Origin of the sequence: Flavobacterium sp. Leaf82, assembly GCF_001422725.1 — a bacterium.
Lineage (GTDB): Bacteria > Bacteroidota > Bacteroidia > Flavobacteriales > Flavobacteriaceae > Flavobacterium.
This window is the reverse complement of record NZ_LMMA01000007.1, coordinates 1-100,829: the sequence shown is the minus strand read 5'-3', so window position 1 is coordinate 100,829 and position 100,829 is coordinate 1. Positions and strand designations below refer to the sequence as shown.

Sequence of the window (100,829 nt, the reverse complement as noted above, 5' to 3'; positions counted from 1 at the left end):
GTGCTCACTTTGCACCGGAATTAGGTGGTCATTTTGAACTGGAATCAGGTGCTCACTTTAAAACGGAATGGGGTGATCAATATAACCGGAATTTGCACATTGAGCCAATAAAAGCTGTTTTCTAATTTGATAATTTCTTGTTGAAGCGTTTCATCTTCTCGAATAACTCCTAAAGCGAGAATATAATTTACTTGTCTTAATGCTTTTGCCATACTTTCTGGCTCAATTGTGTTGTTGAAAAAATCTGTTAGCCTCGTTTGGGCTTCTTTTGAAAGGGTGTTTGTACTCATAATATCGTAGTTTAAAGAATATAAAACCCTTGTATTTTAGTGGTTCTTACGCCTACGACAGCGTTCACGGGTCGTTTCCGATACCGTCCACATAATACAAGGGAAGTCCTATTTTGTTCTTAAGATCGTAGTTTAAGAATAGTCAAATATAGGTAAAGCAATAATAAAAAGTAAGAAAAATAATATATTTATTATCGCTTAATAAACGAGCTACAAACACAGTAAATATCTCTGTGTGGTAAATATAAAGCGTTATTTTGAGAAAAGATAAACTTAGCCAGACTTTAGGCAGTTTGTCATTTCGACCGAAGGGAGAAATCACACTTGTAACCCCAAAGATTATCGATTATGTTTGCTGAATTTCTTGTGCGATTTCTCCCTTCGGTCGAAATGACAAGATTGAGGGATTTTCTTGTCTAAATTTCACCAACTTCATCTAATGAAACCGAATGTCCTAGCCCTGATAGAAGTGGAAATCCTTTTTCTTGCTTCTTTAGCAAGGAAAAGATTGGAAAGCATAGCAGGAAATAGCTTCTAATCCTTCTCCTTAAGTCTCGGGATCGCTCAGGATGACAATTGTGTAGAAGAGAAACCTCTGTCCCTCTGCCACTTTAAACCTTTGTCCCTTTTTAAAAACCTATTTCAGGACAAATTCATTTTCTTTTAAAGTATTTAGAACTTCAGAGATAATTTTAGAGCGGTTTTCGGCTTTATTGTTTGTGGTTCCGGTTTCGACCCAATAGCGAATGTTGAGTTGCGCAACACCGGCTGTAACATCTGTAATTATTGCGGAATCGTTATGTTCTTTGTCGGTTACGTCGTCGTTGCGTTCCAGAACTTCTTTTACGAGTTCGATGGCACGGTTATAATCAGAACCAAATTCGAGTCCTACGGTAAAAGTCTGGAGTAGAAATCCGGCGCTGTTGTAATTAATCAGCGTATTTTTTATTAAAAGTGCGTTTGGGATATAAATGATTTTCGAGTCGCTTTTGACTTCGGTATCACGCAGGTTGAGGTTAATGACTTCGCCTTTTACGCCATTGCTTTCGATAATATCGCCAATAGAAAATGGACGTTTGAAAGCGAGCAGAATTCCGGCAAGAAAATTTTCGCCAATATCCTTAAGTGCAAAACCAATTACAAAAGCCGAGATTCCGGCACCGGCAAGCATACTTTGTGCGATTCCGTCAAGACCTATGATCTTGAACATGATCAAAACGCCAATAATAATAAGGACTGATTTTATGAGTCGCGCAATAAAAGTAGCCAGAAGCCTGTCGTGCATTCTAACTTTGAGTCGGTTTCCGGCAAAAATCCCAACGCGGGTTGCAATAAACCACGAAACGAGAATAACGGCGACGGCGAGAATAAATTTTGGGGTAAGATCGACAATGCTGTAATAATAAGTTTCTACGTGTTTGAAGACGTCTTGCAGAAAATTTTCCATAATTATAAAAGGCGTAAAATGTAAAATTTTAAAATTAGTGATTTTGCAATTTGAAAGTTTTACAGAATTAGGCTTTAATTTTATAAAATATGACGGAAGTGATTGCATAAAATCCCAATTTGTACCATTTTACGATGCTATATTTTTATATTTGTTGTCTCAGTTTTTGAGGGAATATTTTTTTAAACGCACCATTTACATGTTGACCCAATCTCAGTTAGAGCAATTCGCCGGCACGCTCGAAGGCACACTTTTATACGACGAACTTCATAAAACACTTTATTCGACAGATGCTTCGGTATATCGAATAAAACCCAAAGCCGTTGCCGTGCCTAAAACGATCGAGGATATTAGTAAAATAATCAGGTTTGCGGCGCAGCATCATCTTTCGATTACGCCAAGAACTGCCGGAACTTCTCTTGCCGGACAAACTGTTGGTGACGGAATTGTGGTCGATGTTTCGAAAAACTTTACTAAAATCCTGGATTTCGACCCTGTTAAAAAAACAGTTACGGTACAACCCGGCGTGATTCGCGACGAACTGAATTTATTCCTGAAACCTCACAATGTATTTTTTGGTCCTAATACTTCGACTACAAACCGTTGCATGATTGGCGGAATGGTGGGTAATAATTCCTCTGGAACTACTTCGATTCGTTACGGCGTTACGCGCGATAAAATTGTAGAAATCAAAGGAATTTTGAGCGATGGTTCTCAAGTGGTTTTTAACGAACTGACTTCGGCAGAATTTATTGAGAAAACCAAAGGTGATACTTTAGAAAATAAAATATATAAAAGTCTTTACGACGAACTTTCGGTAAAAGCAACGCAGGACGAAATCATAAAAGAGTTTCCAAAACCGGAAATTCACAGACGAAATACGGGTTATGCGGTTGATATTTTATTAAAATCGGATTTATTTGGCGGAACTGAACCTACAATTAATATTGGTAAATTACTTTGCGGAAGTGAAGGAACGCTGGCATTTACAACCGAAATCACCTTAAAAGTTGATGATTTACCGCCGGCTAATAATATTATGGTTGTGGCGCATTATCATAGCATTCAGGAATCGCTGGAATCTGTGGTAATAGCAATGAAACATCATTTGTATACTTGCGAAATGATCGACGATACGATTTTAGATTGTACAAAAACGAGCCGTGAACACATAAAAAATAGATTCTTTCTGGTTGGAGAACCGAAAGCGATTATGATGTTCGAAGTGGCTTCGCACGATGCACAAGATGCCGAAAATCAAGCGAACGCTTTAGTGGCAGATTTGGAGAAAAATAACTTTGGTTACGCACTGGTAAAAATTTACGGTGCCGATATCGAGAAAGTAAACGAACTTAGAAAAGCCGGTCTTGGGCTTCTGGGAAGTATTGTAGGCGATGATAAAGCTGCGGATTCTATAGAAGATACAGCGGTAGAATTGAGCGATTTGCCGGCTTATATTGCAGAATTTTCGGCAATGATGCTGCGACACGGACAAGGCGCAATTTATTACGCACATGCCGGAGCGGGAGAACTGCACTTGCGTCCGGTTTTGAATTTGAAGAAAACATCTGACTTAAAATTATTCAGAACCATTGCGACCGATGTTGCTATTTTAGTGAAGAAATATAGAGGTTCGTTAAGTGGTGAACATGGCGACGGAATTGTGCGCGGAGAATTTATTCCGTTTATGATTGGCGAAACAAATTATGAATTACTGAAAAGAATCAAATTAGCGTTTGACCCGAATTCGGTTTTGAATATTGGCAAGATTGTAAATGCTTTAAGGATGGATGAAAACCATCGTGTAATTTCAGGCAGGGTAGAACCGGATATTAAAACATTTCAGGATTTCTCAGACAGTTTAGGAATTTTGCGTGCTGCCGAAAAATGCAACGGATCCGGCGATTGTAGAAAATTACCATCGGCAGGAGGAGCAATGTGTCCGAGTTATCGTGCCACAAAAAACGAAAAAGAAACAACGCGTGCGAGAGCCAATGCATTGCGTGAATATTTGACATATTCTGAGAAAGAAAATAAATTTGACCAGAAAGAATTATACGAAGTTTTTGAGTTGTGTGTGAGCTGTAAAGCCTGCGCCAGCGAATGTCCGAGTAATGTGGATGTTGCAACGCTTAAAGCAGAATTTTTATACCAATATCAAAAAGCAAACGGTTTCTCGACCCGAAATAAGATTTTTGCACACAATGCAAAACTCAACAAAATGGGAAGTTTGTTTCCGTCGATTACCAACTTTATTTCGAATCAATCGCTCGTTAAAAAAAGCATGGGAATTGCGGCAGAAAGGCAAGTTCCGCTTTTGGCAAAACGAACATTCAAAAAATGGTATGAGAATCATAAACCAAAACAAAACGATTTCCCAAACGGACAAGTGTATTTGTTTAATGACGAATTCACGAATTATTATGATGTGAATATCGGAATCGATGCTTTTGAATTATTGACCCAATTAGGTTACGAAGTTCTGGTTGTTAATCATGAAGAAAGTGGAAGAACTTATTTATCGAAAGGATTTCTGGAAGAAGCGAAAAAGATTGCGAATATCAACATAAATATTTTCAAGGATTTAATTTCCGCGAAAGCGCCATTAATTGGGATTGAGCCTTCGGCAATATTAACTTTTAGAGACGAATATTTGCGTTTGGCAGATGATAAAGAAGCGGCTGAAAAAGTAGCGCAAAGTGCTTTCACGATCGAAGAATTCTTTAAAAAAGAAATCATCGACGGAAAAATAAAACCGGAATCTTTCTCTCAAGAAAAGAAAGAAATCAAGATTCACGGACATTGCCATCAAAAATCATTGAGTTCTGTTGAAGCAACTTTCACAATGCTAAATTTACCAACCAATAATACGGTGACGATTTACAACTCTGGTTGTTGCGGAATGGCAGGGTCTTTTGGCTACGAAAAAGAGCATTATCAGGTAAGTATGCAAATGGGCGAAGATACCTTATTCCCAAAAGTGCGTGCAACTGCCCAAAACGTAAAAATTGCCGCCGCAGGAACAAGCTGCCGCCATCAAATTTATGACGGAACGAGCAGAGAAGCGCAACATCCGGTAAGTATATTAAGGAATTGTTTGCGTTGAGATATGGCGCACGGATGACACGGATTCACTTCGTGAAAACGCGGATAAACGCGGATTTTTTTTGTTTCGTGCAGATTGAGCAGATTTAATTGATAAATATTATAATCAGTGTTAATCATTTTAATCAGTGTCAAAAAAAGAATTCGTGCTAATTTGTGAAATTCGTGGCGAAAAAAATAAACCTGCGTGAAAAATTTTAGCTACAGATAAAGGATTAAAATATTTTTTGTTCTCGCAGATTCTGCAGATTTAATTAATAAATATTAAAATAATCTGTCTTAATCATTTTAATCAGTGGCAAAAAATAATTCGTGTTAATTTGTGAAATTCGTGGCAAAAAAATCTGCGCTAACCTGTTTTACCAGTTAAAATCCGTGGGCAAAAAATATGCAGATAAAACAAAATCGTTTTATATATTTGAAATCAGGATAATTTTTGCATTATTTGCAAAATAAAACCACAAAGACCGAAATAAATTAATTTTAAAAGCAAAACCACATATGGCATTATCAGGTTTATTCCGAAAAAAAACGGTACAAGATATTCTGAAGCAAGTTGCAAAAAACGAAGCAGATGGTCATAATGCATTAGGAAAACATTTAACGACCAAAGATTTAACAGCCTTTGGGATTGCTGCTATTGTAGGTGCAGGAATTTTTAGTACTATCGGGAAAGCCAGTGCTGACGGTGGTCCAGCAGTTATCTTCTTGTTTTTATTTACAGCATTAGCCTGTAGTTTTGCAGCATTTGCTTACGCCGAATTTGCATCTATGGTTCCGGTTTCAGGAAGTGCTTATACGTACTCATATGTAGCTTTTGGCGAATTAATTGCCTGGATAATTGGTTGGGCTTTAATCATGGAATATGCCGTTGGAAATATAACAGTCGCCATATCGTGGAGTGATTACTTTACAGGTCTGCTCCAGAGTGGCGGAATTCATCTCCCGCAATGGATTCAGATGGATTATCTAACCGCTTCAAACGGATTTAAAGATGCCACAGCTTTAATGCAGGGCGGAAAATCATTCGAAAATTTAAGTGCTTCTCTGCAAGCTGCTTATACTGCCTGGACAACAGCGCCAACAATTGGATCTTTCCATTTCGTGGCAGATTTACCGGCATTATTCATCATTGTTTTAATTACGGCTTTGGTTTACAGAGGGATGAAAGAATCTCGTAATGCTAGTAACTTAATGGTTATTGTAAAACTTTGTATTGTACTTTTAGTAATCGCCGTTGGTGTATTTTATGTAGATACTGCCAATTGGGATCCGTTTGCACCAAATGGAGTTAGCGGAGTTTTAAAAGGAGTTTCGGCTGTTTTCTTTGCTTATATTGGTTTCGATGCAATCTCAACAACTGCTGAGGAATGTAAAAATCCGCAACGTGATTTACCACGAGGTATGATGTGGGCGATTATCATTTGTACTATTTTATACATTGCCATTGCCTTGGTTTTAACCGGAATGGTGCGTTATAACGAATTAAATGTTGGAGATCCTCTTGCGTTTGTTTTCGATAAATTAAACCTTAAATGGATGTCGGGAATTATTGCCGTAAGTGCTGTAGTGGCAATGGCGAGCGTTCTTTTGGTTTTCCAGATGGGGCAACCTCGTATCTGGATGAGTATGAGCCGTGATGGTTTATTGCCAAAGAAGTTTTCTACAGTACATCCAAAATTCAAAACACCATCATTTGCAACAATTGTAACCGGTTTTGTAGTGGCAGTTCCAGCGTTGTTTCTGAACCTGACAATGGTAACAGATTTATGTAGTATTGGTACTTTATTTGCCTTTGTGTTGGTTTGTGCAGGAGTTTTGGTTTTACAAAACAAGCCTGAAATTCCAAGAGGAAAATTCAAAACGCCTTATATCAATTCAAAATTTATATTGCCAGTTTTAATGATTGCAGGATTGTATTATGCTTTTGCATTCAACAATAAAGCTACAATGGCTTTTATTAATAACGATGCGCAAACCAATGATGCAACAACTATAATTACATCTCTGGATAAAGAACAATCTACTAAAGTTTTTAATTATTTAGAAAGTATCGATGTTCAAAATAAAACTGCCGAAACTGGAGATTTAGACCATTTATTAAGTCAATACCAAGACGACGATGCAAAATATGCTGAGGTTGTAAAAGGATTACCAATCGACGATTCATTAAAATACGAATCAGGTTTTAGTCTGTTCAAACACAAAATCCCAATGTGGATTTTCCTTTTCGTTTTAGTTGGATTAGCCGTTTGGGCTTTTAGAAAAAATCTTTCTTTGATTCCGCTTTTAGGTTTAATCTGCTGCCTTTACATGATGGCAGAACTTAGCGTTTGGAACTGGATTTACTTTACGATTTGGTTATTGATTGGTTTGTTTATTTACTTTACATACAGTAGAAAAAACAGTAAACTGAATTTCCCTGCAGAAGAGTAGGTTAATTATTAATTGTGAATTATAAATGAAAAGCCGTTTTGAAAATAATCTCAGAACGGCTTTTTTTGTTTTGTCATTTCGATCCCGAAGCTTCGGGAGAGAAATCGCACTCGTAGCTTCGCTCCTAAAAGCAACTATCTTTGTCGAATTTCTAGTGTGATTTCTCCTTCGTCGAAATGACAAATAGGAGCGAAGTATTGATTTAATAAAAAAAAATCGCCACGAATTCACGAATTGATTGTTGTAAATTCGTGAATTCGTGGCGAAAACAAATGATATCTAAACCCCAGTTAAACCTCTTGAGCCATAGCCTGAAGAATCCCCAATTCTACCATGCAGGCTTTCATCATTTGGTAAGTGCGTTCGATATCATTATCCAATCCAATTGAGAATCTGATTAAACCGTCTGTTAATCCCATTTCGTGTTGTTCTTCTAACGGAATCTCGCTCGAAGTCGAAGTTCCCGGTGCGCTAAACAATGTTTTATAAAATCCTAAACTTACTGCCAGATATCCTAAGTTTCTTTCTTGCATTAATTCCATTAGTTCATTGGCTTTAGCCAAAGTTCCAACATCGATAGTCATCATTCCGCCAAAACCATATTCCGGATTAATCATCGTTTTATACAATTCATGACTTGGGTGACTTTTCAATCCCGGATAAACCGTTTTAAGACCGTCTTTCTCGAATTTATCCGCCAAAACATGCGCATTATGACTGTGTTGTTTGATACGAATGTGCAAAGTTCGCAGGTTTTTCATGACACTTGCAGAACGTAAACTATCCATCGTTGGTCCCAAAAGCATACTTGCTCCCGAGTTTACATTTTTCAATGCATTGATAAATTCCTTCGATGCACAAGTTACGCCGCCAACCGTATCACTGCTTCCGTTTATGTATTTTGTCAAACTGTGAATCACGATATCCGCGCCTAATTTAGCGGGAGAAACTGATAATGGCGAGAACGTATTATCGACCACTAATTTCAGATTATGCTTTTTAGCAATTTTAGCCAAACCTGCAATATCAGCAACTTCCAACAACGGATTACTTACCGTTTCGCAATACAAAACTTTCGTGTTTGGTGTAATTGCCGTTTCTACAACATCCAGTTTTGTAATGTCTACAAAGCTCGTTTCAATCCCGAAACGCGGTGTAAAGTTTTTCAAAAAAGCATAAGTTCCGCCGTAAATAGTTCTGCTCGAAACAATATGATCGCCCGCACCGCAAAGCTGTAATAGAGTAGGCGTAATCGCACCCATTCCTGATGCCGAAACATTGGCAGTTTCTGTTCCTTCCATTGCTGCCAAAGCCTGATCCAGATACAAATTACTAGGCGAAGAATGGCGCGAATACAAATAACAGCCCTCCATATTCCCCTCAAAAGTATCGAACATCGTTTTAGCCGATAGAAAGGTATAAGTCGAAGAATCAGAAATCGAAGGATTCACTCCTCCAAATTCACCAAAGTATTGCAAATCCTGAATTTTATCTGCTGGGTTAAAGTTTTTCATTTTTTATGTCATTGCGAGTAACGAAGCAATCTCATCCTCTGGTTAGTTTTTTGTTTTATTTATTTCAAGTTTCAGGTTTCAAGTTCCAACAACCTGAAACTTGAAACCTGAAACATTTTTTGTTAGGAGCTATTTCCTGCTATCCGCTTCAATCTTTTGTGTCTCGTTAAAGAAACGAGACACAAAAGGATTTCCACTTCTATCAGGGCTAGGCACTCAGTTTCAAAATAAATTCTATTCAAAATAACACCTTATTAGAAAATTAATCAATAATGTGTTTGATAATTAGATTTTAAAACTATAATTTATAATTTATAAAGATTATTATTCTAAATTTGATTCAGAAAATCCAAATCGCTAGATTTTCTTTCAGAAAGCAATAAATTATCAATAATCAGAGGATGAGATGCTTTCGCCCCGGCGAACAGGTCTTCCTCGCAATGACTCAAAAATGACTTTAGACGCCACCGACAAAAAACTCTTGATTCTATTACAAACCGACAGTAAAAAAACAACCAAAGAATTATCCTTAAAGCTCAACCTTTCGGTAACCGCAGTTTACGAACGCATCAAAAAGTTGGAGCGCGAAGGAATAATCAAAAACTACGTAGCTTTAGTCGACAAATCAAAAATGGAAAAAGGATTTGTAGTTTTCTGTCATTTAAAACTCATTCAGCACACCAAAGAATTCCTGACCAAATTCGAAAGTGAAGTCATCAAACTCAACGAAGTCTTAGAATGTCATCACGTAAGCGGCGATTACGATTATATCCTTAAAGTTCTCGTAAAAGACATGGAAGCTTACCGCGAATTTTTAGTAACCAAACTCACAACATTACAGCATATTGGCAGCACACAAAGTATGTTTATGATTAGTGAAGTCAAGAATTCAACGGTGATTTTTTGAGGTACTGAGGTTCTGAGTTGCTAAGGTTCTGAGGTTTTAGGGGCAAAGGTTTTCCGTAGAGACGCACTGCAGTGCGTCTAAAACTGCATGAAAATCCAAATTCTAATTTTTTATTTTGAATTGCCTCCAGTTTCAACTGGAGTTTGTATAGATTAAAATCAAATGGCTTTAGTCAAATTTTACTATTTTGGCTAAAGCCTTCTTTCTTATTCTCCTATTAATATCTCCAGCTAAAGCTGGAGGCAATTCAAAAACCTTTGGAACTTCGCGTCTTTGCGAGACTAAAAAAAATAAAAACTTTGCGAATCTTTGCGTAAATCTTTGCGCACTTTGCGGTAAAACCCACACCCAAAATTTCACACAAAAAACATTGAGATTTAAACTTTAAACAAAACTTTATTCCTTAATTTTGTATCGCTAAAAATAAAATAGACAAACTATGAGTTCATTTGACGTAGTCATTATAGGTTCAGGTCCTGGAGGATATGTATCAGCAATTCGTTGCGCACAATTAGGTTTTAAAACTGCAATTGTAGAAAAATATAATTCATTAGGCGGAACTTGCCTTAACGTAGGTTGTATTCCTTCAAAAGCATTATTATCTTCTTCTCATCATTATGCCGAAATTGCTCATTTTGCAGATCACGGAATCGAAGTTTCCGGAGATGTAAAAATCAATTTAGAGAAAATGATTGCTCGTAAACAAGCAGTTGTAGATCAAACCGTAGGTGGAATCAACTACTTAATGGATAAAAATAAAATTACTGTTTTCAATGGTTTAGGTTCTTTCGTAGATGCAACGCACATTGCAGTTGCAAAAGCTGACGGAACATCAGAAACTATCGAAACTAAATATGCTGTAATTGCTACAGGTTCAAAGCCATCCTCTTTGCCATTCATCAAAATTGACAAAGAAAGAATCATCACTTCTACAGAAGCTTTGGCTTTAAAAGAAGTTCCAAAACACTTAGTGATTATTGGTGGTGGAGTTATCGGGATTGAGCTTGGACAAGTTTATTTACGTTTAGGAGCTCAGGTTTCTGTAGTAGAATTTATGGACAGAATCATTCCTGGAATGGATAGTTCATTGTCTAAAGAATTGACTAAAGTATTGAAAAAACAAGGAATGAAATTCTACGTTTCTCACAAAGTAAAATCAGTAGAAAGAAACGGCGATGCTGTTGTAGTTCAGGCTGAAAATGCAAAAGGAGAAACTATCACTCTAGAAGGAGATTATTCATTAGTTTCTGTTGGTCGTCGTCCTTACACAGACGGATTAAACGCTGACAAAGCCGGAGTAAAAATTTCAGACAGAGGACAAGTAGAAGTAAACGATCACTTGCAAACTAATGTTTCTAACATTTATGCAATTGGTGATGTTGTTCGTGGAGCAATGTTAGCACACAAAGCAGAAGAAGAAGGAACTATGGTTGCTGAAATCTTAGCAGGTCAAAAACCACATATCGATTATAACTTAATTCCTGGTGTAGTTTATACTTGGCCAGAAGTTGCTGCAGTTGGACAAACTGAAGAGCAGGTAAAAGCTTCAGGAACTGAATATAAAGTGGGAAGTTTTCCTTTTAAAGCTTTAGGTCGTGCAAGAGCAAGTGGAGATCTTGACGGATTCGTTAAAATCATCGCTGATGCTAAAACAGACGAAGTTTTAGGAGTTCACATGATTGGAGCCCGTACAGCTGATTTAATTGCAGAAGCAGTTACAGCAATGGAATTTAAAGCATCTGCTGAAGATATTTCAAGAATGAGCCATGCGCATCCAACTTTTGCTGAAGCAGTAAAAGAAGCAGCATTAGCCGCTACAGATAATAGAGCATTACACGTATAATTTACGTTAAGTATATTTTTAAAAACCGCCAATCTTGAGATTTCAGGATTGGCGGTTTTTTTGTTTCCCTATTTCTATGATAAAAACCTCTTTTTTTAGGAGCTAATCCCGCACCCGAGCCTGAAAGTGCGAACTGGCGAAGCAATCCGTTCCAATCTTTTGTGGCAAACCCTGCCACAAAAGGATTTCCACTTCTATCGGGGCTAGGACAATCATTTTCATAACAATATTTCCGGCTAACTTGTCAATTTCGACGAAGGAAAAGTCTCAGTAAATAAATCTGCAACCTAAGCTCAATCTTTGCCGAGCTTCTTGTAAAGATTTCTCCTTCGTCGAAATGACAAGATTGGGTTTAGCCTCATCGTTTTTATATCTCGTAGAGATTATATAATGATAGAAAAAATACCATTCACCATCTTCTTTGTCTCGTAGAGACTACATATTTATAGTAGATAAAATATTTTATTCATTAGATAGATTATTAAAATCTAAAAAAGCTCCAGAGGAGCGACATATTTATAGCAAAGAATTTCCACAAAGATTTCAAGCTCCATCGGAGCGACATATTTATAATTGATACAGATTTCGCTCCGCAGGAACTTGAGCTCGACGGGAAATAAATTATTTTATAGATATTTTATTTCTCCGAAGCTTTTTATAGGTAAGGTAAATTTTCTATAAAGGCAATTCAATAAAAATTTTAATGCTAGAAAAATATAAAATCAAATAAAAATTTTGTAAATTTAATCTGTATTTCTCGTGTTATCTTTACTAATCTAAAAGATAATATTATGAAAAATAGATATATAGCTCCAGTTCTTGTTGGAGCAGGAATTGCGTTGGCACTTTATTCGTGTGGAGCAACGATTCCGGAAAAAGCAAAAGCAGTTACTAATTTTGACAAATCAAAATATTTAGGGAAATGGTACGAAATTGCCAGACTGGATTTTAAATACGAAAAAGGTCTCAACAATGTCACAGCGCAATATTCTCTAAACGATAATGGAACCATAAGAGTTGATAATAAGGGCTACAATGTCAAAAAAGACAAATGGGAAGAGAGCATAGGAAAAGCCAAATTCGTCAAAAAAGATGATATTGGTATGCTTAAGGTCTCATTTTTTGGTCCTTTTTATGCCGGATATAATGTAATTGCAATCGATGATAATTACAAATATGCTCTTGTTGCGGGCGAAAGTTTAAAATACATGTGGATACTTTCCAGAGAAACCACCATTCCTGAGAGTATAAAAGCAAATTACCTTATAAAAGCACAGGAAATTGGTTATAATGTCACAGACTTGGTTTGGACAGAACACAATAAAGCAAATTAATAAAGATTATAAACGTTGATTTTTATTAAATAAGAAACCCGATAGGTATTAAAACTTATCGGGTTTGTTATTATTTGTAAATGAAATAGATTATCTGGTGAAAACACTTTTATAATTATCCCAATATCTGTAAATCAAAAATAAGTTAGCTAAGAACAATAAAACTGCAATTGGTAAACCTTGTGGAGCAAGGAAATAATTGATAAACAAAATGTTTACGGTAATTGGCAGAATCAAAATATTTGCTAATGTTACATAACGCCCGGTTACAAATGCAATTCCGCAAAGTAATTCAATTGACTTTGCTAAAGGCATTATATACGTAGAAGCCATTAAACCAACATTAAAAGCTTTAAAATTTCCTGTTGTTTCCGGTTCAGGTGCCAAGTGAAAAAAATAACTTATAGAAGCAAAAAGCAACAAAAGACCAATTAAAACACGGACAATAATGGTAGCGATTTTCATAATACTAGATTTAATAAGGTTAAAAAATATAATTTATTTGCTGATAAACATCTTAAATCTGAATTCCTTAATAAAATGAAAATCTGTTTTTAACGTTATTTTATTTAGGATTCAATAATCAATATAATTGTAAAATGTGTTTAATTTAATGCTATATCAAATATAACGAATTTTTTCTTATGAAATTACTGTTTTATTAACAGTTTTACTGTTTCTTTCCGTATTTCTTGTAAAGAAAAAATCCGGCTAAACCAATGATAATAAAAGGCCAAAGATTAATTAAAAACACAAAAATTGATTCAAGAATATACCAGCCATTTTTAAGCGAATCCAGAATTTGCAAACCTAAATTTGGTTTATAAGCATTGCTGTTTTTTTCGCCTGCCATAGTTTCTTGCCTGATAGTTTCGTTTTGATAAAGCTGTAATGTGATTGTGCTAAAATTAACCTGATCTTGTAATGATAAATTATCTATAACACGATTGTCGCTTGCTTCTTTTTGATTAGCCAAAGTATTTTCGGCTTCCATAATATCATTTATTTTTTTGCCTTTAGAATCAATTGCTTTTTCAACCCTTTTTTCGGTTGATGCGCTTCTTTTTCGAGAAAGCTGATTTGATAGTAATTTCAATGAAACGTCATCGGCTTTAATTACCCTGAAATCCAGAAAATCAATTTGTTTGGCAATCGTTTTAATAACCGTGTCAAGCTGAGTATTAGGAACGCGAATTGTAATGTTGTTTTCCACCGTGTATTTGGTAGTTTCAAGTGTACTATCCTGACTAATTTTAGTTTTAATCTGATCGTGAATGTTACTTTGCAAATTAGTATAAGTAACAAAACCGCCAAATTTTTGAGTAGCGTTTTCAATTGCATAAGTAGATTTGACGACATTTTTAACCTTGAATTTAATATCAGCAGTTCGAATAAATTTCTGCTTACTATTTTTATCGACTACCGCAGCCGATGAGGACACAGCCGTGCTGTCTGCTGAAACTTTCATGTCTCCCGTTCCTTCATACGAAGAATTATCAGCTTTTTTACAAGAAAATAGTAATGCAATGATTACCAAGGTTGACGCGCCTAATTTTGCAATTGTTTTCATAAAGGTTTTAAAATTTGATTAATAAATGATGTTTTTTGAGTTATTAATTTTGCTTTTGTGTTAAAAAGATGTTTTAGTAATAACTCTTAATTCGGTGTACTAAAAAGTGTGCCAATATTTTTTGAGTATTCTTTTATCGAAGGATTTTTTTTGTCGTAATTTTGAAATCTAAAATTTATACTTTTTTGAGAGTTTCTATTCATAAACATATTTCAAATCCAGAGCATTTTAAACAACAACTTTTAAGCTGGTCGCAGCAATTTCGCGAGGTTATTTTTTTGGATAGCAATTCGTATCCCCAAGAATATTCCAGTTTTGATTGTATTTTGGCTGTGGATGCTTTTACGTCTTTAAAAACCGATTTTCATAACGCTTTCGATGATCTTAAACAATATCAGCAAACCACTAAAGACTGGCTTTTTGGTTATCTTTCGTATGATTTAAAAAATGATGTTGAGGAATTAAAATCTTCAAATTTTGATGGTTTGGATTTTCCGGATTTATTTTTTTTTCAGCCAAAAAAGATTTTTTTATTGAAAGAAAATGAACTTGAAATTCAGTATTTATTACTTTGCGATGATGAGGTTGAAGATGATTTTAATGAGATAGTCGAAAGTCAAAAGTCGAAAGTCGAAAGTGCTCCATCTTTAAAAATTGAACAACGCATTTCAAAAGATTTATATGTTGAGAAAGTAACAAAAATGCTCGATCATATCCATAAAGGAGATATGTATGAAGCAAATTTTTGTATGGAATTTTATGCTGAAAATGCAGTTATAAATCCGCTTGAAAAATTTCAGAAACTAAATAAAATATCACAAGCCCCGTTTTCGGTTTTCTTTAAAAATCATAAGCAATTTTTGCTTTCGGCTTCACCGGAACGTTATTTGAAAAAAACAGGAGAAACTTTGATTTCGCAACCTATAAAAGGAACGTCAAAACGGTTTTTGGACCCAATTGAAGACGAAAAATCAAAACAGTTTTTAGAATCTGATTCAAAAGAACGTGCCGAAAATATTATGATTACAGATTTAGTCAGAAACGATTTGTCGCATACAGCTCAAAAAGGTTCGGTTGAGGTTGTAGAACTTTGTAAAATCTATTCGTTTTTGCAGGTTCACCAAATGATTTCTACTATAACATCAAAAATAGATTCTCAATATTCTCCAATCGATGTTTTAAGAACCACTTTCCCAATGGGAAGTATGACCGGCGCTCCAAAGATTTCGGTTATGAATATTATCGAAAATCTCGAAGAGACAAAACGTGGTTTATACAGCGGATCTATTGGGTGTTTTACGCCAGAAGGCGATTTTGATTTTAATGTCGTGATCAGAAGTATTTTGTACAATCAGGAAAATAAATACGTTTCATTTTCTGTAGGAAGCGCCATTACAGCACAATCAATTCCTGAAAATGAATACGAAGAGTGTTTGTTGAAAGCGAAGGCGATGCACGAAGTTTTGCAGTAAGTTTTAAAAAGTTAGCCAAGAATTTCACGAATTTTCGCGAATTTTTTTGCCCGCGGATTTTACGGGTTAAACCGATAAACGCGGATTTTTTTTAATCTTTATTGAAAAAAAACCTGAATAATCTGTGAGAAAGAATTCGCACCAATTTGTGAAATTCGTGGCAAGAAAAATATAGCCACAGATTAATGGATCAAAATGATTAAAAAATCTGTGTAAATCTTTTTATCCCGATAGCTATCGGGAGTGGCAAAAAAAATCTACACAATCTGCATGAAAATAATTCGCGAAAATTCGTGAAATTCATGGCGAAAAAAAATAATTCGTAGCAAAAAAACATCACGCTTAACAATTCATTTAAAAATAGATCGAATTTAATTTTTTACATTTATCGAATGTTTTCAAAATTTCAAAATCATATTACTTCGAGATTTCCATTTTTGGAAGAAAAAAAACTATTTCTGGCTGTTAGCGGAGGATTGGACAGTATGGTTTTATTGCATTTAATAAAGCAATTGCCCTATGAAATCGCTGTTTTGCATTGCAATTTCCAACTTCGCGGACTAGAAAGTTTTGGTGATCAGAATTTCATTCAGGAGTATTGCGATCAAAATAATATCCAGGTTTTTATAACTCAATTTGATACGGAGGCTTTTGCCAAAGATTATAAATTGTCGACGCAAGTTGCAGCACGTGAATTGCGTTACAGTTGGTTTTATGAGCTTTTAGAAGAAGAAAATTTCGATTATATCTTAACAGCTCATCATGCTGATGATAATCTGGAAACTTTCATTATCAACTTAACCCGCGGAACGGGATTAGAAGGATTAACGGGAATTCCGGAACAAAACGATCGGATTATACGTCCACTTTTGCCTTTTTCAAGAGATGAAATCCTGAAATATGCAGAAGAGAATAAAATAGAATGGCGGGAAGACAGCAGCAATGCGTCGAATAAATATCTTCGAAATAAGATTCGTCATGATTTGGTTCCAATTTTAAAAGAAATCAATCCTAATTTTTTGAATGCATTTCAGAAAACACAATCGTATTTGCAGGAATCTCACGAAATGGTTGAAGATGCCTCGATTATGATTTATCAGCAAGTTGCAAAAGAAGAAGGTGACGATATTCATTTTGATTTGAATCAACTTAAAAAATTACCCAATTATAAATCGTATTTGTACCAATGGCTGAATGAATTTGGCTTTTTGGCATGGAATGATGTTTATGATTTAGTTGATGGACAATCTGGAAAACAAGTACTTTCGGCAGAATTTCGCTTGCTTAAAAATAGAGATACCTTGATTTTAAGCCCACTTTCTGAAATGTCAGAAAAGGAAGAATTTGAAATTACTGCAAACGATACAGACGTTAATTTTCCCTTAAAATTGAAGCTTTGTACTGTAAGTCACATTACAATAGATGATAATAAGGCTATCTTTGTGGACGCTGAAAAAATCCAGTTTCCACTTGTTTTACGTAAATGGAATGTAGGGGATGTTTTTCAGCCTTTTGGAATGAACGGAAAGTCTAAAAAAGTGAGTAAACTTTTTAAAGATGAAAAATTATCCCTTATCGAAAAAGAAAAAACGTGGCTTTTGTGTTCAGGCAATGAGATTGTCTGGATTGTTGGAATCAGACAGGATGAACGTTTTAAAATTGATAATACCACAAACAAAATACTTAAAATAGAATTACTATAATGAACTTTAATCAATACCCTCAAACGATAATGTCGAAAAGTGTCTGGAATAAAACCATTGTGTTTTTCCTGTTTTTCTTGTTTGCTTTTGCAAAAGGAAATGCGCAAATCCTGGAACCGGTAAAATGGACTTCTAAAATTGAAAAGAAAGCAGGGAATAATGCTGTTTTAATTTTTGATGGAACAATTGAAAAAGACTGGCATATGTATTCGCAATTTACACCAGATGGCGGACCTCTTGCGCTGGAAATTGCATTTAAAAATCAAAAAGGAAATTATACGTTAGTTGGTAAAGCTAAAGAAGGTAAAACCAGAACAGCTTTTAATGATGTTTTTGGTGTAAATGAAACTTTTTTTGAAGGTAAAGCACATATAGAACAGGAAATTACAATCATTAATCCAAACTTAAAAACGGTTGATGTTGAGTTTGATTTTCAGGTTTGTAAAGAAGTTTGTATCAATTCTAATAAAAAATTCTCAATTGCGGTTCCGTCAACTTTTAAGATGGATGCCGTTGCAAGTGTTTCAGAAGTAAAGAAAGATGAAACTAAAGTTGTTGGTTTAGCAGTTGATACAGTAAAACCAACAATCGAAACGGCTAAGGTTGAAACTACAAAAGATGCTGTTGCTGAAACTCCATCAAAAGAAGAAGTTCCTGCTACAGATGAACAAGGAAGTTTATTAACGTTGTTTTTTCTTGCGTTTTTAGGTGGTTTTACGGCTTTATTTACGCCTTGTGTATTTCCAATGATACCTATGACTGTAAGTTTTTTTACAAAACAAAGTAAAAACAGAGCTGCAGGAATTAGAAATGCAATTATTTACGGTACTGCAATTATTTTAATTTATGTGATACTTGGTTTTTCTGTTTCCTGGATTTTTGGTGCAGATGCTTTAAATTCATTAGCGACTAATGTTTATTTTAATCTTATATTTTTTGTCTTGCTAATTGTTTTTGCATCATCATTTTTAGGAGCGTTCGAAATTATGCTTCCTAATTCTTGGGCAAATAAAGTCGATAAACAAGCTGATAAAGGTGGAATAATTGGAATCTTATTTATGGCTTTGGCTCTTGCAATTGTATCATTTTCATGTACAGGTCCAATTGTAGGTCCGCTTTTATTTCAAGCTGCTACTAATGGAGTTCTCGGGCCAATTGTTGGAATGTTTGGTTTCTCTTTGGCTTTAGCTTTGCCATTTATGCTTTTTGCAATGTTTCCGGGTTGGTTAAATTCATTGCCAAAATCTGGTGGTTGGTTAAATACAGTAAAAGTGTTTTTAGGATTTTTAGAATTAGCTTTTGCTTTCAAATTTTTGTCAAATGCAGATTTAGTTTTGCAATTGCATTTTCTTGAAAGAGAAGTTTTTCTAGCTATTTGGATTGCAATATTTGCAGCCTTGACTTTATACTTATTCGGAAAAATTACTTTACCACATGATAGTCCTTCAAGTCATATCTCTGTAGGTCGATTGTATGTAGGTTTACTTTCTTTAGTTTTTACAATTTATTTAATTCCAGGACTTTGGGGAGCTCCATTAAAGTTAATCAGTGCATTTCCGCCACCTCCAACGTATAGCGAAAGTCCGTTTGGAGTAGGAGGTTCTGGTAATTCAGCCGGAAGTGCAGAATCTATAAAAGGATTGCCTGACGGAGCAGAATTAGGACCGCATGGTATTATGGTTTTTCATGATTACGAAGATGGATTAGCTTATGCAAAATCAATCAATAAGCCAATCATGCTTGATTTTACAGGTTATGCTTGCGTGAATTGCAGAAAAATGGAAAACAATGTTTGGTCTGAACCGACAATTTTACCAATCCTGAAAAATGATGTTGTTTTGATTTCGCTTTATGTAGATGATAAACGTGAGTTGCCAAAAGAAGAGCAATTTGTAACGAAATCAGGTGATAAAATCATTACGGTTGGTGATAAATGGACTGATTTTATGATCACAAAATATAAAACCAATACGCAGCCATTATACATCATAACAGATTTAGAAGGCAAGAATTTAAACAACACAAAACCAACTATTAGTTATGTAAATGCAGATGAATATTTGCATTGGCTAAAAGAAGGAATTGGGAATTTTAAATAATCCTTTTTTAAGAAAATAGAATATAGAGAATAGAATAAAGAGAATAGAATAAAGAGAATAGAATAAAGAGAATAGAATATAGAGAATAGAATAAAGAAGTTAGGGGATCTAAAATCTAAAATAATAATAAGGTTGAAATTAATTCAAAGCAAAAAAGCACTCTCAGTAAGTAACTCAGAGTGCTTTTTTGTATTAGCTATTTTCTTGTTTCTATTATTTTGCTTCTTTCTCCTGCTATTTTGCATTCACTCTTGCTTCTAACTTCTTGCATCTATTCTCTTTATTCTATATTCTTTCCTCTAAAAATCAAAAATTATTAAGAGCAAAAAAGCACTCTAAGTCAGACTCAGAGTGCTTTTTAATTTGGTTTATTTTGGTTTTGGTTTATTTCTTATAAAAATTCTCCGTGTTGAGAAATATCTAATCCTAGTTCTTCTTTTTCTTCAGTAACTCTTAGAGGTGTAATTTTATTTACAACAAAGAATAAAACATAAGAACCTATAAAAGCGAAGATAGAAACGATTACTAAAGCAGTTAATTGGTTGATGAATAAAGTTGGAGTTCCAAAGATTAAACCTTGATTGTCTCCAACAGCCGGGTTAATTGCTTTTGAAGCAAAAACTCCTGTTAATAACATACCTACCATACCACCAACACCGTGACAAGCAAAAACGTCTAAGGCGTCATCAATTTTTCCTTTAGGGAATTTGCTTACTACAAGATTACTAACAATTGCAGAGAAAGCCCCAATAAAAATTGCGTGAGGGATACTTACGAAACCAGCAGCAGGAGTAATGGCAACTAGACCAACAACAGCACCTATACAAGCTCCTAATGCAGATAATTTATGTCCTATGATTTTATCAAGGAAAACCCATGCCATTGCAGCAGCGGCAGCAGCAACAGTTGTAGTTCCTAAAGCCTGAACAGCTAATCCGTTTGCTCCAAGTGCAGAACCTGCGTTGAAACCAAACCATCCAAACCATAATAATCCCGTACCTAATAATACATAGGTAATTCTGGCAGGGTTAACTTTTTGAATTTTTCTTTTTCCTAAGAAGATTGCTCCTGCTAATGCGGCCCAACCAGCACTCATGTGTACTACTGTTCCTCCGGCAAAATCTAATACTCCCATTTTAAAGAAAACTCCATCAGGATGCCATGTCATGTGAGCTAAAGGCGCGTATATAACTATAATAAATAAAACCATAAATAATAAATAAGCCCAGAAACGTACACGCTCTGCAAATGCACCAGTGATTAATGCAGGTGTAATGATGGCAAATTTTGCTTGAAATAATGCGAATAACATAAACGGAATAGTTGGGGCAAGACTCCATGCAGTGTTGGTACCAACACCTTCAAAGAATAAATTAGTAGATGGATTTCCTATGATTCCTCCAATAGTAGGACCAAAAGCTAACCCAAATGCAACCACAACCCATAAGATAGTAACGATTACCATTGCCATGAAACTTTGTAACATTGTACTGATAACGTTTTTCTTACCTACCATTCCCCCGTAGAAAAATCCTAATCCTGGTGTCATAAGCAATACAAAGGCAGTTGCTACAATCATCCAGGCTGTATCTCCAGTGTCAAACTTTACTGCTTCTGCGGGAATAGGGCTGTCTGTCAGGATAAAGTTTGATATAAAGGTTAGTACCAAAATAGTGATAAGAATCACACTTAAAATAATTTTTCGCATAGTTATTTAGTTTTAAATTTTTTATAAAAGTATAAAATCAATCGACACCCCTATAAAAAATAGAGTTCAATGCTTAACTTTTGTTAATTTTTAAATTTACACCCCTATATTTTGCGTGTATTTGTTAAAATGAACTTAAAATTTATAATTTATTAATGAAAATTTTTAAAAAGTAAGTTTTTAGTGGCTTTGTTAACAAAATGCAGTCATAATAATTTCAATTTTAAGATTAATTATGCTTAAATATTCAAGGAATTAATCAAAATGGTTTTGATTCCAAATAAAAAAGGCATCAAATGAATTTTCAAATGATGCCTTTTTTTATAGAAAAAAAAGTTTTTATTTCTGGTTGAACTTTGCTTTGAATTTATCGCTCAATTTAGTTTGAAAAGTCTCTAAGTTAATTGTTCTTCCCTGAATAAAAGCAGTCGTTAATTTATTTGTTCTCATGTCAAGTGCATCACCTTCAGAGATAAATAACGTTGCATCTTTACCGGTTTCTAATGTGCCGCAAGTAGCATCAATGCCTAATAATTTTGCTGTATTAGAAGTAATAAGTTTTAATGCTATTTCTTTGTCTAAGCCAAACGCAGCGCATGTTCCTGCCAGAAACGGAAGATTTCTTACGCTCATACGTTCGTGATCACCGCTATTTTCAAGACCTACAACAATACCTTTATCAGTAAGTATTTTTGCCATTTTATACGGAAGATTTACATCTTCGTCATCGCTTGTTGGCATATCATGAACGCGTCTCAATAAAACACCAACATTGTATTTTTGCAATACATCAGCTGATTTATAAGCTTCGAATCCTCCAACAATAACAATTTTTTTGATCTGGTTGTCAACTGCTAATTGTATGGCATCTACAATTTGTTTTTCTTCATCTGCATGAATATAAAGCGTTTGAGTTCCGTCAAAAAGACCTTTTGTAGCTTCTAGAACTACATTTCTTTCTTTTGTTGGAGCTTGATTATATGCTTTCGAGTTGATTAAAAAAGCAGCTATTTCTTCCACTTGTTTAGGATAATCTTTGTTTGCCTCGATTATTCCGGGTTCAAACCACGATCCTGATCTTTTAAAGTTTGATGGAAAATTAAGATGAATCCCGTCATTCTCTTTTATAATAGCATCTTTCCAGCTCCACGCATCTAATTGTACTATAGACGAAGTTCCTGAAATTCTGCCTCCACGAGGTGTAATCTGAGCTATTAAAACGCCGTTTGGACGAACAGTTTCTACTACTTTAGATTCTGAATTGTAAGCAATAATACTTCTTACATTAGGATTAAAACTTCCAATTTCTTCCTCATCATCAGATGATTTTACGGCATCGATTTCTACCAAACCTAATGTTGCATTCGGAACAATAAATCCCGGATAAACATGTTTTCCGCTGGCATCTATAGTTGTATCGAATGCGTTTGCAGCAAGTCTTATTGTTGTAGCATCTGCAACTAAAGTGATTTTTCCGTCCTTAAAACCAATTGCACTATTTTGAATAACGGTTCCATTACCCAAATGTGCAGTTGCATTTAAAATCAAAACAGATTTAGTTTCTTTTGGTGCCGGTATTTGCTGTGCTTTTATTTGTACTGAAGCACAAACTGCGAGCAGCATTATATATATGTTTTTATGTATCATATTATGTGTTTTTATCTTTCTGAATTTTCTAAAGCCTTTATAATTGTTCTAAAGTATCACAGTGATATTCTTTTTTCTCTTTTCTTGTAGGTTGTTGAGTACCTGCTCCTTTGTTTTTTTCTTGTAACATTTGCCCAATTAGCAAACTTCTTTCTTTAGAAATAGCCAATTGTTTTTCGGCATCTTTTTCAATATCAAAATAAACAACACCTTCAATAATTGTTTTTTCGGCTTTAGCATAAATAGATAAAGGATTATCGCTCCATAACACAACGTCAGCATCTTTACCTACTTTAAGGCTTCCTACTTTATCATCAATATGTAATAATTTAGCAGGATTCAGGGTTACAAATTTCCAGGCATCTTCTTCAGAAATATTTCCGTATTTTACTGCTTTTGCAGCTTCCTGATTCAATCTTCTGGACATCTCTGCATCATCAGAATTATAAGCTACAACCAATCCTTCATTATGCATAATTGGTCCGTTGAACGGAATTGCATCATTTACTTCAAATTTATAAGCCCACCAGTCAGAGAAAGTCGAAGCTCCAACTCCGTGTTCTTTCATTTTATCGGCCACTTTATAACCTTCAAGAATATGGGTAAAAGTGTTTACTCTAAAATTGAATTTCTCCGTAACACTCATCAACATCAAAATCTCAGATTCTACATAAGAGTGACACGTAATAAAACGTTCTTTATTTATAATTTCTGCAATAGTCTGTAATTCTAAATCAACTCTTGGTGCTTTTCCTTTTTTAGAACCTGCGTTGAATTTTTTCCAGTTTTCGTCATATTCTTTTGCACGTTGAAAATAATCAGTAAAAACCTGTTCAACACCCATTCTGGTTTGAGGAAAACGAGTTGGATTATCAATTCCCCAATTCGCTTGTTTTACATTTTCTCCTAAAGCAAATTTGATAAACTTAGGTTGGTTTTTGTATAACATTTCATCTGGAGAAGATCCCCATTTCCATTTTACAATTGCAGAACGCCCACCAATTGGGTTTGCAGATCCGTGTAATAACTGAGAAATTGTTACACCTCCGGCAAGATCTCTGTAAATATTAATATCTTCAGAGTTTACTACATCCTGAATCGTAACTTCGGCAGTCGAGTTGTGACCCATTTCGTTTACACCTTTAGAAATAGCAATATGCGAGTGTTCATCTATGATTCCGCTTGTAATATGTTTTCCTTTTGCATCAATAACAGTAGCAGATGCATCTGAAAGATTTTTACCAACAGCGGCAATTTTTCCGTTTTTAATTAAAACATCCGTTTCTGTCAAAACGCCTTCTTTTTCATTAGTCCAAACCGTAGCATTTTTAAACAATAAAGTTTGAGCCGTTAGTTTTTTCGAATCTCCAAAAGCAACATTAGGATAAGTTGTTGGAATTATAGGATTTGGTTTTTCTACTTTGGCAGTATCTTTAACAGCAACAAATGCACTTGTTCTTAAGGCAGTCCAGGTCAATTCATCACCATTTGATAAAACTGCTTTTCCGGATAAACTTTCCGGTTTTTCTATAAAACCGGTTAAACGGGTATAGTTAGATTTAATCGTATCTGCAGGTTTAATCAAAAGTGAAATCCAATTTTTAGAAACAGCAAAAGTGGTTTTTAATTTTTTTGCATCAGCAGTAGTAATTTCAGATTTTGGAGCATCAGCAGTTCCGTCGATTTTCCATTTATAAGTATCTTTTCCAACAGTTAAATCGTAGTTTCCGCGAATATCTTTTCCGTTAATATCATTTACTACATATTTCGTTCCCTGAACCCAGTTTTCATATAAAACCGTTTTTTCGTCAAAAATTTCACCTGAAGTAATTACAAAATTCGCATAACTTCCGGTTTTTAAACTTCCAACTTCATTGCTTTTTCCTAAAATAGCAGCAGGAATTGTTGTTAGGGCTTCTAAAGCTTTTGTTTTATCAAAACCATATTTAATGGCTTTTAATAAATTAGGTTTAAAATCTTCTGTCTTTTTTAATTTGTCAGTTGTCAGCGCAAAAACAATTCCATTATCAGATAAAACTTTTAGGTTTGAAGGCGCCTGATTCCAGAAACGCATATCTGTCAATTCGATTTGATTTGATAAATAGGGGTTTGAAACATCATAAGCCTCCGGAAAACTTATCGGAATAATATATTTTGCATTTGTACTTTTGATTTCGCCTATTCTTTCAAACTCATTTCCGCTTCCTTTTAGAACATAACTTAAACCAAATTCTTTAGCGATTTTAGCCGCTCTCAAACTGTTTAATTTGTCTTCTGAAGCAAAAATCTGAACTAGCTTTTCGTTGCTTGCCAATGCTTCTAACGATAAATCTTTAGTATCAGAATTTCCTTTTTTGTACCAATCCAGATCTAAATACATCTGACGCAATAAAGCCATCATACCCATTAATGAGCTTGGATAAGCCTGATTTGTCAAAGCGCTTCTTGAAAATGCAAAGTGGTTGGTGATTTTATTCGAAATAATTTGTTTGCTGCCTTCTGTATTATTCAAGGCAACTAAAACTCCGGTTCCCTGAGCAATTCCGTCAGGAATATGAGTTCCAACAACACCAAAACCGGCTTTTAGTAATTCTTCGGCTTTTGGCTGGTCATATTTAAACGTTTCGTAAGTGTTTACTTCCGGGCGAACACTTTCGTTCCAGTAATAACCAACTCTTTTCGTATCGTATAATGGGTTACGATCGCGTCCTCTGGTTACGTTAGCTTTTGGTTTTTCGACCCCAAAACTGGTATAAATATCAATAAATGAAGGATAAATTGTTTTTCCTTCAAGATCAATAGCGATACTGTTTTTAGGAATTGTAATATTGTTTCCAACTGCAACAACTTTACCATCCTGAATGAGTAAAGTTCCTTTTTCGATTTTTTGAGTTGGGGTAACATAAATCGTGGCATTGGTAAAAACAGTGTAATTTTTGTTTTTGTTCTGCACACTTTCATTAATAGGGAAGTATTCCTGAGCGTAGGTTTTTGTTAAAAAAACACTCAAAAAGAGTAGGAGTAGGGCTTTTTTCATAGTTAATTTGCAATTTTGTTGCTAAAAATATGAAATATATGTTATCTAAAATTTATTTAGTAGAATGTTTTTTCTTTATTTAGATAATATTTTAATTAAATCGTTGATAAGTAGCACTTATCGAATAGTATGAAAAATGACAAGAGTATAAAATGGGGAATTATTGGCTTGGGAAACATTGCAAATCAATTTGCTGCAGATTTAATGCTGTTGGATGATGCTAATTTATTTGCAGTTGCTTCCAGAGATAATGATAAAGCGATTGCGTTTGCAAAAAAGTACAATTGCTCTAAATCCTACGATTCTTATGAGGCACTTTTTAAAGATGATCAGGTTGATATTATTTATATTGCGACACCACATGATTCGCATGCCGAATTATCTATAAAAGCATTAGAAAACGGTAAACATGTTTTATGCGAAAAACCATTGGCTTTATCTTATAAAGATGCTGTTCGAATGGTTGAAGCTTCAAAAAAGAATAATAAATTTTTTATGGAGGCTTTCTGGACACGTTTTATTCCATCTGTTAAAGAAATTATAGAAAAAGTAGATCAGGGAATTATTGGTGATTTAAAATATGTAAAAGCTGATTTTGCTTTTTATGCGGATGAAAAACAAGGCGGAAGACTTTTTGATAAAAATCTTGGAGGTGGAGCTTTGTATGACATTGGCGTTTATCCGTTATTTCTCTCCTATATATTACTTGGATTTCCGAAAGAGATATTCGCAAAATCCATTTATCATAAAAACGGAATCGATCTGCAAACGTCGATGATTTTGCAATATGAGAATGCGCAGGCAATTTTGCTGGCATCGATAGTTTCAGAGTCTGATATGAAAGCCACAATAAGCGGAACGCAAGGACATATCGAGCTTAATTCTCCGTGGTATATTGCCAATGGATATTCTCTTTCTAAAAAGGATAAAGAAGAAACTTTTAGTTTATCAAATTTAGGAATAGGTTACACGCATGAAGCAATAGAATGTCATAATTGCATTAGAAACAACCAAATCGAAAGTAAACTTTGGTCGCATCAAAACAGTTTAGACTTGAGCAAAATAACCGAAGAAGTTAAAACCCAAATTGGGCTAGAATTTTAGAAAATATATTTTGTAGTAAAAAAGCTATATTTTGATAATTTTCATTAGATTTAAAGATATTTAATGAAGAGATTTTATGTTAGTAAAAGTTTACGGAAGTGCAGTTTTTGGAGTTGAAGCCACTACAATTACTGTAGAAGTTCATATGGATAAAGGGATTGGTTATCACTTAGTTGGATTGCCGGATAATGCTATAAAAGAAAGCAGTTACCGAATTGCTGCTGCTCTTAAAAATAATGGATACAGTTTGCCGGGCAAAAAAATAACGATTAATATGGCGCCTGCTGACTTACGAAAAGAAGGTTCTGCGTATGATTTACCATTAGCAATGGGAATTTTAGTAGCTTCTGACCAGATAAAAGCTCCAGAAATTGAAAATTATGTTATTATGGGTGAGCTTTCTCTTGACGGAAGTCTGCAACCCATTCGCGGCGCATTACCAATTGCCATAAAAGCGAAGGAAGAAGGATATAAAGGTTTCTTTTTGCCCATTCAAAACGTAAAAGAAGCGGCTATTGTTGCGGGATTAAATGTATACGGAGTCGAAAATGTGCAAGATGTAATTAACTTTTTTGCCGGAAAAGGAACTCTTGAACCTACGGTTATTGATACAAGAGCTGAATTTTATAAAACGTTAGATTTTCCTGAATTCGATTTTTCTGATGTTCGCGGACAGGAAAGTATAAAGCGCTGTATGGAAATTGCCGCTGCCGGAGGACACAATATTATTTTGATTGGTCCGCCCGGAGCAGGAAAAACGATGCTTGCCAAACGTGTTCCCAGTATTTTGCCGCCAATGACTTTGCGTGAAGCATTAGAAACGACTAAAATTCATAGCGTTGCCGGAAAATTAAAAGAAGTAGGTTTAATGAATCAGCGGCCATTTCGCAGTCCGCATCATACTATTTCGAATGTTGCACTTGTTGGCGGAGGAAGTTATCCGCAACCAGGCGAAATTTCGATGGCGCACAACGGCGTTTTGTTTCTCGACGAATTGCCTGAATTTAAGCGTGATGTTTTGGAAGTTATGCGTCAGCCGCTGGAAGATAGAGAAGTAACTATTTCGCGTGCTAAATTTACGGTAACTTATCCGTCATCGTTTATGTTGGTGGCGAGTATGAACCCAAGTCCAAGTGGTTTTTTTAATGATCCAAGTATGCCCAATACGTCTTCGCCACACGAAATGCAGCGTTATTTAAGCAAGATTTCCGGACCTTTATTAGACAGGATTGACATTCATATTGAAGTTACGCCGGTTCCTTTCGAAAAATTATCTGATGATCGAAAAGCCGAAAGTAGTGTTGAAATTAGAAAGCGGGTTACCGCAGCACGCGAAATCCAGACTAAGCGTTTTGAAGAAATGGAAAACATACATTATAATGCACAAATGAGCAGTAAATTAATTAGAGAATATTGTGCGCTCGACGATCAATCAAAAGAATTATTAAAAACGGCGATGGAACGATTGAATCTTTCTGCACGCGCCTATGACAGAATCCTGAAAGTTGCCCGCACAATAGCAGATCTGGATGATGCACCCAGCGTAATCTCACAACATATCGCTGAAGCAATTCAATATAGAAGTCTCGACCGCGATGGCTGGTTGGGCTAATTTGAAGACTTTATTCACTCACTTTTTTATATTCAAGAGTTCCCATTTGGGGCGTTGTAATAATACGTTTTGTAGTATCAAAATAATCTATTGTAAATTTTATTGGCAATAACACGGCGATAATAGTAAGTTCAGAATTATCCTGAGATAATTTCCATTTGGCTTTGTGTGATTCAGCTCCAACAAGACTTTCAAAATCTCCGTTTTCTCTAAAAACCTGAAAAACCTGATCTGTTTTAAAATAATCTTTAATGTCTTTTTCCTTACCCTTTTTTTCCCATTTTACTAATTGCCATTTTCCAATAAGTTCTTTAGAGGTTTGTGCCTTTACCAACGATCCAATTAAACAGATAAGGATTAAAAATATTTTTTTCATAATAATATGGTTATTAGAGTTATAGGATAAAATTAGTGATTTTTAGATATATTCCAAAAATTAATTTTTCTTCTTGTCACAAAACCTAGTTTTTCATAAAGGGCAATTGCACCAATATTACTTTCGACTACATGTAAATATGGCGTTATATTCTCGTCAAAAATTCTGTTTACAACTTGTGTAATCAATTGTTTGGCATAACCTTTTCCGGTATGATCGGGATGCGTAATAATAGCACTGACTTCGGTAAAATCATTCATTTTCATTCGTTCGCCTGTTATAGCGACTAACTGATTGTCTTTGAAAATTCCGTAATAATTGCCCAATGACGGAGTTTTGTTTTTAAAATATCCCGGCTGTACCAAATTAACCAAATGAAGCAATTCATCAATATGTTCTTCAGTTAGCTTTATGATTTCTTCAGTTATTGGTTGGTCTATTTTATTGTAAATAATCATTTGAAGGCAAACTAATTCTTTTACAATTTTTAACGAATCAGCTATTTCAGGTTTTTCTCCCACAATAAAAAAGCTTTCTGCTAATGCCGAATATTGATTTATGGCGTCTAAAGTGCTTTCTGGTTTTACAAAACCACCAAACGGACAATAATTAGGATCATAAAATTGAGTTCCGTTATAATCAATTACAAATTCAGCATGACTTTCTGATAAAGAATTCCATACTGGATTATCTAATTTGTATTCTTCTGTATTTTTCATTCGAGTAATTTTTATCAATCATCGTAAATCTTTTTATTCTTTTTCTTGTATTGGATAAAAGAATTTAAAAGAATTTGAAACTGCAGGATGTAAAATTGTACCATGATTTTCTTTTGGAAAATAGTCAAAATATACTTTTATGCTTTTACTTTTTGTTGCCTGAATTTTTTCGGCAAGCAAATTAGCATCAACTTCCATTACTCTGGGAATTTCTGTTGGAGTAAGACCTTCTTTGCCCACTGCAATATAAATATCAGTTTGCTGGTTAAAACCTTCCTGAAAAATAATGCTGTCCTGATTTAGTATAGAACCATTATTCCACCAGATGCTTGGACTTACAATGACATATTTATTAAATAGAGTTGGTTTTTTTAACAAAATTTCTGTTTCCAGTAATCCTCCTAATGATTGCCCTATGATTGTTTTAGAGTTGTTTGTTTTATATTTTTTATCAATAAAAGGCTGTAATTCTTTTTCGATAAAAGCAATAAATTTATCTGAATGTCCTGAAGATGCAAAACGTTTTTGGTCCTTTTCGATCGTTGTAGGAAATGTAAAATCCCTTCTGCGATCAACTGTTGCAATTCCCACAACGATAGATTTAGGAACCTGATTGATCCACTCAAAACTATTAAATTGCACCAATCCGGTAATATGTATAAAGTCCTCGTTTGCAGAGCCATCCAATAAATAAATTACAGGATATTTTGTAGCCTCTTCTGGTTTGTAACCTTCCGGCAGATAAATATTCAGGATTCTTTTTTCTCCCAGTTCTTTCGATTGTATTTCGTCGATAACACCCAATACAAAAGGTTTGCTTGTTTCTTTTGTTTTCGATTTATTGGTTTGGCTAAAAATTAAAGCTGAAGTAAAAAACAGGATTGTAAGTATTTTAAAATTATTCATTTTGTGGTATTAAATTAAGCACATTATAGTTTTTGAAAGCACTTTTTTTGAATAACGAAAATACGAATTAAACTTGAAAAAAAATCCCGTTTGCCACAAGACGAACGGGATTGTATCAATAATAGGATAGAAAATATTATTTTCGAGAAGCAAAAATTTCGTCCAAACCCTGCATTGCGATTGTAAAACCTTCTTTGAAACCCATTTCGATTATTTTTTCTAAATCTGAAAGGTTTTCATGTTTGATGGCAATATCTACAATAGTAGAATTTTCTTGTTCAGAAAAACTCACATCCCAGTCAGAGCGAGGTAAATCATTGTTTAAATTGCCTTCGCTATCGCAAAAAGCATCTAAATATTTAAAATTAGTTTTTGGAGAAATAGAAGTAAAATCAGCCAATGCCCAATGTTCTTCGCCTTCCGGACCCAGCATGGCATAGAGTCTCTGACCGCCTACTTTAAATTCCATTCTCTTTGTTTTGGATTTCCATGGGGCAGGAGCCCACCATTGGTCTAATATTTCAGCTTCTGTCCATGCTGACCACACATTTAAAAGGGAAGCATTAAACTCCCGTTTTACATTTACCGTACTTGTTTCTTTGTCTACAGTAAAATTCATTAATAGATTAGATTTCATTTTCTTTAGATTTTAGATTCATTAATACTTGATCGAGTTGACTAAAACGGTTTTCCCAAATTTCTTTAAATTGCGCTAACCATTTGTCTATTTCTTTCATTTTGTCAATTTTTAGCTGGTAATAGATTTCTCTTCCTACTTTTTTTTCCTCTAATAATTCACATTCATTTAGAATTTTAATATGTTTCGAAACGGCTTGTCTTGTCGTATTAAATTGCTCTGCAATAGTATTAGGTGTCAATGCATTTGTAGCAACTAATACTAAAATTGCTCTTCTGGTTGGATCAGCAATAGCTTGAAATATATCTCGTTTCATTTTTGATTTAATTTTTATTAGCAACCAATCAGTTGCAAATATACGTAACCTTTTGTATTCATAATATTTTTTTTGATTTTTTTTAAGTTTAAGATAAAAAAAAGACGTACAGTTTTTTGTACGTCTTTGTATTAGGGTAAATTTTTAAAGGCTGGATCTTCAAATATGCTTAGTTAGTTTTCTAGTTTTCCCAAGTTTCCATTAAGTTATCATTCCATAAATTTTCAGCATAATCTTTAAAAGTTTTTGGTGCTTTTTTAAAGTTTTCGTCCATTTTAAATTTGCCGCCTATAAATGATTTCTTATCGTTTTCATCGCTTCCAACCTGAACTTTATTTTCTCCGCGCATGGCATATTTATTATTTCCTTCATACATAATTATTTTCATGTTAGAAGGGCTTACATCGCCATGACAAACGGTTTTATACATTAACCAAACTTCAGCGATTCCGTTATTATCTAAGTCAGTAACTTTAAAAGTATTTTTTACAAATGATGCCACAATATCAACCGGACAATCAGAAATATAGTCATAAACTTTCCAGGTTTGTTTCACTTCATTATTCGATATTATATAATGATAAGCAAATAGTTCAGCATCGCTGCTGTCTTCAGCTTCATGTTTGAATTTTTTGCTGGTATAAATTCCTGTTTCCGTTGTGATTACAATATTATCGCCCAATTTATCTTTCCACCGAACTGCATTTTTAATAAAACCTTCGTATTTTATAGTTTTAGGAAATTGTGTCGAATCTATTTTGTTTACCACCAAAGCTTCATTTTTAGAGACATTTGATTCTGTGTTTTCAAGTACTTCGGGTGCTTCTTTTTTTTCTGGTTTGCAACCTGTAAACATCAAAATAAGGAATAATAAGATTGCGGTATTTTTGATTTGGATTTTCTCTGGCATTCTTTTAAAGTTTGGTTATAGATAAGTTTTATTCTGTAAAATGATTTATTTCACTTCAGTTCCTTCAAATTTTATTCGGGCATCATTTATATGTACCAGTTCGTCCAGTTCATAAACATTTTTATACCCATATCCGTAAAGATTAATGTGTGTTGGAATATTGAGCGCAAGCATAATAGGTTTTCTATTGGCTAATATTTGTGTTTCAGGAGCATTTTTAGGAAAAGACATTTTAGAAGCAAAATCTATTGGATCGCCATCAAAATTATTATTGCAATAAATTAATATCCGAGTGTTAGGATCAGGAATTAATTTATAAAGATTTTCTTGTGTAAAATCAGTAAAATCAAGATGAATTGCGCCTTTTAAATGTTTACGATTATAACGAAAATCAGAACGGCTGTCTAAAACAACAGTATTTTTTTCGTGGCTCATTTTAAGAAAAGCATCAAGACTTAATAAATGATTTTCCCGTTCTTTTTCGATTTCTAAAACAAGATTTTTAAAATCATCATAATCAACTAATGCTTTTGGATATTGCTTTTCTTCCGTCATAGTTGTTTTGTTTTTAGTTGTTTGAGAATAAATAAAGAGGGTTGAAAAACAACAGGTAACTAAAATTATAATTCTTATCTTTTTCATTTTTTATCAAATTTATAGTTTAGTTTTTTGTCCCTTAAATCATCATTTATCCCCTAAATTTATTCCTGACAATAATATCTTTAAGCCTTGCTTTCAGGTCTTCGCCAGTATCAAAAACCATTTGTTCGTTGTTTGGGAAAGGCACAGCACGTTTATTAAAATACGTCGTGTAACTATCTTCGCAAGCATTTCTGTCTCCTTTATAAGTCGAGTAAATATTTTCGAAAATAAATTCGCTTGTTACGGGAAACGATTGTAATAACTGATTCGTTTTTACCTCTACATAATCTACTTGTGCCGTAACCTGACAAGCTTTATATTGTCTGAATTCGTAAATATTGGCACGAAGCGTTCTGTAATTATCTACTTTAATTTCCTTGCCCAAACTATCTTTTACAGGTCTTCCGCGACTGTCCAACAGTGTTTTTACACCATCTTTAATCTGTCTTTCCTTAATAAATTCTTTCTCCTTAATTTGTTCCGGCGAGATATTAATTTGTCTAAAATTGATAATTAAGCTGTAATCGTAGGTAACATTTTTTTGTCTCACACTATGATAAACCGTCCATTTATCGTTTAATCCGTAGGTTTTAAAATCCAGTAAATCATCCTGAAGTTGCTTCGGAATCACCATATTGGTTTGGTTTTTGGCATAAACATCTACAAAATCAGTTCCTTTAAACTGCGCATCATCCATTAGTTTTTTTGTATTCTTATAATTTGGATTGATACTTTCCAGATAGAAAAAATCATCATATGCTTTTCTGAAATCCAGTTTATTATTTGATTTTAAAAGTGCCGTAGCATTTTCATATAAATATTTAGAAAGCGCATTTTTGCTGCTCACAATCTGATCTGTGTAATTATCAAATGCAAAAGATGCATTTTTTCCTTGCTTCAATAACGGCAAAGGCAATAAAGGCCTGATTTTTTCCTGGCGGTTGTTTAGTTGTAAATACGTGTTATAAATACGCTCAGCGTTAGCCGGATTCGCTTCTTTAATCATTAAGTCAAGATTGCGCAAATCCCTGTCTTTTGCTTTTGCAAAAGCCTCTTCGAGCAAAAACACATAATCTTGTTTTCCTTTAGAATCTTTTTTGGTTCGCAAAGCTTCCACGGCGCGATCAATGGCACCATCATAATTGCCGTCGCTTAGCAACGATTGAGTTGTTTTTACACCGCATGAGCCAAGTGCCAAAAATAATATAGAAAGCAGTAAAGTAATTTTTTTCATTCTAAAGACCAATTGATTTTCAAGCTGTAAATATATTTGTTTTAGATGAATTCAGATCAAATATATTTTTAATTTAAGAAGCAGAAATCACTGTTTTTATAAAAACCTTTTTTCCCGCTTTCGCCTATATCTCTCCGTTTCACTGCGAGGATAACGGCTCTATCGGGGCTAGATTAGAAATTTAGTTTTTATAAGAAAGTTGGGCAGAATGTGAAATTTGTTTTTGTAAAAATATTATTTTTCCCGCAATTGTATTTTAAATTTTTCAATTTGTCGTCTATGGCGTAAAACATGTACAATGGCATGTTCCATTATTTGTTCGATATCATAAACCTGTCCCCATGAAGTAACTATTTTTTTTGCGTTATCAGATTCCTCCAGTTGATTGTCTGCAATATTTTTAAAAGTATCTTCTGTATAAATAAAAAAGTCTGCCAGATCTTTTTGATAATCAGATGTTGTGTTTCTAAAAACATCATCCCTAAAATCAGTCTGGTCACCAAATAATTGCCTAATATATAATGCGTACGCATATCCTGAACATACAACATGGGCCAATATCGACTGAACCGATTCGCAACCTGAATCCTGAGTAGTTGTATCAACGATTGTAGAAAGTTCTTTGTCGTTAATGTCTGAAATTGTTTGACTTAAATCTAAAATTGCTCTTTCGTATTCGTCAAGTAAACCTCCAATGGCGCCTTGTCTGTAAATTTTAGTCATGTTTTGTGGCAAATTATTGATTTAAAACACAATAGTCATCTTCAAAATAATAGAACTTTTCAAGAGCATCATATTTATTTATACTCTTTTCCATTAAAAATTAATTTTGAAGTTTTTCTTTTAATACTTTCCTTAGCGATGCAATCATCGTTTGTGGGGATATTTTTAGTATTGACAGTTTTAGTTTTAATAATGATATTATAAAAATTGTTAGTCATTATCTTGTCGATATCAATAGTCGAAATGTTGTCTTCAAATTCTCCGGCGCAATTCGTATCCCATTCGCCGTTAGATCGCGAAATTGTATAATTTTTGAGTACTTGCTTGAGCGAATTTTTATTTGCAATATACAGCGATAACTCACTTTCGCTGTACGGATTAGGTCGGCTACTGCCGGTATAATCTACCCGAACTCCAAAAGCTCTTGTTGTTTTATTTAAAATATATAATCCCGTATCGATCGTAATACTGCTTAACATTACAGCATCAGATGTCCAGGCATTTGGTTCAATAAATTTGTTGATTATTTTTCCGGTCGCATTATCGATTACGAGTATGTAAGCATCCAGTACAAAATAATCAACAGAAACTTCTGATGCGTATTTGGCAATTACAAAAACGCTTTTACCTTTATCATATGGTAACACTTTCTGAGTAAAAAGTTCCTGATTTATTTCGCTTTCCTTTATCTTAAGCTGTTTTAAAACCGACTTTAAAAGATCGGTATTTTGTGAAAACGAAAACTGAAAACAAAATAATAAAGCAACCAGGAAACATTTTTTCATCAGATTTTTATTTTTAAACTTTACGATTTCTCAAAAATCGGTTGTTGATTTGTTAGGCTACTTTAAATATTTCACCGCCGCTTTTTATATAATCAATTGTTTTGCTTAAATCTTTCATTTTCTCATCATCATCAAGTTCTGTAATTTCATCTACTAATTCATCAGATTCCATGTTTTCTTCGATCGCTCCATTTTCATCTTCAATTGAGTTAAAGGAGAAAACATCTGTAACCGTAATTTTTTTCTCTGCTATAATGCAATGACCATAATCTAATATTGTTTTCGTTACGATATTTCCACCAACATTTAAAACATAGTCACAAAGAGAATCTCCTAAAATTACATTTGCAACGTTTAAGTCACCCGTAATATACATGCTCGACAGCGTAATTAAGCTCTTGCAATTTACATTTCCTAAAACAATAAACATAGACGAATCTACCTGGTGGCAATCCTCAATGATGTTAGCAACATTAAGATCACCGTTTACAAGGACAATATCGTTTCCTACGGTTAAGTTTTCTAAATTAGTTTCACCTGAATACAAAACAATTTTACCTGCTACTTCGTAAAATCCTTTTAACTCACTAATAAGATCATCCTTAAATACTGAGTTGTTTTCGTTGATTAATTGATTCGCATCGTTTAGACTAATTTCTTTAAAATTCTCCATTTTATAATTTATTTTTTAGTGGTTATTTCAGTTAAAGATTGTGTTTATTGTAAAATCTTTTGCTAAAAATATAAATAAATACTTATAAATTTTAAAGAGTTTTGTGTTTTTTTAATTAAAGAAAACTTATGTTCTCAGAATCAGATTTTTAGAATTCAGGGATTTAATCAGGAATATTATTTTGGCCAATATAAAAAATTAAATTTATGACCATCCGGATCAGAAAACCCAAAGAAATATCCTTTTCCATATTCTTGCGGTTCAGCAAAAATAGTTCCGCCAGCTTTTTTAACGATTGTTAACCATTGATCTACCTGATCTTTGCTATCTGCCGAAAGTGAAAATATGATTTCGTTTCCTAGTTTCAAATCTGCCATTTCATCATTAACAGCCCATTTAAATCTTTCTTTTATAAAAAAATGAATTATAAAATTATCATCGCCAAAAAGAAAACTCGTTAGTTCGTTAGATGCATTGTGACCGTTTTGTTTAAACCCTAATTCGGTATAGAATTTCGTTGTGCGTTCTAGGTTTTCTACGCCAAGATTTGCCCAGATTTTTTTCGTTTCCATAAAGATTCATTTTAAAATTAGAATTTAATTACGATGATAAAATAATCGTGTAATAAATTTATGAATTTTAAATTTAAAAATATAGAAATGAACGCTTTATAGACTAACGGGGATACATCTAGAACTTGGGATATTTTATTTTGTCTGTTTCCTGTTTTTTACCTGATAGATAATTTCCCAAAAGATAATCGAGAAAACAGCATTTGCAAATATTGCCGTTTTAACCTGATAAGGATCGTAGTTTATAAAAAAGTGTAAATTGGTAAACTTCACTGCTAGAAATAAACTTAAAGCCGCAATAACAATAGAACAAATTATATTTAATAAAGTTGTCCATTTTAGCGCGAAGAAAGCATAAATCAAGTTTAAAATGGCAAAACCACAACCTAAAACGATATAAGGATCAGCCTTTAGCATTTCTCCAAGTGTGAGTAATAATGAAGTTGTAGACAGGTATAAAAAAAAGAGTATCGAATAAAATAAGATTCTGATTTGAGGTTTCATTTGTATGTTTTTTTGCTTTGACGAAATTACGAATTAAAAATGAAGCTTTAATTAACATGGATTTAAAAAACGATTTTTGTTATCGTTGTCACGAAGTTGGAACGGATTCGCAAAATAGAATTCGGTATTTAATTGACTTTAAATATATCGCAGCCACCAATGTTTATTTTTGGCTTTATATTCTCCAAACCAAATGCAAGGTTTGTAAAGTGAAACGATTACGATGATCCAGATGAAATAAATTGCCCAAAGTGGTAAACCGCTTTCCACTCCTTTTGGTCTGCCAAAAGATCCGGTTGCAAATTCTAATTGTGACCAATTAAATCCTTGCAAAAACAACATGACAAGCGTTAGAATATGAATCAGGTAAAAATGAAGAACAAAGTAAAATAAAGGTACTTTTCCGTAAACTATAGTCACTTTTTTAAAACCGTTACTAAACTGTTCGGCAAAAGCAAGCAGCAAAAGCATAATGCCTAATGTGGGCAAACAATACAAAAGCGAAGGCGGATATTTAGTCACATTCATAAAGGATATAAATGTAAAAGCGGGATCTTTTTGAATTGTCCATCGCACCGGATCGCCGTAAATATTTATAAACCGAAGAATGGCAAATATTGCTAATGAACCCAAACCCAGTTTTATAAAGAACTTTTTTCGTTGTTCGTAAGCCATTTCAAAATAACGTGCAAAACCAAATCCGGTTAGCATAATTCCTAGCCACGGAATAGGAGGATAGCCCATTATAAATGCGCGATCGCCAAACGGAATTACTACAGGACTAAAAAATGGCGATAAAACGGTTTTGATAATCGAGCCTTCTGTAAACGGAATAAGAGCTAAAAGATTATGCCCAAAAATAATAATCAAACCAATAATGCCTAATTGCTTCGCTTGAATTTTTAGTAATAATCCTAAAATAATAAACCCGAAACCTATTGCGGCTATAACCTGAAATAAAAGTGTGTGAAACCCAATATCAAAGAATAATCCAAAATTAACAACCGTAAATTCGAGCAATAACAACCACAAACCTCTTTTGATTAAATGCTGTCTTGTCTCTGTAAAATTGTTTTTTCTTTTTAGTGAAAGATAAACTGAAGTTCCTGCCAGAAAAACAAATATTGGCGCGCACAAATGTGTAATCCAGCGCGTAAAAAATAAGAAAGGAGTTGTTGTATTTAAATCCGTTGGACTTTGTGCGATAGAATCTATATGCATCAAGTCGCGAACATGGTCTAATGCCATAATAATCATGACAATGCCGCGAACTATATCAATTGAATTTTCTCTTTTCATTTTTTGAAGTTTAAAATATATTAGAAATAGTTTTTGATATTTTACTTTTATATTCTTTCTGCGACGAGATACTTCTTGAAATTATGTTTTAATTTCAGCTATTGGCTTTTATGATTTTGTTTTTATTGTAAAATGGCTTCTATTTTAGCTTCTGATTTTTCTTTAATTGTGCTGTCAGGACGAAAACTCCAGATGATCAAAAATTTACCTTTTGCCAGATATTCTTCCGGATGCTCCTCTGTGGGCTGACCGTCTTTTCCCCACAATAATCCTTGTAGAAATCGATCGCCTTTAAAGGTGTGTTCAAATTCAAAATACATAATAGAGCCTCGATCTGCTTTATTTCTATAACTCTGGATTGCTTTACTTTTTAAAGTTCCAACAATATTGCTGTAAGTCTCAATATCAGTATAAAAATTGCAAGCCTGAGGCGTTACACAAATCTGACCGTCGATAGGTGTGTAGCCTTTTGGAATTTCCTTGGGTTTTAGTTTTAAATCAGCAATTGTCTGACTAAATATAGTTGTAGTAAATAATAGAAATAATACCGACAGGGGAATCGTAATTTTCATGGTTTTTGGGGTTTGGTTTGGGAATATTTTACCAGACGAAAATACGAATTAAAATAATAATCCAATAATATGGATTTGTAATTAGTGTAGGGATTTGAGTTTGTTATACCCGACAGGTTTTTAAAACCTGTCGGGTTTACTCGTGAACAACAATCTACGAAAATTTAAAACTTTGCATGCACGAGTGGGTGGCTCGCGCTAGCAGACGAAAAGACAAAAAAATGCACAAAGTCAGATATGACATTTGTGCATTTTTATAATAAACTCCTTTTTAGAGAATGTTATTTATCTTTTAATAATTTTTCTAAATATTCGTTTTTTTCTTTTTCAGCCTGAACCAAACGCTCGTAAAGTTCTACAACTTTATCTAATGGATTGAATGTGCAAGAATTATTAATTCCCTGAGCGCCACTAATGGAACTATTATCGTAAAAGTTATTAAAGAAATTGAAAACGGCTTCTTCAGAAAAATTTTCAATTGCTTCTACAGTAACTCCAAGTATTTCAGCAATTTTTTCAAGCTTTTCTTTGTCAACAATTTCGCTTGTTTCGATACTGGAAATTGTCTGCTGGCTTAATCCCATTGCATAAGCAAGGGCGTCCTGTTTCATACCTTTAAGCTCTCTGATTCGGCTAATATTTCTGCCAATGTGTTTTGGTTTAGTTGCTGTGCTCATACTTCAAAGGTATTTAAAATTCTTTTACAAAATTGATGTTGGTAAAAAACATAGTTTTTTGGTGAGGTACTGGGTTTGGGTTATAGTAAAAGTATTGTTTTTTTATGATGTAGTAATTTTTGTTATTTGAGTTGGATTTGCTAACCACAAAGTATGTCATTTCGACGTAAGGAGAAATCCTCACAAGAAACTCTACAAAGATTGTTAATCTAACACAGAAATAATTTGTTTCAAGTTTTATGTCATATACTTTATAGAGCTTCTTGCGAGGTTTTCTCATTCTTCGAAATTACAAGATTGCGTAATACTTTGACAAAGTTTTTAGCAAAGTTTTTAGCCACAAAGTATGTCATTTCAACCTAAAGAGAAATCTTCACAAGAAACTCTACAAAGATTGGCAATCTTATACAGGAATAATAGGTTTTTAAACTTTATGTTATATACTTTATAGAGCTTCTTACGAGGATTTCTCATTCTTCGAAATGACAAGATTGCGTAATACTTGGCAAAGTTTTTAGCCACAAAGTATGTCTTTTCGACGTAAGGAGAAATCCTCRYAAGAAACTCTACAATCATATATAGGAATAATTGGTTTTTAAACTTTATGCGATATACTTTATAGAGCTTCTTACGAGGATTTCTCATTCTTCGAAATGACAAGATTGCGTGATACTTGACAAAGTTTTTAGCCACAAAGTATGTCTTTTCAACCTAAAGAGAAATCTCACAAGAAACTCTACAAAGATTAGCAATCATATATGGAATTTTATTATAAAATCACACAAACAAATAATTCAAAAAATCCAGATCTGGATTAATGGTTTTTATCAATTCTATTTTCTTTTCTCTCCGCCAGTCTTTTACTTCTTTTTCACGAGCAATTGCTTCTTGGATCCAAGTAAATTTTTCGTAATATAGCAAGAATGTAACATTATACTTTGATGCAAAGGTTTTGTTTTTATTGGTTTTGTTTTCTGTATGTTGATTTAAACGAATTCTCAAATTATTTGTAACTCCGGTATAGAAAACAGTTTTAAATTTATTTGTTATTATGTATATGTAGTAATTATGATAGCCTTCTTGTGATTGCATTTAATTAATTTTTGGCTAAGATATATTATTTGTAGGATTTTTATTGTATTTTGGTTTTTTTGAAATATACTTTATAGAGTTTCTTACGGGGTTTTCTCCTTCGTCGAATGACAAATTTGGTGTGATTTAATTTACGGGAATCCGACTCTGCTAAGCTGGAAAAATTGGGTACGCTTACAAGAAAGAGACGCTATGTTTGAAAGATTATTTTTTGTTTTATTTAAATTAAAAAAAAATAAACGGAAAATCGGTTAAATAATTTAATACAACTAAAGGAATGAATTTAAATGAAATAACAAAAAAAGTTGTTATGGTTTCTGATCAGTATGAAAAAAACTGTAATATAAAAAGAGATGATGATTGGTATATTTTAAAACTTCAGGAAGAATTAGGAGAATTAACTCAAAATTATCTTTCTTACACATCTAGAGGTAGAAATAGAAATTTGACACAGGAAGAATTGAAAAAAAATATTTCGAATGAAGTAGCTGATCTTCTTGGGCAAATTTTATTATTTGCCAATTATCACAATATTGATGTAGAGAAATCTATGGAAGACAAATGGTTTAAGTATTTAAAATAAAATAATAACTAATTTCTGCACTTGCTGGCGCGAGCGTCTCGCTCGTGCCTGTGAAGTTTTTGTATTGTTGGTATCTTAAGATTGTGTTCACGAGCGGGACGCTCGCGCTAGCGGTGGTTTAAGTATTTAAAATAAAATAATAACCAATTTCTGCGTCAGGGATAGAGGCGGTATCCTTTTGTGAAGTGAAACGGAACAAAAGATATAGCCGAAAGCCCGACCCGGAGGGAGACGCCCAAAACATTAAAATTTAGTAAACCCGACAGGTTTTAAAAACCTGTCGGGTTTGTTGCGTCAAATAGATTCAGTTGCAAGATCATGAAAAAATCCGTTTTAATCCGTGTTTTTCGCAAAGCGAATCAGCGTCATCCGCGTTCAATATTGGCGATTTGCTTTGTTGCGTGATAAACTTTGCGAGCCTCTCCCGAAGCCTCGGGATCGCTCAGCATGACAGACTAAAGAATAAAAAACAAAAAAAATCTCATTCAAACAAAATGAATGGGATTACAATATATTATTAAAGAATTAAAAACTCAGTTTAAACTCCATTTTGATGATTTCATCTCGATTTCCAGACTTAAACTTTATATTTCTAAATTCATTAAGAGATGGATTTAAAACGATTTTTGAGTCTTTAATTATTTTAGTAGTTTCATTTTTTTTTCTTTGAATTAAAAATCCATCAAAGTCTTTTTTATAATCAAATGGTTCATCTCTAATTTGATTATCAATTATTCTTGCACCATATATATTAAAATTTTTTGATAGCTTATCAAGGTTAAGCATGATTACTCTTTTATAAACACGTGTTTTTCGTGTATCACTACTTCTAAAAAACAAAGTTATATCTGGATTTAAATCTGTAAAATTGTACACCGCTTTAGCTACAGTGGCTAAAACAATTTTAATATCTCCGTTATTATTTGTTACCTCATCATCGACAGCACACATTCTTGTGAGAACATCGTATTTTAAATCTCCAAAACTAAGATCATAAACAGAAGGATTTTGAGAAGGTGAAAAAGAGATTACTTTTCTAAATTTACCTTTGTCTCCAATACTTATAAAATCATATATGGTAGAGGATTCATCTTTAGAAATTTCATATTTGTTACAATTCATTTATAAGTGTAATTTCTTACAAATATAATATTTTTTGATAATGAAATTTTATCTCCAACAGAAATAATTTTTTAAAATCTATAAGAAAGTCAAATATGCTTTACAGAGTTTTTTATTTGGAAAAGAAAAAACAGGAGATAAAAAAAATCCCGCTTCAATTAAGAAACGGGATTCAATAGATATTCTCTTTTTTTTTATTTTTAAACTGTTGCAGCAACTTCTTCTGGCAACGGAATTTGATTTTTAAGCAAATCTTCGAATGTTTCGTGTTGACGAATTAAGATTCCTTTTCCATCTTTCCATAAAACTTCGGCTGGTTTGTATCTCGAATTGTAGTTCGATGCCATTGAGAAACAATATGCTCCAGCGTTTCTGAAGGCAAGAATATCACCTTCTGTAATTTCTGAAATTCTGCGGTTATTGGCAAAAGTATCAGTTTCGCAAATGTAACCTACAACGGAGTAAAAACGCTCTTTTCCTTTTGGGTTTGAGATGTTTTCGATATAATGTTGTGAACCGTAAAACATAGGACGAATTAAGTGGTTAAAACCACTATCTACTCCTGCAAAAACTGTTGAAGTTGTTTGTTTTACTACGTTTACTTTTGCTAAGAAGAAACCTGCTTCGCTCACCAGGAATTTTCCCGGTTCGAAAATCAAGGTTAAATCTCTACCATATTCTGTACAGAAAGAGTTGAATCTTTTTGATAATTTTTTACCTAATTCTTCGATGTCGGTTTCGATATCGTCTTTTTTGTAAGGTACTTTAAATCCGCTTCCGAAATCTAAAAACTCAAGATCTTTGAAGTGTTTTGCGGTATCGAACAAGATTTCGGCAGCATACAAGAATACTTCGATATCTAAAATATCAGATCCTGTGTGCATATGAATACCAACAATACTCATTTTAGTATTCTCTACAATTCGCAAGATATGCGGAATTTGGTGAACAGAGATTCCGAATTTACTATCGATGTGTCCCACGGAAATATTAGCATTTCCACCCGCCATTACGTGCGGATTGATACGAATACATACCGGAATTTGTGGATATTTTGTTCCGAATTGCTCCAGAATAGATAAGTTATCAATATTGATTTGTACACCCATTGCGGCAACTTCTTCGATTTCTTCAAGAGAAACTCCGTTTGGTGTAAAGAAAATTTTGTCAGGATCATAGCCAGCATGAAGTCCTAATAAAACTTCTTGAATTGATACAGTATCTAAACCAGACCCCATGTTCTTTAATAACTGAAGAATCGCAACGTTTGACAATGCCTTCATGGCGTAATTAACTCTTAAGTTTTCTACCTTAGAGAAAGCTTTAGTTAACCTATTGTACTGAGATTGGATTTTTTCGGCATCATAAACATATAATGGACTTCCAAATTGGTCTGCTAACTGCAGTAAATCTTTTGCTTGCATTTTTAAACTATTTTGAGCAAAGTTATTACACTTTTGAGTAACGACAAATTAATTGTAGAAAAATAACAAATTATAACAAATTGTTTAATTTTAAACAAAAAGTTGCTTATTCTGAATTTTTATAAAAAAATATATGCCCACGGATTATACGGATCAAACGGGTGAACACAGATTTTAAAATAAAGATAAATAAAAACCGCGTAAATCTGTTAATATGTACAGACTAAAACATTAGCTCAAATTTATATTTGTTTTTTTTTCTGCCACGAATTTCACGAATTCCGCGAATTTTTATTTTGATAATCTATTTTATGCGATTTGTAATTAGTGAAAATTCGTGAAATTCGTGGCAGAAAAAATCTTTTTTAATCTATGGCATAAAAAAAGCCCCTGAATTAAATCAGGGGCTTTTGTAGTAGTGTTGTTTATCGGAATAAAGACTATAATTTTTAATCTTTACGTTCTTAAGATGATAAGATTAAGAGAAAAACTTAGCTCCTTAGAATCTTAGTCACTCAGAACCTCAAAAATTAAAGACTCGGTAAGTCTCCGTTTCCTTTGGTTGGCAAGTTAGTAGAGCCCATTAAGAACAAATCTACTTCTCTTGCTGCTTCGCGACCTTCTGAAATAGCCCATACAATTAATGATTGTCCGCGACGCATATCACCAGCAGTGAAAATGTGCGGAACGTTTGTTTGATAATTAGTTGCTTTATAATTGCTTCTAAAATCGACTTCAAGACCTAATTGCTCGCTTAATGTTTTTTCAGGACCTGTAAATCCAAGAGCTAATAAAGCCAAATCGCAAGGCCAGATTTTCTCTGAACCTTCTTTTTCGATTAATTCAGGACGTTGACCCGGAGTCATTTTCCATTGTACTTCAACGGTTTTTAATCCAACTAATTCTCCTTTATCATTCGATAAAAATTCTTTCGTATTGATTAACCAGTTTCTGTCGCAACCTTCTTCGTGAGAAGACGAAGTTTTTAACTGCAAAGGCCAGAAAGGCCAAGGCGTAGATTCGCTTCTTCCGACTGGAGGTTTTGGCAAAATCTCAAAATTTGTTACCGATTTTGCTCCGTGACGGTTTGATGTTCCAACGCAGTCAGAACCTGTATCTCCACCACCAATTACGATGACATCTTTTCCGGTTGCTTTAACCTGATCCGGAATAGATTCTCCATATAAAACTTTAGTTTGTTGCGTAAGGAAATCCATTGCCTGAACAACGCCTTTGCTTTCGATACCTTTAGTTGGTAAACTTCTTCTTTCGGTTGCTCCACCGCACAATACGATAGAATCAAAAGAATTAAGTTCGTCTACGCTAAAGTTTACACCAACATTTATGTTTGTTTTAAAAGTGATTCCTTCAGCTTCAAGGATTGCTACACGTCTGTCGATTATTCCTTTTTCTAATTTAAAATTCGGAATTCCGTAACGTAATAAACCTCCAATTGCATTGTCTCTTTCAAAAACAGTTACTGTGTGACCAGCTCTGTTTAATTGTTGAGCTGCTGCTAAACCTGCAGGACCTGAACCAATAACGGCTACAGTTTTTCCTGTTCTGGTTCTTGGCGCTTGTGGTTTGATCCAGCCTTCGGCAAAACCTCTTTCGATGATGTTTTTCTCGATGTTTTCGATTGCAACTGGTTCTTTGATGATTCCTAATACACATGATTTCTCACATGGAGCAGGGCATAAGCGACCTGTAAATTCCGGAAAGTTATTAGTAGATTGTAAAATCTCTAAGGCACTTTGCCATTCTTCCTGATGCACCATGTCGTTGAAATCAGGAATTAAATTTCCTAACGGACAAGAACTGTGGCAAAAAGGAATACCACAATCCATACATCTCGAACCTTGTTCTTTTATTTTATCTTTTGCTAACGGAATGGTAAATTCGTTATAGTTAGAAACACGTTCTGCTACTGCTAAATTACTTTCGTCGGCTCTGTTATATTCTTTAAATCCGCCTATTTTACCCATGACATTTTAATTAAATCTAAATGATAATTATAAAGTTCTATTTTTTTTAACCGCAAAGAACGCAAGGTCTTTTTTGCTTTTTTGAGTGTTTTAAGTTCGTAAAGCTTTGCGGTTAAGTTTTTAATCTAAAATCTGAACTCTAAAATCTAAAATCATTTATCCAGCTATTAATTCTTCTATTTTTTTCTCTTCTGCAATTCGTTGTAATGCTTTTTTGTAATCAGTTGGCATTACTTTTACGAAATGGTTTTGTTGATTTTCCCAGTCTGCTAAAATTCTTTTTGCTAACGGACTATTGGTGTACAACGAGTGGTTTTTAATCAGTTTTCTTAGTTTTGTAACATCTTCCTCTTCGATAGGATCAAAAGCAACCATTTCCATGTTGCAGGAGTTCGCATCGAATTTTTGATTTGGATCATAAACATAAGCAACACCACCGCTCATACCAGCTGCGAAGTTTCTTCCTGTTTTCCCTAAAACTACTACTGTACCACCAGTCATGTATTCGCATCCGTGATCTCCAATTCCTTCAACAACCGCAGTTGCTCCGGAGTTTCTTACACAAAAACGCTCACCGGCCATTCCGTTAATATAAGCCTCTCCGGTAATAGCTCCGTAAAGGGCAACGTTACCAATAATGATGTTTTCTTCAGGTTTGAAGGTTGCAGTAGGAGGGACCTTGATAATCAATTTTCCTCCTGATAATCCTTTTCCTAAATAATCATTACAGTTTCCGTGAATTTTAAACGACAATCCGTTTGTGGCAAAAGCACCAAAACTTTGTCCGGCAGAACCTTCAAAATCAACTAAAATAGTGTCTTCAGGTAAACCTTGTGCGCCATAAATTTTTGAGATTTCATTACTCAAAATAGCACCTACAGAACGGTCTGTATTTTTAATTTTAAATGTAACTCTTGTTTTTTCTTTTCTATAAATAGATGGAATTGCTTCTTTGATAATTTCGAAATCCAATACGTTTTCAAGATTATGATCTTGCTCAGTTGTATTGTGATTTGGAACTGTTTTCGCTTTTTCTGGTTTGTATAGAATTGATGATAAGTCTAATCCATTTGCTTTGTAATGTTTGATCGCTTTGTTCACATTTAATTTTTGTGACTGACCCACCATTTCTTTTAAGGTTCTAAAACCTAATTGCGCCATGATTTCTCTTAATTCCTCAGCAATAAAATACATGAAGTTAATTACGTGTTCCGGAGTTCCTTTGAAATTTTTTCTCAATTCAGGATCCTGAGTTGCAATACCAACCGGACAAGTATTTAAGTGACAAGCTCTCATCATAATACAACCGGAAGCTACAAGCGGAGCAGTAGCAAAACCAAATTCTTCGGCTCCTAATAATGCAGCAATAGCTACGTCACGACCTGTTTTTAATTGTCCGTCACATTCTAAAACCACACGGCTTCTTAAATCATTTAAGATCAAAGTTTGTTGTGCTTCAGCTAAACCAAGTTCCCACGGAATTCCTGTGTGTTGTAAAGAGGTTAATGGTGCAGCACCGGTTCCTCCGTCATAACCAGAAATCAGGATAACGTCGGCTTTTGCTTTGGCAACACCGGCAGCGATAGTTCCAACTCCAACTTCAGAAACTAATTTTACGTTTACACGCGCTTCACGATTGGCATTTTTTAAGTCGAAAATCAATTGCGATAAATCCTCAATAGAGTAAATATCGTGGTGTGGCGGAGGCGAAATCAAACCTACATATGGCGTAGAGTTTCTGGTTTCAGCAATCCAAGGCACTACTTTTTCTCCAGGTAACTGACCACCTTCTCCAGGTTTTGCACCCTGGGCCATTTTAATCTGAATTTCTTTAGCGTTTGTCAAGTAGTTGATCGAAACACCAAAACGTCCTGATGCAACTTGTTTGATCGCACTGTTTCTGGAATCTCCGTTAATTTCTTTCTGGAAACGTTTAGGATCTTCTCCACCTTCTCCAGAGTTACTTTTTCCGCCAATTCTGTTCATGGCAATTGCTAAATTCTCGTGTGCTTCTCTACTGATAGATCCGTAAGACATGGCACCCGTTTTGAATTTTTTTACAATTTCTGTCCAAGGTTCTACTTCATCAATAGAAATTGGATCAAGATTATTAAATTCGAATAAACCTCTAATAGTCATTAAGTTTGAGCTTTGCTCATTGACCATATCCGAGTATTCTTTATAACTTTCCGGACTGTTTAAACGAACTGCCTGTTGTAATTTAGAAATAGTTGTTGGGTTAAACATGTGTTTTTCTCCACCACGTCTCCATCTGTAAATACCTCCAATTTCTAAAGAAAGCAAGTTGGCGATTTTAGAGTTTGGAAATGCTTTCTGGAAACGTTTCTTCACTTCTTTTTCAACTTCCATCAAACCAATTCCTTCGATTCTTGAAGGCGTAAATGGGAAATATTTATTAGTGAATGTTTTATTTAAACCTAAAATCTCGAAAATCTGAGCAGCTCTGTACGAATGTAATGTCGAGATACCAATTTTGTTCATGATTTTAAGAATGCCTTTTGCAATCGCTTTGTTGTAATTTACAATTGCATAATCAGCTTTTACTCCAGTAATAAATCCTTGGTTTACCTGATCGTGAATAATCTCATTTACCATATAAGGGTTGATGGCACTTGCACCATATCCAAATAATAAAGCAAAATGATGTGGCTCACGAGGCTCCGCAGATTCGATTATGATTCCAAATTTTGAACGTACCTGTAAAATGTTTAAAGAGTGGTGAATGTAAGAACAAGCCAATAACATAGGTATTGGAGCCAATTCTTCGCTTACGCCTCTGTCTGATAAAATGATGATATTGCATCCTTCAGAAACTGCTTTAAAAGTTGCCTGAACACATTTTTCAAGCGCGCGTTCTAAACCATTTACTCCTTTTTCTATTTTATATAAAGTAGAAATTGTAGCTGATTTGAAATCCGGATGATCAATGTTTCTGATTTTATCTAAATCCTCATTCGAAATAACCGGATTTTGGATTTTTAGCTTTTTACATTGTTTAGATTCGATTTCGAAAATATTAAAATCACCACCAATTGCTAAACTAATATCTGTAATGATTTCTTCACGAATACCATCCAAAGGCGGGTTGGTAACCTGAGCAAATAATTGTTTAAAATAGTTGTACAATAACTGTGGCTGATCTGATAAAACAGCCAATGGCGTATCGTTACCCATAGAACTAATGGCTTCAGCGCCCTGAGCTCCCATTGGGTTAATGATTGTTTTTAAGTCTTCGATAGTATATCCAAATAATCTTTGTCTGGTCTGGAAATCAAGTTTCTCAACCGGAGTAGGATTATTGGTGTAAGGTATTTTAGACAATGGCAACAAGTTAGCGTCGATCCATTCCTGATAAGGACGTTTTGTTACAATTGCTTTTTTAATTTCATCATCTTCAATAATACGACCTTCGTTCATGTCAACAAGGAACATTTTTCCTGGCTCTAAACGACCGTGTTGTACTACATCTTCAGGCTCTACGTCAAGTACACCAATTTCTGATGACATGATTACGAAGCCACTTTTTGTCAACGTATAACGAGAAGGACGTAAACCGTTACGGTCTAATAAAGCACCAATTACGTTACCATCTGTAAACGGAATCGAAGCCGGACCATCCCAAGGCTCCATGATACAAGAGTTGAATTCGTAGAATGCTCTTTTTTCTGGAGACATTGTCTGATGTTTTTCCCAAGCTTCAGGAACAACCATCATCATCGCTTCCGGCAATGAACGACCTGTCATTAATAAAAGTTCTACGACCATATCCATAGAAGCAGAATCTGATTTTCCTTCTAAGATAATTGGGAATAGTTTTTTGATGTCATTTCCAAAAACTTTGCTTTCCATCAATTCTTCACGAGCACGCATACGGCTAACGTTTCCGCGAAGTGTATTAATTTCACCATTATGACACATGTATCTAAATGGTTGTGCAAGTTCCCATGAAGGGAAAGTATTAGTAGAGAAACGTTGGTGAACTAACGCCAGACGAGTCACTAAATCGGGATCTTTTAAGTCAACATAATAACGGCTGATGTCTTCCGGCATCAATAGACCTTTATATATTATGGTAGTTGTCGATAAACTAGAGAAATAAAACATGTGACTTTCAGAGGTTTTTGATCCTCTTACGGCATGTTCAGCAATTTTTCTAGCTGCAAAAAGTTTTGCATTAAATTCATTTTCAGTTAAATCCTGACCGTTTTTGCTAACAAAAACCTGTTTAACTGTTGGTTCTTTTTCTGCGGCAATCTGCCCTAAATTTTCCACTTCAACAGGCACATCTCTCCACCCAAGGATTTTTAAGTTCTGATCCTTAATAGTCGATTCGAAAGCGTTGATACAAAAAGAAACCTGGTTTTTGCTTTTTGGTAAAAAAACCATTCCTACTGCATACTCACGTGTTTCAGGGATTTCAAAGTCACATACTTTTTTAAAGAAAGCATGAGGGATATCGAATAAAATTCCAGCCCCGTCTCCAGTTCTTCCATCAGAACTAACGGCACCACGATGTTCCAATTTTATTAAGATGTCCAATGCTTTGTGAATAATATCATTAGATTTAATACCATTCAAATTACAAATAAATCCTGCACCACAATTGTCGTGTTCAAATTCAGGCAAATAAAGCCCTTGTTCTTTAACTTTCATTCTTGATATTTTTTCTTCAAAAATACGGATTTCGTTAAATATAATGTATTGAAATTATAATTTGACTTACATTTTTATTGTAATATTAGAAAAACGCTTCTTAATTGATAATAATATTATATTAGCCATTGCGAATTGATAAAATCATAACTCACATTAAAATATATTAAGAAAAATCGCTGTAAGGCTAATGAATACGGTGATCTTTTTGTTAAATATCAAACGTTTTAGTGGTTTTCAGTTAATATTAACAAATCATTTAGTTAACTATTTCTTTGCATTGAAAAAGAATAAACGTTTTATAAATATCGTACACGTTTTTTAATTGAAAAAGATTTTACTTTTAAGTTGAATTTTGCTACTTTTGTCGCACTTTTATTCTGAAATAAATTCAGAACCAGACAAATTCTATATTATGAACATACACGAATATCAAGGAAAAGAAATTTTAGCGAGTTACGGAGTACGCATTCAACGCGGAATTGTGGCTAACAATGCAGTTGAAGCTGTGGCTGCTGCAAAACAATTAACTGCCGAGACTGGTACAGGATGGCACGTAATAAAAGCACAAATTCACGCAGGTGGTCGTGGAAAAGGTGGTGGAGTTAAGTTAGCAAAAAACTTGCAACAAGTTGAAGAAATTGCTGGACAAATCATCGGAATGCAATTGATTACACCTCAAACTTCTGCAGAAGGTAAAAAAGTAAACAAAATATTAGTTGCAGAAGATGTTTACTATCCTGGTGAAAGTGAAACTTCTGAATTTTATGTTTCTGTTTTATTAAATAGAGCTACTGGTCGTAACATGATTATGTATTCTACTGAAGGTGGAATGGATATTGAAGAAGTTGCTGAGCATACTCCTCATTTAATTTTTACTGAAGAAGTTGATCCTTCTGTTGGATTACAAGGTTTTCAGGCAAGAAGAATTGCTTTTAACTTAGGTCTTTCTGGAAATGCTTTCAAAGAAATGGTTAAATTCATCGATTCATTATACAATGCTTACATTGGTTCTGATGCTTCTATGTTTGAAATCAACCCGGTTTTGAAAACTTCAGATAATAAAATTATGGCTGTAGATGCTAAAGTAAATATCGATGATAATGCTTTATACAGACAACCAAAATATGCTGAAATGAGAGACGTTCGTGAAGAGAACCCAATCGAAGTTGAAGCTAAAGAAGTAGGATTAAACTATGTAGATCTTGACGGTACTGTAGGATGTATGGTAAACGGAGCAGGTCTTGCAATGGCAACTATGGATTTAATTAAATATGCTGGTTTTGAGCCTGCTAACTTCCTTGACGTTGGTGGAACTGCTGATGCAAAACGTGTTGAAACTGCTTTTAGAATTATCTTAAAAGATCCTAACGTAAAAGCTATTTTGATTAACATTTTTGGAGGAATCGTTCGTTGTGACCGTGTTGCTCAAGGTGTTGTTGATGCTTACAAAAACATGGGTGACGCTATCAATGTGCCAATTATCGTTCGTTTGCAAGGAACAAATGCTGAAATTGCAAAAGAATTAATTGACAATTCAGGTATGCCAATCTTATCAGCTGTTCAGTTTCAAGAAGCTGCTGACCAAGTTAAAGCTGCACTTTCTTAATTAAATAAGAAATCAACTATATATAAAATCCCTTCGATCATTCGGAGGGATTTTTTTTTGGAATATTTAATTAAAGGAAGATTTAACCGCAAAGCCCGCAAAGTTTTTTTATCGCAAGATTTTATATAAACGCAAAGTTCGCAAAGCTATGTGTTTAAAATAGCCACGAATTCACGAATTATTTTTAATCTCAAAGATTATAAAAAAAATAATTCGTGAATTCGTGGCTAAAAACCTTTGCGAACTTTGCGTAAACCTTTGCGCCCTTTGCGGTAAAAAATCGTGCAGTTTGAATCTTTTATTTCAAGACCGTTGCCAATTCTACAATTTCGTATTCAGGATTATGTGCGACAAATTCTCTAATCATTGCCGTATGACCTGCGCCCAATAAAACCATTATTTTATCGTCTTTGGTTTCTGTCAATTTCTGAATCAAAGCATACATATAAAGATTTCTTCTGTACCATTCAGATACTAAAAAAGCACCAACAAAATTATCTGTTTTTCCGCCTTTAATCGCAGTTTCAAGATACCAGCTAATATTATCTTCATTTGATGCTTTTGTATTCAAATCCAAAAGTAATTGAGTCAATGAATACTTCGCAATTTTTTGATTTTGATCTGTTTCATAATGTTTCATTGTTTCTTCATTCCTTTTGATCAAATCAAATTGTTTGGCTTCTTCCATTACTTTTACTAAACTGTCATAAGGAAAATTGGCGTTGTTATAATCAATTCCGTAAAGCTTTTTATGACCTAATTTTTTAGCAGATCTTAAAGCTATCTGCACAATTTCGTCAGCATCTTTATGGAGTAAACTGTCTGTATTTTTATTGTAAAACTTATCCAGTTTTGCTTGTCGCTCATAATTCCATTCAACGAAAATTTTATCAGGTCCAAACTTTTTAATTTTATCGGTAATGTTTTCCAGTTCCTTTTGACTTTTGTCAGACATGACATTGAACGTGTTTACTTTAGCAACGTCAAGTCCGGGATTTTCAAAATGGAAAGATCCCAGTAATAAAATTTGTTTCTTTTTTGATTGAGCAGAAACAGTATGCAATGCGATTGTAAAAAGGAATAATAAAGCGATTTTTTTCATGATGATTTGTTTTAAATTCACGACAAATGTAGGGGCACTTTTAAGGTGAATTATTAGTTTTTGATAAACGACAAGTTTCAAATTGCAAACGTTAATAATTGAATGTCGAAAAATTTCATGTACTGTTTTTGATAGTTCATCACAAGAAATACAGGTTTTATATAAATCTGGTATTCATATAAAGTCATAGTTGTATTTTTGAAATAACAATTACATTCATATGAAGCTAAAAATTCCTTTCTATTATCATATTCTTCTTTTTACTGGATTATTTATAACCTTTTATATATGGGATATTGGAGTGAGTAATCGAAAATTGGATTCTGTTTTCAGTAGTATGTATTTCTTTTTTAATACAGGTTTTGTGTTATCCATTTTCATCGTTTATCTTTTAAATTTTTATCTTTTTTGCGATTGGTTTTTAAACAGAAAAAGGGTTGTGTTGTATTTTTTGAGTATTCCAGTTTCATTATTAATTTTTGCCGGAGTACGTTATTTTTTGCAGGAAGTAGTTGTGTTTGAAATTACAGGAATTCATAATTATGGGGAGGAAACACGTAAAATTGGATATTACATTCAGGATAATTTTTTCTTTGGATTGCCGGCAATAATTTTAAGCGCTTTGAGCTATTTATTTTGGCAATTTCAGGAAACATACAAACACAATCAGCAATTGCTTTTAGAGAATAAGAAAGCAGAACTTCAAATGCTGAAATCGCAAGTTAGTCCGCATTTTTTGTTTAATACGCTAAATTCTTTCTATAGTCAATTGATTTTAAAAGATGATGAAATAGCATCAGATATTTTGGTTCTTTCAGATTTGCTTCGCTATGTGATTACAGAGACAGATAAAGAGGAGGTTTTACTATCTAAAGAAATTCAATTTATACAAAACTATATTCATTTACAGAAAAAACGATTTGAAGATCAGCTTTACTTAGACTTTGAGATTCTAGGAGATTTTTCTACTGAAAAAATTCTGTCATCAGCTTTGATTCATTTTATAGAAAATGTTTTTAAACACGCAAAATTAAATGATCCGGATAAAAAAGCGAATATTTCGATTAAAATAAAAGGAAACTTTTTAGAACTATCAACCTTTAATTATAATGTAGGAGGAGAAAATTATTCATCAACCGGAATTGGTTTTGAGAATCTGACCAAACGTTTAGAATATGCTTACAAGGATCAATTTATATTAGAAAAAACAGCAGAAAACGATACCTTTAAAACCTATTTGAAAATACCACTAAAAAAATAATTCCATGAACTTTAAATGTATTATTGTTGATGATGAACCGCCAGCAACCCGCATACTCGAAAATTATATCGATAAAGTATCTTTTCTCGAAAAAGTAGGCGTTTTTAATGATGCATTAAAAGCATTAGAATTTCTAAATACGCAAACTGTAGATGTTATCTTTTTGGATATTCAGATGCCGCAATTAACAGGTTTACAGCTTTCCAAAATAATTTCGAAAGATATTAAAGTCATTTTTACAACTGCTTATCCGGATTTTGCGTTAGAAGGATTTGAACTAAATGCCATTGATTATCTATTGAAACCAATTGCTTTTGAACGTTTTTATCAGGCAGTTTCAAAATTAAAAGCAGAACCTAAAACAGAAGTTACGACGAACAATTCGTCTGATTTTATTTTTGTAAAAACCGATGGCAAAAATAAATTTCAGAAGTTGTTTTTAGAAGAGATTTTATACGTAGAAAGTCTGCAGAATTATGTTTGTATTCATACTCAAAAGCAACAAATTATCACGCATTCGTCTTTAAAAAATGTAATTGAATCATTGCCGGAAAAAGATTTTATCCAGATACATAAGTCGTATGTAATTGCTTTAAAACAAATAGAATCTACCGATAGTTTTTCTGTTTTTATTAATGGAAAAGAATTACCAATTGGAGCCACATTTAAAGATGCTTTCTTTGAGCGAATTGATCAGAATAAAATCTAGGTTTGGTGGTGATTTAACCGCAAAGTGCGCAAAGATTCTTTATATAGATTTTAAATAAAAACGCAAAGTTCGCAAAGCTTTATCTATACAGCTTTGCGAACTTTTTGTGTTTAAAATAATAGCCACGAATTCACTAATTTTTGTTTTCAAGATTATGAAAATAATTCGTGAATTCGTGGCTAAAAAACTTTGCACACTCTGCGTAAATCTTTGCGCACTTTGCGGTTAAGTAAATAGTAACTATTTCTTATTCTTACCGTTTTTGTAAATCACTTTTTCTACAACAGATGTCTTTCCATTTCCTTTAGGGAATTCTTTCTTTTTAGGTTTTCCAGCTGCTGGACCCGATTTAGAAGGAGCTTTATCGCCTCTTCCTCTTTCAGCATCTTTTGCGCTAGCTTTAAATTCTGGTCTTTCTTTAGTGCTGTCTTTCTTTGGTATTTCAGCTTTATGTTTTGCTAAAACATCATTTGGGTTTTTCGGGTTTTCTTTCGTTCCTCTTAAATGAATTACCAATCCGTTTAAGAAATTACGTAAAACCTGATCACCACATTCCATGTAATTTTCATGATCTTCGGCTCTAAAAAAAGCGCCCAATTCTGATTTTGTAATTCTAAAATCTACTAATTCTAAAATTTCAACTATTTGGTCGTCACGGAGCATCAAAGCCACGCGAAGTTTTTTTAGGATATCGTTGTTTGTCATCGTTTAATTTTTTACAAAGGTACGTTTTAAAACTAATTTGATTACAATTTATTAAGTTGAGCTAAGTTTTTTTGCCACGAATTTCACGAATTTTCACAAATTAAAACTTTACCGCAATGCAATTAGTGAAAATTAGTGTCATTCGTGGCGACCTTTTCACTCCTTTTTTAGCTATTTTCGTTTAAAATATTTACTAATTTGTCCAAATCTTCATGCAAATGATTGGCAGTTATGACAATTCTATTTAGATTTCTTTCGTTTTTCTGATATTTAAAATTGGCGATGATAATCTTGTTTTCTTTTAATTTCCCGATTAGATTTTCGTTTTCTAAATAGATTAGCGGGTAGTTTCTATCAAATTTGATTGTGTCATTTTTAAGTAACTTTCGATCCATATAATCCAGATTTTCGAGTAATTTTTGATGCTGAATTTTATAAAGATTTGAAGCATCGGACAAAGTCTGAACAAATGCAGGATTCATTCCGGCGGCAGAAATAAACGTGTCCAGATTTTTTATTTGATTGATGAAAGAAGCGTCACTTGCGATAACGCCGCCGTTTAGACCAAACGCTTTTCCTAAAGACGAAACTGTAATTTTTCTTTTAATTGGAAGATTGATTTCAGAATAAATTCCGCAGCCATTTTTTCCTAATATTCCAAGAGAATGCGATTCATCAATAACAAGTGTAATTTCTTTATGATTCGGAATTTTTGCTAAAACCGATAAATCGATTGCTTTAGTTTGAAAAGACGGAACGCCATCTGTGAGAATTGTAATTCTCTCTGAATTAGAATCTAACAAACGAGGATTTATTTCATCGTTTAAAAATACAGGTAAACTATTCGTTTTAATAGCGTTGTGAATATCGCTAAAGTGAAAAAAGCAATCTGTATTTTTACTCAATTCGTCGATCACCATTTTTCCTGCAAGCATTCCTGACGAAACCGTAACGGCACTTTCGGCTTTGATATGATTGGCTAGAAAAGCTTCCCCATTTTCATAAGCTGTTAATTTTATATTTGCGCTTCTGGAACTTCCGTAAGTGGTTCCCCATTTCTTAATGTTGTTGATTACCAATTCCTGAAAGTCTTTATTAGTTGGTAATCCTAAATAGGCAGTTCCTCCAAAATACAAATAATGTTTGTGGTCAATCTCAATAATTCTATCCGGAAATTGGCTGACATTCATAACATTTTAGATTAAAGTAACTCCCGTTCCGTTAAGTTCAGAGTAATGAATTACGCCATTTTTTATCGTTACTCCGGTTGCAATATCCTGGGCTAAAAGCAAAGCGCCATCCATATCGACATAATCTAATTGAGGCAACAAATGCGCAATTGCCGAAATTCCTACTGTTGATTCGGTCATGCAGCCCACCATTGTTTTTAAACCTAGTTTTTTAGCTTCTTCGATCATGCGTTTTCCGGGAGTTAATCCGCCGCATTTTACCAATTTTACATTTACGCCATGAAAATGGTTGAAACATTTGGCAACATCTTCTTCTATAATACAGCTTTCATCGGCAATTATGGGTAAAACCGAATGTTTGAAAACTTCTTTGTGAGCATCCCAATTATCCGCTTTCATGGGTTGTTCGAGAAATTCTACGCCTAATTTTTTAAGTTCAATGGCATTATTAATCGTTTCCTCAACGCCCCAACCGCAATTGGCATCAATTCTAAAAATTGCATCCGTGTGTTTGCGAAGTTCTTTTACGATTGCGATATCTTCTTTGGTTCCAAGTTTTATTTTATAAATAGGCCACGGAAGTTCCTGCATTTTCGAAACCATTTTTTCTATAGAAGCAATCCCGATTGTGTAATCTGTAAGCGGATTATTTTCGATAGTATAATTCCATAATTCGTATAGTTTTTTGCCTTTTTCACGGGCATAAAGATCATTATAAGCTAGATCTAAAGCGCATAAAGCAAACATATCGCTTTTTAAATATGGATATATTTTTGCCCAAAAAGCATCGGGAGTTTCATCATCAGTACTTTCGATTAAAGTTCTGATTTTTTCTAAATCCTGAATCATTACAGGAACAGTAGTTTTGTAATACGGATTTGAAGTTGCTTCTCCAAAACCCGAAAAACCATCGCTTTTTAGTTCAACAATCAAAGAAGGCTGAAAATCAATCGATTCTCTGGAAATGGTAAAAGTATGTTTTAATTGTAAATTATATTCTCTTAAAATTAGTTCCATAATGAGTTCGAATGGTTTTTTATATTTCAAATAAAACAGCGGTAATCCACAACAATACAAAAGTATGAACCTCTAATTGTGAGTTCTTTGCATTTTAGATTTAAAAACAATATTTTAGCTAAAAATAATAAATTGATGAATACCGAAACACAAAAGAGAAGTTTACTTTTAGAAATGATTGCTTTTTCTACTGTTGATGGGCAATTGCATAAAAGAGAATATGAATTTTTGTGGTTGGTGGCTAAGGAATTAAATATTGAATTAGCTGTTTTTAAGGATTTATTTCATCAGGAACATTCGACTCAGGTTATAAAATCTGAGTTTCAAAGGATTCAGCAGTTTTACAGATTAGCGCTTATCATGTATTGCGATGGTATTTTGCATGAAAAAGAAGCCAAAGCGATACAGCAAATTGCGATCGAGATGGGATTGAATCCAAATGCAACCAAACGCGTTTTAGATTTAATGAAAGAAGCTCCAAACGCTATAATTGATCCTAAAGTTTTATTGAAAGTTTTTCAGGAACAACACAATTAAGCCAATTGTTCCTGTAGTTTTTTAATATCGTCACGCAATTTAGCAGCTTGCAAAAAATCGAGTTCTTTTGCTGCTTTTTCCATTGATTTGCGTTTTTCGCGGATCATTTTCTCCAATTCAGATTTCGATAAATAAGCCGTTTCCGGTTCGGCAGCAGCAGATAATGTATGACCCAATTCGTATTCTACCAAAGGATTTTTGGTAAAAGCACTGTCGATTTTTTTATTTAGAGCTTGAGGTACAATGCCATGTTCTGTATTATAATTAATCTGTTTGGTTCTGCGATATTCGGTTTCGTCAATTGTTCGTTGCATACTTGCCGTAACTTTATCAGCATACAAAATTGCTTTTCCGTTCAGGTTTCTTGCCGCACGACCAATAGTTTGCGTCAGAGATCTGTGATTACGAAGAAAACCTTCTTTATCAGCATCTAAAATCGCAACAAGGGAAACCTCCGGTAAATCAAGTCCTTCACGAAGTAAGTTTACCCCAATAAGAACATCAAAAATACCTTTTCGCAAATCCTGCATAATTTCGATACGTTCCAGCGTATCTACTTCAGAATGTATGTAACGACAACGAATGTTTACTTTAGTTAAATATTTGGCTAATTCTTCGGCCATTCTTTTAGTCAGCGTAGTTACTAAAACCCTTTCGTCTAATTCGCAGCGCACCTGAATTTCTTCGATAAGATCATCAATTTGATTCAAGCTTGGTCTTACTTCGATAATTGGATCTAATAATCCCGTTGGGCGAATAATTTGTTCTACATAAATACCATCTGTTTTTTGTAATTCGTAATCTGCGGGTGTTGCAGATACGTAAATTACCTGATTTTGTATGGCTTCAAATTCTTCAAATTTCAAAGGCCTGTTGTCCATTGCGGCAGGTAATCGGAAACCGTATTCAACCAGATTTTCTTTACGGCTTCTGTCGCCTCCATACATGGCATGAACCTGAGAAACGGTTACGTGGCTTTCGTCAACAACCATCAAATAATCACTTGGGAAATAATCTAATAAACAGAACGGTCTCGTTCCGGCTTGTCTTCCGTCAAGATATCTGGAGTAATTTTCGATTCCGGAGCAATATCCTAATTCCCGTATCATTTCTAAGTCAAAATTGGTACGTTCTTCCAGACGTTTGGCTTCAAGGTGTTTTCCTATTTCTTTAAAATAATCAACTTGTTTGACCAAATCTTGCTGAATTTCCCAAATGGCGCCTTGTAGAACATCCGGAGATGTTACAAACATATTAGCGGGATAAATAGTAAGTCTTTTAAATTTTTCAATCACTTGTGAGGTCTTGACATCAAATGATTCTATTTCTTCGATTTCGTCGCCAAAAAAGTGTATTCTGTAAGCGTCATCGGCATAACTGGGATATACTTCGACCGTATCACCTTTTATTCTAAAAGTTCCCGGATTAAAATCGGCCTCAGTTCTGGCGTATAAACTTTGAACGAGACTATGAAGTAATTTAGTTCTCGAAATAGCCTGATCTCTGGTTATTTCAATTACATTTTTTTTAAATTCAACTGGATTTCCAATACCATATAAACACGAAACAGAAGCGACAACCAAAACATCCCGACGTCCTGAAAGTAGGGAAGAAGTCGTGCTTAAACGCATTTTTTCGAGCTCTTCATTGATAGATAAATCTTTCTCAATAAAAACTCCTGTTACAGGCATAAAAGCTTCTGGTTGGTAATAATCGTAGTACGAAACAAAATATTCGACCGCATTATTTGGGAAAAATTGTTTGAACTCAGAATACAATTGCGCTGCCAAAGTTTTGTTGTGTGCCAGAACTAAAGTAGGTCTCTGAACTTCCTGAATAACATTTGCCACCGTAAATGTTTTTCCGGATCCGGTAACTCCTAATAAAGTCTGGTATTTTTCGCCATCGATTACACCTTGCGAAAGCTTTTCGATTGCTTGTGGCTGATCACCTTTTGGACTATACTCTGAGGATACTTGGAAATTCATTTTTGACTGATGAAAAGATTAGTTTTGTAAAGATACAAAGTTTGAATTCTATAAAAAAGAGTTGCCACGAATTCAAGAATTTATATCAGTTTGAATTAAATTTAATTCGTGAATTCGTGGCAAATTTTAAGATCTTATTCTAAAAAATTAATCGTGGCATCATTTACTATTTTCGACTGATCGATGGATAAAAAATGTCCAGCATCTTTAATAGTTTGGGTTTTAACCTTGCTTAAATATTTATTTGCCCTTTCTAAGCTTTCTTCAGAATTGATGACATCATGATCGCCTATTAAAACTAAAACGGGATTCGTAATCATTTTTAATTCATCATCAGAAAAGGGATGCATTTTTAACATACTTGAATTCGATTTGGCATATTTATTAGCCAAATAAAATTGTCGTTTGTAAATAGGACTAATTTTTTCAGGATGTGTTGAAAATGTATTTAGTGTCTTTCCAAATTTCTTTTCGCTTGGAAAAAGTTTTAGCATTAAAGCAGAAGTCGTTTTACCAACTTTATCAATAAATTTAAAGGTTTGCGCCGGACTTAACAATACTATTTTATCGATTGAGTTTCCTTTTTGAGTCGCTAATAAAGTGGCAATCCAGCCTCCTCTTGAAGCTGCGACAATATCAAATTTCTTTAATTTATAATGATCGAAAATTTCGTTGTATAAAAGTAGAATTTCTTCTGAGGATAAGGGCTTCGAAGTCAAAGTAGATTTGCCTGGTTCCATCATAAAATCAATGGCATATATGCGATGTTTTTTAGCTAAAACTTTTATATTGGGATACCACATTGTTGAACTGGCATCCATTCCGTGAAGTAAAACTAAATCTTTTCCGTTTTTTGGACCCGCCATAATAACGTGAGCCGTTCCGTAAGTAGTTTTTATATTTTCTTCGGTATAAGGAATATCCCAAAGTTTTAAGGCTTTGTCGTATGATTTGATATAAGCTGTTTTTTCGCTTTTGGTTTTAAAAACATAATCATCAAATTTTACTTTTTTAGTCGAAGAACAACCAGTAAGTATAAGTAATAATGCTAGTCTAAAGTATATTTTTGGCATAGTTTGTAAAATTCAATTCACATTAAAGGTACGTAAATTGCGCACCGATAAAGTATCAGAATTTTAATTTAAAGTATCAAAATTATAATGTTTTAAGATTTTGATTTGTATGTTTTATGCGTAAACTGATTGTGGATATAAAAGTTATTTATTAAAACTTCCAGGCTTTTTGCTGACTTTCGCTTAAAAAAGTCCAGGCAACAATGCGGCTGTTTTTTTGACCCTGAGCCATGTCGATGGTTTTTATTGAAGATGCGTTTACTTTGTTTAAGGTTTTGTAAATGCTGGAAAGGTTTTCTCTTTTTGAAACCAAAGTAGTGAACCAAAGACATTGCATAGCAAATTTTGAGCTTTCGTAAATCATTTGGGTAATAAAACCAATTTCTCCGCCATCGCACCATAATTCGGCATTATGACCTCCAAAATTTAAAATAGGATTTGTTTTTTTCTTTTCCTTTGTTAAGTTCGAAACTTTACGAACAGTACTTTGATTTGCATCTTCGGCAGAAGAATGAAATGGGGGATTACACATCGTGAAGGTAAAACGGTCTTCGGGCGTGATGATATTTTTGAAGATAAAACGAGATTCCGTTTGTTGCTGTAGACTTATAGCATCAATTAATTTTGGATTTGCTTCGATGATTTTACTGCAATTTTCTATTGCTTTTTCATCGATATCAGTTCCAACAAAACTCCAGTCGTAAATAGCATTTCCTAAAATAGGATAAATACAATTTGCTCCGGTTCCTATATCTAAACCTAAAACAGAAGATCCTTGCGGAATGATTCCGTTATTGGTTTGGGCAAGTAGATCAGCTAAATAATGAATATAATCAGTTCTTCCGGGAATAGGCGGACAAAGATAATTTTTAGGAATATCCCAGTTTTGTATGTCGTAATAGGTTTGTAATAAAGCTTTGTTAAGCAATTTTACCGAAACAGGATTACTAAAGTCAATCGTTTCGATTCCGTGAACATTTACGGCAACCTGCGGTTTTAGTTCTGGACAATTCGCAATAAGAAGTTCAAAATCATAACGGGAACGGTGAAGATTTCGAGGATGTAAATTATTTTTTTCGGAATTGTCTGTTTCTTTCATTTTGTGAATTTCCGTGCAAAGATAGTCATTACTTTTTGAGAAAGACGTAATTATGAAAACGATTGCTTAGCCCTGATGGAAGCGGCATCCTTTTTCCGGTTCCTTTAACCGGGAAAAGATATAGCGAACAGCAGGAAATAGCTCCTAATCCATACATTCCATTAGCAATAAATCGCCATCTGTGTGCGTAATACTGACCAAACCATCCTGAAGGACTGAGTTGCTGCTTCCGGTTCTGTAGCCAATTGTTAAGGTATCATTTTTAAGAGGATATAATAAATTGGTAGAATTAATGCCGTTAACCACGCCAATAGGAATCAATGAAATGGGGGTTTTTGCCGTATACCATTTCTCGAATTTATTGGGTAATAAGAATATTTTAGAATGATCGTCGAGAATAACAATTTTAAGTAAATTGCGGTAGCGAACAATATTTGTAAGGTTGGTAATAGTATGATCTGCACGTTTTCCGGTTGCCCAAACTACGTTTACTGCGGGGATTTTTCTGGCGATCAAATAATCAAAAGCTTTCTCTAAATCTGTTTTATCCTGATCCGGAGTGTGTACAATTTCGATAGGATATTGTGACGTTTTGTAGATTTCAGGATCAAAACCACGATCAAAATCGCCTAAAAGCACATCGACTTTTATGCCTAAAGGTATAACCCTTTCTATAGCCGAATCGAGTACGATAACCAGTGGCGACCATTCGAGCAATTGTCCTAATAATTCCGGATTACAAGCTGCTCCGTTTGCAATAATTAAAGCTGGTTCCTGGTCGTCGCGTACGATATGGTGTGATGACATTTAGTTTTTTGATTTGAAATGTGCTGTAAATGTACGAAAGGTTGAGATTTTAGTCCCGAAGTTTCAAGATAGATTTTTATGAAAGTTAATCAGTTTACAGTCGAAGTGTTCAGTCTCAGTATTCAGTCTCAGTATTTACCGCAAACTGTAAACTGAGACTGAATACTGAGACTGAATACTGTAAACTGCGACTGAATACTGTAAACTGCGACTGAATACTGAGACTGGTAAACCGCCACTAAACCAACCTTCTATGATAATTGATTTGTCCTAAATGATAGGCTAAATGTGTTGCAAGATGAACTAAAAAATAACCGGTTGTCATTTCTTTTTCGAAAACAATTTCCGGATAAATTGCTTCCAGATCTTCTTCGGTTAAAGTATCTAAAGCATTATTTACGACTAGAATTGTTGCTTCAATTTTAGCTGTTAATTCTGATTTTGGGATGTCTTTTAGTGAAAACTCTAAAGGTCGATCCCGAATATAACCGGTTTTTCCAATTTGTGCTCCAATATAAGTATTGATGTTTCCTATGAGATGTAAACAAAGATTTCCGCCTGAATTTGAAATGCTTTTATCAATTGCCCAAAGTTGATTTTCGTTTTGGTACGATTCGATTTCGACTTTTAATTTGTTGAGATCTCTGTTAAAAAGTGATTTTAAGGTTTCAATTAGCATGATTCTAGGCTTTATTGGTTATTGGTATCCAGATTTCTTCTTCAGAATCCGGATGTTCTTTTTTATATTGATCTCCCATTACAGCAAAATGAGGTCTTTCATCTACAGTATATTCTGAATTTGGAAGCCATTCTACAAAAATAGAATGATAGGTTTTATGACCTTCACTTTGTGGACCTTTATGTATAAAAACTGCATATAAACCACTCGGAATTACCAAAGGTTCCATTTCTGAAGGGATTTCATCAAAATCAGTAACTTCAACTGCCGCCCATTTTTCGAAAGTATTGCCTGGTTCAAAATTGTCGAAATGACCGTCAGGGAAAACCTCAAGGGAATATAAATTAGAATCAATTGAATTTTTAATGTCTTTTCGATTTGGCATAAATGAACTCCATAATTGAAAAGTTTTATTTTCGATAAATGACATAATGATGTATTTACCAATTAGTTTTTTCTCTGACAAAATCTCAATTCTGGCTTCCATTATAATAATTATTGAATTTTATATTTTTTTATGTCGATTTCGCTAAGCGAAAAATAACCTAACGGATAATTTGATTTATCTGTCATATTAATGATATTTCCTTTTACGGTTGCGGGAGGAGATTGAAAAGGTCCGCCAACATTACTTCCGGCAATGCTTACCAGAATACTCATGTAATTATAGTATTGTTTAGAAATTCCGTAATGTGTCATTTCTACTTCATCTCCAATTTTTAACTCGTCATCATCTGATGAACTGAAATATTCATTTCCCTGAAAAAATTTATCTTCACTAACATAATATGTTGAAGTAACTTTATTAGAGTACACATATTTAAACAAGTAGAAATTATCTACATCTGCCGGATCGTTAAAGAAGGCTTTGGTCTCAATATCTTTTCCTGTAAAACCGCCTTCATTATTTTGTTCTATTCGGGTTATTGGTGCTACAGATTTCATTGTTTCAGTAGCAGTATAAGTGATTCCGTTACTAATTACGGTTAAGGTATAATTCTCGTCGATTACCGGAATGAAATTAGTACAAACATATCGTCCGGTTTTTTGAGCTTCGGTAAAGTTGAATTGTACGTTTTGACTGTTTGTTATAAAGACTGTCGCTCCGGAAACTGTTGGAATCACATTTTCGAAATAACCCGTTGTGGTCGTAAGTTTTATAGTTTGTTGTTTTCCTGAAGTACCTTTTTGCCAGTTTATAGCGGCTTCGATTACTAATTTTGGTGCAGCGGTATCAAGATCAACATCGACAACTTCCTCACAACTTGTGAAGAAAATCGATAGGAGAAGGACAATTAACAAGGATGCTTTTTTCATGATATATCTTTTGTTTTCTTTTTACGGAAAATGTTTTTTTAAAATTTAAAATTATAGCTAACAGCAGGAACGATTCCAAAAATTGAAGTTTGTACAGCTTCATTTGCACCAGTATCAACGTTTTGACGGAAATTGATCGAAGCTGCATTATGACGATTGTAAAGATTGTAAATGCTAAAAACCCATTCTCCTTTCCAATTTCGATCTTTATTTTTTCTTGGTGTCAAAGTTGCCGAAACATCTAAATGGTGATACGCCGGTAAACGGTTTTCATTTCTTTGTCCGTAGCTGGGAACCGTAATTCCTAAATATTCATATTGACCGTTTGGATACGTTACAGGCTGACCGGATTGCAAAGCAAAGTTAGCTCCAAAAGACCATTTCTCATTTAAATTGTAAGCTGATGTAATGGCTAAATTATGCGTTTTATCATAAGCAGAATTATACCATTGTCCGTTATTAATTCCTGTTTCTTCCGGAGTTCTTCCCGGTGTTTGCTGTTCTGATTTTGATAAAGTATACGAAATCCAACCGTTAAATTTACCTTCGTTTTTCTTTAGCATAAATTCTAATCCGTAAGAGCGCATTCTTCCGTTCAGGATTACTTGTTCGATAGCGTCATTTGCAATTAAATCTGCGCCATCGATATAATCTAATCTGTTTTGGATTTTCTTGTAATAGGTTTCAACTTCTACAGAATACGCACCATTATTTATGTTTCTAAAATAACCCAAAGCAACCTGATCTGCAATTTGTGGTTTAATATAATTATCACTTGGCATCCAGACATCAAGCGGAGTAGGCGATGAGGTATTGGATATCAATTGAAGATATTGCGCCATTCTGTTATAACTTGCTTTTATGGCTTCATCATCGTTTAATTGATAAGAGGCAGAGAAACGAGGTTCTAAATTGTTGTAGTTCTGGATTTGTTTGTTTTTGCCAAAATATTGAGTCGATGTTGGTGTCGCTTTTTCATAAATCTGCATTTGAGTATTGAAAATAACGGGCTCGTTATTGTCGTAATAATTGATTGTTGAAGCGCCTAAACGGTAAAATAAACTATAACGCAATCCATAAGAAACTGTAATTCTTTTAGAAAGCTGATTTTCGGCTTCAATATATAAAGAGGGTTCAAAGGCGTATTTTTTGTCTAATTGATCCGGATTAATTCCTGAAGTCTCATTGCTTGGTTTGATAGTTCCGGGATTAAATTCATAGTAAATTCCGTTTAGCCCGTAATTTAGTTTGAATTTATCTGAAATATAGTTTTTGAAATCATATTTGATATTATAGTTCTTAATTCCGGAATCCCATTTGAAACCTACAAAATCTAAATCCAGACCATAATAGTAATCACTGTAAATCAAGGACAGATTAGCAAATAATTTATCAGAGTATAAATGATTCCAGCGTAAGTTCAGGGTTGCATTTCCGTAGGTATTTGTAAAGCTTTTATTCAGGCTAAACACGTCACGGCCAAAATAACCGGATAAATACAAACTATTATTATCATTTAATTTATAACTTAATTTTGTATTTAAATCATAAAAATAGGCTGAGTTATCTTTTTGGTCTTCTGACAATTTTAAAAATAAATGAGCATAAGAAGCTCTTCCACCAATTAAGAACGAACCTTTGTCTTTTACAATTGGACCTTCGGCAAGAATTCGGCTTGAAATTAAACCTATTCCTCCGTTTACATGAAACTCTTTACTGTTTCCGTCTTTCTGATAAATATCCAATACAGAAGAAGCTCTTCCGCCATAACGAGCAGGAATTCCGCCTTTATATAATTTTAAATCCTTTATAGCATCGGGATTAAAAACAGAGAAAAAACCAAATACGTGAGAAGAATTAAATATTGTAGCCTCGTCTAATAAAATCAGGTTCTGATCTGCGCCGCCACCTCGAACATTAAATCCAGAAGCACCTTCGCCGGCATTTGTAACCCCGGGAAGCAACAAAATCGATTTTAGAACATCGACTTCGCCCATTACAACAGGCATTTTTTTTATGGTGGCAATAGAAAGTTTATTGGCACTCATTTCTGGCGATTTAATATTGATTTTGCCTCTGTTATCTTTAATAATAACTTCCTGAAGCTCTTCGCCGCTTTCGTTTATGGCAAAATTATTTTTGGTATTTTGATTTAGGGTAACTGTTTTTTCAATGGTTTTGTAACCAACGTAACTAATTTCGATTTCATACTCACCTTGAGGAGCAGTAAGGGAATAAAAACCATATTCGTTTGTTGTAGTTCCTATTTTTAAAGACGGAATATAAACATTGACACCAATTAGGGTTTCATTATTTTTAAAATCTGTTATCGTGCCGCTAAGTGTAAATTTTTCCTGAGCAAATGAAGTCAAAGTCGTGAAAAGGAGGATAAAAAGAAGGCCAATTTTTTTTGTAATCATTGTCTTGTATTTGAATCACATAGTTAACAATTCTTACTAAATATTTTCATAGAAAGATTGTTAAACATTAGTTAAGAATACCTTCTATTTGTTACAGGTTTTAGAGTTTTTATTTTTTTAGACTTTTAAAATTCTATTCATTGCTTTTTCTTTATTTGGTAATTTATAAAAAATAATACTGAAGATTATACTCAAAAAAAAAAGACAACCGTTTAAAGGTTGTCTTTTTAATATATAAATCTTAGAGACGCACCAGAGCGCATCTTTTATTGATAAACTATTTTATTTCAGCAAGAATTGCATTAAATGTCGCACTTGGGCGCATTGCTTTGCTTACTAACTCAGGAGTTGGTTGGTAATAACCACCAAGAGTTTGAGGTTTTCCTTGTGCAGCAATTAATTCAGCATCGATTTTATCTTCGTTAGCTTCAAACTGAGCAGCAATTGGAGTAAAGATTGCTTTTAATTCAGCATCTTTATTTTGAGCTGCAAGAGCTTGTGCCCAATAGAAAGCAAGGTAAAAATGAGAACCACGGTTATCGATTTGTCCTACTTTACGAGCTGGAGATTTATCGTTTGCAAGGAATTTATCATTAGCTTCGTCAAGAGTTTCAGATAAAACAATTGCTTTAGAGTTGTCTAAAGTTTGTCCTAAATGCTCTAAAGACGCACCAAGAGCTAAAAATTCTCCTAATGAATCCCAACGTAAATATCCTTCTTCAGTAAATTGCTCAACGTGTTTAGGAGCAGAACCTCCGGCACCAGTTTCGAACAATCCACCACCATTCATTAACGGAACGATAGATAACATTTTAGCCGAAGTTCCTAATTCTAAAATTGGGAATAAGTCAGTTAAATAATCACGTAAAACGTTTCCTGTTACAGAGATAGTATCTAAACCTTTGATGATTCTGTCTAAAGTAAATTCAGTTGCAGCAATTGGGTCCAAAATACGAATATCAAGATTCGTTGTATTGTGGTCTTTTAAATATTTTTGAACTTTTACGATCAATTCTCTATCGTGCGCTCTGTTTTCGTCTAACCAGAAAACAGCAGGAGTATCAGACAAACGAGCTCTGTTTACAGCAAGTTTAACCCAATCCTGAATAGGAGCGTCTTTAGCCTGACACATTCTAAAAATGTCATTAGCTTCAACGTTTTGCTCCATTAAAACAGTTCCTTTATTATCTACAACACGAACAACTCCGTCAGCTTTCATCTGGAAAGTTTTGTCGTGAGATCCGTATTCTTCAGCCTTTTGAGCCATTAAACCTACGTTAGGGACACTTCCCATTGTTTTAGGATCAAAAGCACCATGTTTTTTACAAAAATCAATAGTTGCAGTGTAGATTCCGGCATAAGAACGATCCGGAATTACAGCAAGAGTATCTTGTTGTTTTCCTTCTTTATTATACATCTGTCCAGACGTACGAATCATTGCCGGCATAGAAGCATCAACAATAACGTCAGACGGAACGTGTAAGTTTGTAATTCCTTTATCAGAGTTTACCATTGCAAGAGCAGGTCCGTTTTCGATAGCTTTCGTAATATCAGCTTCAACTTCTGCTTGTTCAGGTCTTCCTGCAATTTTTGCATAGATATCACCTAAACCGTTTCTTGTATCAATGTTTAATTCAGCAAATAAAGTTTCATATTTTTTAAAAAGATCAGCAAAATATACTTCAACGATAGCGCCAAAGATAATTGGATCTGAAACTTTCATCATTGTAGCTTTTAAATGCACAGAAAGTAAAACACCTTCTTTTTTTGCATCGGCAATTGCACCTGCAACAAAAGTTTTTAAAGCGTGTAAGTTCAAAACAGAACTATCAATTATTTCACCAGCTTTAAGCGGCGTACTTGCTTTAAGAACAGTAGTTGTACCGTCTTTTGCTACGAATTCAATTTTTACATCATTAGCTTCAGCAACAGTAAGTGATTTTTCGCTTCCGTAGAAATCACCGTTTGGCATAGAAGCAACTTTAGTTTTTGAGTCAGCAGACCAGGCACCCATTGAGTGCGGATTTGCTTTTGCAAAATTCTTAACCGCTCTAGGCGCTCTACGATCAGAGTTTCCTTCACGTAAAACAGGATTTACCGCAGAACCTAAAACTTTAGCATATTTTGCTTTAGCATCTTTTTCGGCATCATTTTGAGGATCTTCCGGATAATTAGGAATTTTGTAACCGTGAGATTGCAATTCAGCAATAGCCGCTTTTAATTGTGGTACAGATGCAGAAATGTTTGGTAATTTAATAATGTTAGCATCAGGTTGTGTCGCTAACTGACCCAATTCTGCCAAAGCATCTCCGGTTTTTTGAGCATCTGTTAAAAGCTCAGGAAAATTTGATAAAATTCTACCTGCCAAAGAGATGTCTCTAGTTTCAATTGCAATACCTGCAGTAGCAGTAAATGCCTGAACAATTGGTAAAAAAGAATAAGTCGCCAACAATGGCGCCTCATCAGTTAAGGTGTAATAAATTTTTGAATTCTGTGTCATTTTTTTTTTTTTTTTATAATCGTATCGTCAGGAAATGGCGATGTAAAAGGTATATTCGGCTCAAAACGAGCGGAGCAAATATAATAAAAACAGTCCGAAAACGGTGTAGTTTTTCTCATAATTACCGAAATTATCAGATTGTTAATTCGGCTTCAATTAATTGTCAAATCGATGATTTTGATATTAAAAAATTACAGTTTTGATGAATCACGGGTAAAAGTCGAAGATTTCTAAAAACGAAAACCCTAAAGTTGTGTAAATCAATTTTAGCTTTAGTTGTTTTTGTCTGAAAAATTGTATTTTTGGATAAAAGCAAAAAAACAAGCAAAAGATGTAAGATACATTCTTGAATATGTTTTTTACTATTGTTACTTATTACACTTAATTATTATCTTTGAATTATGAGCACACTAACAAAACCAAATCATATAGGGCGAAAAATTAGCCGTATTCGTGAACTTCGAGATATGAAGCAAGAAGCTTTGGCGCAGGCTTTAGGCATGAGCCAACAAACGGTTTCGGCTATTGAAAACAGTGAAACGATAGATGACGAAAAACTTGCCGAAGTTGCAAAAGCGCTTGGCGTAACTGTTGAAGCCATTAAAAGCTTTTCAGAAGAAAATATGATTAGCTATTTTAATAGTTTTCATGATAATAGTATCAATAACGGTCATTTGGGACATAATAATAATTGTACTTTCAATCCATTAGATAAATTAATTGAAACTTTTCAGGAAAAAGAAAAGCTTTACGAACGTTTACTACAATCTGAAAAAGACAAAATCGAATATTTAGAAAAGCTATTAAATAAATAGAATTCCAAATTTTCATTAATACAAACCGATGCTTTATGAGTGTCGGTTTTTTTATTTTGGGCGTGTCCCTCCGGGTCGGGCTATCCGCTACAAGTCCTCGCACTTCCTTCGTCAGGCTGTGGGCTTTCCACTTCTATCCCTCACGCAAACTTTTTGATAGATAAAATCCATCCCTACAAAATAAATCGAGCCGAAGGCTCTTTAGATAAAGTTCCGGAGGAACGGTGCATTTTATAGCAACGTCCCGAAGCTTCGGGATTAATCCGTTGAAATAATGTATGTAGTGCAATCTCAGAAACCTTACAGGTTTTTAAAACCTGTCGGGTTTGGCGTAAACAAGCACCTTTCGTTTAACTTGTCATTTCGACCGAAGAGAGAAATCACACGCGGGATTCGACAAAGATTGGCGACTTTGATTGCGTCCCGAAGCTCGACAGTAATCCGTAGAGTTTGTCATTTCGACCGAAGAGAGAAATCTTCGCAAGTAACTCCGCAACGATAATCTAATCTTTGCCGAATTCCGCGTGTGATTTCTCGTTCCTCGAAATGACATAAATGCTTAATACATAATCTGAGAAACCCGACAGGTTTTTAAAACCTGTCGGGTTTGGCGTAAACAAGCACTTTTCGTTTAATTTGTCATTTCGACCGAAGGGAGAAATCACACGCGGGATTCGGCAAATATTGGCGACTTTGATTACGTCCCGAAGCTCGACAGTAATCCGTAGAGTTTGTCATTTCGACCGAAGAGAGAAATCTTCATAAGTAACTCCGCAACGATAATCTAATCTTTGTCGAGCTTCTCGCGAAGATTTCTCCTTCGTCGAAATGACATAAATGCTTAAAATATTATATTGAGATGAATGGATTAAAATCCATCCCTACAAAATAAATCGAGCCGAAGGCTCTTTACACAAAGTTCCGGAGGGACGATACATTTTGTAGCAACGTCCCGAAGCTTCGGGATTAATCCGTTGAAATAATGTATGTCACACAATCCCAGAAACCCGACAGGTTTTTAAAACCTGTCGGGTTTGGCGTAAACAAGCACCTTTCGTTTAACTTGTCATTTCGACCGAAGGGAGAAATCACACGCGGGATTCGACAAAGATTGGCGACTTTGATTGCGTCCCGAAGCTCGACAGTAATCCGTAGAGTTTGTCATTTCGATCCCGAAGCGTCGGGAGAGAAATCTTCGTAAGTAACTCTGCAACGATAATCTAATCTTTGTCGAATTCCGCGTGTGATTTCTCCTTCGTCGAAATGACATAAATACTTAAAATATTATATTGAGATGAATGGATTAAAATCCATCCCTACAAAATAAATCGAGCCGAAGGCTCTTTACACAAAGTTCCGGAGGAACGATACATTTTGTAGCAACGGATTTTAATCCGTTGAAATAATGTATGTCGCACAATCCCAGAAACCCGACAGGTTTTTAAAACCTGTCGGGTTTAGCGTAAAGTAAATTCAGAATATTTTAAAAAACAGGCACAAAAAAAAACTCGTTTCAAATAAATGAAACGAGCTTTTTTATAACAAATCGATAAATGATTATCTTCTTTTATCTTTAATCTTAGCTTTTTTACCAGTAAGTTCTCTGAAGTAGAAAATTCTAGCTCTACGTACAGCTCCTTTTTTGTTGATTTCAATTTTCTGTAAAGCTGGTAAGTTTACTGGGAAGATACGCTCAACTCCAATAGCTCCTGACATTTTACGGATAGTAAAAGTTTCTGTGTTACCAGAACCTCTTCTTTGAATAACAACTCCTTTGAAAAACTGAGTTCTTGTTTTTTCACCCTCTTTAATTTCGTAGTAAACTGTGATAGTATCTCCAGCTCCGAAAACAGGGAAATCTTTTTTAGCAACTAATTCGGTTTGAACGAATTTCATTAAATCTGCCATGATATCTTGTAATTATGGTTTTTATATAGAGCAACATTCACGGATCTCGCCAGAGGTTAGTCTAATTCGGGTGCAAATGTATAAAATAATTATGAATTATAAATTGTTAATTATAAATTATTTTAAGTTGTTGATATGTTCTAGTTTACAGTCTCGGTTTACAGTCTCAGTTTTTATCTGGCAATCTGAAAACTGAGACTGAAAACTAATTATCCAGCAATCAAATTCACTGAAAACTGAGACTGAGACTAAGACTGAGACTGTAAACTAATCTTGTCCTTCAAGTAAATCCGGACGTCTGTTCTTAGTATGTTCATAGGCCATATCTTCGCGCCATTTGTCAATTTTGGCAAAGTGACCGCTTGTTAAAACATCAGGAACTTTCCATCCTTTATAATCTGCTGGTCTTGTATATATAGGTCCTGAAAGTAAATTATCCTGAAAACTATCTGTCAATGCTGATGTTTCGTCGCTTAAAACACCAGGAATTAATCGAATTAAAGCATCAGATAAAACTAAAGCGCCTAATTCTCCGCCAGATAAAACGTAATCGCCAATAGAAATTTCTTTGGTAATAAAATGATCACGAACACGTTGATCAACACCTTTATAATGTCCGCATAAAATGATAATGTTTTCATACATCGACATTGTATTTGCCATTTTTTGGTTCAGCGTTTCTCCATCTGGCGACATATAGATAATCTCGTCGTATTCACGTTCGGTTTTCAAATGTGTAATACAAGCATCAATTGGCTGAACGGTCATTACCATTCCGGCGCCACCGCCAAACGGGTAATCATCTACACTTTTTTGTTTGTTTGTGGTATAATCGCGTAAATTATGAAAATGTACTTCGACCAAACCTTTGTCTATGGCACGTTTCATGATCGAAGCCTCGAATGGGCTTCTTAATAATTCAGGCAAAATCGTAATAATGTCAATTCGCATTTTTTTTCTTCAATAGTTCTGTGCGGCAAAGATACAAAGTTAATATTTGAGAAATTAAACAATTATATAGACATGTTTAATAGTGCTTTTTTTAGCTAATGTGCTTGATTAACAATTTGTTAAACAATTAATTAGGTAGAAATTATATAAGAAATAAATTTTTTCTTGTAAATTTATGCGACTGATTTTCAATTAATATTATAATGTGAATTTTTTACTAAAAAATAATTTTTAAATTGACTATTATGATGAAGAAGATACTTTTTTTAATTGCAATTATGGTTTTGCAATCTTGTGCAAGTACTAAAAACACAAACGATAATTGGATCGGACAATCAAAAAAAAATCTAATTAAAAGTTGGGGAACTCCAATAAGAACCTTAAATAATGGTGAACAAGGAGAGATACTTATTTATGGAGAACAAGTTTATGAAAATGCTAATAATGATATGGGTTCTAGAATAGCGGGACCTAATTATTGGACTTATCAATTTGTATACATAAATAAGGAAGGGAAAATTTACTCTTATAGAACAGATAAACAGCAACATACACCTCAGGAAATTGCTGTAAAATAGAAAACCGATTAATTACTAAAGATTTTATTTATTTCGATAATTTTAAAGAAGAAGGCGAAAAGTAGATTTGGGTTTTAGGTTTATTATTTTTTTGACTTTTAAGATCAATAGAAATTATTGTTATTTAGTAGGTTTAGTCCCTACGGGACAAGGCTTTGTGTTTTTTTTTGCTACCAATATTTTGTTCCTAGCGGAACATTCGTCTCAATTACCTAATATTCATCTCATTTTTTATTTCTAAATAATTATAAGTTTCTATAATTAGAAATTTAATTATTCATCTAAGTTTTTCAATTCAAAACTAATCCCCGTATTATATAAAAAGTAGCTTTATTCTTATTTTAATAATTATATTTGCAATTGAATATTATAATATTGTGAGATAGTTTTTGTGTATAAATCCTTTAATCCATTAGAAATTAAATAATTGATTATAAATAAAAACAACTTTCTCATTTGTAGATATGCATTAGGAATACATAATTGATAGAGAACAAAAAGTAGCTTCCTTATTTATATATATTCCGCTAGGAATCACATATTGGTAGCAAAAAAAAATATAAATTAAATAATGTCCCGTAGGGACTATATATTATGGCAAATACATACACGCAAATACATATTCATTTTGTTTTTGCGGTAAAATTTAGACAAGCTATGATACACAACGACTGGAAAGATCAACTCTACAAGTACATAGCCGGAATTGTAAACAATAACAATCACAAACTTTTAGCTATAAATGGTATGCCAGATCACATTCATATTTTAATAGGAATTAGACCGGCACAATCCATTTCTGATTTATTAAAAAATATTAAACAAGATTCCTCAAAATGGATTAATAAAAATAAGTTTTTGCCAAATCATTTTGAATGGCAAGAAGGTTATGGAGCTTTTTCATATAGTAAATCACAGTTAGCTGCTGTAATAAATTATATTAATAATCAGGAATTACACCATAAGAAGAAAACTTTTAGAGAAGAATATATTGATTTTCTTGAAAAATTTGAAGTTGATTATGATAAAAAATTTATTTTTAAGGAATTAATATAATATCATTTTTCAGTAGAATGCCAAATCCAAAAATAAAAATACTTGCTATAACAGGCAGTACAAGAAAGAATTCAAGCAATTACAAAATTCTAAAATTTATTGCTGAGCAAATTAATAATTCATTTGAGATTGAAATTTTCGAAGATTTAGATCAAATTCCCCATTTTAATCCGGATTTAGATACAGAGAATCCTCCAAAGGAGGTCGAAGATTTTAGAAATAAAATTAATCAAGCTGATGGAATTATCATTTGTACACCGGAATATGTTTTTAGTCTGCCCGGAAGTTTAAAAAATGCTTTAGAATGGTGTGTTTCGACAACAATTTTTTCTAATAAAAAGACAGGATTAATAACGGCTTCCGCATCAGGAGAAATGGCGCATGAACAGTTAATTTTAATTATGCAAACGCTACAGGCTAAACTCGAAGACAACACACAACTTTTGATACAAGGTATTCGCGGAAAAATTAATGAGGAAGGAAAAATTATAAATGAGGAAACGGAGATCGCTCTTCAAAAGTTTATATCTAATTTTGAAAATCAATTTTAATTACAGTAATTAATTATCTCTTTTTGAATAGATATGGTCACAAGAAGAAACTTTATAATCAACACCGGTTTGGCTGCAACAGCAGTTTTAGCCATGCCATCATTAGCTTTTACTATGGATAAAAAAGAAATAGGTTTGCAGTTGTATACCTTACGCGATGAAATTTCTAAAGATGTAAAAGTAACTTTAGAAAAAGTAGCTGCTGCAGGATTTACAACTGTTGAAACGTATGGTTTCTCGATCAAAGATCAATTCTGGGGATTGTCTCCAATTGAATTAAAGAAAATATTAGACCAAAACGGACTTAAAGCTGTTAGCGGACATTATAACTTGGGAAGTTTTTTAGCAGATGGAAATACAACAGAACTAAAAGCTGCAATTGAAGCCGCTACAATTCTAAAAAGTGACTATCTAACGATTCCCTGGGTTGATGAACCTTTTAGACAAAATATTTCAGATTATAAAGTTATTGCAACACGCTTAAATGAAGCTGCAAAAATGTGCCAAAAAGCAGGTTTAAAACTGGCGTACCACAATCATGATTTTGAATTTCAAAAACATGACGGAGTTACGGGTTATGAAATTTTATTAAAGGAAACCGATAAAGATCTGGTTTATTTTGAGTTAGATTTATATTGGGTTGTTCGCTCAGGAAATGATCCCGTTCATTTATTTGCAGCAAATCCGGGACGTTTTAAAATGTGGCATGTAAAAGATATGGACAAGCTAAATCCAGCTTTGAATGCAGAAATTGGTTCAGGTTCAATTGATTTTAAAACCTTTTTTAAACAAGCAAAACAATCCGGTTTGAAACATTTTTTTGTAGAGCAGGAGAATAATTACAATCCTGATTCTTTTGAGTCAATTAAAACGAGTTGTGCTTTTATTTCTAAAAATTTGCTTTAGAATTAAACCCGTTAAAAAACATTATTTTTGTATAAAATCAATTAAAAAACAGATATGCAAAGTTTAGGATCAAGCAAAGAATTTATAAAAGGAGATGATGTAGAATGGGAAGTAGTTGGCGAAGGAATCAAACGCAAAATCCTGGCTTACGATGATAGAGTAATGTTGGTAAATGTTCATTTTGAAAAAGGTGGCATAGGAGTTTTGCACGAACATTATCATACACAGGTTACCTATGTTTCGAGTGGGAAATTTGATGTTACTATAAATGGTGTTACTGAAACTCTAAAAGAAGGAGACAGTTTTTATATTCCGCCTCACGCAATTCATGGAGTTGTTTGTTTAGAAAGCGGTATGCTTACAGATGTTTTTGGTCCTGCAAGAGAGGATTTTTTAAAATAGAATTAAATAAAGAAATCAGGAAGCGTCTGTGTTTTCGCAATAGCGAATCCGTTTAATCAGCGTCAATTTTTAGAAACACTAATGACGCAAATTCACACTGATTTTATAAAAAAAATAACTTTAATTATAAGTTTAGATTAAATATTGATGGTATTTTTGCAAAATGAATTTATCCAAAACGAATGTCTTATTTATGGCAGCTTGCACTGGACTTATAGTTGCAAATCTGTATTACTGCCAGCCTTTAATTGTTTTAATTGCCAACGAATTTAAAATTCCCGAAGCCAGCGCAGGAACAATAACCTATCTAACTCAGGCGGGTTATGCGATTGGGTTGTTCTTTATGGTTCCGTTAGGAGATAAAATAGAGAGAAAAAAGCAAATTTTAATGACCACTTTTGCCTCTGTAATTGCTTTAATTCTTGCGGCTACAGCAAAAAGTTTCTTTCTGTTGCAAATTGCTTCTTTACTGATTGGAATTACTTCAATAGTTCCGCAGCTTATTTTGCCTTTGGCAGCTTCATTAAGTGCGCCGGAACAACGAGGTAAAGTAGTTGGAACCATTATGAGCGGTTTACTTGTTGGTATTTTATTATCAAGAACTTTAAGCGGATTCATTGGTGAGATTCTAGGCTGGAGATCGATGTTTTATATTGCAGCCGGAATTTGTTTGTTGATCTTTTTTGTGATTCAGAATAAATTTCCCGTTAATAAACCGCAATTTCAGGGAACGTACGGTCAGTTAATTCAATCTCTTTTTACACTTATAAAAACACAGCCAATTTTACGTGAAGCTACAATAATTAATGTGTTTAGTTTTGCACAATTTGGCGCTTTTTGGGTTACAATGGTTTTGTTGCTTTCAGGAGAACCTTTTCATTACAGTAGCGCGACAATTGGTTTGTTTGGGATTGTAGGTGCTTCAGGAGCTCTAGCAGCGCCTTTGGTAGGTAAAATGGGAGATAAAGGAGGTTCGAGAGTAGCTGTAGGTTATGGTTGTTTATTGATTTTAATAAGCTTTTTGATTTTTTATTTTTCAATAGAAAGCGTAATCGGAATTGCGATTGGAATCGTTTTTATTGATATAGGAATTCAGGGAGTTCATATTTCAAACCAAACCCGTGTTTATTCATTACTTCCCGAAGCCAGAAACAGATTAAATACCGTATTTATGTCCTTTAGCTTTTTAGGAACTGCAGCCGGATCAGCGTACGGATTATTATTGTGGAAATTAGGAGGATGGCACGCCGTAACTATTGGTTGCGTAGCTTTATCAGCATTGTCATTTACAGTTTACGGACTTACTTATAAATCATCCCGAAGCGTAGGGACTAAAAAATAGAAACCACAAATTGATATAAAATTAATTTGTAAATTTGCATTTAAATTAAAAATAACAACAATGGAAAACGGAATATACGCTAAATTCAATACCAGTAAAGGTTCGATTTTAGTAAAACTAACACACGATTTAACACCAGGAACCGTAGGGAATTTTGTAGCTCTTGCAGAAGGAAATATGGAAAATAAAGTAAAACCGCAAGGACAAAAATTCTATGACGGATTAACGTTTCACAGAGTAATACCTGATTTTATGATTCAGGGTGGTTGCCCAAAAGGAACTGGAACTGGAGATCCTGGATATAAATTTGATGATGAGTTTCACCCAAGTTTAAAACACGATCGTCCGGGAGTTTTAGCAATGGCTAATTCAGGACCTGCAAGTAATGGTTCTCAATTTTACATTACTCACGTTCCAACTTCTTGGTTAGACGGAAAACATACTGTTTTTGGTCATGTAATCGAAGGACAAGATATCGTTGATGCTGTTGCTCAAGGTGATGCATTAGAAAATGTTGAAATTATCAGAGTTGGAGAAGAAGCAGAGAAATTTAATGCTATTGAAGCTTTTGTAGGTTTAAAAGGTGCACGTCTAAAAAGAGATGCAGCTTTAAAAGCTGAATCTGAAGCTAAAATGGAACAATTGGCTGCTGGTTTTGATAGAACAGACAGTGGTTTACGTTACAAAATGATTAATAAAGGAGATGGTAAAAAAGCAGAAGCTGGTAAAACAGTTGCAGTTCATTACGAAGGTTCTTTAGAAAGCGGAAAAGTTTTTGATTCATCTTACCCACGTAAAAAACCAATCGAATTTAGATTAGGTCAAGGTCAGGTTATCGAAGGATGGGATGAAGGTATTGCCTTGTTACAAGTGGGTGACAAAGCTCGTTTTGTAATTCCGTCTGATTTAGCTTATGGTGCTGCAGGTGCAGGAGGAGTGATTCCACCAAACGCAACTTTGATTTTTGACGTAGAATTAATGGAAGTAAAATAAGCATATTAAATACAATTTAGTATTGTTTTAAATTAGAATCCCATTTGCCAAGGCGAATGGGATTTTTTTATATTTACTCATCAAATATAGAAAAACAATGAAATCAAAGATCTTAATTCTGGCTGCCGTAGTATTGCTTGTAGTTTCATGCGGAACTCAAAAGTCTGCTGCAGTTGCAACAACAGAAACAACTGCCGCTCCGGTTACTGAAACTACAAAAAGTACAGCATTAACACCTGAATTAGCCGAAGCTAAAAACTTGTACGAAAACAGTTGTGGAAGATGCCATAAGTTATATGAGGCAAACAAATTTACTCAGGAAGAGTGGAAACCAATTTTGGCAAGAATGCAGAAAAAAGCGAAGTTAGATGATACTCAAATGGTTTCGATATCAAATTATATCAACTCTCAACTATAAGAAAGTTGTGGTTGTAGAATCATAAAACTATTCAGTACGCTGTATTGGATAGTTTTTTTTGTTTAGAATTAAACATAAAAAAACACCTTCACGAGTGAGGTGTTTAAAAAATTATAAGTCGCTTTCAGTCGTATTACTAACCGCAACTATTTTTAAAGTCTTTATTCCAGCCGGTAATTCCCAATCTACTTCGTCGTTTTCTTTAAAGCCAATGATAGCAACGCTTAAAGGTGCAAGAATTGAAATTTTACTTTGTTTTACATCTGCAAAAGAAGGTAAAACGATCTGAATCTTCATTTGTTTTTTTGCTTTTACGTCTTCGATGGTTACGATAGAATTTATTTTTACGATAGAATTATCCAGTTCGCTTTCTTTGCTGATTATAGCACGATCTAATTCCTGTGAAAGCTGATTCGCCTCTTTAGCGTTTGTTGAATTTTTACTTTTTAAGATTAATTCTCTTAAAAAATTATAATCTGTTTTACAGAATGTGGGTGTTGGTTTCATAACTATATTTTATTAATATTAATATTATTGAATGTTCGTGTTTTGTATTTCTTTACAGGCTGATAAGCATAATTATTATTTCAAATTGCATTTTTGCAAATCGAAATTTTTGTAATAATGTATGTTTTGGAAATTTTTGATTGAAAAAACCAGAAAATTATTTGAGAGAGAATTTACTCTTCCAAATAAAATAAATGATTAAATCGTGGTATAAATCCTCCGCCTGAAAGAAGAAATTGAAATAGACGGAGGCCTAATTAATAAAGGCCTTACTATGTGAAATAAATACAGCAGTAAGAGGCTTTCTCCTTAGAGAAAACAACAAGAGTATAGCTGTAAATATATTTATAGTGCTCACAATGAGAATAATTAATTGATCTGCAAAGATAGGTAAACTTTTTTGAAATACGGATAATTGTTTATTTCCATTTAATATTGCAACCCAAACTTGGCTTTTGTGGTTCTTTTAAACTTCGGTTATAAAGGAGTGCGTCAATAGCGCTGCGAAGATCACTTCCGCTTAACGGAATCCCGTTTCCGGGTCTTGAATCATCAAGCTGACCGCGATAAAACAAGCGATCCTGATTGTCGAATAAGTAAAAATCCGGTGTACACGCAGCATCGTAAGCTTTGGCAACTTCCTGACTTTCGTCGAATAAATAAGGAAAATCTATTTTGTTTTCAAAAGCAAATTCTGTCATTAATTCAGGAGAATCCTGCGGAAACTTTTCAATATCATTGCTTGAAATAGCAATAACACCAATTCCCTGAACCCGATAATCATTAGCAATCATTACAATTTCTCTAATAACATGAAGTACAAACGGGCAATGATTACAAATAAAAACAACTAATGTACCTTTTGATCCTTTTAAATTTTCAAAAGAATATTGGTTATTAGAATTAGTATCTTTTAATATAAAATCCGGAGCAATCGTACCAAGAGGTAACATATTTGAAGGAGTTCGTGCCATTTTTAAAGAAATTATTTATCCAAAAATAGCCTTAATAATCTGTAAAAGAAAGCATGTAAGTATAAAAAAAATATCCAAAGAAATTTTAGAAAAACTTCTTTGGATATTTTTTATATATAGTAATATTGATTTATGAATTTAGGAAATTCAGTAAATCTGTATTCAATTTATCTTTATCCGTATAAAATAATCCGTGTGGTGCTCCTTCATAAACAATATAAGTATTTTCCCTAATTGCTTCTGCTGCTTTTTTTGAAGTAAGATCAATAGGAACGATTTTATCATCGTCACCATGAATTATTAATGTTGGAACTTTTATAAAGTCTAATTCTTCTCTAAAATCAGTATAAGAAAAAGATTCAGCACATTTTAATGTTGCTCTCGGAGAAGCAAATGAGCATAAAGTTCTGTAATATTCTAATAACGGAGTACTCAAAGGTTTGTTGATGATATTAATGCCAAAAAAAGTTTTTCCAAAATTATCCACAAATCCTATTCTGTCTTCTTTAATTGCATTTGCAGTAGTTTCACTTTTTTCCTTTGGATGACCATCTGGATTATCATTGGTTTTTAATAAAAAAGGAACTACAGATGAAATTAACGCTGCTTTCGTAACACCTTTTCCTCCATAACGACTAAAATAACGAACTACTTCGCCGCCACCCATAGAAAAACCTACAAGAGTTGCATTTTCTAATTGTAACTGTTCGATGATTTCTTTTAAATCGTCGGTTAAAGTATCATAATCATATCCGTCATAAGGTTGAGAAGATTTACCAAATCCACGACGATCATAAGCAATTACTCTGTAATTGTTCTGAACTAAAAAATCAATTTGATATTCCCACATTTCGTTAGAAAGCGGCCAGCCATGAATTAAAATTACTGGTTTTCCTTTTCCATAATCCTTTACATACAATCTTACATTTTTAGCAGTTTCTATGTATTTATCTGTATTTAGTTCCTGAATATCAAAATCAAAATCTCTTAGAGATTGGTCGGTGTTAAGGAGAGTGTTTTCCATTTCTATATTTTTTTAGTATGAGCTTAATAACTTGTTGAGTAAAATTAGCGGTAGTACTAAAAAAAACGGTTATAGAATTAGTTGTAATAATTACAAAATTAATAGGTTTGTAAATCAATAAAAATTAAACGAATATGGATTTAACCTGGAACGAATTTGAAAGAACTGATATGCGTATCGGAACCATTATAGAAGTAAATGATTTTCCTGAAGCCAGAAAACCGGCTTTTCAATTAACGATTGATTTTGGTGCCGAAATTGGCATTAGAAAATCATCGGCACAAATTACCAAGCGTTACCAAAAAGGAGATTTAGTAAACCGACAAATTGTAGCGGTTGTAAATTTTCCAAGAAAACAAATAGGTAAGTTTATGAGCGAATGTCTTGTTCTTGGCGCAGTAGGTGAGGAGGGAGATGTTATTTTATTAGCACCGGATTTTAAAATAGAAAACGGACTGCGTATAGGTTGATTTAGTATTCAGTCGCAGTCTCAGTTTTCAGTTTACTACAGATTTGTTTTGCCTGTTCACTATGGCACGTGTCATTTATTAAAATGATTTTGATTTTGTTTTGGCTAAATTTTTCGCCACGAATTACACAAATTTGCACAAATTATTTTAAACTATAGCTTTGTGAACTTAATAAGGCAAAAGTTTAGACGAAAAACTTAGCGAACTTTGCGTAAACCTTTGTGAACTTTGCGGTTAAATTTTCAGCAAATGATTTTAATCCTTCAGGTCTATTTTCGTAATCAATTGTTTTAAAATTTCCTGACCTTCTTCCCAATATTGTAAGTCTGAATCTGAGTTGATGTGCCCTTTTTGACCTACGTTAACAAAATCACTTCCCCATTTTTCTGCAAAATATTGTTTTCTTTCAAATGAAGCATAAGGGTCATTTTCGCTAGCCACAACTATTGACGGAAAAGGCAATTTATAAATAGGCATTGGCGAAAAGTTCCTGATAATGTCTGGCGTATGTTGAGGTGAATCTACATCTGCAGGAGCGACTAATAATGCGCCAATAACATTATGATTTTTATTTTCTTTTGCCCAGTGCAATACTAGTGAAACGGCTAAACTATGTGCAACCAAAACCGTTGGTTGATCCAGTTTTTCGACTTCTTCATTTAATCTCTCAAGCCATTCTTTAAGAACCGGTTCGTCCCAATTGTCCTGAACTAAGCGCGTTGAATTTTCGAATTTTTTATGCCAAAAGGTTTGCCAGTGTTTGTCACCTGAATTTCCCAGTCCGGGTAATATTAATAAATTTGTTTCCATTGCCGTGGATTTTTAAATGATTATTTTTTATTTTCTTTTATGATTCGGTTAACTTCATTTACAAGTAATGGAAAACCAGGTTCTGTCATTCCGTGACCATAACCATCTAATTCAAAAAGTTTCGTTTGTTTGTGTCCGGCCAGTTTCATCATTCGGGACATATAAGTATTTTCTTCATATCGGCCCAGCATTTCTAATTCTCGATCTCCGGTAATTAGCAAAAGTGGCGGTGCATCTGCACGAACATAATATAGCGGAGCGAAAGCATCAATTGTTGGTTGTGTATCCGGAATTCCGTTTTCTTTTCTAATTTGAAAATGAGTAATGCATTGTCCGCTAAAAGGGATAAGTCCTGCAATTTTATTCGCATCGATTCCTTCTTTTTGCAGCCATTTTTTATCTAAACCAATCATTAATCCCAAATAACCTCCAGCAGAATGTCCTGAAACAAAAATTTGCGAAGTATCTCCGCCATAATTGGTAATATTATTAAATGCCCAGGCAAGTGCTGCCGCAGCATCTTCAATCGCTTTGGCGGCTTTTACTTTTGGTGCTAATCTATAATTTACGCCAATAACGGCAAAACCTTTATTTTTTAAAGCTTCCGGAATTTCTTTACTTCCTCCCGTTAATCCTCCGCCATGAAACCAAATTATTGTTGCAAAGTTTTTAGCATTTTTTGGATAATAAATATCTAAAACACATCTTTCGTTAATGTAAGAATCAGACTTATTAGTTACTGCATTATAATATTGAATGTTAGTTTTCGTCTCGTATTCTGTTTTTTGGGCAAAAGAAGCCACTCCAATAAAAAAACAAAGTAATACTATTATTTTCTTCATATTATCAATTTTATTCTATTTTAAAATCACCTTCCAGTCCATTTTCTGCATGCGAAGTAATCCACACTTTAAAATCTCCAGACTCTGTTTTAAGTTCCATTTTATCATTATAAAAAGCGAATTCCGAAACAGGAATTGAGAATTGTACGGTTTTGGATTCCTTAGGTTTTAACTCGATTTGCACAAAATCTTTCAGTTCTCTAATTGGTCTCACAATGCTTCCGGTAATATCACGAACATATAATTGTACCGTTTCTGTTCCTGTAGTGTTTCCGGTATTGGTAATAATTGCTGAAACGTTTAATTTTTCAGTATTATTATTTTTCAGAATTGCTTTTTCGATTTTTAAATTCTCATAAGAGAAAGTTGTATAACTCAATCCAAATCCAAAAGGAAATTGAGGTTCATAACCTGCATCCAGATAATGAGAATTATTTCCTAATGAACTTTGCCAGGCTTCGACAGGAATATCCTGAATTGCAACAAAAGTTTTAGGATCTGCCGGTCGTCCGGTATTTGGGTGATTGTAATAAATAGGAATCTGACCTACTTCTTTTGGCCAGGTTACCGGTAATTTTCCTGACGGATTTGTGATTCCCAAAAGCACATCAGAAATTGCAGGACCGGCCATTGTTCCCGGATGCCATGCCATAATTAAGGCGTTTACTTTTGGTAAAACAGCTCCTAAAGTTATGGGTCTTCCGGCCATCAATACCAATACAATTGGTTTTCCGGTTTTATGCAGTTCTGCTATTAATTTTTCCTGTAATCCCGGTAAATTAATATTTGCTCTCGAATGCGCTTCTCCGGAAAGGATAGCTTCTTCTCCGGCAAAAAATAAAATTATATCTGATTTTTTAGCTTCTGCGATGGCGGCTTCAAAACCTTCATCTGATAATGATCTGCTATGCGAAAGTCCGGCGGAATAAAATACATTATTTGATCCAAAACTATTTTGTAACGCTTTTAGCGGAGTTTGAGAATCTTCTTTATTTCCGTCAAAAATCCAGGTTCCTAATTGTTCTCGTGAAGCATCAGCTAATGGACCAATTACAGCTATTTTTTGATTGGATTTTAAAGGCAAAATCTGATTTTCGTTTTTTAATAAAACAAAGCTTTTACTTGCCGCAGTTCTGGCGGTCTGCAAAGCATCGGCACTTAATAATGAAAATTTTTCACGATCTTTAAAGTATGGATTTTCAAAAATTCCGGCTCTGAATTTTATTCTAAGAATATTACGAACCATGTCATCCAGTTCCTTTTCAGAAACTTTCTTTTCAGCAATCAGGGTTTTTAAATGATGGGCATAGGATAAACTGGTCATTTCCATGTCAAGCCCTGCTGTTGCAGATTTTAATGCAGCATCTTTTTCGTCAGCAGCATAACCGTGCGGAATCATTTCTGTAACAGAATTCCAGTCGCTTACCACAAAACCGTCATATTTCCATTCTTCGCGTAATATTTTTTTTAGCAAAAAACGATTTCCGGAAGCAGGAACTCCGTTAAGGTCATTAAAGGAAGTCATAAAAGTAGCTGCTCCAGATTTTGCTGCGGCTTCAAAAGGTTTTAAATATACATTTCGCAGTAAGGATTCAGACATGCTCACCGTGTTGTAATCCCGTCCGCCTTCTGCAGCGCCATAAGCGGCAAAATGTTTGGCACAAGCCAAAATTTGTCCTGGAGCTGCCGGATCATTTCCCTGAAAACCTTTAATATAAGCTACTCCCAATCTTGATGCCAGTAACGGATCTTCGCCTGGAGATTCTGCAATTCTTCCCCAGCGTGCATCTCTGGCAATATCAACCATAGGCGCATAAGTCCAATTGATACATCTTGAATAGGATTCATTAGCAGCAATTTTAGATGTTTTTTCGACTAAATCCATATTCCACGAAGCAGCTAATCCTAACGGAATTGGGAAAATAGTTTTATAACCATGAATAACATCTCTTCCAAATAATAAAGGAATATGATTAGGACTTTCTTTTAAGGCAATTTTTTGTATTTCAAAAACTAAATTGGGATCTGTAAGGTTTAAAATAGCACCGACTAAACCTTTTCGAACATCATTTTTAAGTTCATCAGACAAACCTTTACTGCGGCTTGAAGTACCTTTAAGACATGTCTGGCCAATTTTTTGTTCAAGAGTCATGTTTTTTATGATGTTGTCGATTTTCTTTTCAACATTTAAATTCGCTTTTTGACTGTACGATATTGATATTGCGAAGAGAAAAAATAATAGGCAATAGTGTGGTTTTGTGGTTAGTGTCATCAAGGTTAGCTTTTTAATTTAAATATATAAAAAAAGTCCAAAATGCAGGACATATTGGACTCGTACTTTTTAAAAAGTTATTTTAGGACTAAATATCGTCAAAATCAATATCAGTAAAGCTAGTTCTTTGTCCTTCAGGTTTATCAGAACCATATTCTTTTTTAAAATCTTTTTGGTGTCTTTCTGAAATTACTTCTTCGCCTTTGTGGTTCAAGACATACGAAGTCATTTCTTCTAATATTTCTGCAAAAGCACTAAAATCTTCTTTGTACAAGTAAATTTTGTGTTTTTTAAAATGAAAAGAACCATCTTCTTCAGTAAATTTTTTACTTTCAGTAATCGTGATATAGTAATCATCAGCTTTAGTAGCTCTCACATCAAAGAAATAAGTTCTTCTTCCTGCTCGTAATACTTTAGAAAAAATCTCTTCTTTTTCTAACATGTCATTTTCTCTCATAATACGTTCTATCATTTTTGGAATTAATAGTACTCAAAAATCATAAAAAATTATCTATTACGCAACATTTAAAGTAATTCTTTTTCCGAAAGTTGTTTTAAATATAACGACGAATAATATCCCTCCTGATTTATTAATTGATTATGAGAGCCTTGTTGGATGATCCTTCCATCTTCTAAAATGATTATTTTGTCGGCATTCTTTGCTGATGATACTCTGTGACTCACTATAATTGTAGTTTTATCTTTACAAATTTCAAATAAATTATTCAAAATTGTTTCTTCAGTTTCTGTATCCACCGCAGATAAACAATCGTCGAAAAGTAAAATTGCAGGATTTTTAATTATAGCACGCGCAATAGATACGCGCTGCTTTTGTCCGCCCGAAAGAGTGATACCTCTTTCTCCTAAAATAGTATCGTATTGCTTGTTAAAAGCGATGATATTATCATGAACAACAGCATTTTTAGCAGCTTCGATTACTTCTTCGTCTGTTGCATTTTGATTGCCAAATTTAATGTTGTTTTTTATTGTGTCTGAGAATAAAAAGGCATCCTGAGGTACAATCCCAATGTTGTTTCGTAAATCATTTAGGTTTAAAGTACTGATTTCATTCTGATCAATTGTGATTTTTCCTTCGGTAACATCATAGAGACGAGAAATTAAGGATAAGATAGTTGATTTTCCGGAACCAGTTTTCCCTAAAATAGCTAATGTCTCTCCTTTTTTTACTGTAAAAGTTACATTTTTCAAGGCTTCGATATTCGTATCTTCATAGGTATAACTCACGTTTTCAAACGCAATTGAACCTTGAATATCTGAAGAATTTTCGTTTTTGTTTTTAATTTCAGGTTCAATTTTCAAAAATTCATTCAAACGTTTTTGAGAAGCTTCTGCTTCCTGAACCATTGACGAAACCCATCCTAAAGAAGCAACTGGCCAGGTAAGCATATTTACATATAAAATAAACTCGGCTATTGTACCAATATTAGGGATGGTTCCGTTGATGTACATCACACCTCCAAAATAAATTACGACTAAATTACTGATTCCGATTAAGGCAATCATCAAAGGGCCAAATAAGGATTGAACTTTGGCTAAATCTAAACTCTTCTTTTTGCTTTCATCGGCAAGAGCCACCATATTATTCTGATGTTGATTTTCTAATGAATAGGCTTTAATAACGCGTATTCCTGAAAATATTTCCTGCGAAAAACTTGAAACTTTAGATAAATATTGCTGAAAAGTGGTGCTTCGCTTATTGATTTCAGAACTTAATTTAAAGATACAGTAGGAAAGAATCGGCAAAGGCAAAATGGTATATAAGGTCAGTAATGGCGACACATTATACATATATATAATAACAATGGCAAAACGTATAAAAGTATTGATCGTGTACATTACTGCAGGACCAACATACATACGCACCTTAGAAACATCCTCGCTAATACGATTCATTAAATCTCCGGTACGGTTTTGTTTGTAAAAGTTCTGAGAAAGGTTTTCATATTGCTTAAAAACCTCATTTTTTAAATCAAACTCGATATGACGTGACATTACGATTAAAGTCTGGCGCATTAAAAAAGTCAGGAAACCCGCGACAATTGTAGTAGCTATGATTAGCAATACGTTATGAATTAATCCGTCGCGATAAGTATCAATAATTGCCTGAGATGTTTGTTGCGCTTTTGGGAGTTTATCAAACTTCTCGATTGCGTTTAAAGACTTGCTAATGAGCTTAGGAGTAAATAAAGAGAATATTTGTGCGATTATGGTGATTAAAATTCCTAAAGAGAAACTATATTTATATTTGATGAAATATTTGTTTAAATAGCTTAATTCTTTCATTTTTTTAAGAGATTCAATGATGAAATGTTTTGATTTTATAAATTATTATGAATTAAAACTAAGGGAATTTATAATTTTATCAGAACAAATCGATTGTTTAATTGTTATTTTAAAGATAAAAAATTAGCACATGTGTATTTTTTGTTTAAGTTTGAGATGTCTTTTTGACAAATTCATAATTTATAACTAAATAAATACTATCGCTATGGATGCAACTTTCGCAACTGGAAAGGAACTTCAAAAAATGGATCCGGTTTTTGGTCAATTATCTTTTGACGATCACGAACAAATTGTTTTTTGCAATGACAAAGATACAGGTTTAAAAGCAATTATTGGTATTCATAATTCGGTTATGGGTCCAGCTTTAGGAGGAACCAGAATGTGGAACTATAATACCGAATGGGAAGCATTAAACGATGTTTTGCGTCTTTCAAGAGGTATGACATATAAATCTGCCATTACCGGATTAAATATCGGTGGAGGTAAAGCAGTAATTATTGGTGATGCTAAAACGCAAAAAACGCCAGAATTAATGCGCAAGTTTGGTGAATTTGTTCACTCTTTAGGAGGTAGATATATTACTGCTGAAGATGTTGGAATGGAAACTAAAGACATGGACACTGTAAGAGATGTAACTCCTTATGTTACGGGTATCTCTGAAGAAAGAGGTGGTTCAGGAAATCCTTCTCCAATAACTGCTTATGGTGTTTATTTGGGAATGAAAGCTGCTGCTAAAAGCCAATTTGGAACTGATGTTCTTGACGGTAAAAAAGTTTTGGTTCAGGGAATTGGTCACGTTGGTGAAGCTTTAGTAGAATATTTGACTAAAGAAGGAGCAATCGTTACAATTGCTGATATCAATGAAGAAAAATTATACGAAGTAGCTCAAAAGTACAACGCAACAATATTTACAGGAGAAGATTTATATGCTGCTGATGTTGATATTTATGCGCCATGTGCAATGGGAGCAACTATTAATAGCGATACGGTAAACAAAATCAAAGCTAAAGTAATTGCTGGTGCTGCCAACAATCAATTAGCTGATGAAAATGTTCACGGAGCAAGATTACAGGAAAGAGGTATTTTATATGCGCCGGATTTCTTAATCAATGCTGGTGGAATTATCAATGTTTATGCTGAATTAGAGCATTACGGTAAAGCCGAAATCATGACAAAAACCGAAAATATCTATAACACTACTTTAGAAATTATCGATTATGCTGTGAAAAACGGAATGACAACTCATAAAGCTGCGCTTACAATTGCTCAAAATCGTATTGATTTGAGAAAAATTGAAAATGCTACTAAAAAGTAATATTTAGTCTCGGTCTCGGTTTACAGTCCCAGTTTATAGTCTCAGTCCCAGTTTTCAGTTTTGAAAATTGAGACTGGGATTTTTTTTATTCGCATTTGCTGAAAACTGACACTGAATACTGCGACTTTCTAAACGTTTCGCCTGAAAACCGTGACCGAAAACTGTGACTTTGTGCGCATCGACTGAAAACTGACACTGAAAACTGCGACTTTCAAAACGTTTAGCCTGAAAACTGAGACCGAAAACTGCGACTTTCTAAACGTTTCGCCTGAAAAACGTGACTGAATACTGCGACTTTATGCGCATCTACTGAAAACTGACACTGAAAACTGCAACTTTCTAATCGGTTGGCCTGAAAACTGTGACTAAAAATTGCGAATAAATTTTATTATAAGGATTGAAATTGCTAATTTTGCAGACTAATTTTTAAATGTTCTTACAAGGTGGTAAATAGAAGACACATACGCGTTAAAGTAATGCAGTCCATTTATGCAATGCATCAAAGCGGTTCTGATAATCTGGAAAAAGAAGAAAAGTTTCTTTTCTATAGTATCGATAATATTCAGGACTTATATCTTATAATGCTTTCTTCATTAATTGAAATATGCAAAAAAGAATCTGTTTTTTTACATCTATCAAGCAAAAAACATCTTGCAACTGCTGCAGAACGTAATCCGAACGAAAAGTTCATCAACAACAAAATTTTCCAACTTCTTGCCGAAAGTAATTCTTTAAGCATTGCTTTAGAAAATCGTAAAATCAACAACTGGTCTTTAAACGATGATTATATCATTTTACTTTTAAATGATATTAAGTCAAGTGATTTGTATGCAAAATACATGAGTACTACGACGAATACTTTTGAAGAAGACAGACAATTTGTGATCGATTTATTTGCTGATGTAATTGTTCCTAACGAAAAATTATATGAGTATCTGGAAGATGATAAATTAACGTGGGTTGATGATATTCCGGTTGTAAATACGCATATTGTTAAGCAATTAAAAGCAATTAAAACTCAAGATCCGGATGATTTTAGAGTGCCAAAATTGTACAAAGATGTTGAGGATAAAGATTTTGCAAAAGACTTGTTTAGAAGAACAGTTTTAAACGAATCTATTCTTGCAAAAGAATATGATGACAAAACACCAAATTGGGATAGTGAAAGGATTGCCGAAATCGATACTATTATTTTGAAAATGGCAATTTGCGAGTTTTTAAAATTCCCTTCGATCCCGGTAAAAGTAACTCTTAACGAATATTTAGAAATTGCTAAAGAATATTCTACACCAAAAAGTAGTATTTTTATCAACGGAATTTTAGATAATCTTGTTAAAGAGCTTACTGCTAATAAAAAGATGATTAAAGTAGGTAGAGGCTTGATGTAAAACCTGAGAAAATCTCAGCTTTATTAATGCCGTTCTGAGCGCCCCGGGGTTTCGGGAGAAGAGCCAATTCTAATGTCACTCTGAGTGAAGTCGAAGAGCTAAAACATAAATATTAATAACAAAAATAAAAACTGAATACTATGCAAGATTTAATGAAATTTGCTCCTTATTTACTAATGTTTGTAGTGTTGTATTTCTTCATGATCAGACCACAACAAAAAAGAGCAAAAAACGAAAAAGAATTTGAAAGCGGCCTGAAAGTAGGTGATAAAATAATTACTAAAAGTGGTTTTCATGGTAAAATTGTTGAGCTTGCAGAAACAAGTGCTGTTATCGAAACAATGTCTGGAAAATTGAAAATTGAGCGTTCAGCTATTTCTATGGAAATGAGTGCTGCTTTAGCTAAAAAAGCATAATTTTTTAGAAATTCTAATAAATATAAATCCCCAATTCTAATTAGAATTGGGGATTTTTTTGTTTTAAAGTACACGATTTTGTCATAATTGTACGCAAAGTATGTCATCCCGAGGAAAGAGGGATCTCCGCAAGAAACTCCACATAGTAACTCTTCAATCTTTAGTTAGACGCACTGCAGTGTGTCTCTATGGTCAATCTTTATAGATTTGTATTGTGTAGATTGTAAATTTGATGGTTCGTTCCTATTATCCGTATTGTTAATCGTAGAGACGCACAGCAGTGTGTCTGCGTAAGAGATTCGATTCCAATTAGATCGTTGTATGTTTTGTTTCTCTTGAAATGACAAAAAAAGAAAAGACCTTCGTCAAAGTTTAAAACTTTGACAAAGGTCTCTGAAAATAGAAATTTGAAATTCTATCTATATTTATCATTCAAACCAATATTCCCTAAAATCATCGGAATCACTTTCTCGATTCTTGAAAGTTTGGTTTTTTCTTGTTTCGCACTTTCAATATATTCCATAAACTCATATTGTTTATAAGGACTAAATTTTTGAAAAGCTTCAGCTAAAGCTGGATTTTGGTCTATTTCTTTTTGAAAAAGTTCAGAAACAATCGCTTCTTTTTTAGAAGGTTTGATAATTTTTCCCTGCTTTTCATTTTCGATAGCTTCAAGAATATATTCTAAAACTTCTTTTTCGTTTACTTCTTCTTTGGAAGTAAAACGCCATTGTCGCATGGATTTTGTTTTGTCTTCCTGAGCGTTGATAAGTTTCTTTTTTTCGTCTTTTAGAAAAACTCCACTAAGAAACCAAATCGCAAAATAATTTTTAAAACCGCCAATCCCAATAACATTTTTTTTGTTGTACACATAAATTGGACCGCCCCATTTTATGGTTTCAACGAGTTCGGTTTTGTCAATAATTGATTTTAGAAAGAGTAATTCCTCTTCCCAGTTGTTGACTTTGTCCCAAACGTGTTTTTTGTCAGAATTAGCTTCTTCCAATTTATCTTTTTCTTTTAGGTGTATCAGCGACATCAAAAATTCCTGGAATTGCAGTCAATTCTGCAATCTTTACAATAACATCAGTTGCTTTCTGGATACTTTCTGCAGGAACATATTCGTATTTTCCGTGAAAGTTATGACCACCCGCAAATATATTTGGGCAAGGCAATCCCATAAAAGACAATTGTGATCCGTCGGTTCCGCCACGAATAGGTTTTATAATAGGTTTAATACCTAATTCTCTCATTGCTTTTTCTGCAATATCTACAATATGTTTTACCGGAAGTACTTTTTCCTTCATATTATAATATTGATCCTTAACCTCGGCGATTACAATATCTTCACCAAATTGTTTGGCGAATTTTTTATTGATTTTTTTGGCAATTTTACCAATTAGATCTTTTCTTTTTTCGAATTTTATCTTGTTGTGGTCCCGAATAATAAGTTCAAGAACTGTTTCTTCAATACTTCCGGTTAAGTGATGTACATGAAAAAATCCTTCGTAACCTTTTGTTTCCTGTGGTGTTTCTCCTTTTGGAAGTTCGTTGATAAAATCATTTGCAATCAACATCGAGTTGATCATTTTTCCTTTTGCATAACCCGGGTGAACGCTTTTTCCTTTGAAAGTAATTTTGGCTCCGGCTGCATTAAAATTTTCATATTCTAATTCTCCAATCTGACTTCCGTCCATGGTATAAGCCCATTTAGCACCAAATTTTTCTACATCAAAATGATGCGCACCTCGACCAATTTCTTCATCGGGAGTAAAACCAATTCTAATTTTTCCGTGTTTAATTTCAGGATGCTGGATTAAATATTCCATTGCAGAAACAATTTCTGTAATACCAGCTTTATCATCTGCGCCTAACAAAGTAGTTCCGTCAGTTGTGATGATTGTTTGTCCTTTATATTGTAGTAAATCTTTAAAATAATTTGGAGATAAAACTATGTTTTTCTCTGCATTTAATACGATGTCTTTTCCGTCGTAATTGGTAATAATCTGCGGTTTTACATTTGCTCCGCTAAAATCAGGTGAAGTATCAAAATGCGAAACAAATCCAATTGTTGGTACTTCATGATCTACATTACTTGGCAAAGTTGCCATTATATAAGCTTTGTCATCTATAGTAACATCTTCCAGACCAATTGTTTTTAGTTCTTCGACTAATTTGTTGGCAAGATTCCATTGTTTCTCTGTACTTGGAGTAGTTTGTGAATTTGGGTCTGATTCGGTATCAATAGTTACATAACTGATAAAACGATCTATAATATGTTGCATTTGTTTATTTTTTAGCAAATATAAGCAAATAATCAGGCGTTGTAAAGCTGTGAATTATGAAAACTGTAAATTAGGGTGGTAAAAGTTTGCCACGAATTTCAAGAAATAACACGAATTACTTTAAATATAAAATCCAATTCCACGAATTTGATTTGCGAAATTGGATTTTATTTAAGTATGCAAGGCATTTTTTTATTAGTGAAAATTTGTGAAATTCGTGGCAAACTTTCTTTTAAAAATAATTATTGAACACATCTGAATCCAATATGATTTGCGGGTGATTTATAATCTCCTTTTCCTCGTGTTCCTACCATATAACGGGTGCAATATTGATCTGTACATAAAAACGATCCTCCGCGCTGAACTTTTTTAGGTAAATTAGGTTCTCCGGGATCATAAGATGAATCCGGACCTTTTGGGTTTTTAGTCACAGTACCGCTTTGTTTTAAAACGTCATAATAATCGGCAGTATACCAGTCATTTGTCCATTCCCATACATTTCCTCCAATATCATAAAGACCATACGGGTTTGGTTCAAATTGTGCGGTAGGAGCGATGCCAATATAACCATCTTCTCCAGTGTCTCCTTTTTCTATAGGAAAGTGTCCCTGATAGATATTGGCCTGAAATTTTCCTTTAGGTTTTAATGTATTTCCCCACGCGTATAATTGTCCTGATTTTCCGCCACGTGCCGCAAATTCCCATTCGGCTTCAGTTGGTAATCGTTTTCCTGCCCATTTTGCATAAGCGGCTGCATCATCATATGAAACCTGAACTACGGGATATTTCTCTCTTCCTTTTATAGAGCTTCCGGCCCCTTCCGGATGTCTCCAGTCTGCACCTTGAACATACGACCACCATTGCATGTAATTACCCAGATTTACTTTAGCAGGAGTAGGGGTAAAAACAGCTGATCCTGCCACTAAATTTTCCAGTGGTGCATCAGGATATTCTTCATGGGTTGGTTTTATTTCGGCTAAAGTTACATAACCTGTTGCTTTAACAAAAGCTTCAAATTGTTCATTGGTAACTTCGGTTTTATCCATATAAAAACCATCAACATATACCTGATGTATAGGCGCTGCATCTTTTGTTACTCCTTTTATACTGCATAGGCTTTCATCCTCGACATTGCTTCCCATAGAGAATTCTCCGCCGGGAATCCATACCATTCCTATTGGGGTTTTATTAGCCGAAGGGCGGTTTTTATTTTCGATTGTCGGCTTAAACAAAGACGAGTCAGCTGGATTTGGACTTTCGGTACAATCCAGTGCGGCTAACTTTTGTTTGGGAACAATAAAGGAACTGTAACCATATGCAATTGATATAATGGATATAGTAAGAATTGCTAAAATCCAATAGGTTTTATTTTTCATTATAATTATTTTTACGTAGTAAATGGTAGGTTAATTATTACAAAGTAACAAAAAAATAGCTTCGTTGGTAATAATTTATAAAGTTAAAAAAATAACCTTATCAAACTCTATTTATTTGATAAGGTTAATATGGTTTTATTTATCTTCTTCAACCAGTACAACTTCGTATTTGGATTTTCCATCTACTTCTACAGGTTGATAATAGGTTTCTCCAAATTTTACATACTTAACATCGCCAATGGTAACTTCTTCGCCTCCTTCAGGTAAATTATCTACTAACGTTCCTGCTGTTGGCGGCACAACTTTATAAGAGCTTCCGTCTTTTTCATAATAAGTTCCTCCGTAATAATAGTTGTTGACCGTTCCGGTATTTACGGTTTCGGCTCCACTTGGTATATTGTTAACTGTTCCTCCCACGGGCGCGGGCACAGCCGTATAACCTCCATTAGATGGCGCGTACCAAACTCCCTGATCATAATGATATTGATTGCTTTCGACACTTACCACGATTGCTGTAACGGCCAAAGTAGCAACAAAAAATCCCCAAGGATGCCAAACCGGTCCCCAATAATATGGTCTGTATGGATGAAAATAGTAAGGATGAAAAGTATTGTATCTGTAACCGCCATATCTGTAAGGAGGACGATTGTATACCACAACATTGTTGCGTCTTACAACAGTGTTTCTGTTATTGTTTATATTAATATCTCTGCTTCTGTCAATATTTACATTATTTCTGTTTCTGTTAACCGTATTTCCGCTAATATTGGTATTTCTGTTTCCGGTTTTATTTCTATTTACGGTATTTGAATTTCTATTATTTGTTCTGTCCCCAATTTTTGAGTTTGAACCTGTAGAAGGTCTGGTAATTTTGTTTGTTCCGGTACCTCCGGCTCCTGGTCTCGTTGTATTTGCAGGTCGGTTTATTGCAGATTTATTAGCGGGTCTGTTTTGGGCCGGTCTTGCCTGAACGGGTCTGTTTTGTGCTGGCCTTGCTACATTTCCGCCTCTGTGTCCTCCGCCTCCATGACGTTGCGCTATACTATCTATTGAAATCAAAAAAAATGATCCCATCAAACATACTAACGCTATTTTTCTAAGATTTTTTTTTATATTTTTCATTTTCAGTGTTTTAAGAGGATTAAAATTATGAAAAAAATAGGAATAATCGCGAAAAATAAAAAATCATTTTAGTGTATAATTGTCTGAAGTATTATAATTAAATTTGCAACCGAAAAAACACACACAACACACTCTTATGTATAAATTGATAATTCGCCCTATACTTTTTTGGTTTGATCCGGAAGAAGTACATTATTTTACTTTTTCATTCGTTAAATTCATTTCAAAAATACCCGGAGTTTCATCAATTATAAAATCAATATACGAAGTAAAAGACACCCGTTTAGAGCGTGAAGTTTTTGGAATTAAATTTAAAAATCCGGTAGGACTTGCAGCAGGATTTGATAAAGATGCCAAGTTATATAAAGAGCTTTCTGATTTTGGTTTTGGATTTATAGAAATAGGAACTGTAACGCCGGTTGGTCAGGAAGGAAATCCTAAGAAACGTTTGTTCAGGTTAAAAGAAGATCAGGCGATTATTAACCGAATGGGTTTTAATAATGGTGGTGTTCTTGAAGCTGTAGAACGTCTAAAAAAGAATTCAGGAGTTTTAATTGGTGGAAACATCGGTAAAAATAAAGTAACGCCAAACGAAAATGCTGTAGACGATTACATCATTTGTTTTGATGCCTTATTTGATCATGTTGATTATTTTGTGGTGAATGTTAGTTCTCCTAATACACCAAATTTAAGAGCTTTACAAGACAAAGAACCTTTGACAGCTTTGTTACAGACATTGCAAAACAGAAATGTAGAGAAACAAAGAACAAGTACTCAAAAAATAAAACCAATTCTGTTAAAAATTGCTCCGGATCTTACAGACGAGCAATTATTAGATATAATTGATATTGTAAAAACCACCCAAATTGCAGGTGTAATCGCAACAAATACTACTATTTCAAGAGACGGACTACAATCTTCAAACCAATCTGAAATGGGCGGATTATCAGGAAAACCATTAACAAAGCGTTCTACGGAAGTAATTCGTTTTCTTTCTGAAAAAAGCAATAAAGCATTCCCAATTATTGGAGTAGGAGGGATACATTCTGCGGATGATGCTATCGAAAAGCTAAATGCAGGAGCAAGTTTAGTGCAATTGTATACTGGATTTATTTACGAAGGTCCTGCCTTGATAAAAGCAATCAATAAAAAAGTTTTAAAGCAATTGTAACAGCAATGCCTGTACAATTAATGCTGTGACAATGGCGGTTCCAAAACTGATTAATGTACCTATTAAAACATATTCGGTAAGTTTTCTGTCTTTGGCTTCTTTTAAATCTCCGAATCTAAAAATAGATTTAGCAGCTAATAAAAAACCGATTGCTTCAAAATGTCCCGTCAAAATAAAACAGAATACGAACAATCGTTCTAGTATACCAATGTAATTTCCGGCTGTAGCAAGCGAATTATCATTGTGACTATTTTGGCTCTCGGGATTCCAGATCGAAATAATGGTTTTTATAAAAATAGAAGTAGGCTTGGTGATCAATAAAACGCCTGTAATTAAAATCCAAAACTGATTATTGAACCAGGTAAAGTTGATAGTTTCATCTTTATAAAGCAGCACAACAACTATTAAAACTAAAACATGGGCAATTTGGTCGATAATAAACCAAGTGCGTTTTGTTTTTGCTTTCTGAAAATTTAATTTGATCAAATCGATTATGCCATGCATAATGGCGATTAAAAAAGCGTAAGGTATAAATTGAATTTCTCCAACTAAAATTGCAGCCAGAATACCGTGCAAAAGAATATGAAGATATAAATAAATACTTTTATGTTTTTTTGTTTCCTTATGTGCTACCCATGAGTTGGGCTGCCATATAAAATCACCTAATAAATGTGCTAAAAGCAGTTTTATAAATAAAATCATGACGTTGTAAGTTGTTTTATTTGTTTTCTGAAATAACGATCTAACTGCAGTACCAAATCAAACTGGGCTCGTTTTTGTCTACGGCTTACCGCAGCCTGATTAATGCCTAATTTTTGCCCTAATTCTTCTTGTGATAATTTTGGGTTTTCTAGTGCAGCCACTACAAATTCTGCAGGTTGTGCAAGCCAATTGTCCATAAAAGTCAAAGCCAGCTGTATCATCAAATTCATTTTTTCATCAATAGCAACATCTCCAGTTCGCATGGCTAAAGTTACTTTTTGTTTTTTTAAAGTTTCAAAAAGTTCACCTGAATTTATAAAAGCAGCACCATTACTTTCTGATATTTTCTCTGCAGTATGTGTTTTACTGCCAAAACCAATACTCATTCTGGCATCTAATTTTATAGCTTTTAGATGCGCTTTTATCAAAATAGCAGACCATAAAGCATCTTCGGGATTTTTAATCTCGATCTGAAACTCGTCTCCCCTGTAAACCTCCCATTGACCTGGCATTTCGCCAAACACAGATAAGATCTTTTTCAAATCTTCTACCCAATGTTTTGACGTTTGTTGTCTTGAGCCAATGATATCTCCTGTAATTACGCTAGTCATAATTCAAATATAATTAAAAATAATTAGATTTTATTTATTACAAATTTATGTAAT

At 33.9% G+C, this 100,829-nt stretch carries 87 protein-coding genes; 29 read left to right on the top strand and 58 right to left on the bottom strand.

Features of this window, described 5'->3' with window-relative positions; translation table 11 throughout:
* Positions 1-44: 44 nt before the first annotated feature.
* Together ASF10_RS07560 and ASF10_RS07555 are read right to left on the bottom strand one after the other, a co-directional pair.
* Positions 45-290 (bottom strand): hypothetical protein, encoded by a 246-nt coding sequence (locus ASF10_RS07560; protein ID WP_056247298.1) that lies wholly within the window; start codon positions 288-290, stop codon positions 45-47.
* A gap of 637 nt (positions 291-927) precedes the next feature.
* The gene (locus ASF10_RS07555) at positions 928-1,737 is read right to left on the bottom strand and encodes a mechanosensitive ion channel family protein (RefSeq protein ID WP_056247296.1); all 810 of its coding nucleotides are present in this window, start codon (positions 1,735-1,737) and stop codon (positions 928-930) included.
* 199 nt (positions 1,738-1,936) lie between these two features.
* Between ASF10_RS07555 and ASF10_RS07550 the strand changes: the two genes are divergently transcribed.
* Both ASF10_RS07550 and ASF10_RS07545 read left to right on the top strand, forming a co-directional pair.
* Complete coding sequence (locus ASF10_RS07550) at positions 1,937-4,843, top strand: FAD-binding and (Fe-S)-binding domain-containing protein (RefSeq protein WP_056247294.1); 2,907 nt, start codon at positions 1,937-1,939, stop codon at positions 4,841-4,843.
* A gap of 500 nt (positions 4,844-5,343) precedes the next feature.
* Positions 5,344-7,278 (top strand): amino acid permease, encoded by a 1,935-nt coding sequence (locus ASF10_RS07545; protein ID WP_056247293.1) that lies wholly within the window; start codon positions 5,344-5,346, stop codon positions 7,276-7,278.
* Between the two features lie 290 nt (positions 7,279-7,568).
* On the opposite strand, the gene ASF10_RS07540 is transcribed toward ASF10_RS07545, so the two are convergent.
* Positions 7,569-8,792: an aminotransferase class I/II-fold pyridoxal phosphate-dependent enzyme gene (locus ASF10_RS07540; protein ID WP_056247291.1), complete on the bottom strand. Its 1,224-nt coding sequence runs from the start codon at positions 8,790-8,792 to the stop codon at positions 7,569-7,571.
* 451 nt (positions 8,793-9,243) lie between these two features.
* Here ASF10_RS07540 and ASF10_RS07535 point away from each other — a divergent pair, with 451 nt between their 5' ends.
* The 3 genes from ASF10_RS07535 to ASF10_RS07520 all read left to right on the top strand — a co-directional run bounded on the left by ASF10_RS07535 (position 9,244) and on the right by ASF10_RS07520 (position 12,876).
* Positions 9,244-9,699 carry an Lrp/AsnC family transcriptional regulator gene (locus ASF10_RS07535; RefSeq protein ID WP_056247288.1) on the top strand — a complete coding sequence of 152 codons (456 nt, stop codon included), beginning with the start codon at positions 9,244-9,246 and terminating at the stop codon, positions 9,697-9,699.
* Positions 9,700-10,138: 439 nt separating this feature from the next.
* Positions 10,139-11,542, top strand: a complete 1,404-nt coding sequence (gene lpdA / locus ASF10_RS07525) for a dihydrolipoyl dehydrogenase (RefSeq protein ID WP_056247284.1) — start codon at positions 10,139-10,141, stop codon at positions 11,540-11,542.
* 791 nt (positions 11,543-12,333) lie between these two features.
* Positions 12,334-12,876: a lipocalin family protein gene (locus ASF10_RS07520; RefSeq protein ID WP_056247282.1), complete on the top strand. Its 543-nt coding sequence runs from the start codon at positions 12,334-12,336 to the stop codon at positions 12,874-12,876.
* A gap of 90 nt (positions 12,877-12,966) precedes the next feature.
* Here the strand turns inward: ASF10_RS07520 and ASF10_RS07515 are convergent, their stop codons facing one another.
* Together ASF10_RS07515 and ASF10_RS07510 are read right to left on the bottom strand one after the other, a co-directional pair.
* Positions 12,967-13,341: a DoxX family membrane protein gene (locus ASF10_RS07515; protein WP_056247280.1), complete on the bottom strand. Its 375-nt coding sequence runs from the start codon at positions 13,339-13,341 to the stop codon at positions 12,967-12,969.
* Between the two features lie 205 nt (positions 13,342-13,546).
* Complete coding sequence (locus ASF10_RS07510) at positions 13,547-14,446, bottom strand: DUF4349 domain-containing protein (RefSeq protein ID WP_056247278.1); 900 nt, start codon at positions 14,444-14,446, stop codon at positions 13,547-13,549.
* A gap of 185 nt (positions 14,447-14,631) precedes the next feature.
* Between ASF10_RS07510 and ASF10_RS07505 the strand changes: the two genes are divergently transcribed.
* The 3 genes from ASF10_RS07505 to ASF10_RS07495 all read left to right on the top strand — a co-directional run bounded on the left by ASF10_RS07505 (position 14,632) and on the right by ASF10_RS07495 (position 19,720).
* Positions 14,632-15,918 (top strand): anthranilate synthase component I family protein, encoded by a 1,287-nt coding sequence (locus ASF10_RS07505; RefSeq protein WP_056247312.1) that lies wholly within the window; start codon positions 14,632-14,634, stop codon positions 15,916-15,918.
* Positions 15,919-16,310: 392 nt separating this feature from the next.
* Positions 16,311-17,621: a tRNA lysidine(34) synthetase TilS gene (gene tilS, locus ASF10_RS07500; protein ID WP_056247276.1), complete on the top strand. Its 1,311-nt coding sequence runs from the start codon at positions 16,311-16,313 to the stop codon at positions 17,619-17,621.
* On the top strand, positions 17,621-19,720 hold the full coding sequence (locus tag ASF10_RS07495; RefSeq protein WP_056247273.1) for a protein-disulfide reductase DsbD family protein: 2,100 nt from the start codon (positions 17,621-17,623) through the stop codon (positions 19,718-19,720). The genes tilS and ASF10_RS07495 overlap by 1 nt, the downstream gene beginning before the upstream one ends.
* A 391-nt stretch (positions 19,721-20,111) precedes the next feature.
* On the opposite strand, the gene ASF10_RS07490 is transcribed toward ASF10_RS07495, so the two are convergent.
* The 3 genes from ASF10_RS07490 to ASF10_RS07480 form a co-directional block, all read right to left on the bottom strand.
* Entirely contained in the window at positions 20,112-21,428 is a 1,317-nt protein-coding gene (locus ASF10_RS07490) for an ammonium transporter (RefSeq protein ID WP_056247272.1), read from the bottom strand.
* A 339-nt stretch (positions 21,429-21,767) separates the two neighbouring features.
* Positions 21,768-23,075, bottom strand: a complete 1,308-nt coding sequence (locus ASF10_RS07485) for an amidohydrolase family protein (RefSeq protein ID WP_056247270.1) — start codon at positions 23,073-23,075, stop codon at positions 21,768-21,770.
* Positions 23,076-23,112: 37 nt separating this feature from the next.
* Positions 23,113-26,112, bottom strand: coding sequence for an amidohydrolase family protein (locus tag ASF10_RS07480; protein ID WP_056247268.1), 3,000 nt, complete (start codon positions 26,110-26,112; stop codon positions 23,113-23,115).
* A gap of 129 nt (positions 26,113-26,241) precedes the next feature.
* Between ASF10_RS07480 and ASF10_RS07475 the strand changes: the two genes are divergently transcribed.
* Both ASF10_RS07475 and ASF10_RS07470 read left to right on the top strand, forming a co-directional pair.
* The gene (locus ASF10_RS07475; RefSeq protein ID WP_056247266.1) at positions 26,242-27,216 is read left to right on the top strand and encodes a Gfo/Idh/MocA family protein; all 975 of its coding nucleotides are present in this window, start codon (positions 26,242-26,244) and stop codon (positions 27,214-27,216) included.
* Between the two features lie 76 nt (positions 27,217-27,292).
* On the top strand, positions 27,293-28,828 hold the full coding sequence (locus ASF10_RS07470; RefSeq protein WP_056247264.1) for a YifB family Mg chelatase-like AAA ATPase: 1,536 nt from the start codon (positions 27,293-27,295) through the stop codon (positions 28,826-28,828).
* Between the two features lie 10 nt (positions 28,829-28,838).
* Here the strand turns inward: ASF10_RS07470 and ASF10_RS07465 are convergent, their stop codons facing one another.
* The 17 genes from ASF10_RS07465 to ASF10_RS07385 form a co-directional block, all read right to left on the bottom strand.
* Positions 28,839-29,204, bottom strand: a complete 366-nt coding sequence (locus ASF10_RS07465; protein WP_056247261.1) for a hypothetical protein — start codon at positions 29,202-29,204, stop codon at positions 28,839-28,841.
* A gap of 32 nt (positions 29,205-29,236) precedes the next feature.
* A complete protein-coding gene (locus tag ASF10_RS07460; RefSeq protein WP_056247260.1) occupies positions 29,237-29,923 on the bottom strand; it encodes a GNAT family N-acetyltransferase in 687 nt (228 codons plus the stop codon).
* Positions 29,924-29,956: 33 nt separating this feature from the next.
* Positions 29,957-30,829, bottom strand: a complete 873-nt coding sequence (locus ASF10_RS07455; protein ID WP_056247258.1) for an alpha/beta hydrolase — start codon at positions 30,827-30,829, stop codon at positions 29,957-29,959.
* Between the two features lie 136 nt (positions 30,830-30,965).
* Complete coding sequence (locus ASF10_RS07450; protein ID WP_056247256.1) at positions 30,966-31,466, bottom strand: SRPBCC family protein; 501 nt, start codon at positions 31,464-31,466, stop codon at positions 30,966-30,968.
* Entirely contained in the window at positions 31,456-31,782 is a 327-nt protein-coding gene (locus tag ASF10_RS07445) for an ArsR/SmtB family transcription factor (protein ID WP_056247254.1), read from the bottom strand. The genes ASF10_RS07450 and ASF10_RS07445 overlap by 11 nt, the downstream gene beginning before the upstream one ends.
* Positions 31,783-31,963: 181 nt before the next feature.
* Complete coding sequence (locus tag ASF10_RS07440) at positions 31,964-32,674, bottom strand: M949_RS01915 family surface polysaccharide biosynthesis protein (protein ID WP_056247310.1); 711 nt, start codon at positions 32,672-32,674, stop codon at positions 31,964-31,966.
* A gap of 63 nt (positions 32,675-32,737) precedes the next feature.
* Complete coding sequence (locus ASF10_RS07435; RefSeq protein ID WP_241774925.1) at positions 32,738-33,247, bottom strand: rhodanese-like domain-containing protein; 510 nt, start codon at positions 33,245-33,247, stop codon at positions 32,738-32,740.
* 133 nt (positions 33,248-33,380) lie between these two features.
* A complete protein-coding gene (locus ASF10_RS07430; RefSeq protein WP_056247250.1) occupies positions 33,381-34,568 on the bottom strand; it encodes a hypothetical protein in 1,188 nt (395 codons plus the stop codon).
* Between the two features lie 234 nt (positions 34,569-34,802).
* Positions 34,803-35,291 (bottom strand): damage-inducible protein DinB, encoded by a 489-nt coding sequence (locus ASF10_RS07425; protein WP_056247248.1) that lies wholly within the window; start codon positions 35,289-35,291, stop codon positions 34,803-34,805.
* 74 nt (positions 35,292-35,365) lie between these two features.
* On the bottom strand, positions 35,366-36,076 hold the full coding sequence (locus tag ASF10_RS07420; RefSeq protein WP_056247246.1) for a hypothetical protein: 711 nt from the start codon (positions 36,074-36,076) through the stop codon (positions 35,366-35,368).
* A 52-nt stretch (positions 36,077-36,128) separates the two neighbouring features.
* Complete coding sequence (locus ASF10_RS07415) at positions 36,129-36,749, bottom strand: hypothetical protein (protein WP_056247244.1); 621 nt, start codon at positions 36,747-36,749, stop codon at positions 36,129-36,131.
* Between the two features lie 176 nt (positions 36,750-36,925).
* Complete coding sequence (locus ASF10_RS07410) at positions 36,926-37,321, bottom strand: VOC family protein (protein WP_056247241.1); 396 nt, start codon at positions 37,319-37,321, stop codon at positions 36,926-36,928.
* Positions 37,322-37,456: 135 nt separating this feature from the next.
* Positions 37,457-37,825 carry a hypothetical protein gene (locus tag ASF10_RS07405; RefSeq protein WP_056247239.1) on the bottom strand — a complete coding sequence of 123 codons (369 nt, stop codon included), beginning with the start codon at positions 37,823-37,825 and terminating at the stop codon, positions 37,457-37,459.
* A 138-nt stretch (positions 37,826-37,963) separates the two neighbouring features.
* On the bottom strand, positions 37,964-39,124 hold the full coding sequence (locus ASF10_RS07400; RefSeq protein WP_056247237.1) for a DUF1624 domain-containing protein: 1,161 nt from the start codon (positions 39,122-39,124) through the stop codon (positions 37,964-37,966).
* Positions 39,125-39,246: 122 nt separating this feature from the next.
* Positions 39,247-39,696 carry a hypothetical protein gene (locus tag ASF10_RS07395; RefSeq protein ID WP_056247235.1) on the bottom strand — a complete coding sequence of 150 codons (450 nt, stop codon included), beginning with the start codon at positions 39,694-39,696 and terminating at the stop codon, positions 39,247-39,249.
* Between the two features lie 281 nt (positions 39,697-39,977).
* Complete coding sequence (locus ASF10_RS07390) at positions 39,978-40,373, bottom strand: helix-turn-helix domain-containing protein (protein ID WP_056247233.1); 396 nt, start codon at positions 40,371-40,373, stop codon at positions 39,978-39,980.
* A gap of 777 nt (positions 40,374-41,150) precedes the next feature.
* Complete coding sequence (locus ASF10_RS07385) at positions 41,151-41,465, bottom strand: GIY-YIG nuclease family protein (RefSeq protein ID WP_056247231.1); 315 nt, start codon at positions 41,463-41,465, stop codon at positions 41,151-41,153.
* 277 nt (positions 41,466-41,742) lie between these two features.
* On the opposite strand from ASF10_RS07385, the gene ASF10_RS07380 reads away from it, so the two are divergent.
* Entirely contained in the window at positions 41,743-42,048 is a 306-nt protein-coding gene (locus tag ASF10_RS07380) for a hypothetical protein (protein ID WP_198529570.1), read from the top strand.
* A gap of 525 nt (positions 42,049-42,573) precedes the next feature.
* Here ASF10_RS07380 and ASF10_RS07375 read toward each other — a convergent pair.
* The 4 genes from ASF10_RS07375 to gltB all read right to left on the bottom strand — a co-directional run bounded on the left by ASF10_RS07375 (position 42,574) and on the right by gltB (position 51,253).
* Entirely contained in the window at positions 42,574-43,170 is a 597-nt protein-coding gene (locus ASF10_RS07375; RefSeq protein ID WP_056247229.1) for a DUF6934 family protein, read from the bottom strand.
* Positions 43,171-43,370: 200 nt separating this feature from the next.
* A complete protein-coding gene (lysA, locus tag ASF10_RS07370; protein WP_056247227.1) occupies positions 43,371-44,594 on the bottom strand; it encodes a diaminopimelate decarboxylase in 1,224 nt (407 codons plus the stop codon).
* Positions 44,595-45,124: 530 nt separating this feature from the next.
* Positions 45,125-46,579 carry a glutamate synthase subunit beta gene (locus ASF10_RS07365; RefSeq protein ID WP_056247225.1) on the bottom strand — a complete coding sequence of 485 codons (1,455 nt, stop codon included), beginning with the start codon at positions 46,577-46,579 and terminating at the stop codon, positions 45,125-45,127.
* A 156-nt stretch (positions 46,580-46,735) separates the two neighbouring features.
* A complete protein-coding gene (gltB, locus tag ASF10_RS07360; RefSeq protein WP_056247222.1) occupies positions 46,736-51,253 on the bottom strand; it encodes a glutamate synthase large subunit in 4,518 nt (1,505 codons plus the stop codon).
* A 415-nt stretch (positions 51,254-51,668) separates the two neighbouring features.
* Here gltB and sucC point away from each other — a divergent pair, with 415 nt between their 5' ends.
* Complete coding sequence (gene sucC, locus ASF10_RS07355) at positions 51,669-52,862, top strand: ADP-forming succinate--CoA ligase subunit beta (RefSeq protein WP_056247306.1); 1,194 nt, start codon at positions 51,669-51,671, stop codon at positions 52,860-52,862.
* A 298-nt stretch (positions 52,863-53,160) separates the two neighbouring features.
* On the opposite strand, the gene ASF10_RS07350 is transcribed toward sucC, so the two are convergent.
* Positions 53,161-53,964, bottom strand: coding sequence for a DUF5694 domain-containing protein (locus ASF10_RS07350; protein WP_056247220.1), 804 nt, complete (start codon positions 53,962-53,964; stop codon positions 53,161-53,163).
* 220 nt (positions 53,965-54,184) lie between these two features.
* On the opposite strand from ASF10_RS07350, the gene ASF10_RS07345 reads away from it, so the two are divergent.
* Together ASF10_RS07345 and ASF10_RS07340 are read left to right on the top strand one after the other, a co-directional pair.
* Positions 54,185-55,225, top strand: coding sequence for a sensor histidine kinase (locus ASF10_RS07345; protein ID WP_056247218.1), 1,041 nt, complete (start codon positions 54,185-54,187; stop codon positions 55,223-55,225).
* A 4-nt stretch (positions 55,226-55,229) separates the two neighbouring features.
* Complete coding sequence (locus ASF10_RS07340; protein ID WP_056247215.1) at positions 55,230-55,934, top strand: LytR/AlgR family response regulator transcription factor; 705 nt, start codon at positions 55,230-55,232, stop codon at positions 55,932-55,934.
* 240 nt (positions 55,935-56,174) lie between these two features.
* Here ASF10_RS07340 and ASF10_RS07335 read toward each other — a convergent pair whose 3' ends face one another.
* The 3 genes from ASF10_RS07335 to ASF10_RS07325 all read right to left on the bottom strand — a co-directional run bounded on the left by ASF10_RS07335 (position 56,175) and on the right by ASF10_RS07325 (position 58,846).
* The gene (locus ASF10_RS07335; RefSeq protein WP_056247213.1) at positions 56,175-56,639 is read right to left on the bottom strand and encodes a DUF1456 family protein; all 465 of its coding nucleotides are present in this window, start codon (positions 56,637-56,639) and stop codon (positions 56,175-56,177) included.
* A 167-nt stretch (positions 56,640-56,806) separates the two neighbouring features.
* Positions 56,807-57,829 (bottom strand): aminotransferase class I/II-fold pyridoxal phosphate-dependent enzyme, encoded by a 1,023-nt coding sequence (locus ASF10_RS07330; protein WP_056247211.1) that lies wholly within the window; start codon positions 57,827-57,829, stop codon positions 56,807-56,809.
* A gap of 6 nt (positions 57,830-57,835) precedes the next feature.
* Complete coding sequence (locus ASF10_RS07325; protein WP_056247209.1) at positions 57,836-58,846, bottom strand: dipeptide epimerase; 1,011 nt, start codon at positions 58,844-58,846, stop codon at positions 57,836-57,838.
* A 135-nt stretch (positions 58,847-58,981) separates the two neighbouring features.
* Here ASF10_RS07325 and ASF10_RS07320 point away from each other — a divergent pair, with 135 nt between their 5' ends.
* Positions 58,982-59,383, top strand: coding sequence for a hypothetical protein (locus ASF10_RS07320; protein ID WP_056247208.1), 402 nt, complete (start codon positions 58,982-58,984; stop codon positions 59,381-59,383).
* On the opposite strand, the gene uvrB is transcribed toward ASF10_RS07320, so the two are convergent.
* The 9 genes from uvrB to ASF10_RS07275 form a co-directional block, all read right to left on the bottom strand.
* A complete protein-coding gene (uvrB, locus tag ASF10_RS07315; RefSeq protein WP_056247206.1) occupies positions 59,380-61,371 on the bottom strand; it encodes an excinuclease ABC subunit UvrB in 1,992 nt (663 codons plus the stop codon). The two genes, ASF10_RS07320 and uvrB, sit on opposite strands and share 4 nt — an antisense overlap.
* 134 nt (positions 61,372-61,505) lie before the next feature.
* Entirely contained in the window at positions 61,506-62,444 is a 939-nt protein-coding gene (locus tag ASF10_RS07310; protein WP_056247204.1) for an alpha/beta fold hydrolase, read from the bottom strand.
* Between the two features lie 151 nt (positions 62,445-62,595).
* A complete protein-coding gene (gene rlmF / locus ASF10_RS07305) occupies positions 62,596-63,543 on the bottom strand; it encodes a 23S rRNA (adenine(1618)-N(6))-methyltransferase RlmF (protein WP_056247202.1) in 948 nt (315 codons plus the stop codon).
* 144 nt (positions 63,544-63,687) lie between these two features.
* The gene (locus ASF10_RS07300) at positions 63,688-64,350 is read right to left on the bottom strand and encodes a thiamine diphosphokinase (RefSeq protein ID WP_056247199.1); all 663 of its coding nucleotides are present in this window, start codon (positions 64,348-64,350) and stop codon (positions 63,688-63,690) included.
* A 238-nt stretch (positions 64,351-64,588) separates the two neighbouring features.
* Positions 64,589-65,029 (bottom strand): DinB family protein, encoded by a 441-nt coding sequence (locus ASF10_RS07295; RefSeq protein WP_056247197.1) that lies wholly within the window; start codon positions 65,027-65,029, stop codon positions 64,589-64,591.
* Between the two features lie 4 nt (positions 65,030-65,033).
* On the bottom strand, positions 65,034-65,516 hold the full coding sequence (locus ASF10_RS07290) for a GyrI-like domain-containing protein (protein WP_056247195.1): 483 nt from the start codon (positions 65,514-65,516) through the stop codon (positions 65,034-65,036).
* 8 nt (positions 65,517-65,524) lie between these two features.
* The gene (locus tag ASF10_RS07285) at positions 65,525-66,346 is read right to left on the bottom strand and encodes a DUF4249 domain-containing protein (protein ID WP_056247193.1); all 822 of its coding nucleotides are present in this window, start codon (positions 66,344-66,346) and stop codon (positions 65,525-65,527) included.
* 38 nt (positions 66,347-66,384) lie between these two features.
* A complete protein-coding gene (locus tag ASF10_RS07280) occupies positions 66,385-68,766 on the bottom strand; it encodes a TonB-dependent receptor (RefSeq protein WP_056247191.1) in 2,382 nt (793 codons plus the stop codon).
* A gap of 277 nt (positions 68,767-69,043) precedes the next feature.
* The gene (locus ASF10_RS07275) at positions 69,044-71,266 is read right to left on the bottom strand and encodes an NADP-dependent isocitrate dehydrogenase (RefSeq protein WP_056247189.1); all 2,223 of its coding nucleotides are present in this window, start codon (positions 71,264-71,266) and stop codon (positions 69,044-69,046) included.
* Between the two features lie 401 nt (positions 71,267-71,667).
* On the opposite strand from ASF10_RS07275, the gene ASF10_RS07270 reads away from it, so the two are divergent.
* A complete protein-coding gene (locus tag ASF10_RS07270) occupies positions 71,668-72,081 on the top strand; it encodes a helix-turn-helix domain-containing protein (RefSeq protein ID WP_056247187.1) in 414 nt (137 codons plus the stop codon).
* A gap of 1,557 nt (positions 72,082-73,638) precedes the next feature.
* On the opposite strand, the gene rplS is transcribed toward ASF10_RS07270, so the two are convergent.
* Positions 73,639-73,989 (bottom strand): 50S ribosomal protein L19, encoded by a 351-nt coding sequence (gene rplS / locus ASF10_RS07265; protein WP_055098496.1) that lies wholly within the window; start codon positions 73,987-73,989, stop codon positions 73,639-73,641.
* 267 nt (positions 73,990-74,256) lie between these two features.
* A complete protein-coding gene (gene trmD / locus ASF10_RS07260) occupies positions 74,257-74,940 on the bottom strand; it encodes a tRNA (guanosine(37)-N1)-methyltransferase TrmD (protein ID WP_055098495.1) in 684 nt (227 codons plus the stop codon).
* 245 nt (positions 74,941-75,185) lie between these two features.
* On the opposite strand from trmD, the gene ASF10_RS07255 reads away from it, so the two are divergent.
* The 8 genes from ASF10_RS07255 (at position 75,186) to ASF10_RS07220 (ending at position 81,186) form a co-directional block, all read left to right on the top strand.
* Positions 75,186-75,518, top strand: a complete 333-nt coding sequence (locus ASF10_RS07255; protein WP_241774924.1) for a hypothetical protein — start codon at positions 75,186-75,188, stop codon at positions 75,516-75,518.
* A gap of 594 nt (positions 75,519-76,112) precedes the next feature.
* Positions 76,113-76,574, top strand: coding sequence for an IS200/IS605 family transposase (gene tnpA, locus ASF10_RS07250; RefSeq protein ID WP_056247185.1), 462 nt, complete (start codon positions 76,113-76,115; stop codon positions 76,572-76,574).
* A gap of 17 nt (positions 76,575-76,591) precedes the next feature.
* On the top strand, positions 76,592-77,125 hold the full coding sequence (locus ASF10_RS07245) for an NADPH-dependent FMN reductase (protein WP_056247183.1): 534 nt from the start codon (positions 76,592-76,594) through the stop codon (positions 77,123-77,125).
* 33 nt (positions 77,126-77,158) lie between these two features.
* Entirely contained in the window at positions 77,159-78,031 is an 873-nt protein-coding gene (locus tag ASF10_RS07240) for a sugar phosphate isomerase/epimerase family protein (RefSeq protein WP_056247181.1), read from the top strand.
* Positions 78,032-78,085: 54 nt separating this feature from the next.
* Positions 78,086-78,433 (top strand): cupin domain-containing protein, encoded by a 348-nt coding sequence (locus ASF10_RS07235; protein ID WP_056247180.1) that lies wholly within the window; start codon positions 78,086-78,088, stop codon positions 78,431-78,433.
* Between the two features lie 193 nt (positions 78,434-78,626).
* A complete protein-coding gene (locus tag ASF10_RS07230) occupies positions 78,627-79,775 on the top strand; it encodes an MFS transporter (protein ID WP_241774923.1) in 1,149 nt (382 codons plus the stop codon).
* Positions 79,776-79,835: 60 nt separating this feature from the next.
* Positions 79,836-80,768: a peptidylprolyl isomerase gene (locus ASF10_RS07225; protein WP_056247175.1), complete on the top strand. Its 933-nt coding sequence runs from the start codon at positions 79,836-79,838 to the stop codon at positions 80,766-80,768.
* 97 nt (positions 80,769-80,865) lie between these two features.
* Entirely contained in the window at positions 80,866-81,186 is a 321-nt protein-coding gene (locus tag ASF10_RS07220; RefSeq protein WP_056247173.1) for a cytochrome c, read from the top strand.
* A gap of 111 nt (positions 81,187-81,297) precedes the next feature.
* On the opposite strand, the gene ASF10_RS07215 is transcribed toward ASF10_RS07220, so the two are convergent.
* The 3 genes from ASF10_RS07215 to ASF10_RS07205 all read right to left on the bottom strand — a co-directional run bounded on the left by ASF10_RS07215 (position 81,298) and on the right by ASF10_RS07205 (position 83,691).
* Entirely contained in the window at positions 81,298-81,693 is a 396-nt protein-coding gene (locus tag ASF10_RS07215; protein ID WP_056247171.1) for a GreA/GreB family elongation factor, read from the bottom strand.
* A gap of 419 nt (positions 81,694-82,112) precedes the next feature.
* Positions 82,113-82,667: a thioredoxin family protein gene (locus ASF10_RS07210; RefSeq protein ID WP_056247169.1), complete on the bottom strand. Its 555-nt coding sequence runs from the start codon at positions 82,665-82,667 to the stop codon at positions 82,113-82,115.
* A gap of 130 nt (positions 82,668-82,797) precedes the next feature.
* Positions 82,798-83,691: an alpha/beta fold hydrolase gene (locus ASF10_RS07205; protein ID WP_082472395.1), complete on the bottom strand. Its 894-nt coding sequence runs from the start codon at positions 83,689-83,691 to the stop codon at positions 82,798-82,800.
* Positions 83,692-83,825: 134 nt separating this feature from the next.
* Between ASF10_RS07205 and ASF10_RS07200 the strand changes: the two genes are divergently transcribed.
* On the top strand, positions 83,826-84,161 hold the full coding sequence (locus ASF10_RS07200; RefSeq protein ID WP_056247166.1) for a tRNA-binding protein: 336 nt from the start codon (positions 83,826-83,828) through the stop codon (positions 84,159-84,161).
* Positions 84,162-84,416: 255 nt separating this feature from the next.
* Here the strand turns inward: ASF10_RS07200 and ASF10_RS07195 are convergent, their stop codons facing one another.
* The 5 genes from ASF10_RS07195 to ASF10_RS07175 form a co-directional block, all read right to left on the bottom strand.
* Positions 84,417-84,971, bottom strand: a complete 555-nt coding sequence (locus ASF10_RS07195) for an RBBP9/YdeN family alpha/beta hydrolase (RefSeq protein WP_056247164.1) — start codon at positions 84,969-84,971, stop codon at positions 84,417-84,419.
* A 20-nt stretch (positions 84,972-84,991) separates the two neighbouring features.
* Positions 84,992-85,813, bottom strand: a complete 822-nt coding sequence (locus tag ASF10_RS07190) for an alpha/beta hydrolase (protein ID WP_056247162.1) — start codon at positions 85,811-85,813, stop codon at positions 84,992-84,994.
* A 10-nt stretch (positions 85,814-85,823) separates the two neighbouring features.
* Complete coding sequence (gene bglX / locus ASF10_RS07185) at positions 85,824-88,085, bottom strand: beta-glucosidase BglX (RefSeq protein WP_056247159.1); 2,262 nt, start codon at positions 88,083-88,085, stop codon at positions 85,824-85,826.
* Between the two features lie 88 nt (positions 88,086-88,173).
* Positions 88,174-88,542, bottom strand: a complete 369-nt coding sequence (locus ASF10_RS07180) for a PUR family DNA/RNA-binding protein (RefSeq protein ID WP_017495419.1) — start codon at positions 88,540-88,542, stop codon at positions 88,174-88,176.
* A gap of 68 nt (positions 88,543-88,610) precedes the next feature.
* Positions 88,611-90,389 carry an ABC transporter ATP-binding protein gene (locus ASF10_RS07175; RefSeq protein WP_056247157.1) on the bottom strand — a complete coding sequence of 593 codons (1,779 nt, stop codon included), beginning with the start codon at positions 90,387-90,389 and terminating at the stop codon, positions 88,611-88,613.
* 205 nt (positions 90,390-90,594) lie between these two features.
* Between ASF10_RS07175 and ASF10_RS07170 the strand changes: the two genes are divergently transcribed.
* From ASF10_RS07170 to yajC, 3 genes are all read left to right on the top strand, one after another.
* Positions 90,595-91,704: a Glu/Leu/Phe/Val family dehydrogenase gene (locus ASF10_RS07170; RefSeq protein ID WP_056247154.1), complete on the top strand. Its 1,110-nt coding sequence runs from the start codon at positions 90,595-90,597 to the stop codon at positions 91,702-91,704.
* A 476-nt stretch (positions 91,705-92,180) separates the two neighbouring features.
* Positions 92,181-93,092 (top strand): transcription antitermination factor NusB, encoded by a 912-nt coding sequence (nusB, locus tag ASF10_RS07165; RefSeq protein ID WP_056247300.1) that lies wholly within the window; start codon positions 92,181-92,183, stop codon positions 93,090-93,092.
* A gap of 140 nt (positions 93,093-93,232) precedes the next feature.
* A complete protein-coding gene (gene yajC / locus ASF10_RS07160) occupies positions 93,233-93,508 on the top strand; it encodes a preprotein translocase subunit YajC (protein ID WP_056247152.1) in 276 nt (91 codons plus the stop codon).
* A 415-nt stretch (positions 93,509-93,923) separates the two neighbouring features.
* On the opposite strand, the gene ASF10_RS07155 is transcribed toward yajC, so the two are convergent.
* The 4 genes from ASF10_RS07155 to ASF10_RS07140 form a co-directional block, all read right to left on the bottom strand.
* Complete coding sequence (locus ASF10_RS07155; protein WP_241774922.1) at positions 93,924-94,514, bottom strand: YdeI/OmpD-associated family protein; 591 nt, start codon at positions 94,512-94,514, stop codon at positions 93,924-93,926.
* Position 94,515: 1 nt separating this feature from the next.
* The gene (pepT, locus tag ASF10_RS07150; protein WP_056247149.1) at positions 94,516-95,793 is read right to left on the bottom strand and encodes a peptidase T; all 1,278 of its coding nucleotides are present in this window, start codon (positions 95,791-95,793) and stop codon (positions 94,516-94,518) included.
* A 242-nt stretch (positions 95,794-96,035) separates the two neighbouring features.
* Positions 96,036-97,169, bottom strand: coding sequence for a formylglycine-generating enzyme family protein (locus tag ASF10_RS07145; protein WP_056247148.1), 1,134 nt, complete (start codon positions 97,167-97,169; stop codon positions 96,036-96,038).
* 135 nt (positions 97,170-97,304) lie between these two features.
* Positions 97,305-98,291, bottom strand: coding sequence for a DUF6515 family protein (locus ASF10_RS07140; protein ID WP_056247147.1), 987 nt, complete (start codon positions 98,289-98,291; stop codon positions 97,305-97,307).
* Between the two features lie 136 nt (positions 98,292-98,427).
* Between ASF10_RS07140 and ASF10_RS07135 the strand changes: the two genes are divergently transcribed.
* The gene (locus tag ASF10_RS07135; RefSeq protein ID WP_056247145.1) at positions 98,428-99,462 is read left to right on the top strand and encodes a quinone-dependent dihydroorotate dehydrogenase; all 1,035 of its coding nucleotides are present in this window, start codon (positions 98,428-98,430) and stop codon (positions 99,460-99,462) included.
* On the opposite strand, the gene ASF10_RS07130 is transcribed toward ASF10_RS07135, so the two are convergent.
* Both ASF10_RS07130 and ASF10_RS07125 read right to left on the bottom strand, forming a co-directional pair.
* Complete coding sequence (locus ASF10_RS07130) at positions 99,448-100,164, bottom strand: DUF3307 domain-containing protein (RefSeq protein WP_056247143.1); 717 nt, start codon at positions 100,162-100,164, stop codon at positions 99,448-99,450. The genes ASF10_RS07135 and ASF10_RS07130 overlap by 15 nt on opposite strands.
* Positions 100,161-100,775, bottom strand: coding sequence for a hypothetical protein (locus ASF10_RS07125; RefSeq protein ID WP_056247141.1), 615 nt, complete (start codon positions 100,773-100,775; stop codon positions 100,161-100,163). Before ASF10_RS07125 ends, ASF10_RS07130 begins: the two co-directional genes overlap by 4 nt.
* Positions 100,776-100,829: the final 54 nt, after the last annotated feature.

What these genes read in the sequence shown, in the direction of transcription:
- ASF10_RS07180 (WP_017495419.1), bottom strand. Translation starts at nt 88,542, where the DNA reads ATGAGAGAAAATGACATGTTAGAAAAAGAAGAGATTTTTTCTAAAGTA.
- nusB (WP_056247300.1), top strand. Translation starts at nt 92,181, where the DNA reads ATGCAGTCCATTTATGCAATGCATCAAAGCGGTTCTGATAATCTGGAA.
- ASF10_RS07295 (WP_056247197.1), bottom strand. Translation starts at nt 65,029, where the DNA reads ATGCTAATTGAAACCTTAAAATCACTTTTTAACAGAGATCTCAACAAA.
- ASF10_RS07190 (WP_056247162.1), bottom strand. Translation starts at nt 85,813, where the DNA reads ATGAAGAAAATAATAGTATTACTTTGTTTTTTTATTGGAGTGGCTTCT.
- ASF10_RS07460 (WP_056247260.1), bottom strand. Translation starts at nt 29,923, where the DNA reads ATGAAAAATACAGAAGAATACAAATTAGATAATCCAGTATGGAATTCT.
- ASF10_RS07450 (WP_056247256.1), bottom strand. Translation starts at nt 31,466, where the DNA reads ATGAAATCTAATCTATTAATGAATTTTACTGTAGACAAAGAAACAAGT.
- ASF10_RS07195 (WP_056247164.1), bottom strand. Translation starts at nt 84,971, where the DNA reads ATGGAAACAAATTTATTAATATTACCCGGACTGGGAAATTCAGGTGAC.
- ASF10_RS07335 (WP_056247213.1), bottom strand. Translation starts at nt 56,639, where the DNA reads ATGACAAACAACGATATCCTAAAAAAACTTCGCGTGGCTTTGATGCTC.
- ASF10_RS07480 (WP_056247268.1), bottom strand. Translation starts at nt 26,112, where the DNA reads ATGAAAAAAGCCCTACTCCTACTCTTTTTGAGTGTTTTTTTAACAAAA.
- uvrB (WP_056247206.1), bottom strand. Translation starts at nt 61,371, where the DNA reads ATGAATTTCCAAGTATCCTCAGAGTATAGTCCAAAAGGTGATCAGCCA.
- ASF10_RS07270 (WP_056247187.1), top strand. Translation starts at nt 71,668, where the DNA reads ATGAGCACACTAACAAAACCAAATCATATAGGGCGAAAAATTAGCCGT.
- ASF10_RS07395 (WP_056247235.1), bottom strand. Translation starts at nt 39,696, where the DNA reads ATGAAAATTACGATTCCCCTGTCGGTATTATTTCTATTATTTACTACA.
- gltB (WP_056247222.1), bottom strand. Translation starts at nt 51,253, where the DNA reads ATGAAAGTTAAAGAACAAGGGCTTTATTTGCCTGAATTTGAACACGAC.
- ASF10_RS07560 (WP_056247298.1), bottom strand. Translation starts at nt 290, where the DNA reads ATGAGTACAAACACCCTTTCAAAAGAAGCCCAAACGAGGCTAACAGAT.
- lysA (WP_056247227.1), bottom strand. Translation starts at nt 44,594, where the DNA reads ATGCAAGCAAAAGATTTACTGCAGTTAGCAGACCAATTTGGAAGTCCA.
- yajC (WP_056247152.1), top strand. Translation starts at nt 93,233, where the DNA reads ATGCAAGATTTAATGAAATTTGCTCCTTATTTACTAATGTTTGTAGTG.
- ASF10_RS07175 (WP_056247157.1), bottom strand. Translation starts at nt 90,389, where the DNA reads ATGAAAGAATTAAGCTATTTAAACAAATATTTCATCAAATATAAATAT.
- ASF10_RS07350 (WP_056247220.1), bottom strand. Translation starts at nt 53,964, where the DNA reads ATGAAAAAAATCGCTTTATTATTCCTTTTTACAATCGCATTGCATACT.
- ASF10_RS07400 (WP_056247237.1), bottom strand. Translation starts at nt 39,124, where the DNA reads ATGAAAAGAGAAAATTCAATTGATATAGTTCGCGGCATTGTCATGATT.
- ASF10_RS07405 (WP_056247239.1), bottom strand. Translation starts at nt 37,825, where the DNA reads ATGAAACCTCAAATCAGAATCTTATTTTATTCGATACTCTTTTTTTTA.
- ASF10_RS07475 (WP_056247266.1), top strand. Translation starts at nt 26,242, where the DNA reads ATGAAAAATGACAAGAGTATAAAATGGGGAATTATTGGCTTGGGAAAC.
- ASF10_RS07520 (WP_056247282.1), top strand. Translation starts at nt 12,334, where the DNA reads ATGAAAAATAGATATATAGCTCCAGTTCTTGTTGGAGCAGGAATTGCG.
- ASF10_RS07515 (WP_056247280.1), bottom strand. Translation starts at nt 13,341, where the DNA reads ATGAAAATCGCTACCATTATTGTCCGTGTTTTAATTGGTCTTTTGTTG.
- ASF10_RS07280 (WP_056247191.1), bottom strand. Translation starts at nt 68,766, where the DNA reads ATGATTACAAAAAAAATTGGCCTTCTTTTTATCCTCCTTTTCACGACT.
- tilS (WP_056247276.1), top strand. Translation starts at nt 16,311, where the DNA reads ATGTTTTCAAAATTTCAAAATCATATTACTTCGAGATTTCCATTTTTG.
- ASF10_RS07485 (WP_056247270.1), bottom strand. Translation starts at nt 23,075, where the DNA reads ATGATACATAAAAACATATATATAATGCTGCTCGCAGTTTGTGCTTCA.
- lpdA (WP_056247284.1), top strand. Translation starts at nt 10,139, where the DNA reads ATGAGTTCATTTGACGTAGTCATTATAGGTTCAGGTCCTGGAGGATAT.
- ASF10_RS07430 (WP_056247250.1), bottom strand. Translation starts at nt 34,568, where the DNA reads ATGAAAAAAATTACTTTACTGCTTTCTATATTATTTTTGGCACTTGGC.
- ASF10_RS07420 (WP_056247246.1), bottom strand. Translation starts at nt 36,076, where the DNA reads ATGAAAAAATGTTTCCTGGTTGCTTTATTATTTTGTTTTCAGTTTTCG.
- ASF10_RS07255 (WP_241774924.1), top strand. Translation starts at nt 75,186, where the DNA reads ATGATGAAGAAGATACTTTTTTTAATTGCAATTATGGTTTTGCAATCT.
- ASF10_RS07225 (WP_056247175.1), top strand. Translation starts at nt 79,836, where the DNA reads ATGGAAAACGGAATATACGCTAAATTCAATACCAGTAAAGGTTCGATT.
- ASF10_RS07290 (WP_056247195.1), bottom strand. Translation starts at nt 65,516, where the DNA reads ATGGAAGCCAGAATTGAGATTTTGTCAGAGAAAAAACTAATTGGTAAA.
- ASF10_RS07125 (WP_056247141.1), bottom strand. Translation starts at nt 100,775, where the DNA reads ATGACTAGCGTAATTACAGGAGATATCATTGGCTCAAGACAACAAACG.
- ASF10_RS07285 (WP_056247193.1), bottom strand. Translation starts at nt 66,346, where the DNA reads ATGAAAAAAGCATCCTTGTTAATTGTCCTTCTCCTATCGATTTTCTTC.
- ASF10_RS07140 (WP_056247147.1), bottom strand. Translation starts at nt 98,291, where the DNA reads ATGAAAAATATAAAAAAAAATCTTAGAAAAATAGCGTTAGTATGTTTG.
- ASF10_RS07455 (WP_056247258.1), bottom strand. Translation starts at nt 30,829, where the DNA reads ATGAATAATTTTAAAATACTTACAATCCTGTTTTTTACTTCAGCTTTA.
- ASF10_RS07205 (WP_082472395.1), bottom strand. Translation starts at nt 83,691, where the DNA reads ATGGAAAACACTCTCCTTAACACCGACCAATCTCTAAGAGATTTTGAT.
- ASF10_RS07435 (WP_241774925.1), bottom strand. Translation starts at nt 33,247, where the DNA reads ATGACGGAAGAAAAGCAATATCCAAAAGCATTAGTTGATTATGATGAT.
- ASF10_RS07540 (WP_056247291.1), bottom strand. Translation starts at nt 8,792, where the DNA reads ATGAAAAACTTTAACCCAGCAGATAAAATTCAGGATTTGCAATACTTT.
- ASF10_RS07345 (WP_056247218.1), top strand. Translation starts at nt 54,185, where the DNA reads ATGAAGCTAAAAATTCCTTTCTATTATCATATTCTTCTTTTTACTGGA.
- rlmF (WP_056247202.1), bottom strand. Translation starts at nt 63,543, where the DNA reads ATGAAAGAAACAGACAATTCCGAAAAAAATAATTTACATCCTCGAAAT.
- ASF10_RS07330 (WP_056247211.1), bottom strand. Translation starts at nt 57,829, where the DNA reads ATGAATGTCAGCCAATTTCCGGATAGAATTATTGAGATTGACCACAAA.
- ASF10_RS07380 (WP_198529570.1), top strand. Translation starts at nt 41,743, where the DNA reads ATGAATTTAAATGAAATAACAAAAAAAGTTGTTATGGTTTCTGATCAG.
- ASF10_RS07415 (WP_056247244.1), bottom strand. Translation starts at nt 36,749, where the DNA reads ATGGAGAATTTTAAAGAAATTAGTCTAAACGATGCGAATCAATTAATC.
- ASF10_RS07510 (WP_056247278.1), bottom strand. Translation starts at nt 14,446, where the DNA reads ATGAAAACAATTGCAAAATTAGGCGCGTCAACCTTGGTAATCATTGCA.
- trmD (WP_055098495.1), bottom strand. Translation starts at nt 74,940, where the DNA reads ATGCGAATTGACATTATTACGATTTTGCCTGAATTATTAAGAAGCCCA.
- ASF10_RS07425 (WP_056247248.1), bottom strand. Translation starts at nt 35,291, where the DNA reads ATGACTAAAATTTACAGACAAGGCGCCATTGGAGGTTTACTTGACGAA.
- ASF10_RS07220 (WP_056247173.1), top strand. Translation starts at nt 80,866, where the DNA reads ATGAAATCAAAGATCTTAATTCTGGCTGCCGTAGTATTGCTTGTAGTT.
- ASF10_RS07130 (WP_056247143.1), bottom strand. Translation starts at nt 100,164, where the DNA reads ATGATTTTATTTATAAAACTGCTTTTAGCACATTTATTAGGTGATTTT.
- ASF10_RS07215 (WP_056247171.1), bottom strand. Translation starts at nt 81,693, where the DNA reads ATGAAACCAACACCCACATTCTGTAAAACAGATTATAATTTTTTAAGA.
- ASF10_RS07145 (WP_056247148.1), bottom strand. Translation starts at nt 97,169, where the DNA reads ATGAAAAATAAAACCTATTGGATTTTAGCAATTCTTACTATATCCATT.
- ASF10_RS07235 (WP_056247180.1), top strand. Translation starts at nt 78,086, where the DNA reads ATGCAAAGTTTAGGATCAAGCAAAGAATTTATAAAAGGAGATGATGTA.
- ASF10_RS07365 (WP_056247225.1), bottom strand. Translation starts at nt 46,579, where the DNA reads ATGGGTAAAATAGGCGGATTTAAAGAATATAACAGAGCCGACGAAAGT.
- tnpA (WP_056247185.1), top strand. Translation starts at nt 76,113, where the DNA reads ATGGCAAATACATACACGCAAATACATATTCATTTTGTTTTTGCGGTA.
- ASF10_RS07470 (WP_056247264.1), top strand. Translation starts at nt 27,293, where the DNA reads ATGTTAGTAAAAGTTTACGGAAGTGCAGTTTTTGGAGTTGAAGCCACT.
- ASF10_RS07410 (WP_056247241.1), bottom strand. Translation starts at nt 37,321, where the DNA reads ATGGAAACGAAAAAAATCTGGGCAAATCTTGGCGTAGAAAACCTAGAA.
- ASF10_RS07210 (WP_056247169.1), bottom strand. Translation starts at nt 82,667, where the DNA reads ATGGCACGAACTCCTTCAAATATGTTACCTCTTGGTACGATTGCTCCG.
- ASF10_RS07390 (WP_056247233.1), bottom strand. Translation starts at nt 40,373, where the DNA reads ATGAGCACAGCAACTAAACCAAAACACATTGGCAGAAATATTAGCCGA.
- ASF10_RS07555 (WP_056247296.1), bottom strand. Translation starts at nt 1,737, where the DNA reads ATGGAAAATTTTCTGCAAGACGTCTTCAAACACGTAGAAACTTATTAT.
- ASF10_RS07445 (WP_056247254.1), bottom strand. Translation starts at nt 31,782, where the DNA reads ATGAAACGAGATATATTTCAAGCTATTGCTGATCCAACCAGAAGAGCA.
- ASF10_RS07275 (WP_056247189.1), bottom strand. Translation starts at nt 71,266, where the DNA reads ATGACACAGAATTCAAAAATTTATTACACCTTAACTGATGAGGCGCCA.
- pepT (WP_056247149.1), bottom strand. Translation starts at nt 95,793, where the DNA reads ATGCAACATATTATAGATCGTTTTATCAGTTATGTAACTATTGATACC.
- ASF10_RS07135 (WP_056247145.1), top strand. Translation starts at nt 98,428, where the DNA reads ATGTATAAATTGATAATTCGCCCTATACTTTTTTGGTTTGATCCGGAA.
- ASF10_RS07200 (WP_056247166.1), top strand. Translation starts at nt 83,826, where the DNA reads ATGGATTTAACCTGGAACGAATTTGAAAGAACTGATATGCGTATCGGA.
- bglX (WP_056247159.1), bottom strand. Translation starts at nt 88,085, where the DNA reads ATGACACTAACCACAAAACCACACTATTGCCTATTATTTTTTCTCTTC.
- ASF10_RS07490 (WP_056247272.1), bottom strand. Translation starts at nt 21,428, where the DNA reads ATGCGAAAAATTATTTTAAGTGTGATTCTTATCACTATTTTGGTACTA.
- ASF10_RS07495 (WP_056247273.1), top strand. Translation starts at nt 17,621, where the DNA reads ATGAACTTTAATCAATACCCTCAAACGATAATGTCGAAAAGTGTCTGG.
- ASF10_RS07385 (WP_056247231.1), bottom strand. Translation starts at nt 41,465, where the DNA reads ATGCAATCACAAGAAGGCTATCATAATTACTACATATACATAATAACA.
- ASF10_RS07310 (WP_056247204.1), bottom strand. Translation starts at nt 62,444, where the DNA reads ATGCCAAAAATATACTTTAGACTAGCATTATTACTTATACTTACTGGT.
- sucC (WP_056247306.1), top strand. Translation starts at nt 51,669, where the DNA reads ATGAACATACACGAATATCAAGGAAAAGAAATTTTAGCGAGTTACGGA.
- ASF10_RS07545 (WP_056247293.1), top strand. Translation starts at nt 5,344, where the DNA reads ATGGCATTATCAGGTTTATTCCGAAAAAAAACGGTACAAGATATTCTG.
- ASF10_RS07170 (WP_056247154.1), top strand. Translation starts at nt 90,595, where the DNA reads ATGGATGCAACTTTCGCAACTGGAAAGGAACTTCAAAAAATGGATCCG.
- ASF10_RS07535 (WP_056247288.1), top strand. Translation starts at nt 9,244, where the DNA reads ATGACTTTAGACGCCACCGACAAAAAACTCTTGATTCTATTACAAACC.
- rplS (WP_055098496.1), bottom strand. Translation starts at nt 73,989, where the DNA reads ATGGCAGATTTAATGAAATTCGTTCAAACCGAATTAGTTGCTAAAAAA.
- ASF10_RS07240 (WP_056247181.1), top strand. Translation starts at nt 77,159, where the DNA reads ATGGTCACAAGAAGAAACTTTATAATCAACACCGGTTTGGCTGCAACA.
- ASF10_RS07340 (WP_056247215.1), top strand. Translation starts at nt 55,230, where the DNA reads ATGAACTTTAAATGTATTATTGTTGATGATGAACCGCCAGCAACCCGC.
- ASF10_RS07325 (WP_056247209.1), bottom strand. Translation starts at nt 58,846, where the DNA reads ATGGAACTAATTTTAAGAGAATATAATTTACAATTAAAACATACTTTT.
- ASF10_RS07375 (WP_056247229.1), bottom strand. Translation starts at nt 43,170, where the DNA reads ATGAATTGTAACAAATATGAAATTTCTAAAGATGAATCCTCTACCATA.
- ASF10_RS07245 (WP_056247183.1), top strand. Translation starts at nt 76,592, where the DNA reads ATGCCAAATCCAAAAATAAAAATACTTGCTATAACAGGCAGTACAAGA.
- ASF10_RS07320 (WP_056247208.1), top strand. Translation starts at nt 58,982, where the DNA reads ATGAATACCGAAACACAAAAGAGAAGTTTACTTTTAGAAATGATTGCT.
- ASF10_RS07550 (WP_056247294.1), top strand. Translation starts at nt 1,937, where the DNA reads ATGTTGACCCAATCTCAGTTAGAGCAATTCGCCGGCACGCTCGAAGGC.
- ASF10_RS07300 (WP_056247199.1), bottom strand. Translation starts at nt 64,350, where the DNA reads ATGTCATCACACCATATCGTACGCGACGACCAGGAACCAGCTTTAATT.
- ASF10_RS07465 (WP_056247261.1), bottom strand. Translation starts at nt 29,204, where the DNA reads ATGAAAAAAATATTTTTAATCCTTATCTGTTTAATTGGATCGTTGGTA.
- ASF10_RS07230 (WP_241774923.1), top strand. Translation starts at nt 78,627, where the DNA reads ATGGCAGCTTGCACTGGACTTATAGTTGCAAATCTGTATTACTGCCAG.